Here is an 82,061-nt window from a genome sequence, read left to right on the forward strand (position 1 = left end):
CAGCGAACGCCTGCCAAGCCTGACGCGTCGGCATCACCTCGAGACGGTTGAAGTTGATGTGGGCCGGCAGCGTCGCGATGTAGAACATCTGCTCGGCGATATCCTCGGCAGTGAGTGCCTCGGTACCGCGATAGAGCTTGTCGGACGCTGCCTGGTCGCCGCCGGTGCGCACCAGCGTGAACTCGGTCTCGGCGATGCCGGGCGCGAGATCGGTGACACGAACGCCGGTGCCGAGCAGGTCACAGCGCAGGTTGTAGCTGAACTGCTTGACGAAAGATTTGGACGCGCCATAGACGTGGCTGCCCGGGTACGGCCATTGACCGGCAATCGAACCCACGTTGATGATCGTCGCGCCGCGGCCAACGTCGATCAGCGTCGGCAGAAGCGCGTGAGTCACGTTGACAAGCCCCGTGACGTTGGTGTCGATCATGGTGTGCCAGTCCTTGATCTCGACCTTCTGCGCCGGCTTGGCCGCCAGCGCCAGTCCCGCATTGTTGACCAGCGTGCGCACGCGCTTGAACGCCTCCGGCAGTTCATCGACCGCTTTCTGCACGGCCTCGTCATCGCGCACATCGAGCACGACGACGTGCACGTCGACCTTGTCGGAGAGTTCCGCCTTCAGCGCGTCGAGGCGATCGCCACGACGCCCGGAGAGCACCAGCGACCAGCCAGCCTCGGCAAAACGATGGGCGGCAGCGCGGCCGAATCCGGAAGTCGCACCGGTGATAAAAGCAACGTCGTTCACAACACTCTCCTCGTTGGTTTTCGTCTCGATTGACGTCGATGCATCGGACGTCGATGACGCCCGAGGATACCCGATATTCCTCTGTCACTGGCTCCCGGTCCGCTCGCCAGCGCCAGGCGTCAACCGTAAAACGCCTCGCGAGCCAGCACCCAGAGCGACAGTGCGACCAGCAGCGGCGCCACGGTCCACTTCATCGAGCGCGGCGGCGAACGCTCGAACGCCCACTGCCCCAGGGCGTTGCCGATCAATGCCGGTACCAGCAGCCAGGCACCGCGTGACAGCGTCTGCGCATGCAGCGCGCCGGCGAACGCGAGACCGATCAACGCTGCGCTGCTGCTGACCGCAAAGAACAGTATTGCCGTGGCGCGTAGCGTGTTCGGCGGCAATCGCTGCTGCAGCAGATAGAGCATCAGCGGCGGCCCGCCGGAAGAGGCCAGCGTCTGACAAAGCCCCGACGCCGCGCCGGCAAACAGCGTGACCGGCGCCCGCACACCACGCGCCTCGCTCACTGTCGACTCACGACGCAGCAGCAGCGACAGCGCCCCGGCCAGCGCCAGCAGCGCGATGGCGATACGCATTGGCGCAGGCGGAACGCTGGCGATCAACCAGACCCCGATCAGCGTCGCCCCGACCATACCTGCCAGCAAGAGACGCAGGCGAGTCCAGTCCGCCAGCCGGCACGCGCGCCGCCACAGGGCAACACTCGCTACCAGATCCAGCAGCAGCGCCAGCGGTACCGCCTCGAGCGGCGGCAAGAAGAGCATCAACCCCAGCGCCAGCAGCATCGCGAAACCGAAGCCGCAGTAGCCGCGAACCGCCCCGGCGAAACACGCCAGCGCCATGGCCGGGCCCAGCACCGGGATCGGTAGCGGCACGGACACCATCACGTCGCGTTCGTCTCGCTCATGAGATGCCATCCGGCAGTCGCGATCTCTTCATGTCATGTTGCCCCGGTAACTGGCTTGTCGAGCCAGCACTTTAACCAGCGTCTCGGCGTGCCTGTAGAGCCAGTTACCGTCATCGCTCGGGACATCCCCAGCCAGGCAGCGCGCCGGTCTCGACCGCTCGGCATGGCTGTCACGAGTGTCGAATCATTCTGGCTCTACGCGAAACGGTTGCGGCCCCCTAATCTGGTAGCGTCAAGTCAGAGAACGACATCGGCCTCTCTGCCCTCGCTTTCAGCCTCAGCCACAACAATCAGCCACGACAATACGCCCCGGTTCCCCGGGAAACACAGGATGCCAGCCATGAACGACAGCATGACCCCGGACGCCGTGTCCAACGAGTATGTCTACCAGCTCGACCGCCAGAACGTGTTTCACTCCTGGTCGTCGCAGGGCAACTTGAGCCCGCTGGTGATCGCCGGGGGACGCGGCTGCAAGATGTGGGACTACTCGGGCAAGGAGTACCTGGACTTCAGCAGCCAGCTGGTCAACACCAACATCGGCCATCAGCATCCGAAAGTGATCGCCGCCATCCAGGCGCAGGCCGGAGAGCTCGCCACCGTGGCACCGGCGCATGCCAATCTCGCTCGCGGTGAAGCCGCCAAGCGTATCCTCGCGCATGCACCGCAAGGATTCGAGAAGGTGTTTTTCACCAACGCGGGCGCCGACGCCAACGAAAACGCCATCCGCATGGCGCGCGCCTACACCGGACGCGACAAGATCCTCTCCGCCTACCGCTCGTATCACGGCAACACCGGAGCGGCCATCGTGGCCACCGGTGACCCGCGCCGCGTTCCCAACGAGTTCGCACGCGGTCACGCCCACTTCTTCAATCCCTATCTCTATCGCAGCGATTTCTGGGCCAGTAACGAAGAGGAGGAGTGCGAGCGTGCGCTCATGCACCTGAAGCGGGTAATCGAGTGCGAGGGGCCGAAGTCGATCGCCGCCATTCTGCTGGAGTCGATTCCCGGTACCGCCGGCATGCTGATTCCGCCGAAGGGCTACCTCGAGGGCGTGCGCAGACTGGCCGACCAGCACGGCATCCTGTTGATTCTCGACGAGGTCATGGCGGGCTTCGGTCGCACCGGGCGCTGGTTCGCCTTCGAGCACTTCAACGTCAAGCCGGACCTGATCGTGTTCGCCAAGGGGGTCAATTCCGGCTACGTGCCGGCCGGTGGCGTCGTCGTCTCCGAGCCGATCTGCCGCCATTTCGACGATCACATGTTCTTCGGCGGCCTGACCTATTCCGGCCACCCGCTCGCCATGGCGGCCATCGTCGCGACACTCGACACGATGGAAGCCGAAGGCATCGTGGATAACGCGGATCGCGTCGGCAACGGCGTGCTCGCCGATGGCCTCAAGCAGATTGCCGAAAAGCATGCGATCGTCGGCGAGACCCGCGGCGTCGGCGTATTCCATGCCCTGGAACTCGTCAGCGATCGTGACAGCCGTGCACCGTTACCCGCCCCGGCGATGGCCAAGATCAAGGGCGCGCTGATCGAGAAAGGCTTATTGCCCTTCGTGGTCGAAAACCGCATCCATGTGGTGCCACCCTGCATCGTCAGCGAGGCCGAGGTCGAGCAAGGCCTTTCGATTCTCGACGACGTGCTGAGCACTGCCGGCTGACACCCGCCCGAGCTGTGCCCCGTCATGCAACCGCCGGCTTCGAAGCCGGCGATTGCGTTGGTAGTGAACGTTCGGCGGGGCGTACCAGCCGATTAGCCAAAGGCTCGCGATAGCCGCTCGATACCCGGGTCGATGCGCTCGGCATCAATGGCACCGAAGCCCAGGCGCATGAAATTTCGCGGCGGCACCTGATCGAAGAAGTGCTGAAAGCCCGGCTCGATCAGCACACCATGCTGCGCTGCCTGCCAAGCCAGGCGCTGAGTATCGGTCGCCTCAGGTGCCTTGAGCCAGAACACGCTGGCATGATCGTCACCCACTCGACGACACATCGGCAGATGGCGTTGGATGCTTTCGTCCATGGCTTCCCAGCGTCGGTGCATTTCATCGGCGAACAGACGCAGGTAGCGATCGTAGTGCCCCTGCGACAGGAACTGCGCCAGCTGCTGCTGGAGGCTGGACGGCGGATGCCGATACATCAGGCGGCGCAGCGCGCGAAGCTCGTCGATCAGCTCGGCGTCCGCTACCAGATATCCCAGTCGCAGCCCCGGCGATAAAGGCTTGGAGAGACTGCTCATGTAGATCACCCGTGAGCCCGCGCGACTCGCCTTCAGCGCCGGCAGCGCGTGGCGGTCGAAATTGACCTCCGCATCGTAGTCGTCCTCCAGCACGACCTGATCGCGACGCAGAATCTGCTCGATCAGTGCCTCACGCCGCGCCCGGCTCATGGTCACACCGGTCGGGCCCTGATGACTGGGCGTCACGTAGAGGTAATCGCAGCTCGCCGCCGCCGCGTCTAAACGCATGCCCTCACTGTCGATCGGCTGGTAGCTGAGATGCGCTCCCTGCCGCAGAAAGACGTTGGCCGCCTCGCGATAGCCAGGATTCTCCACTGCAACACGGGTACGGTTGTCGAACAGGAGCTGCGCGATCAGAAACAGCGCGTTCTGCGATCCCAGCGTAATGAGGATCTCGTCGCTGCGGGCATGGATACCGCGCTTGGGCAACACCCGAGTGCGAAGCTGCTCAATCAGCATCGGGTCGTCCTGATCGTAGCGATCACTCAGCCAGTGGCGCTCGCGCTGCCCACCCAGCAACCGCCGCGAGGCCTCGCGCCACTGTTCCAGCGGAAACAGTCGAGTATCGAGTTGGCCGTAAACGAAAGGAAATTCGTAGTGCATCCAGTTGCTCGGCCGCAGGACGCCCTGCAGATGGCTCGGACGATGGGTGAAACGACTGCTCCATGATGGTGCATTCAACGTTTCTCCGACCGACTCGACGGGCGATTGAAGTGCATCGGTGTCACGATAGGTGTCATGCAGGTAGTAACCGCTACGCGGCCGGCAGACCAGATAGCCGTCCTCGACCAGCCCCTCGTAGACGAGTGCCACGGTATTGCGCGAGATGCCCAGTTGTATCGAAAGCTTGCGACAGGAAGGCAGCGCCTCTTCGGCTGGAATGGTGCCGGTATGGATGGCATCCAGCAACGCCTCCCGCAGCTGCTCCTGCAGACCGCGCTGAGCATCGAAGTCGAGATGGAAGTAGTGGTCAAGCATGTATCACCTCACTGACGAGCTGAAACCTGAGCTGCCGAGTCGGCCGCAGAACTGACTCGCTGCAAGAATCACGCCACGAGCGCTGGAATCTTGCCCGTCTCATGCCGTCAGCTCGCAGAGCGCTCGGACTGTCTCGACCGCTGCTGTCTCGACCACCGGGTGCAACTGTCCTGTGGCACGATCGGCGCCGACTTTAGTATGAATCGACCTGCCGTCTCGCCAGGCGGCTGAACGCCAACCTCACCGGCAACGATAATCAAGAGGATCGCAACATGGGCAGCACCTTTCATGGCGTCATCGCGTTTGCGCTGATGGCGGGCCTGCTGGCAGTCGGCAGTCTGCTTCGCAGCCGTCTCGGCTTCCTGCGAGCCAGTCTGGTTCCCGGCAGCATCGTCGCTGGCGTCATCGGCTTCATCCTGCTCTCGTCGGACCTGATTCCCGGCTACGGACCGTCGGACTTCACCGCGCTCGCCTTCCACTTCTTCACGCTCAGTTTCATGTCACTGTGTCTCACGGGAGGCGCCAAGCCCGCCAATGGTGAAGCGAAGCAGGGCATCGTCGGCGGTGGCCTGTGGCTGACACTGATATGGACCGCCAGCCTCGGCGCCCAGGCAGTCATCGGGTTCGCCTTGATGGCGGGCTACGATCTGCTCAGCGGCAGCGATTTGAGCCCGCTGCTCGGCGCCATCGTTACCCATGGTTTCACCCAGGGCCCGGGGCAGGCGCTCACCTACGGCACCATCTGGGAGAACGATTACGGCATCGCCAATGCCGCGCAGGTCGGAGTCATCTTCGCGTCATTGGGCTTTGTTGCGGCGTTTGTCGTCGGCGTACCGGCAGCGCGCTACTTCCTGAAGCGCGGCCTGAACAGCAACCGGGAATCGACGCTAGATGCCGACTTCATCAGCGGCTTTCATGCACCGACGCAGCAGCCCATCGCCGGCAAGCAGGTCTCGCACTCCGGCACCGTTGACTCGCTGGCCTGGCATATTGGACTGCTCGGTATCGCCTACGTCATCACCTACGTCTGGCTGACGGCGATGCAGCCGCTCGTCGCCGGCAGTCAGGTGCTGTCGGTCTTCTTCAGCTACAACCTGTTCTTCATCCATGGGCTGACCGTCTGCGTACTGATGCGCCTGGCGATCGACCGCTTCGGCTGGTCGAGCAAGGTCGACGATGACACGCTCAAACGGATCACCAGCGGTTCGGTCGATTTCATGGTCGTCGCGACGATCATGAGCATCCAGATCGCCGTACTGTCCGCCCTGCTGGTTCCCATCATCCTGGTGGCGGTGGTCGTCACGCTGGTCACCTTTCTCGGTGCCATGGCGATCGGCAAGCTCAGTGGCCGGCTCGGCCCTGAACGCGCGGTCACTGCATTCGGCTGCTGCTGCGGCTCTACGGGTACCGGCCTCTTACTGCTGCGCATGCTGGATGCCGACTTCAGCACGGCGGTCCCCAAGGAGCTCGCGTTCTTCAACATCGCGATCATCGTCGCTAACATCCCGACGCTTTTCTTCTTCTCCCCCATTGCACCGATGCTCGGCACCTGGAAATACCTGGCGATCTTCGGCGGTTACGCTGTTGTAGCGCTGGCCTGCATTCCGCTGCTGCTCAAGTGGCAGCGTCGCCGCGCGAACCACCCGCCATCGACCGAGGAGCCGAATCCGACATGAGCCTGCGGATCTACAGCGCCCAACGCATTCTGACCATGAATCCGACGTTACCGGAAGCGACACATATCGCCGTTCGCGATGGCCGCGTGCTCGGCGTGGGCCCCCTGGACGAACTCCAGGACCTGGGCGAATACACGCTCGACGAACGCTTCGCCGGCAAGGTGATCCTTCCCGGCTTCGTCGAGGGTCACAGCCATGCACTCGAGGGCGTGCTGTGGGAGTACGCTTACGCCGGTTACTTTCCGCGTCAGGACCCGGCCGGACACACCTGGCCTGGGTTGACCGATATCGCCTCGCTCCAGAACCATCTACGTCGGCAGATCGCCGAGCTTCCGGCAGCAGCCCCGCTGATCGCCTGGGGCTTCGATCCGATCTACTTCCCGGACCGTCGCCTGGACCGCAACGACCTCGACGCGATCGATGCCGAGCGGCCGATCGTGGTAATCCACGCCAACCTGCACATGATGACGGTCAACGGTGCCATGCTGCGGCAGTCGGGGCTCGAGGCGCGGGCCGAAATCGAGGGCGTGATGACGTTCGGAGATGGAGAGCCCAACGGTGAGTTGCGCGAGATGGCGGCCATGTTCGCCATCTTCGACACGCTGGGAATCGACCTCTTCGATCGCGGCAGCGAGCCGGAAACTCTGGTTCGCTACGCGAAAATCGCGCAGCGCCACGGCGTCACCACGCTGACCGACCTCTACAATCCGCTCAGCGAAACCGGGGTGGAGAGCATGCTAGCCACCTGCGCGCGCGCCGACGTGCCCATGCGCCTGGCGCCCGCGATGAGCGCGCTGACCTACACCGCGGAGGTCGGTATCGAGCGAGTGGTCGACTGCCGCGAGTCGAGCACGGACAAGCTTCATTTCGGCCTGGTCAAGCTGATGACCGACGGTTCCATCCAAGGCTATACGGCGCGACTCAACTGGCCGGGCTATCACGACGGTAAGCCCAACGGCATGTGGAACGCAGAGCCGGAGCGTCTCACCGACATCGTCCAGCGCTATCACCAGGCCGGGCTGCAGCTACACATCCATACCAACGGTGACGAGGCCGTCGATCTGATGCTGGACGCGATCGAGTCCGCTCAGGAGCTATGGCCGCGCCCCGACCATCGCCACACGCTGCAGCACTGCCAGATCATCAATCAGGCGCAGATGAAGCGCGCCGCGCGCCTCGGCGTGTGCCTCAACATGTTCGCCAATCACCTCTACTACTGGGGCGACATCCATCGCGAACGCACGCTCGGCTTCGAACGCAGTCAACGTCTGGAACCGCTGGCTTCGGCAGACCGTCTCGGTATTCCCATCGCAGCGCACTGCGACGCCCCGGTCACCCCGCTGTCGCCGCTTTTCACCGCCTGGTGCACCGTGGCGCGGCAGACCGCCAGCGGCAAGACACTCGGCGCCCATGAAGCGCTGGATGTAGCGCGCGCGCTCAAGTTGATCACGTTGGATGCCGCCTACACGCTGAAACTCGATGATCGTATCGGCAGTCTCGAGGTGGGCAAATTCGCCGATATGGCCATCCTCGACGAGGACCCGCGCGATGTGCCGCTCGAACAACTCCCGCATCTGCACGTGGCCGCCACGATGGTCGGCGGCATCGTGTTCGACAACGACTGAGCGCCACCATGAGCGGCGTCAGACGCGATACCCGCAGCACCGAGGAGCCGACGACCATCGCGGTGACGCTGGTCGCCGGCTATCTTGGTGCTGGCAAGACCACCTGGCTGAATGACCGACTGCGCGAGGGCGTCGCCGAGGATACGCTGGTACTGGTCAACGATTTCGGCACCATCAACGTCGATGCCGAGCTGATCGAATACCAGGGCGAGCGACTGCTGCAGCTCTCCAGCGGCTGCCTGTGCTGCTCGCTTAGCGACGAGCTAGGCACTCAGCTCTCGCGGATCTCGCGCTGGCCGCACCCGCCTACGGCGCTGATCATCGAGACCAGCGGCGTCGCCCGCCCCGAGCGCATCGCCGACATGATCCGCGTCGCACGACGCTATCGTCTCGAGCGCATCGTCACACTGGTCGATCTCTCCACGCTGACGCGGCGCCTTGACGATCAGCGTGTCGGCGACCTCGTGGCCAGCCAGATCGTCCACGCCAACGAGCTGTCGATCAATCGGGAAGCACTGCTGACATCGGACGCGCAGGCCTGCGCCTTTCGACGTCTTGCCGAGCTGGCGCCCACTCAGGCCACCGTAATCTCGTTATCGACCTCGACCCTCCCCGCGAAACGCGCTAGATCGCGCCCGCAGGCCCAGGCAACGTTCATCCCCGCGGCCCCGACGCCGGAACCCGACTGGCAGCGTTTCAGCGTTCGGTTATCGGCTTCGATATCGCGCAAGGCGCTCGAGTCTCTGCTCGCAGCGCATCAAGACGCCATTGCCCGTGCCAAGGGCTTCATCGACTGCGACGGCCGCCGCTATGTCTTTCAATGGAGCGGCGGGCGCCCCTCGTGGACACCCACCACACCGGGCCGCGGCGGACCGAGCCAACTGACCGGCATTGGCTTTCGCAGCGAGAGGCTGACGCGACTGATCTGCGCGCTTGAGAAGCTGGCTTGAAACTGTTTCTGGCATGAAAATTGCTCATGTATTTTGCACCCTTGATGCCTGCCGGCGAAACCACTGTACCCGGCGCACAAGCGAGCTCATCGCGGACCGCGTTATCTGGCCAGCCGAACTCGGGTAACTGGCTCTATAACGAGACGCGAAGAATTCTTTAGGGTGGATCTACCGGAACGCAGGGCGGGCCAATCGACAAGGCGAACCCATCCGGCCACCAACAAAACCAACAAAGACGACGTCGATCGACAACAACAGTCAACAACCAGAGGGTTCTTCATGATGCGCTTCCCGATTCGCCAAGCGACACAGCCGTCGCGCCGTCTCTCCAAGCTCTTCGCGACTGCGATCACCGGCACCCTGGTGGCCCTCTCGCTGACGAGCTCGGCGTTCGCCGCCGATCTGCCCGAGATCGAGAGCCGCGGCAGCCTGAGCGTCGCCACCGAAGACAACTACGCCCCCTTCAACTACATCGAGGATGGCAACGCCGTTGGCTTCAACGCGGACATGCTCGTGGAATTGCGCCAGTACGCCGATTTCGACGTCAAGCAGGACATCCTGCCATGGACCGGCCTGCTGGCCGCCGTCTCCACCGGCCAGTACGACATGGCCCTGACCGGCGCATCGGTCTCCGACGAGCGTCTGCGTGTGTTCAACTACACCGCGCCCTACGCTTCCGCGCAGCATTTCGCGATCAAGCGCGCCGATGACGACAGCATTCAGAGCGTCGAGGACCTGGGCGGCAAGACGCTGGGTGTGCAGGCGGGCAGCGTGCTGCTTTCCCGGCTGCCGGAGCTCGAGAAGATGCTCAAGGAAAAAGGCGAGGAGATGGGGGAAGTCGTCCAGTACGAATCCTATCCAGAGGCCTTCGCCGATCTGGCCAACGGTCGTCTCGACTTCGTCATCGACTCCGCAGTGCCGGTCAACACCCTGGTCGCCTCCAAGCCGGACGTCTTCGCCAAGGGACCGGCGGTCTCCGGTCCAGGCTACGTCTCCTGGCCGATTCCCAAGTCGAGCCCGAAACTGCTGGCGTACATGAACGGCTTCCTCGACCACATGCGTGAAACCGGCCGTCTGGCCGAGCTGCAGGAGAAATGGTTCGGCGAAAGCTTCCCGGATCTGCCCACCAAACCGCTGACCAGCGTCGATCAGTTCCATGAGCTGCAGTTCAGCAACATGAAGTAACGCCTCCGCGCCCCACCGACGCAAGACGCGCCGCGGCCTGTCCGCGGCGCCATTCGCTTGAATGCTTCATGGAGAGATCATCATGAACGCCAGTGCCTGGCATATGCTGCTGGAAGGCGCCTGGACGACGCTCTGGATCTCCGGTGTCTCCATCGCCATGGGGGTCACCGCCGGCCTCGTACTCGCGCTGATTCGCATCGCCAAGATTCCCGTCGTCGACCAGGTTCTGGTGCTTTATATCAGCCTGGCCCGCGCGACGCCGCTGGTCACGCTGGCGCTGTTCATCTTTCTCAGCGCGCCGACCTTCGGCATACAACTGGACCGCAGCGTGGCAGGGATTCTCGCGCTCACGCTCAACACCACCGCCTTCAACGCCGAGATCTGGCGCAGCGCCTTCCGCAATTTCTCGCGCGAACAGCGCGAAGCGGCCATGGCGACGGGCATGACGCCATGGATCACCTTCCGTCGCATCATGCTGCCGCAGATGCTCATTACCAGCCTGCCCGGTCTGATCAACGAAATGTCGTTTTTGATCAAGGGCAGCCCGGCCATCGCGGTCATCGGCATCGTCGACCTGACTCGCGTCACCAATCGCATCTCCGCAGTGACCTACGAACCGCTCCCGCCGATCCTCGTCGCCTGCGTGCTCTACATGGCGATCATCGGCTGTCTGGTCTGGGCGCAGCGCGTGGCGGAAAGACGCGCCAATCGCCTGGCCGTGTAAGCCGAGGATGCCAAGGAGAACACCATGAACAACTGGCAAATTCTGTGGCAGGCGCGAGACCAGTTCTGGTCGGGCTTTCTCAGCACCATGACGATCTTCGGCCTCTCGATCAGCGCGGCTTTTCTGATCGGCTGCGTCATGCTCTATCTGCTCGAGGGGAGCCGGCCGCGCCTGGCCATGCCGCTTCGCGTCTTCATCGACGGCATGCGCATGCTGCCGTTTCTGATTCTGGCCTATCTGCTCTACTACGGCCTGCCCGGCCTGGGTATCCGACTCGATGCCTGGTGGTCCGGCATCGGCGCGCTCGCGGTCTATCACGGCTGCTACTTTGCCGAGATCTTCCGCGGCGCTCGGTTGACGTTTCCGCCGGGGCAGGTCGAAGCCGCCAAGGCGCATGGATTCACCAAAGGCAAGATGTTCCTGCGTCTGATCCTGCCGCAGATCATCATGCAGACCCGGCCGCTGCTCGGGAACCAGCTGATTTACGCGCTCAAGGACACGGCATTTCTGGTCATTATCACGGTGCAGGAGCTGACCGCCGCCGCGAACAGCCTCTCCGGCACCTATTTCATACCCACCGAGGCGTTCATCGTGGTCATCGGCTTCTACTGGGCGGTGAGTATCGTGATGGAAGTCATCATCAAACAGTGCGGGCGCTTCAGCGCCAGACGGGGGTTCGACAATGTCTGAAGCTGGTATTGAATCCAGGAAAGCACCAACCGATGCCGCGGTCGCGATCCGTAATCTGTCGAAGAGCTTCGACAATGTCGAGGTACTGCGCGACGTCAATCTCGAGGTCAAGAAAGGCGACGTCGTGACCATTCTGGGCTCGTCGGGCTCCGGTAAATCGACGCTGTTGCGCTGTATCAACTGGCTGGAACAGCCGGAGCGCGGCAGCATTCATATCGCCGGCGAGCGCATCGGCACGACCGACGATGGCCGCGCGATGTCGGTCAAGGCGCTGGCCCGTGTGCGCGCGAAGACTGGCATGGTGTTCCAGGGCTTCAATCTCTGGCCGCACCTCAACGTGCTGCACAACGTCACCGAAGCACCGATCCACGTGCTCGGCAAGTCGCGGCACGAGGCCGAGGCTCACGCCCGCGAACTGCTCGAGAAAGTCGGCATGTCGCACAAGATGGATGCCTACCCCAATACCCTCTCCGGCGGGCAGAAACAGCGCGTCGCGATCGCCCGCGCCCTGGCCATGCAGCCGGAGGTCATGCTCTTCGACGAGCCGACCTCCGCACTCGACCCGGAGCTGGTGGGCGAAGTCCTCGGCGTGATCAAAGATCTGTCCGCCGAGGGCTACACGATGGTCATCGTGACCCACGAGATGGCGTTCTCACGCGCCGTTTCCGACCAGGTCGTGTTTCTGGAGAAAGGATTGATCATCGAGCAGGCCGATCCGGAAACCTTCTTCACCAACCCCGCCACCGAGCGCGTGCAGAAATTTCTCGAGCGCCACGACTAGCCTCGCGAAACCGATAGCCTCGCGAAACCGATAGCCTCGCGAAATCGATAGTCCTGCGGGACCCGTCGCCCCCGCGACCACCGCTCGCGCTCGACAGCGCCTCCCGAACGTGCCAAAACTGAAATCCACGCGATCATCCGGGAGGCACTGCCATGGCGACGACGGTCACGGTACTGGACGACTACCAAGGGTGCTGCGCCTTTCTCGACGCCGCCCACGAACTCGACGACAGCGACCTCCGGCTCGATGTCGAACATCGCCACCTTGCGGCCTCGGCGCTGCCGGCGCGCCTGGCCGACAGCGATGCCGTGATCCTGATTCGCGAACGCACCACGCTGACACGCGAACTATTGGCGCAACTACCCAACCTCAAGCTGGTCGTGCAGACCGGGCGACTCTCCTCGGCCATCGACCTCGAAGCGTGCGACGATCTGGGTATCGCCGTGCGCGACGGTACCGGCTCGCCCACCGCCCCGGCCGAACTGACGTGGCTACTGATCATGGCCGGCTGCCGCCGCCTCGGCGGCTATCTCGATCGCCAGGCCCGCGGCGAGTGGCAACGCAGTAGCGATCGCCTGGAGACCGAATCGCTCGGCCACGCCGTCAGCGGGCGCACGCTCGGCATCTGGGGGCTCGGCAAGATCGGCAGTCTCGTCGTCGGCTACGCCGAGGCCTTTGGCATGCAGGTCATCGCCCACGGGCGCGAGTCGAGCGCCGGGCGTGCCTTCCAGCTTGGCGTCGAATTCGAGCCCGACCGTCGCGCGTTTCTCGCTCGCTGCGACGTCGTCACGCTGCATCTCAAACTGAACGACGAGACACGCGGCATGATCAGCGCCGCCGATCTTGCCGCCATGCGCGCCGAGGCGCTGCTGGTCAACACCAGTCGCGCCGAGCTGATCCGCCCGGGCGCCCTGCTCGATGCCCTCGATGCCGGCCGCCCCGGTAGCGCCGCGCTGGATGTCTACGAGAACGAACCCGACGGCGCCCGTCCCTACCAGCATCACTCACGCGTGCTGGCGACCCCGCACCTCGGGTTCGTCGAGCGAGACACCTTCGAGCGCTACTTCTCGACCGCGTTTCGTCAGGTCAGGGAGTTTTTCGCGGCCAAGAACTGACGCACTGGATTATTGATGGACCCGGCGCCGGGTTCGTCAGTCATCACCGCCAGGTCCAGCGTTGCTTTCACCGCTCGAACAGGTGCTTTCGCGCCTCGTCGGTCATCTCCACCCCGTTTCTGGGATCGATCAGGTCGGGATTGATCTCTTCGGCCTTGGCGTAGGCACGCTTGACCGCGGCGCGTTCGCCGACCTGCTCGAACCAGCGCTGCAGGCTGGGGAAGTCTTCGAGATCCTGCCCCTGCTTCTCGTGGGAGCGAATCCACGGCCAGATGGCGATGTCGGCAATGGAGTAGTCGTCGTCGGCGACATGGTCATTGTCGTCGAGCTGGCGGTCGAGCACGCCGTAGAGCCGCGCGGTCTCTTTCACGTAGCGCTCGATCGCGTAGTCGATCTTCTTCGGCGCGTAGTGTCGAAAGTGATGATTCTGGCCTGCCATGGGGCCGAGGCCGCCCATCTGCCAGTGCAGCCACTGCAAGACGCGGTAGCGCTGGCGACCGATCTCGGGCAGGAATTTACCGCTCTTGTCGGCGAGATACTCGAGAATCGCGCCGGACTCGAACAGTGCCAGCGGCTGACCGCGGTCACTCGGAGCGCGGTCGACAATCGCCGGTATCCGATTGTTGGGCGAGATCTCGAGAAACGCCGGCGCGAACTGTTCGCCCTTGCCGATGTTGATCGGGTGAATCCGATAGTCGAACCCGGCCTCTTCGAGAAACAGCGTGATCTTGTGCCCGTTGGGCGTCGTCCAGTAGTAGAGATCGATCATCGCTCGCCTCCTCAGCCCAGGTTGTCGTAACCACCTTCGATGTCGACGATGCGCGTCGCGCTGCGCCCGAGGCCGCCATGCAGATCGAGCATGCGCTGGAACCAGGCGTAGACCGGGTCGGCATTGGAGATGAGATCCGCCGCCGAGCAGACCCGTGCCCACATGAACACGCCGACTACCAGATAATCGGCGGCGCCGGCCACGTCACCATCCAGAAATGGCGACTCTTCCAGACGTCCGCGCATCGGTTCCAGCGCGCGGTCCAGCATCGATAGCCCCTGACTCGGCGAGTGCATCTCCTCGAGCGTGCGCCCGAACGCCTTCTCGCGAGAGGTGCGGAAGTATTCCCGGTCATCCGGATGCACGGCGTTGTAGACGTCCATCAGAATCGTCTTCAGCACGCCCGGCCCCAGCGAGCGCTCGGCGTAGAACTTGAAGAACCGCGCCCGCGCCTCGGCGGTGTCGTCTCCGAGCAGCGGCTTCTCCGGATAGACGCGGTCGAGATAACGGAAGATCTCGTAGCTATCGACCACGGTTTCGTCGCCATCGACGAAGACCGGCACCTTCGGCTGATCGGAGAAGGCAATCGCTTCCTTGTCGGTGAATTTCCAGGGAACGAAGTCGCACTCGAGTCCCTTGTGGGCCAGCGCGTACTTCACCCGCCAGCAATAAGGAGAGAATCGCAGCCGCTCATCGCGGCCGCACAGATCGAACATCTTGCGGCTCATCTCGTGCTCCTGGTGACAGTCCGACATCGTTTGCGTCGATGCAGCATGTCCAAGGGCCGATCCGGCGTCAAACCGTTTCCCACTCGACGACCTCTCTGCGTGAACGCGAGATCGTTGCCATACTGCAGTCGAACACTCACGAAATCATGACCGCAGGGAGGCAAGATCATGGCGCGTCAGCTCAAGGATGAGGAAGTGCACGGCCGACAGGCGAAACACGATGCGCCGGGGGGCGGCTGGCAGTCCGTGCAGGCGACGGAAACACACTTCTTGCGCGAGCGAGTGCCGTTCAAAGGCAACGCGCTGATGCTCAAGATCAACACGCCCGACGGCGGGTTCGAATGTCCGAGCTGTGCCTGGCCCAACCCGGAAAAGCCGGGACCGGCGGAGTTCTGCGAGAACGGGGCCAAGGCGGTGGCGTGGGAGGCCACGGCGGCACGTACTACGCCGGAGTTCTTCGCGCGGCATACAGTGACCGAACTGCTTGCCTGGTCGGATCACGAGCTGGAAAAGCAGGGCCGGTTGACGCATCCCATGCGCTACAACGCGACGACCGACAAGTACGATCCGATCGATTGGTCGACCGCCTTCCGCGAGATAGGCACGCAGGTCGCCGGATTCGACCCGAAACGCGTCGAGCTCTACACCTCCGGGCGCACCTCCAACGAGGCGGCGTTCCTGTGGCAGCTCTACGGTCGGATGCTCGGCACGCAAAACTTTCCCGACTGCTCCAACATGTGTCACGAGACCACCACCGTGGCGCTGCCGCAAAGCATCGGCGTGGGCAAGGCGACGACCACGCTCGATGACTTCGAACATACCGACTGCGTGTTTCTGTTCGGCCAGAACGCCGGTACCAACAGCCCACGCATGATGGGACTTCTGCACGAGGCACGCCTGCGCGGCGCCGAAGTCATCACGTTTAACCCGCTGCGCGAGCGCGCACTGGTCAAATTCGCCAATCCGCAGACACCGAAGGACATGGCGACCAACCACGGCGTACCGATCAGTACGCAATACCACCAGGTCCGGATCGGCGGCGATATCGCCGCGATTCAGGGCATGTGCAAGCACATTCTCGAGGTCGACGACGCGGCGCGTGCCAATGACGGAAAGCGCGTGATCGACCATGACTTCATCAGTATGCATACGGATGGCTTCGAAGCGTTTGCCGACCACTGCCGTTCGCTTGCCTGGTCGCAAATCGAACGCCAAAGCGGGCTCGCGCGCGATGCCATCGTTGACGCGGCAGACGCCTGGATTCGGGCCGAGCGTGTCATCTGCTGCTGGGGAATGGGCATTACCCAGCACATCCGCGGCGGTGACAACATCCATCAGATTCTCAACCTGCTGCTGATGGGTGGTCATATCGGCCGGCGTGGCGCCGGCGCCTGCCCGGTGCGCGGCCATTCCAACGTACAGGGCGACCGCACCGTGGGTATCTTCCACAAGTCCGGCGAGGCGTTCCTGTCGAAGATGGACGAGGTGTTCGGCATCGAGTGCGAGCGTGAGCATGGTCACGATGTGGCGCTCTGCTGCGAGGCGATCCTCAGAGACGAAGTCGACGCCTTTCTCGGCATGGGCGGCAACTTCTTCCGCGCGATCGCCGATCAGGCTCGCGTCGCACCGCACGTGGAGAACATCGCGCTCACGGTGCAGATCGCCACCAAGCTCAATCGCAGCCACCTGATTCACGGCAAGTCGGCTTATCTGCTGCCGACGCTCGCACGCACCGAAAAGGACGTACAGGCCGGCGTCGAACAGACGATCACCATCGAAGACGGGATGTGCAACGTACAGGGATCGAAGGGGCAGATCGAACCGGCGTCACCGCATCTGCTCTCCGAGATCGCCATCGTCGCCGGGTTAGGCAAGGCCACACTCGCGCCCAATCCCAAGGTCGACTGGGAGTGGCTCACCGAGGACTACGCGCGCATCCGCGACAAGATCGAGGCAACGCAGCCCGGCACGTTTTACGACTTCAACCGGCGTCTGACGGAGAGGGGTGTCTTCCATCTCGATATCGCCGCCCGCGATCGAGTCTGGAACACCGACTCCGGCAAGGCGCATTTTCTCTATCCCGACAAGCGTCTGACCGAAGACGATACGGCACCCACCGACACCCACTTCCAGCTGCTTTCGATCCGTGGACACGATCAGTTCAACACCACCGTCTACTCCTATGACGATCGCTATCGAGATATCTACGGTACGCGTATGGTGCTGATGATGAACCCGCGCGATATCGAGAGGCACGGCTTCGAAGCCGGCAATCGCGTCACGCTACATGCAGTGAGCGATGATGGCATTGCGCGCAGCGTCTCGGGCTTCAAGATCATCGCCTACGATCTGCCGGAGAACTGTCTTGGCGCCTACTATCCGGAGGTCAACGATCTGATCCCCGTCGCCAACCGCGATTTCCAGAGCAACACCATCGCCGGCAAATCGATCCCGGTGACACTTGAGCTCATGTCGACCGAGGCCATAGAAGCCGAAACCGGCATGCTTGCAACCGGCTGACACCGCCCTCCCTCTGACACCCTTCCCCAGCCGACGCCCGATGCTGTCCCGCCAGCCTCGGGCGTCGGTCCATTGGTCGCAGCCACGCACGCCGAAACGCTCGCAGGCATCTCTTCCCGCTCCCACAAAGCGTAGTTTTTTCAAAGACTTCACCGCACCTTGTCGGACAACTCATCCGTTGGTGTGAGTTCGCCAGTCGCGTTGGCGGGCCTGTCGCGGCTGGTTATCTTCCGAGCAGAGAACCCTCGCTCGAGCCGCCTACGGCGGCAAGACACGAGGCGAGCCGACACAAAAAACGACACCAAACCATGTCCTGCAACAGGGACTCGGGAGCGCGACATGAACCAGACGGTGCTGTCTCTTCTGGCCTTTCTGCCCTTGATACTGGCGGGGGTACTGCTGATCGGATTTCGCATGGCGGCGCGAGTCGCCATGCCGATCGTCTTCATCGTCGCGGTGTTGATCGCGCTGCTAGCGTGGGACATGACCGCCAACCGGGTGCTCGCCTCGACGTTTCAGGGGCTGATCATGACCGTCGCCCTGCTCTGGATCATCTTCGGCGCGATACTGCTGCTCAATACCTTGAAGCACTCCGGCGGCATCATGGCGATCCGCAACGGCTTCTCCGGCATCAGCCCGGACCGGCGCGTGCAGGCGCTGATCGTCGCCTGGCTGTTCGGCTGTTTCATCGAGGGCGCTTCGGGCTTCGGCACGCCGGCCGCAGTGGCAGCACCGCTGATGGTCGCTCTCGGCTTTCCCGCGCTGGCCGCGGTGGTCGTCGGCATGATGCTGCAATCGACGCCGGTCTCCTTCGGCGCGGTGGGCACGCCGATCGTGGTTGGGGTCACCGGCGGGGTCAATCAGTCGTCGATCGCCGAGCAGCTCGCCGCAGACGGCTCGAGCTGGGAGACCTACTTTCGCCTGATCACCTCCGAGGTGGTCGTGACTCACGGCATCATCGGCGTGCTCATGCCGCTGATTCTGGTGACCGTCATGGTGCGCTTCTTCGGTGCCAACCGCTCCTGGACCGAAGGCCTGTCAATCACGCCTTTCGCACTCTTCGTCGGGCTCGCCTTCGTGATTCCCTCGATGCTGGTCGGCGTGCTGCTCGGCCCCGAGTTCCCTTCGCTGCTGGGCGGATTGATCGGCCTGGCGATCGTCGTGCCCGCCGCGCGCAAGGGCTTTCTGCTGCCGAAGGACACTTGGGACTTTCCCGAGCGCTCGCAGTGGCCGGCGGAGTGGATCGGCAAGATCGAAATCAAGGTCGATGACGTCGCCGGGCGCGCGCCGATGTCGACCCTTATGGGCTGGATGCCCTATGTCATCGTCGCCGTGCTGCTGGTCATCTCACGCACCGTGCCGTCGGTCAAGGCAGGGCTCTCCTCGCTCAGCACTGGCTGGAGCGACATCCTCGGCGAGGCCGGTATCTCGGGCAGCGTCGAGTGGCTCTATCTGCCCGGCGGCATCATCCTGATCGCCGTGATCTGCACGATCTTTCTGCACCGCATGCGCGCCGCCCAGGTCAAGGCGGCCTTTGCGGAATCCTCGAAGACCATCTTCGGTGCCGGCTTCGTGCTGCTGTTCACCATCCCCATGGTGCGCATCCTGATCAACTCCGGCGTCAATGAGTCCGACCTGGTCTCGATGCCGGTTGCCATGGCACAGCTGGTCGCCGACGGCGTCGGTCAGATCTATCCGCTGTTCGCCCCCGCCGTCGGCGCGCTGGGCGCTTTCATCGCAGGTTCCAATACCGTCTCCAACCTGATGCTCGCGGCCTTCCAGTTCAACGTGGCCGAGGTACTCGGGGTCTCCACCGCAATGATGGTTGCCCTGCAGGCGGTCGGTGCCGCCGCCGGCAACATGATCGCGATCCACAACGTGGTCGCGGCCTCGGCGACGGTCGGACTGCTCGGTCGCGAAGGGACAACCCTGCGCAAGACGATTCTGCCCACGATCTACTACTGCCTGTTCGCCGGCCTCATCGGTCTGGCAGCGTTCTACCTGCTCGACTTCAGCGACCCGCTGATGACCGGTTGATCTCGCGCCAGCTCACTGCCTCGCCCGGCGATCGCCGGGCGTTTCTTTTTTCGACACTCGCTTTCGCCCACGCAGCGTTCGCCCATTGGCGGCGCGGCACTTGCCCTCGGGCCTTGCGGCTTTTGGCTAATGGTCGTGACGGGGTCACATCCACGACCATGGCTTCATCGAGTGTGAAAACGCATTCCATAAATTGCCACCGATGCGGTATGGACGACTCCCGGGGCAAGGAGATGTCGATGACACGGTTTTACGACGAACGCCTCGACGGCGAGATCGCGACGGTCGACCGCACGGCCCTGAAGGCCGCGATCGTCGCCGTTGCTCCCGATCTCACGCTGCTCGACCGCGAAGAGGACCTGCGCCCGTTCGAGTGCGATGGCCTCTCTGCCTACCGCGTGCTGCCGATGCTCGTCGCCATGCCGTCCACCCTGCGCGAGATCGAGTCGCTCATGCGCGTCTGCTTCGAGCATGACGTGCCAGTGGTGACGCGCGGCGCCGGAACCGGACTCTCCGGTGGCGCTCTGCCGTTGGAAAAGGGTGTGCTGCTGGTCATGTCACGCTTCAATCGCATTCTCGAGCTCGACGCCGACGCGCGCATCGCGCGTGTGGAACCGGGTGTGCGTAACCTGGCGATCTCCGAAGCCGCCGCGCCTTACGGGCTCTACTACGCCCCCGATCCGTCATCGCAGATCGCCTGCTCCATCGGCGGCAACGTTGCCGAGAACGCCGGCGGCGTCCACTGCCTCAAGTATGGTCTGACGGTGCATAACGTGCTGGCTGTGGATATCGTCACCATCGAAGGTGAGCGCCTCCACCTTGGCAGTGAAGCCCTGGATTCGCCGGGGTTTGACCTGCTGGCGCTGTTCATGGGCTCGGAAGGCATGCTTGGCGTGATCACGGAAGTGACCGTCAGGCTGCTGCCCAAGCCGGAAGTTGCCAAGGTGGTCATGGCGTCGTTCGATGATGTCGAGCGCGCGGGAAAGGCGGTGGGAGACATCATCGCCGCCGGCTGCATTCCCGGGGGCCTCGAGATGATGGATAACCTCGCCATTCGCGCAGCGGAAGATTTCGTCCACGCTGGCTACCCCGTCGACGCGGCGGCGATTCTTCTGTGCGAGCTCGACGGCATCGAGGCAGACGTTCACGCCGACTGCGAACGGGTGCGCGGCCTGCTCGAGGCCGCTGGCGCGACCGACATCCGGCTGGCGCAAGACGACGCCGAACGCCAGCGTTTCTGGGCCGGGCGCAAGGCAGCCTTCCCCGCTGTCGGTCGCGTGTCGCCGGACTATTACTGCATGGACGGCACGATTCCACGGCGCGAGTTGCCCGGTGTCCTCAAGGGCATCGAGACGCTCTCCGCGGAGTACGGTCTACGCGTCGCCAACGTCTTTCACGCCGGTGACGGCAACCTGCACCCGCTGATCCTGTTCGATGCCAACGCGCCGGGCGAGCTCGAGCGAACCGAAGCGATGGGCGGGCGCATTCTCGAACTCTGCGTCGAGGTCGGCGGCAGTATCACTGGCGAACACGGCGTCGGGCGAGAGAAGCTCAATCAGATGTGCAGCCAGTTCAACGCAGACGAGATCACGCTCTTTCACGCCGTGAAATCGGCCTTCGACGAGCGCCGCCTGCTCAATCCCGGCAAGAACATCCCGACACTCGCGCGCTGTGCCGAATTCGGCGCCATGCACGTTCACCACGGCGAGCTACCCCACCCCGAACTGCCGCGTTTCTAGCCGTCCGTTTCCCGTTCTGTCTTTCAGCCAAGGAGCCGCGCCATGCCACATCTGCAGGATCGACGGCCGGAGTTCGCACGGCCGAACGAGCCAGGCCCGACGCCGAACGCCATCGAGCAGGACGCCGATGACAGCGAGGCTCTGTGCGAGCAGGTGCGCCGGGCTCGCGTCGAGCAGACGTCGCTACGCATCGCCGGCGGTAACACCAAGGCGTTTTACGGCAGAAGCATCTGCGCCGGTGCCGAGCTCTCGACGCGCCGTCACCGCGGCGTTGTCCACTACGACCCCGTCGAGCTGGTAGCCACCGCGCGTGCGGGTACGGCGCTTGGCGATCTCGAGCGTCTGCTCGCCGACAACGGCCAGCGTCTGGCATTCGAACCGCCCCACTTCGGCGAGTCCGCCACCGTCGGCGGCATGGTCGCCACCGGACTCTCCGGCCCGCGCCGCCCTTGGGTCGGAGCCGTGCGCGATTTCGTGCTCGGCGTTCGACTCATCACCCAGGAGGGGAAGCATCTGCGCTTCGGTGGCGAGGTCATGAAGAACGTCGCCGGCTACGATCTCTCGCGACTCATGGTCGGTGCCCAGGGAACGCTCGGCGTGCTGACCGAAATCTCGTTCAAGGTGCTGCCGAAGCCGGCCGCCTCGGCCTGTCTGCGGCTCGAACTCTTCGCCGAGGTGGCGCGCCAGCGTTTGTGCGAATGGGGCCGCCTGCCGCTGCCGATCACCGGCGCCGCTTTCGAGCCAGCGTCGCATGGGAATCGAGGCATCCTGCACCTGCGACTGGAGGGCGGCGAAGGCTCCGTCAATGCGACACGCCAGCGAATCGGCGGCGAGGAGGAGAGCCATCGCTATTGGGAGGATCTGCGCGAGCATCGCCTGCCGCTCTTCCTCGAGCCGGACCCGCGCCCGTTGTGGCGGCTGTCACTGCCGTCCCGCGCCAGCCGCCCCGCAATCGAAGGCGACTGGCTGATCGACTGGGGCGGTACTCAGGTGTGGTTGCGCAGCGGCGAACGTGATATCGCCATCTTCGAAGCCGCCCAGGCAGCTGGCGGCCACGCCACCCGGTTCACGCCCTGCGGCAGCGAGAGTTCGCCCTTCACGCCCCTGCCGCCGGTGATGTCACGCTACCACCGCCAGCTCAAGTCACGCCTCGACCCCGAGGGCCTCTTCAATCCCGGCCGGCTCTACGCCGACTGGTAGGCAACGACACCGGCAGGAGACCATCATGCAGACTCACTTCTCCGAGCAAGCCCGCACCCAGCCGCAGATTGGCGAGGCGGACCGTATTCTGCGCAGCTGCGTCCACTGTGGCTTCTGCAACGCGACCTGCCCGACCTACCAGCTGCTCGGCGACGAACGCGACGGCCCGCGCGGACGTATCTATCTCATCAAGGAACTGCTGGAGAGCGACGAGCAGGATGATCACGTCACCCGCGAGACCCAGCTCCATCTCGACCGCTGTCTGAGCTGCCGCAACTGCGAGACCACCTGTCCGTCCGGGGTCGAATATCACAAACTGCTGGATATCGGTCGCGCCGAGATCGACCGTCGCGTCGGGCGTCGGCCGAGCGAGCGCGCCCTGCGCCTCGGCTTACGCGCAACGATGGTCGAGCCCAAGCGATTCCAGGCCCTACTAGCTTTGGGCCAGACGTTTCGCCCGCTCGCGCCATTCGAACTACGCGACAAGATCCCCGCACGGCAAACACCCAAGGCAGCCCACCGCCGGCTCGCCGGACGACGCCCCGATCCCGATCGGCACTCGCGCCAGATGCTGATCCTGGAAGGCTGCGTGCAGCCGGGACTCGCCCCCAATACCAACGACGCCACCGCCCGCGTGCTCGACCGGCTCGGCATCGGCGTTCGCCCGGCGATGGAGGCCGGCTGCTGTGGCGCGATCGACTTTCACCTCAACGCCCAGGCCACCGGTCGCGAACGCATGCGCGCCAATATCGACGCATGGTGGCCGATGATCGAAAAAGAGGGCAAAGCGGGGATTGAAGCCATCGTCCAGACCGCCAGCGGCTGCGGCGCCTTCATCAAGGAGTATGGCGAGATGCTCGCCGACGACCCCGCCTACGCGGTCAAGGCGAAGCGCATCAGCGAACTGGCGAAAGACCTGGTGGAGATAGTGCGCGAGGAGAATATCGAGGCGCTCGGCGTTCAACAGCGCGATCCGCGACGGCTGGCGTTCCACTGCCCCTGCACCCTGCAGCACGCGCAGAAGCTCGGCGGCGCGGTGGAGGCGGTGCTCGCCCGCCTGGGTTTCGATCTCGCCCCGGTCCGCGACGGCCACCTGTGCTGCGGCTCCGCCGGCACCTACTCGATCACTCAGCCAACGCTCGCCCGGCAGCTTCGCGACAACCGGCTCGATGCGCTGGAAGCCGGCGATCCGCAAACCATCGTGACGGCCAATATCGGCTGTCAGAGCCACCTCGCCAGCGCCGGACGCACCCCGGTGCGCCACTGGATCGAGATCGTCGATGACGCACTCATGGCATAGAGACCGCGTTCTCGACACAAGACCGCTGGATTCAGCTTTTGCTCGTAACTCGTAACTCGCAGCTAACGCTTCTCCACTCATTTCACAGGAGCCGAACGATGTTGACCAAGGCCGTACTGGAACTCGAAGACGTCAATGCCATTCTCGATGCCGCACAGCACGAGGCCGAGACGCAGGGTTGGGCAGTTACCATTGTCGTCGCCGACGACGGCGGTTATCCGCTGGCACTGCGACGCCTGGACGGCGCCTCACCCAACAGCGCCACCATCGCGACAGAGAAAGCTCGCAACGCCGCCATCGGCCGGCGCGAGACACAGCAGTTCGAGGAGATGATCAACAACGGTCGCACGGCATTCGTCACCGCCCCGATGACAGCCCTGCTCGCCGGCGGCGTCCCCGTCCTTCACGATGGCAAGATCATCGGCAGCGTCGGCGTCTCCGGCGTCAAGCCGGATCAGGACGTGCAGGTGGCGAAGGCGGGAGCTGGCGCGATTCGCTGATTGTCGGGCGACTCGCCGCGACGATACATCATCGCGGTCAGCCGTTGTGCGGACGGAGGCGGGAGAGCCGCAAACGAGGCGACAGGCGGGATGTGACGGGCAAGAGGTAGCGGGCGAGACAAGAGGCAAGCGCCGAGGGAATCCGTTCGCCTCAACGCTTCTTGCGCGAACCCGGCGACGAGCGCCCTCGCGTGGCGCCGGCCGGCTTGCTCGTCTTCGATGGCTTGCCCTTGGCGGCCGGCTTGCCCTTTCCCGCAGGCTGATTCCTGTTCGTGGTCTTGCCCGGGTTCGACGCCTTGCCTTGGTTCGACGACCTACGCTTGCCGGGCGGTCCGCCGGATGATGCCTTTCCCTTGGCTGGCGGTTTACCCGTCCCCGTTGCGCCGGTTTTCGCTGTCTTACGTCCAGTAGTCGGGCCACTTTTTCGCCCGCCGCCGCCTGCCGATTTAGGCTTCACGCCGCCGGGCTTGCCGCCAGCCGTGGACTTGCCTTCTCCGCGGTTGGCGGTTCTCGCACCGGCTTTCGGCGACACCTTGCCGCGTGATGCCGGCCGCTTGCCGGCTGCCTTCTCGGACTGCTGCGTGAGCGCGAGAATCCCGTCGATCTCCTTGGGCGTGAGATCGCGCCAATCTCCCCGCGCCAGCCCCTTGAGCGAGACGTTCATGATCCGGGTACGAACGAGCTGGGTGACCTCGAAGCCGAAGTACTCGCACATGCGACGGATCTGGCGATTGAGTCCTTGCACCAGCGTGATGGTGAAGACGAAGGTCGAAACCTTCTCGACCTGGCAGCGCTTGGTGACCTGGCCAAGGATCGGCACGCCGCCCTGCATGCCGGTGATAAAGGCTTCGGTGATCGGTTTGTTCACCGTCACCCGATACTCTTTCTCGTGGTGGTTGTCCGCCCGCAGGATCTTGTTGACGAGATCGCCGTTGCTGGTGAGGAAAATCAGCCCCTCGGAATCCTTGTCCAGCCGGCCGATGGGGAAGATGCGCACCCCATGGCCGACGAAGTCGACGATGTTGGCCTTCTCGCTCGACTCGGTGGTGCTGACGATACCCACCGGCTTGTGGAGCGCGATGAGCACGAAACCGTCCTCCGCCACCGGTTCGATCTCCTGCCCGTTGACCTTGACCCGATCCCCCGGCACGACCTGATCGCCGGTCGTCGCCCGCCGCCCGTTGATCCAGACGTTGCCCTGCGCGACGAAGCGATCCGCTTCACGCCGAGAGCACATGCCGCTTTCGCTGATGTACTTATTGATGCGAATGGATTGTCGAAAGGACATAGCGTCAAACATCCTGGAAAAAAATTACTGAAAGCCTGCCTTCGACGCCGCACGCCAGCGACAGATCAACTCTCGGGACAGACGCCAGGCGCGCGGGTAGCGTTGAACAGCTCGCTATCCGGCGTTCCCAGCGCACTCGCCCTCTTGGGCCAGCTGGCGACCAGCGCCGCGAGCCGGGCACGCAATGCCGCAGTCAGTTCGCCATCGGGCTCGTCGACGAAACGCGGCGTCGCCCCGGAAAGGGCGAGCGCCCCCATCACGCGTCCTTCAGGTCCGTGGACAGCAACGGCCAGCACACAGAGACCGGCGCAAGCGACATCCCATTCGATGAAGACCTCGCCGGGCGCCCCCTCATCGCAAAGCGCGCGACTGACGACGTCCCGCTCCAGTGCTGACACGGCCCCCTCCTCGAGGTGATGACGCACCTCGCGCTGGCCGATCTCCACGAGGGCGCAACGGCGCTGCTTGCCGTCGCGGATATAGAAAGCGGCCGTCTCTCCGGTGGCGTCACGAAGGGTGGTCAGCGTCGGGCGTATCAAGCGTTCCAGGCTGTCGCTCTCGACAGCCAGCGGTGCCAGCCGCGCGATGGCCGGGCCGACATGATAGACACCGCGATCGTCACGCACGGCGTAACCGTAGTGCTCGAGCGATGCCATCAGCCGCAGGATCGTGCTCTTGTAGAATCCGGTCGCTTGCGAAAGCTCGGTCAACGTCATTGCCGAGCGTTGAGGCGAAAACGCCTCGAGCAGGGTGAGCGCCCGCTCGACTGCCTCCACGCGCCGTTGCGCCATCTTCTCCTCCTTCGCACTTCCCGCTATCCGATCCGATTTCGCTGGCGACGTTCGGCCCTCGACCCGCCGCCATTCGAGCGGCGCCTCTCCCGCCCGGTGCTTCTTTCGACCCGTGCGCTGACATCGGGTTTCCGACGTCAGGGCGAGTTTTACACAGAAAAACCCCAGTTCACTAGAGGGAACCATGGGGTCGCCGCTTCTAGGGCGCTCGCAGCTTCTCGGGAACTCTCAAGGTTCAGGCGTCGTGAAACTCGCGACCGGCCCTTGTCTCCTGGATCACACCGGTGCGAATGACGAAATCGCCGAAGGGTTCATCGGTTTCCCGCTCTTGGGCGTAGCGCTGGATCAATGGTTCAAGCACGTCGAGGATCGTCGCCTCGTCGATGTTTTCGCGGTAGAGCTTGTTCAACCGCTCGCCGCTGAAGCCGCCGCCAAGGTAGAGGTTATAGCGACCCGGTGCTTTGCCGACGAAACCGATTTCGGCCAGATAGGGCCGCGCGCAGCCGTTGGGGCATCCAGTCATGCGCACGATGATGGCATCGTCGGCGAGCCCCGCCTCATTCATCACCGCATCGAGCTTGTCGATCAGTGACGGCAGATAGCGCTCGCTCTCGGCCATTGCCAGACCGCAGGTCGGAAACGCCACGCAGGCCATGGCGTTGCGCCGCAGTCGTGAATGATCGGCGACGAGCCGATGGCGATCGAGAATCGCCTCGATATCGCCCCGCTTTTCCGACGATACCTGAGTGACGATCAGGTTCTGGTTGGTGGTGAGCACGATGTCGCCATCGTGAGTTTCGGCGATCTCGCGCAGGCCGCTGCGCAGTTGAGGCCCTTCGTCGAAGTCGGCAATCCGGCCGTTCTGCACGAACAGCCCGTAATGCCAGAGGCTGTCGTCGCCCTCGACCCAGCCGAGACGGTCACCGTTGTCGCTGAAGTGGTACTCCCGCGCCGGCGCCAGCGGCTCACCGAGATGGCCTTCCACCTCTGCCTTGAAGGCGTCGAGCCCCATGGACTCGACGGTGTACTTGAGCCGCGCCTGCTTGCGGTCGCGGCGATTGCCGTTATCGCGCTGGGTCAACATGATCGCCTCGGCAACCGCGGGTACGGCCTCCGGCGAACAGAATCCGATCGGATCGGAAAGGCGCGGAAAGGTCGATGGCTCGCCGTGAGTCATGCCCATGCCGCCGCCGACGCAGACGGTGAAACCCTCGAGCTCTCCCCTCTCGACGTGCGCGATGAAGCCGACGTCGTGAGCGAATAGATCGACATCGTTCTCCGGCGGGATCGCCAGTGCGACCTTGAACTTGCGCGGCAGATAGTGGCGCGTGTAGAGGGGCTCGTTGGGATCGGGGACCGATTCGCCGCCCGCTGCCGCGTTAAGCGATTTTTCTCGCTCTTCGGCCCCCCCGGCCACGCGCTCTTCGCCGAGAAATATCTCATGGTAGGCGCGGGTGCTGGGCAACAGCCGCTCACTGATCGAGCGGCTGAGGTCGTACACCTGACGGTGAATCTTGGAACGATGCGGATTGGCGCTGCAGATGACGTTGCGATTGACGTCACCGCAGGCGGCGATGCAATCGATCATCGCGCTGTCGATCGTCTGCAGATGCGCGCGAAGGTTTTCCTTGAGTACGCCGTGATACTGAAACGTCTGCCGCGTGGTGATTCGCAGCGTGCCGTTGGCATATTGCGAGGAGACATCGTCGAGCGTCTGCCACTGCGCCGGCGAGATCACGCCGCCGGGCAGACGCAGGCGCACCATGAAGCTGTAGAGCGGCTCGAGTTTCTGGTGCCGGCGTTCGTCGCGCAGGTCACGGTCATCCTGCATATAGAAACCGTGGAACTTGGTAAGCTGGGTGTCGTCCTCGGCCACCGCGCCGGTCGCCTCGTCAGCCAGTCCGGCCTCGAGCGAACCGCGTAGATAATCGCTCTCGACCTTGAGCCGTTCATTAGGATGCAGCTCGTCGAACGGCACGTCGCGCAATTTGGCGATGATATCCATGATGTTCTCCTTGCCGGTGAGACCGACCTCCTAGTAGACGTCGCGCAGGTAGCGCTTCTCCTGCTGAAGACGGCGCAGGTAATCGTCCGCCCCCTCGGCATCGCAGCCGCTCTGCTCGCGGATCACGTCCTTCAGCGCCTGATGCACGTCCGGCGCCATGAATTCGGCATCGCCGCACACATAAAGGTAGGCGCCGGCTTCGAGCCAGGTGAATAGCGCTTCGGCACGTTCACGCAGACGATCCTGAACGTAGACTTTCTCGGCCTGATCGCGAGAGAACGCGACGTCCAGCCGGGTAAGCAGCCCCTGCTGGCGCCACTTGAGCCACTCGGTCTGATAGAGAAAGTCGTTTCGCTTGCGCCGGTCGCCGAAGAAAAGCCAGTTGTCTCCGCTCGCCTCACGCTCCTCACGCTCCTGCAGGAAGGCACGAAACGGCGCAACGCCGGTACCGGGGCCGATCATGATCAAGGGGGCGTCGTCATCATCAGGCAACTTGAACTGCTTGTTGTGATCGATATAGATCGGTACCCGATCACCTGGCTCGATACGATCGGCCAGATAGGTCGTCGTCACGCCATTGCGCGCCCGGCCGTGCGTCTCGTAGCGCACCACCGCCACGGTGAGATGCACTTCGTCCGCCACCGCAGCCCGACTGGAGGCGATAGAGTAGAGCCGCGGGGGGAGCTTGCGTAGCGCCGCCGTGAACTGCGCAGCATCGATACCCTCGACCGGGAACTGCTCGATCAGATCGATAATCTGGCGCCCCTGAAGCCACTCACGCAGCTCGTCGCGCGCCTCCTCACCCAGCAGACGCTGAAGCTCAGGCGCCCGTGACCATTCGGCCCACTGCTTCAGGAATGGTCGCGTCAGCGTCGTCACTTCGAGATCGGCCAGGAGCGCCTCGCGCAGCACTCTCCCCTCGTCGAGCGGTGACTCGGCGTCGAGCTTGAGCGTCTCGATCAATTCGTCGACATGTGCCGGGTCGTTCTGCGGCACGACGCCAACGGCGTCGCCAGGCAGATAGTCGAGCCCGGCATCTTCGAGCGAGAGTTCCAGGTGCAGCGTCTGCTTGTCCGATCCGCGACCGTTGAGCGGCTGAGCGGTCAATACCTCCGCCATGTACGGATGCTTCCGGGAGTACGACGGCGCCTTGACCGTCTGTGTCTGCGCCGTTTCGGGTGCGGGCGCGCCATCGGTGGACGAGCTGTCGAGGTCGCCGGAAAGCGTCTCGAGCACGCGGTCGATCCACGCTTCGGCAGCCTCTTCGTAGTCCACGTCGCAATCGCCACGATCCACCAGCCGCTCGCCACCGAGTTCGGCCAAGCGCGCATCGAACTCCTTGCCGGTCTGACAGAAATGCTCGTAGCTGGCATCCCCCAGCCCTAACACCGCAAAGCGAACGCCTTCGAGCTTCGGCGCCTTGCGTCCCATCATCAGCTCGTAACATTCGAGCGCCGGGTCCGGCGGATCGCCATCGCCCTGGGTGCTGACCACGACGAGCACGCGCTCGAGCGACTTGAGCTGCTTCTTGCCGCAGTCGGCCATGCTCAACAGTTCTGACCGGAATCCTCTGCCCGTTGCACGCTCGGCGGCCAGCTCGGCAACGCCTTCGGCATTACCGGTCTGGCTGCCGTAGAGCACGGTGAGTGCTGGCGCGGCCGCCTGAGTCGTTCCTGCGGCCGGCTGCGACTGTCCCGTCGCGCCCGACGACTGCGCCGCCATTCCGGCCAGATAGCCACTCAGCCATTGGCGCTGGGCATCGTCAAGATCCGCCAGCGCCTGCTGCACACGCTGCGCCTGATCGGCACTTAGCGGGCTGTTGATATCGCTCAGCGGAGTCGCTGCCATGTCTGCCTCGTTGCGCTTCTCGAAAATAGTCTGATCGTCATGCTCGCGTTCCAGTGACCTGCTGGGGTTAGCCAAAAGTGTTGGGGCGAATGACGGAAATCGAAAAGTCCAAACCGCACTGTCGTTATTCGATTCATGCATGACAGCGCGCCGTATCTCGTTGGTGCCGGCCAGCATGGAGGGCATACTCGGGGTTGTCCCGCCTCATTTCCCTCTACGACGCAGCCGAAGGAATCGCCATGACCTACCGACTCTTCATCGCCAACAAGAACTACTCCTCCTGGTCGATGCGCCCCTGGGTGCTGCTGCGCGCGCTCGACATTCCCTTCGAGGAGGTGATGACACCGTTCGAGGGCGCCGGCAGACAGGCAGCCTTCGAAGCGTTCTCGCCCACCGCCAAGGTGCCGTGCCTGCACGACGATGGGCGAGTGATCTGGGAGTCGTTGGCGATTCTCGAAACCATCGCCGAGGCACACCCGGCGGCCTGGCCGGCAGACCGCGACGCTCGCGCCTGGGCCCGCAGCGCGGCCGCCGAGATGCACGCGGGATTCCCCGCGCTGCGTGACGAGTGCTCGATGAACTGCTCGCTCACCATCGAACTCGGCACGCCGAGCGCGGCGCTGGCAAAGGATATTGCCCGGCTCGATGCGCTCTGGTCCGACGGACTCGAACGTTTCGGCGGCCCCTACCTGGCAGGCGAGACCTTCACCGTCGTCGATGCGATGTTCGCCCCCGTTGCCGTGCGCGGCCGCGGCTACGGGCTCGAGCTGAGCGAAGCGTCTGCGGCTTACGCCCGCCGGCTGCTCGATCACCCCGCCGTCGCCGCCTGGATCGACGAAGGTGTCGCCGAACCCTGGATCGATGAACCCCACGAGGCCGACTGCATCCGTGGCCGACGGGTGATCGAGGATCGTCGTCGCTGATACGACCCGATCGCCGTCACTCTCCGCCGATCAGCGCCTGCAGCGAGTCGATCGGCGAGGTGACCAGGTTTTCCAATGATTCGGTCAGCGCTTGCCAGATCACCACACTCATATCGACCTGCGTGCTGCCGTCCACCGTGGTCTTTATCGGAATGTCGAGATCGATCACGCCCGACTCCGCCTGCAGCAGACCGATCAAGTTCTTGAGCGGCAGCGAGGTTTCGTCGGGATCGACCTCCTTGCCCAGATTCAGTTGCTTGAGAATGATGTGGTTACGCGCCGTGAGCGTGCCGTCACGCAGACGATAGTCGAGATCGAGATCGGCGCTGCCGTTATCGATGCGGTACCCGGCAAAGCGGCGGATATAAGGCGCGAATTCGGCCAGCGCCAGCCGTTCGGTCGTCAGATGGAGATGCCCGGCCGCCGGCTGGCTAAAGCTGACGTCGCCCTCGATCATGACCGGCGTGCCATCGCTCACCTTGCCGTTCAGGTGATAGTCGACCGGGGCGTCGCTGCGTGTATCCAGTCCGCTCATTTGTCCCTGCAATTCGCTGACATCGAGTGACACCGTCGGCGAGATACGCCGGTCCTCGAAGTCGAAGCGGCCTTTCTCGACGTCGAGCCGCTTGATCGCGACCGCGATGCCGGCGTCACTGCCTTTACCCGCACTGCCCTTATCACTCCCCGATGCGTCGCTGGACGAGGATCCGCTCATCGCAGCGGCCAGATTGAAGCGACCGTCGTCTTCGATTCGCGCCGTCACATCGGGGGCGGAAAGCGTGGCGCGCTGGATCGTCAGATGATCGCCGACACTGTAATCGATATCCGCGAAAGCCCCATGAGCGAGGGAGATCAGCGGCGCGTCCCGGGTATCGACGGTGGCAACGTCGTCGAGCGAGAGCTGGCCCTGGTAGCGCAGCAGATCCGAAGCCGCCTGGCCGAAGCGCAGCCGGCCGTCGAGACCGAGACGACCGCTGGCTACCCGTGCGGCTACCGTCTGAGTCAGCCACGGATCGACGATCTTCGCGCCAATATGACGGGCGGACACATGGAGATCACCGGTAAAGGGGGCCAGGCCAAAGGTGCCGTCGAGCTCGATCCGGCCATCGCCGAACGTGCCAGATGCCTGCCCTTGCATGGGCGAATCGCTCCCGCCGCGGTAATCGTTCAGCGTTAGATCAACATCGGTCGCGTGTATCGAGGCGCCCTGCGGTACACGACGGTCCTCCCACGAGATCTCGCCGCCGCTGGCCTCGATCCGGTCGATGCTCAGCGACGAGCCACCGCTCCCGGAAGTCGTCTGTTGACTCGTCTGATCGTCGGAGGACGTGCTGCCGAGCGTCGTCACGTTGAGCGGGCCATCGGGCGGCGACACCAGATGCAGGCGCGGTGAATCGAGGCGGGCCTCGGCGATGTGAATCCCCGACTGCCACAGGGTCGACCACTGGAAAGCGACGTCACCACGCGGGACCACGATCATCGGCTCGTCACCCTCGCCGACGCGCAGCGCGGAAAATCCCGCTGTTGCCGTGAACGGATTGAAGGTGACGCGCTCGAGCTGGACCGGCTCGCCAAGCGAGCGGGAAAAGCGCCCCTCCAGCCAGGTGGTCAGCGCCCAGGGGCCAACGACGATCAACAGGAAAAGCAGTAGCAGAAGACCGACGAACCAGCCGGCGCCGCGATGTCGAGCGGCATGAGACATGGACACACTCCCTGTGTCGATGAGATGGCGTTGGCTACAGCCTAGTCGGCCGACGCCTGACGTGCGCGGAAACGCGATAGCCGCCACAGGGTGAAGAGGTTGGTGCCGAGCGCGAGCGCCTCCGCGATGGCGCCGCCAATCGAGCCAATGATCAAGGCATTGATCAACCAGCTGAACGCTACGCCGGCAAGCAGTATGCGCATGGCGATGCCGCGAAAGAGAAACATCGCCAGCGTGCCCAGCAGCGCGGCGAGTAACGGAAAGAGATCGAACCAGTGACGCCACGTCGCCAATGCCACGGCGAGGCTCACCGCCAGCATCAAGCCCATGACCCGAAGATTCCTCGGAAAGCGGCGTGCCAGCATGATCCGCACCACGATCAGTACCGACATGCCGACGGCGACCCACTGACCGAACAGGCCGAACTGCACGCCGAACGCCACATTGGCAAAGATCAGATAGACCAGCAGGCGGTCGTCCTGCCGGCTGGAGAAGGCCGCGATGATGAACCCCAGGGCGATGAGGCCGGCGAACTGCGCGGCCCACCCGTCGATGTCGATGCCGTTCATGCGTTGTCCGGAAGCGAAGCGTGACAAGACCCTAGCAGCCCCTCCTGCGGTTGCAACTGGCTCGCGCGAGCGTCAAGGCGCAGGTTTTCTCTGCGCTGCTAGACTGCGGGAGGCGTTCTCGTTACCTCGAACGGCATCGCTATCTCGCGTGCCGACCGGGGCATTCATCGCTCACCGCGCATCACGCGCCATTTAACGGGAGTCACCATGTCCAGTACCGACGCGCAAACTCGAATCAAGACCGAATGGGTCGAGATCACCGCCGAGGACGGCAAGACGTTCAAGGCCTATCAGGCCCTGCCCCAAAAGGGCAAAGGACCGGGCATCGTGCTGATCCAGGAGATCTTCGGCGTCAACGGTCATATCCGCGGCGTGGCCGAACAGTATGCGCTGGATGGCTACGCCGTCATTGCACCGGACATGTTCTGGCGCGAGGCACCGGGCGTCGAGCTCGACTACGACGGTGAAGACTGGAAGGCCGCCAAGGCGCACAAGGACGCGCTCGACTTTCCCACGGCGATCAGCGACCTGCGCGCGGCGGTCAAATACCTGCGGGCAAGTCCGGTCTGCGACGGGCCGGTCGCCTCGGTCGGCTACTGCATGGGCGGCGTGCTCTCGTACCTGAGCGGCGTGGATGCCGGCGTCGATGCGGCGATCTGCTACTACGCCGGCGGCGTGACCCAGTTTCTCGACCGCGCCGGCGAACTCGCGGTGCCGACACAGTTCCACTTCGGCGCCGAGGACGATCACATCCCGCTCGAGCACGTCGAGCTGACACGCAAGGCTTTCATCGGCAATCCGGAAGTTGAAGTCCACCTCTACGAAGGTGCCGAACATGGCTTCAACTGCTGGGCGCGCTCGAGCTATCACCAGCAGGCTTCGGCGCTGGCCCACGGTCGTACGCTGACGTTTCTGGCGAGCCGCGCCGGCTGATTGCAGCGGCTGCTAGCAACCGGAGCATCCAGCTTGCCGCCACTGCAGGAGAGAGCTAGTTTTCAAGCGGCGACCAGGAACCGGTCGCCTGCACGCGAAACGACACGACATGACAAGGAGGGTTCACCATGGGCGTCATCGCATGGATCATCTTCGGTTTGATCGCCGGAGCCATCGCCAAACTCATCATGCCGGGCAAGGATCCGGGCGGCTTTATCGTCACCATCATCCTCGGTATTCTCGGCGCCGTCGTCGGCGGCTGGATCGGCACTGCACTGGGCTTCGGCTCCGTGTCGGGCTTCAATTTCGGCAGCTTCGTCATCGCCGTCATCGGTGCCATCGTGCTGCTGGCGATCTACCGCGCCGTGCGCAAATAGACGGCCAACGCTGCACCTTCATCGCCCGGTTCCGAGTCCCGCTCGGACCGGGCGTTTTCACTCCTGACGCAGAGGTCTCTCATGCCCCGAGATACTCACTTCTATCAGCCCGCCCTGGGACACGGTCTACCCCATGATCCGTTCAACGCCATTGTCGGCCCGCGTCCGATCGGCTGGATCTCCTCGCAGGATGCCGACGGCGATCTGAACCTCGCGCCCTACAGCTTCTTCAACGGCTTCAACTACACTCCGCCGATCGTCGGCTTCGCCAGCGTCGGCTACAAGGACAGCGTGCGCAATATCGAGGCGACCGGCGAATTCTGCTGGCAGCTCGCCACGCGTGAATTGGCCGAGCCGATGAACGAGAGCTGCGCCGCCGTAGATTCGAGCGTCAATGAATTCGACCTGGCGGGACTGACGCCCGAACCTTCTCGCGTCGTCGGCGTGCCACACGTGAAAGAGGCCAAGGTCGTGTTCGAGTGCCGCAAGACACAGACGCTGCGACTCCAATCCGCCGATGGCGAAGCGCTCGATACCTGGATGGTGTTCGGTGAGGTGGTCGGCGTCCACATCGACGCCTCGCTGCTGTCCGACGGGGTCTATCAGACAGCGAAGGCACGGCCGATTCTGCGTGGCGGCGGCCCGGCGGACTACTTCGAGATCAGCGACGAACTCGGTTTCAAGATGCACCGGCCGGGCTGACACCCGGCCGAAAGTTCAGGAAGGATCGGCGACACGCCCGCTCTCATGAAAGCGCCAGGTGCTGCGACCGGCCCGCTTGGCGGCGTACATCGCCATATCGGCATACTGCAGCGCCTGCTGCGGGTCGTCGGTATCCAGCCCCAGCATCGCGATGCCGACACTGGCACCGACCGTCACCTCCTCGCCGTCGCGCATGCGCACCGGTGTCTGCAGCTGCTCCATGAACCGCATCAACAGCCGTTCCACATCATCGCGGTCAGCGCACCCCTCGAGCAGCACCACGAACTCGTCACCGCCGAGCCGGGCCACGTAATCGCGCTGCCGGATCAGGTTGGCGAGTATGCCGCCGACGCGCCGTAGAACCCGGTCCCCGGCGTGATGCCCGTAGGTGTCATTGATCTGCTTGAAGTGGTCGAAGTCGAGCATCAACAGCGCATGCCGGCGTTCGGGATAGAGCCGATGGTGACGCGACATCACGGCCAGGCGGCGCTCGAAACCGCGCCGATTGCCGAGCCCGGTCAAGGGATCGGTCACGGCCATGCGCTCGGCGGCGTCCGAGGCCTCCTTGCGCGCGGTGATGTCCTGCGCAACCCCTTGTAGCCGCCCGACGCCAAGCGGGCTCAGCGAAAGGTTTACCCAGCGTCTCAGGGCCTCGTCGCCGATCCCGACTTCCCACTGCCGCTCGTCGCGACCGCCGGCCTTCGCCTCGAACAGCTCGCTCGGTTCCGGCGCCCCCTCCGAGATACAGGATGCGAGCAGAAGCGGCTCACGAGTCAGATCGTGCGATAGCGGGATGTCGAACAGTCGGCGGAAGGCAGGGTTGGCGACTCGAATACGTCCGCCGTCGTCGAGCTCGAAGAGGCCAGCATCGACCGTGTCGAAAATGGCACGATAGCGACGTTCCTCGATCTCTCGCTCGAGTCGCAGTCGACGCTCCTCGCCGAGACTCTGTACCAGGTTGTCGATCATCGCGTTGACGCTAACGACGAGCTGACCGATCTCGTCGCCGCGATTGCCGCGCGGCGCCTTGAGCTTCTGCCCGGTTTCCGCTTCCAGCTCGCTCAAGCGATGCGAAATACTGGTAATCGGCCGCGTCACGAAGCGCACCACGACCAGCACGACGCAGATCCCGATTCCGGTCAGCTGCAGCGCAAGTGCCAGCGCGATGAACAGCGACGCCTTGTTGACCAGCGCATCGATCTGCTGCTGGTCCGGCAGCAGCTTGATATTGCACACTGCATCCTCGGCATCGAACGGTGAGTAGATGACCCGGGAGATCGCTGTACTGGCCGGGCCGCCGCTTCCCGAGCTTCCCGAGGCCAACACGGCACCGCTGCCGACGCGGACCGTCACCGAACTGACGATGTCGTTGCTCAGGAGCCCATCGACCACTTCCTGGGTCAGCTTGGCGTCCCCGAGAAAGCAGCCCACCTGAGCGGTACGTTCAACGGTCGTCAACAGTTCCTGAATGCGGTCGCTCTGCTCTCGTTCCACGCTCAGCGTACGCAGGTATATGCCCAGCGCGAGGAAGATCACGCCAAGTATGACGACGATCAACAGAATCGCCGCCGTCGCGCGCAGTGCAAGGCGGGTCCGAAACAGGTTCAGGAGCCGGCACATTGGATCACTCACCCAGGATCAGCACGACATGAACGTCGCTGGTCACGTGAGCGCTATCCATGTAGCCAAGCGTGTTGGCGTTATTGGAGATGAGCTCCAGCACCTCGGCCTCGTTCTTGAGCTGCTGGGGCGGCGAAGCCTCGCCGCTGAAGACGAGACGTGCCCAGTAGGAGTTGACCGTCGCCAGATCCTTGTTGACCAGCGCGCGATAGAAACGCGCCTTGAGCGGAGTCAGATCGATCGGTAGCGCCAGATGGCCATTGGGTAACTTGCGATAGCGTCCCATGAAGATGTTGATCGCATCGCTACGCGAAACATGGCTGATGCCGCTGTCCTTGTTGACCACCACAGCGATATCCGCCGAGGCAGGAAGCGCAGTAGCCAGCAGCAGAACGAACAGAGAGGCTCGAACTCGGTTCATGGACGTTCTCCTAGAAGACGAAGTCCAGACCGAGGCTGAACATGGTCGCCCATGAATCTCCCCAATCCTGGTCTTGGTTGCGCCAGAGGAATCCTGGCTGGTCGACATGAATGCGGTCCACCTGCGCTTTTAGCGCGATACCGGGCGTGACGTCGTAGCGAGCACCAAGTGAATAGGTCCGCTGCCCGAACGCATTCTGATCTTCTCCGCCGGGCGTCGAGGTATCCACGATCGAGAACATCGCGAACGGTAGCCACTGACCGACGCGGTAGCCGAACGAGACAAAGCCCGAGTCGACGTCACTGTCACCCACCGTGTGACTCCGGTTGACCATCGCCTGCCACTGATAAGGCCCGGAATCGTAGGTAAGCCCGAGCGAGTAGAGCTTGAGATTGTCGATGCCCAGCATGTCATTGAAGAACGGGTCCGGATCGATACGCAGATACTGGCGAATCAGGTCAGCCGGTGCGCCCGCGTAATGGATGTCGGCGTCCACCTCGGTATAGCCGAGCCGGAAACGCCACGGCCCCGTCTCGTAATCGAGATGACCGCCATAGACCTTGTCGACATCGAAATCCGCCTCCAGATCATCTGTCAGAAAAATCGTGCTATCCGAGCGACCGGCATAAAGCTTGAGTCGAATCATGTCGCTGCCGATCGGATGCTTGAACGTGACATCCGCGCCATCGATATGGCTCAGTTGCAGCGAGCCGAACTGATCCACCGGTGGACGCACCCAAGGGTAGGCATAGCCGACGTAGCGCGAATCCGAGAGCTGATAGACATCCCAGCCCAGGCGGCCGGCACGAAGCACGACAGCGGGACTCGGCGTGTAGCGCAGAAAGGCCCAGCTCAATTCGGGCCGGAAATTGCCGGTATCGTGATAGCGACTGATGCCCTGCACGACCACGTCCAGCTCGTCGTTCAACCTGGCACCCATCTGCAGCCCCAGCAGCGAATCGGTCCGCGCGCTCCAGCCCTCATCGGCCCCTTTCGGCTGACCGATATCGCGGATGAACTCCGCCTCGTCGGTACTGTTGTGCAAAAGCCCGAGCGTACCGAAGCCACTCAGAGTCACGCTGCCGTCCTCGGTCAGCGCGCGCGCCATCGCCGGGCCGCAAAGCGGCCACAGCATCAGGCTGATCAGAAGAATGCGCAGTACGCTCATCGCTCGCCTCGGGCCGCTGAACGGCCACAAAGGAAAATTAGAATCCAGGGAGCATTGTCGGCAGGTGTGTGCACTTCTAAAGGCTGGAATAGCGCTATTTTTATCGGTCACCCTTTGAACCTTGGCGCCGCCTACCGGGCCAAAATCGCAACGCGTGTTAGACTTTCTCCCTATTCGGCGCGCGCCTCGACGACGACTCTCGATGATGACGACTCGTGGTTCGCGCGCCGCCCTGACTCTCTCGATGGAGGCCCAAGGCGCTCAATGTCTCTGGAAGAACTGCACCTCAATCTGCGCAACCTCGCGACCGAAGATTATCCGCAGCTCAAGCGGCTGATGGATGCCGTCTACGACGACATCGGCGGTGCCTGGTCGAAGCTCACCATCGACAAGCTGATCGGCGAATTTCCTGACGGTCAGATCGTGATCGAGGACGACGGCCGGATCGTCGGCGTCGCGCTGACGGTCCAGGTCGACTACGACCACTTCTCCAACCCGCACAAGTACGACGAGCTGATCGGCCATCGCGAGATCATCCTCAACGACGATGACGGCGATGCGCTTTACGGGCTAGACGTGCTGATCGACCCGGCCTACCGCGGCTATCGTCTGGGCCGGCGCCTCTATGAAGCGCGCAAGGATCTCTGCCGCTCGATGAACCTGCGGGCGATCCTCGCCGGCGGTCGTATTCCCAACTATCACCAGCACGCCGACGAGATGTCGCCGACCGAGTACATCGATCGGGTCGCGCGCAAGGAGTTCTACGACCCGATCCTGTCGTTCCAGCTCGCCAACGACTTCCTGGTCAAGCGGCTTCTGAAGAAGTATCTGCCCGAAGACGAAAAATCGATGGGCTACGCGACGCTGCTCGAGTGGAACAACATCCTCTACGAGCCGGCCAGCCGCGTAATCGAGACGCGCCGGACCCAGGTGCGCGTCGGCGCGGTGCAGTGGCAGATGCGCGAATTCGATTCGGTCGAGGCGGTGCTGCAGCAGGTCGAGTTCTACGTCGATGCCATTTCCGACTACCAGAGCGACTTCGCCGTCTTCCCGGAGCTGTTCAACACGCCGCTGATGGCGCTGACCGACCAGACCGATCAGGTCGAGGCGATCCAGTTCCTCGCCGGCTTCACCGAACGCTTCAAGACCGAAATCTCGCGCATGGCGGTCTCCTACAACATCAACATCGTCGCCGGCTCCATGGTCGAAAAAGGCGAGGACGGCAAGCTCTACAACGTTGCTTACCTCTGCCATCGCGACGGCGAGATCGATCGTCAGGCTAAGCTGCACATCACGCCGCAGGAGCGCCGCGACTGGATCGTCGAAGGCGGTGACGAGCTGCGCGTGTTCGAAACCGATGCCGGCCGTGTCGGCATCCTTATCTGCTACGACGTGGAGTTCCCGGAGTTACCGCGTCTGCTCGCCGAACAGGACATGGATGTGCTGATGGTGCCGTTCTGGACCGACACCAAGAACAGCTACCTGCGCGTGCGCCACTGCGCCCAGGCTCGCGCCATCGAGAACGAGTGCTACGTCGTCGCCTGTGGCAGCGTCGGCAACGTACCATCGATCGAGAATCTCGACATCCAGTACGCCCAATCCTCAGTGTTCTCGCCGTCGGACTTTGCCTTCCCGCATGATGCGGTGATGTCGGAGACCACGCCCAACACCGAGATGGTCATGTTCTCGGATCTCGACCTCACCAAATTGAAACTCGTCCGCTCCGAGGGCGCGGTGACCAACCTGAAGGACCGCCGTCTCGACCTCTACGATCTGCGCCTGCGTGACTGGTCGTGGAAATCGGGGGGGCGTCAGGAAGAGAGCTAAGGCATGAGCTGGCTGCGGCGAAGACGTGACTCGCGGGCCCGCAAGCTGCGCCCGTTCGACCCGGCGATCTGGCAGCCGATCCGCACCGGCCTGCCGCTGATCGCCGCGCTCGACGACGCCGATGCCGAGCGGCTGGGGCAGCGCGCCTGGCAGCTCGTGCACGCCAAACGCTGGACCGCGGGCGAAGGCGCCGAGTTCGACCTCGGTGCCCAGCTCGCCATTGCCGCCCAGGCCTGCTTGCTCACGCTCGGCTGGAACAATGACGACGCCCAGGCAGCGTTTGCCAACGTCAACGATATCGTGTTGCTAGCCGACGCCTTTCACCGCCGCGTCGAGGAGATGGACGACGCCGGCGTGATGCACGAATACGACGACGAACGCGCCGGGGAAACCTCCTGGCGCGGCCCCGTCGTCCTCGCCATTCCCGAAGTCGCCGAGAGCGGCGACTTCACCGGCTACAACGTCGTGATCCACGAATTCGCCCACAAGCTCGATCTGGGCAACTCCCAAGACGTCGACGGCTTCCCCCCGCTGGCCAGCGCGAGCGACGTCACCGCCCAGGAGTGGCATCGCGTCTTCACCGCCGTCTGGGACGACCTCCAAACGCATCTCGAACGTGGCGAAGAAACGCCAATCGACGACTACGCCGCCACCCACCCCGGCGAATGCTTCGCGGTCTGCTGCGAACTGTTCTTCACCGCGCCGGATCAGCTGATCGGGGTTTACCCCGAGCTTTATGATCTGTTGAGAAGGTATTTTGGGCAGGATGTGTTGGGGCGTTTGGAGCGCTGTCATCCGGCAAAGATTGATCATCGGTAGGGCTGAACCCCAGCCGACAAATCGGATGTCGACTTTTACACATCAGACATCGACTTCTAGTAGTGATAGCGAAGCTGGGCAATGATTAAAGCCTCGTCCGTCATTTTGTAGACGATACGATGCTCTTCGTTGATTCTCCGAGACCAGTAACCGGCAAGGCCATGCTTGAGGGGCTCCGGCTTACCGATCCCGTCGAATGGCTCTCGTGCGATCTCTTTGATCAGCTTATTGATTCGGCCAAGAATTCTTTTGTCCGTCTTTTGCCAGTAAAGATAATCTTCCCAGGCATTTTCCGAAAAAATGAGCTTCATTCCAGAAGCTCTCTCTCCTGACCACCACCTTGCTCGAGCTCAGCAACGGATTCCAGCAGTCGACGGGCGTTCTTCGGTGCGCGCAGAAGGTACGCCGTCTCCTGAAGCGCTTCGTAATCCTCGAGCGATATCATGACCACGGACTGCGCCTTGCTCCGAGTGATGATGACGGGAGAGTGGTCCTCACAGACCTGCTCCATGGTTTTTGCCAAATTGGTTCTAGCAGCCGTGTAGCTAACCGCATCCATGGGATATTCCTGTACAATATATTGGACATGTACATAATATAGAAACCAGAGCGGATCGACAACCGATCGCGTCAGTAGCAACCTCTCGCCGTAGGCCCACTCGAGAGCCGAGCGCCTGCTCTCAGCAAAACCTCGGCAATCAGCAGACGACGGCGCCACCCTGCCTTTAGACAATAGCGGCGTTCACGCCGAGAGGTGGCCTTACGTCACCCCCCGTGTGAAATGACCTACAGGCACACCTCGAACGTCATTTCCAATCGTCGACTAAGCCGCCGCCCATCCTGGCGAGTACTTCGCCGTCTGCCGCTAACTCTTCTTCACCGCCCCGGATCAGATGGTCGAGGTCTATCCCGAGCTTTATGATTTGTTGAGAAGGTATTTTGGGCAGGATGTGTTAATTCGGTTGGAGCATTACTAACCGTTGTTTCTATAAACCGAAGAATCAAACCCGGCTTCCTTGACTTGAGAACAATATTGGAGTCAACCATAGCCATCAAATAGACAAGGAAAATATGAAAGGCGTAGAGCACACTCGCATCGAGATTATAGACAACACGGATCAAGGAATATTGGAAAATATTTTCCAATTTTATTTATACGACATGTCTGAATTCACATCTTCTCCGACGAATTTGTCAGGAAAGTTTTCATTCGATATTCGAGCGCTGGATGATTACTGGAAGGATACGAATCGCACCCCCTATTGAATCAAGCATAAGGAGAAAATCGCCGGATTCATTTTTTTGAGGCCGTACCCTTTCGACCAATCTGTATATGACATTGAACAATTTTTTGTCATGAGAAGCCACCGCAGATCAGGTATTGGAAGGCTTGCTTTCCAAAAATGCCTTGTCCTTCATCCTGGCAAATGGCAAATCAGAGCGCTGCTTGACAACAAGCCAGCCTATAAATTTTGGGAACGCACCATCTCCGAAACAACTGGTCAAAATTTTACGTCAACAGATGAAATGGATCGAGACCTTCTCATGCATTTCTTTCGATTCGAATATCCCGAAACCTGATCATTATTTTCAATTCATCACCCAGCATTTGGAGCGTTCGCATTTCCTGACCCCGTCTTGCCCGCATCTTGCTCCTGAATTCTTCGCGACTACGCATTGTACCCCTGCCACTTTTGGCCTTGGATGCACGGCGAACGATTTCATCACTCCAGGCCTGCTCGACGTCGTCGTCGCGCGGACCGTCCAGGCTCATGACGAGTTCTCGAGCCAGCGTCGCGCGCTCTGACCCGGAGAGAGTCGATATCTAGAAGCGTAAGTGATCCAACATTTCGGTCGTCATGGCGCCTACGCGAGCAGCGAGAGAACGCTAACCCGATTGCGAAACTCCAACAAGGCTAGCATCGGGAAGCCGTCGCGCGGCGGGGCTCGAGCCGTTGGCGAACGCGCGGATGTAGAGATGCGTCGTTGATCATAAGGACCCGTCGTCGGGGTCGAAGCGCTTCTCTTCTCGTACACCGGCCTGATCGGTACTCGGCCAATCACGCATAGCCCGTCCGCTTGCCCTGGAGCCCTCGCCGCACACCAAGGTCGAGCCGTGGCACCGGGCATGCATCCATGCCAGAATCGAACGGCGCCAAAGTAAAAGGTTTCTGCCATGAATCTCCAGAAAATCGAAGACGAAGCGCTCCATCTATCCAGAGAGGAGCGGACCCGACTGGTCCAGCGACTGGTGTTGAGCCTGGAGGCTCCGTCGGAGGAAGAGCTCAGGTCCGATTGGTTGGTCGAGGCTCGCCGCAGGGCCGAAGAGCTTGATAGTGGCGCTGTTCAGGCTGTGCCCGGTGAAGAGGTCATGAAAAAAGCCCGAGCGCTGATCAAGTGAATTACGCGTTTCACCCGGCAGCGGAAGCCGAGTTCCTGGAGTCCGTGGGTTATTACGAATCAAAGGTTCCTGGACTGGGTGGCGCTTTTCTTGAAGAATTCGAGACGTTGATAACAGTCATTGCCGAGTCGCCGAAGGCCTGGCAAGTGGAATTAGCTCCAGATATTCGTCGAGCCCCTCTTCACCGATTTCCGCTCTCCATCGTTTATCGAGAAAAGCCAGATGGCTTTCAAATCCTGGCCGTTGCCCATACCCGACGACGTCCGCAGTACTGGCTTGGCAGGCTTTGACGGAGACCGCTAATTTTTCCTGTTGGCAATCGAACGGGAGATGCGCCACCAGCGATGAAGGTCTGCAATCCGGACGCCGGCTTCGACTGGAAACCTGCCGCGTACGCCTAATCCTTGGTCACTACCGCTCGGTCGAACGCCTCCCGCCACGTCTCTTCCCAACGCGCCGGCTCGGCGGGAAATCGCCCCAACTCCACCGCGAGATCGAAGAAGCCTTGCGCCGGCAGCCCTTCGCCGCGGCGGCTGACGACGAGCGCGGCGACAAAGGGGCGGCCCTGTTCGGCGTCCTCGCGCATCAGGGTTTCCAGCGCCTGAGCCACGCGCTGGATGGTGCGCGGCGGCTGCAGGCCAAGCGCTTCGGCGACCTGCTGATAGGTCATCGGCAGGCTGTCGCGCGGCGCGATTTGGAGCAGTTGGCGGAGGCGAGCCGGCATGGGTAGGTCGTCGGTCATTACGCTCAGACGTTGATCAGAATTCAGTCCAAGAGTATCGAGCGATTCGTCTTCGAGGCCAGTCATGTCGGTTTCGATCTGGAACCACCTCTACCTGCTCGTCGCGCTCGCGTATGCTGATCGGGTGACGATCTGCGCTGGGCAGATCATTGGATATCTCTCTGCCTTTCCTCTCTCGAGGCCCCATGCGAAAGATTCTGCTCGTCGACAATGGCTCCCTTCGCCCCGCCGCCACACTCAATCTGCGCCGACTCGCTCGCGCCTTGAGCGAAGCAAGTGGCGAGACGGTCGAGGCCGCGTCACTGCTGCATTCGTTCAAGATTCCGCCGGAACAGCTGGACGGAGAAAAGGCGGTAACGGTGGGGCCGCTGGCCGAACGCCACGCGCTAGAGGGCGGCACGGAACTGGTCATCGTGCCGTTTTTCTTCGGCCCCAGCAAAGCGCTGACCGGCTATCTGCCGGAGCGGCTCGCCGAGGTGCAGGCCAACTACCCGTCGCTTTCGGTAAGGATCGCCCCACCGCTGGTCGACACGCGGCTGGCGCCGGACCTACGCCTCGCCCGACTGCTGGCGGAGAACGTGCGCGAACGCATGACGGGTCAGTCGCGGCCCAAGGTCGTGCTGGTCGATCACGGCAGCCCCATCCCCGAGGTGACGGCAGTGCGCAACTATTTGGCCGGGCAGCTCAGCGCGCTGCTGGCCGATGAGGTCGACTGCGTGACGTTCGCTTCGATGGAACGTCGCGAGGGTGATGCCTATCGCTTCAACGAGCCGCTGCTCGAAAACCTGCTGGCTTCCCCCGCGCTGGCCGAGAGCCACGTGATTCTCTCGATGCTGTTTCTCTCCCCGGGCCGACATGCAGGCGTTGGCGGCGATATCGCCGAGATCTGCAGCCAGGCGATGGCGCACTCGCCCGGGCTCAACGTCGACACGACGCGTCTGGTGGGCGAAAACGACGCCATCGTCGAGATTCTGCTCACGCGTCTGCAGCAGGCGCTCGCCGGCGGACCGCTGTTGATGGAACGCCGCGCCGACGCCTCCCCGCGTGAGTGATCGGCGGTTCACGCACTGAGCGACGCTATTGAGGCCGAAAAGCGCTTCGCCAGTAGGGGCGAAACGCTCGTTGACGCGTCGACGACGCGTTTTATCGGACTACAGCCGGGTTAGGCGCTCTTTGCCAACCGTTACGCGGCCCCTTCGAGCAGCACGAAGGTGCCAGTCGCGGCCTCGGCGCGCAGGGCTTTCGCCGCCTGATACTCGGGGCTTTCATAGAATCGCTTGGCGTCGTCGAACGAGGCGAACTCGAAGATCACGTGTCGTTCGTGGGCCTCGCCTTCGAGATTGTCGTAGCGCCCCGAAGCGGCAATCATCGTCGAGTCAAACTTGGCCATCGCCGCACCGGCGGCTTCTGCATAGACGGCATACGCCTCTGCATCGGTGATGGTGACGTGGCCGATCAGATAACCTTTTGGCATGTCGTTTTCTCTCGTGAGTTGTCGGGGTAAATGTCGAGTGGGCACAGCCCGCCTCGAAGCGTTCACGCGGTGTGCGTTACGGCAGTGCCTCGGGCGTCGCCGGCGAAGGGCATCGACTGGCATCCTGCTGCGCGACCATCCAGCCGGGATACTCGGGGGCCAGTGCGCTCACGGCCTCGAGACGCGAAAGCTCATCCTCGGTGAGCTGGATATCGACCGCGCCCATATTGTCGTCGAGCTGATCGAGCCGTTTAGCGCCGATGACGACGCTCGTCACGTGCGGCTTGGCGAGTAACCAAGCCAGCGCGATGCGTGCGACCGAAATACCACGCGCTTCGGCCATGGCCCGCATCTCGGCGACGCACGCCCATGCCCGCTCGTGATCGACAGGGGGAAAGTCGAAGTGTTGACGTCGGGAGCTGGCGTCGCTCGGCGCGCCGGGGCCGAATTTGCCGGAGAGCAAACCGCCCGCCAGAGGCGACCAAACCAGCAGCCCCATCTGCTCCTCCTCGACGAGGGCACCAGTTCCCGTTCGGCATCACGCCCGGCAATCGAGTAGTAAGCCTGCAGCGTCTCGAAGCGTGGGGTGTTCTGGGCCGCGCTCAGTCCGAGCGCTTTGCCGATCTTGCCCGCACGCCAGTTGGAGACGCCGACATACCGCACCAACCCTTGGCGGGTAAGGTCGTCGAGCGCGCGCAGCGTCTCGTCGATGGGCGTGATCGGATCGCTGGCGTGGATCTGATAGAGATCGATATGGTCGACCTGAAGTCGTTCCAGGCTTTGCTGGACAGAATCCATGATGTGCCCGCGCGACGCCCCCTGATCGTTGGGTGTCGGGCCCATCACGCCGCCGGTCTTCGTTGCCAGCACTATTTCATTGCGGGGTGCGCCAAGGTCCTTCAGCGCCTGCCCGATGATCCGCTCGGATTCGCCGAAGGCGTAGATATCGGCGGTATCGATGAAGTTGATTCCCGCCGCTAGCGCACGCTCGATCAGTCGATTCGCCTCGCCCTGGCCCACCGCCCCCATCGCTTTCCACATACCCGCATCGGCGTTGTCGCCCAGGGTCATCGTGCCGAGGCAAAGCTCGGAGACATAGAGGCCGGTGCGGCCCAGTCTTTTGTATTTCATGATCTTTTCCTGGCGAGAAAGCTAAAAAGACGCCCATGGACCCATTGAAGAGCAGCCCACGCACAGGGACTTCAATCGTTTGCGGGTCTACCCGCCAGGAACTGGCTCGCAAGCATCGCCACGCGTTCGCCATAGAGGCGTGCCGTCTCGAGATCGCCTGTCGACATCTCTTCGGGTGAGGCGTCGGCGGGCGTCTGCGCCATTGGCCCGATGTAGGAGCCCATCCGATTCAGGTCATCTCGCTTCGACGCTTTCACGTTGGCCGGTTTGATATCCATGTTGATCCAAATACCGCCGTGCTGGCCGGCCAGCAGAAAGAAGTATTTCAGCGTATTCAGCTTGTCGCCGTTGACACTTGCACTGTTGGTGAAGCCGCCGAAGATCTTGTTCTGCCACTGCCTCTTGAACCAGGGCTGGGACGAGGCATCGGCGAACTTTTTGAACTGCCAGCTGGGACCACCCATGTAGGTGGGAGAACCGAATACGATGGCATCCGCGCCAGAGAGCGTTTCCCAGTCTTTCTCGGTGATATTGCCGTCAGAATCGATACCGATCCGCGCAGCGCCGGCTCCTTCGGCGATAGCGTCGGCCATGCGCTCGGTGTGTCCATAGCCAGAGTGGTATATGACGACGGTGGTGGCCGGTGAGTTGCGTTGGGTCATCGTGGCTATCTTCATTCCATTCTTCTCCGGGGAAACAGTAAAAGCGATGGTAATGAGTCGCCATTGGGTAATAAATCACGTTAAATAGAACGCACTGTTTCCTTGGCAATGAACAATGAAGAACCTCGACGCGCTTGTGATCTTTTCGCGTGTGGCCGAAATGACGAGTTTCACGCGTGCCGCCGAGAACTTGGGCATCCAGAAAGGGCGCGTTTCCACCGTGATCCGCGAACTTGAGCGGGAAGTCGGTGTGACGCTTTTGAATCGCACCACTCGGCGCGTTCAGCTCACCGACGAGGGCGCCGATTTTTATACCCGTGCACGCGACCTCCTCGCCGATATGCAGGAACTGGAGTCGATGTTCGCCGACCGGGCGGGCCGGCTGAGCGGGCGGTTGCGGGTCGACATGCCGACCGAGCTTGCGAAGAACGTGGTGATCCCCGCCCTGCCGGCGCTCATGGCAGCGCATCCCGAGTTTTCACTGGAACTCTCGAGCACCGACCGGCGTGTCGATCTCGTCGAGGAGGGCCTTGACTGCGTAATTCGCTTAGGGCCGATCGTCAACGAGACACTAGTCGCGCGACCGCTCGGTAAGCTTCGTATGATCAACGCCGCAAGCCCTGGCTATCTTGCACGCCACGGCGTGCCGGTGACGCTTGCGGACCTACATGCGCAAGACCATCGCATGATTCATTACACCCAGCGACTCGGTGCCCGACCTAACGGTTGGGAGTACCCGCGCGGCGAGGGCTACGCGACGCTCGCGCTGCCGAGCGCAATACAGGTCAACAGCGTTCAGACCTATCATGCGGCCGGTCTGGCCGGGATAGGGTTGATCCAGGCGGGCTATTCGTCGCTCGCCCACCACATCGACACCGGTGCGTTGGTTGAGATTCTGCCCGATCTTCGCCCCGAGCCACTCGCGGCATCGCTCGTCGTGGCGCATCGGCGTAACCTGTCGCAGCGCGTCAGAGCCTTCATCGACTGGCTCGAGACCGTGCTGGCACCCTACTTCGATTGAGCGTCGAGCCAAGCGGCGCGACGCCAACGAATCACAAGAGCGCCAACCCGCCACGAGCCGCCAGGGCCACGGCGTTTTGCCCGCACTCTACCCACGCCGCCCCCATTCCAAAAAGGCTTCAGTCATGATCGATCTTCGCAGCGATACCGTCACCCGCCCCAGCGCCGAGATGCGCCGAGTCATGTTCGAAGCGCCGGTCGGCGACGATGTCTGGGGCGATGACCCCAGCGTGACGCATCTCGAGCACTATCTCGCCGAGCGCACCGGCAAGGCGGCGGCGCTGTTCCTCCCCTCCGGTACACAGAGCAATCTGGTGGCGCTGCTTTCCCACTGCCAGCGCGGCGACGAGTATCTCGTCGATCAGCAGGCGCATACGTACCGACTGGAAGGCGGTGGCGCGGCGGTACTGGGCGGTATTCAACCGCAGCCGCTGGATGGCCTGAACACGGGTGAACTGCCGCTCGCCAAACTGAAGGCGGCGATCAAGCCAGTCGACCCGCATTTCGCGCGCACGCGCCTGTTGACGTTGGAGAACACCTTCCACGGCCAGGTACTCGACGCGGATCACGTGGCGCAGACGACGGCGCTGGCGCGAGAGCAGGGCCTGGCGACGCATCTGGACGGCGCGCGAATCGGTAACGCCGCCGCGGCGAGCGGATCGAGCCTGGAAGCGCTATGTGCGCCTTTCGACACGGTCTCGATCTGTTGCTCGAAGGGACTCGGGGCGCCGATGGGCTCGGTGCTGGTGGGGCCGGAGGCATTCATCGCCACCGCGACCCGCTGGCGCAAGGTGGTCGGCGGCGGTCTGCGTCAGGTCGGCTCGATGGCAGCCGCCTGCGAATATGCGCTCGACCATCACTTGCCCCAGCTGATACAGGACCACGAAAAAGCCGAGCGACTGGCGGCAGGGCTCGCAGCCATCGACGGCATCACGGTCACCGCGCAGGCGACCAACATGGTGTTCGTGGCTTTTGAGGACTCGGCGTTCGCCCCGGAGCCCCTGCACGCCTGGCTAGCCGAGCAGGGGATTCTGGTCGGCGCACTCTATGCTCCGCGTTTCGTGACCCATCGCGATGTCTCGATGGCCGATATCGACCAGGTTGTGGCCGCCTTCCGCGACTACTTTCAGCGCCTGACGCGCTAATTCCGGATTCTTCCCGTCGCCATCAGCGCGTCGAAGCGGCGCTACCGGCGTGCGTGTCGCGGCCGCCATCCCCGGCCGGTGCCTTGGGATCGCAGCTGCGGCTGGCGGTGGAGATTGTCGTGCCGCCATCGCTGCCGTGGCAGATCGAGCCGCCGCCGCTGGATCGCGCCCGGCTCTCCTCGCGCGGCTGGGCGATTCCGGGAACGATATGGACATCGAAGCGCTGCGGCACATAGTCCGGCCGGCCATCGCGGTGGTTATCCGGCAGACTGGTCCGATGCCCGGTGTGCGGATCGACGGCTGTCACACTGCCGGCCTGGGCCGACAACGACACCATCGCCAATATCATCGCCAACCCCAGCGCAATGGAGATCCCCGCGCTGAACGTCAGCGTCCCCTGTGCGTCCCTCGCCTTGCCACAAGCGCAGGCAATGCCGCGCCTGCCTGTTTTCGTGACTGACATCTTCATGTCCACCTCCGCTCCGGCTCCGGCTCTGGTTCGAGTTGATCCACCGCATTCCATATAGCGTAGCGCACTCGCCTTGCCGACCAACGGCCCCGTTTGCCGGCCGGCTTCTCTCACTGATTCGACTGGCTCAACCACGCCCAAAGCTCGAGCGCGGCCGGCCGAAGCTGACGGCTCGCGGGCCGGACCAGCCAGAAAGCCTCGTCGGTTGCCATATCGAGTTCGAAAGGCGCGACCAGATCCCGACTCGCCTCGAGCAGACGACGATGCGAGAGCGCTACACCGCCGCCGTAGGAGGCGAGCGCCAGCGTCGTCACGTGCGTATCGCAGATCATCGCCTGGCAACGACTCTCCAGCCCGGGTACGCCGGCTTGCGCCAGCCAACGCGGCCACCCAGCGGCAAAACCGGCCGCGTGCAGCAGCGTCTTGCCGGCGAGATCGTCCGGTGAGTGAAGCTCCGCGGCCAACGCCGAGGAGCAGACCGGCAACAGCCGCTCTTGCCCCAGGCACTCCGCCACTACATCGTTCCAGTCGCCGTGCCCGTAGCGGATCTCGAGGTCAGCCCCTTCCGCGCCGAAGTCATCCGCCCATATGGCGCTGACGAGCCGCAGCGTGACCTCGGGATGCATCTGCTGAAAACGCATCAGCCTTGGGGCCAGCCACGTCTGCTGCATCGCTGGCGTCGCGCGCAGCGTCACCGGCGCGCCGGGGCTGGGGCCGAAGACTTCGGAGGTACCCTCGGCAAGACGCGTGAAAGCCCCTTGAACGCTGGGCAGCCAGGCACGCCCGGCCGGCGTCAGCGCAAGACTGCGCGGGTAACGGACGAACAGCGGCTGCCCTACCTTGTCCTCGAGCAGCCGAATGCGCTGACTGATCGCCGACTGCGTGACACCAAGCTCGCGCCCCGCTTCGGTAAAGCTGAGCGTTCGCGCGGCGGCTTCGAAGGCTTGAAGCCAGAGAACGGGGGGCAGATCGGACATGGGCGACTCGCTGAGCGGTGGCGTCGACAGGACGCGAGAGCAAGGCACTTGGCGAGACCAAGGTCGAAGAGACATAGCTTGGCATTAGCTGAGCTTAGCCATTGCGGTCAGATTAATCGTTTGTCACCCCGGTGCGCAATCCGCATCCTAGTGTCACGCATCGATACCTAAGGAAACGCTGCATAAATGTCTGCACGAGCGAATGACGACGTTGCGCGGTACTCGAAGACTCGCCTAACCCCATGTTATGTCTCGCCTTCTACGTTCCGTGCGCCTAGTCCTTCATCTCGCTCGCCGATTTATTCAGCGCTTCCCTGAGTTAACGCCAACACGATTCAACGCCGATGGCCTCGATTCGCCATCGCTGGGAGGTTCCTTTTGTCATCCGGTAACGCTTTTCACGACGGTCTCGCCGAACGCGATGCCGAGCAGTCCACCGTCGATATGGCCGAGCTGCGCCGCTATCGCCAGGGTGACGGCGCACCGGACACGCCGCTTATAGGTGCGCTGCTCGAAGGCCAACGGCTTGTGCTGCGATGGTCCGACGAGGCGGTTGGCGAATTCCCGCTGATGTGGCTACGCGACCACTGCGCCTGCAGCGAGTGTCGCCACCCGATGACGCGCGAGCGACTCTACAAACTGCTGGAAGACCCCCTTTGGGAGCGCTTCGCGAGCGACGACGCGCTCGATGGCTTCGACTTCGACGACCACTCGCTGAGCCTGACATGGGCCGATGGACACCGCTCCCGCTTTGACGCCGGTTGGCTCTACCAGCGGCGCCCCGGGCAGGCGCTGCCGAGCCTGCTGCCGACGCCAACGCCTTGGCGTCAGGGCTTCTTCCCCGAGCGTGTGGCGCACGCCGATTTCGTCGGCGAGGGTGACGGCCGCAGCCGCTGGGTCAATGCCCTGCTGCGCGACGGTCTGGCGCTGCTCGATAACGGCCCATGCGAGCTGGAGGAAGTCTCCCGAGTCGCCGAGAGCATCGGGCCGATGCGCTCGACCAATTTCGGCGGACGCTTCGACGTGCGCTCGATTCCGAATCCGAACAACGCCGCCTACACCGCTATCGGGCTCGAGCTGCATACCGACCTGCCCAACTGGCGTCAGCCACCGGACATCCAGCTGCTCTACTGCCTGGAGAACGACGCCGAGGGCGGCGAGTCGAGCTTCACCGACGGTTTCGCCGCGGCCGAGGTACTGCGTGAAGAAAATCCGGCCGCGTTCCGGGTGCTTGCCGAGACGCCGATCGACTTCCGCTTCCAGGACGATGGCCACGATATCGGCGTGCGCGAGCCGATCATCGACCTGGATGACGAAGGCCGCCCGCGCGAGATCCGCTTCAACAACTGGATTCGCGATACGCTGAGCCTGCCGGCGGATCGTATCGAGGCGTGGTACGACGCCTACCGGGCATTCTGGCAGGTGCTGCGGCGTCCGGATCGCCGTGTCGAGCTCACGCTGGCGCCGGGCCAGATGGTCGCCTTCGACAATCGCCGCGTGCTGCACGGCCGCAATGCCTTCGACCCGAATACCGGCAAGCGTCATCTCCAGGGCACCTATCTCGACCTGGACATGCTGCAGTCACATCTGCGGGCCCTGTTGCGGTGAGTGATTCCGCCAAGGCCCGTTGATTCGAGCCGCTCGAGCGATCGAGCGGCTTTTCTGCGTGTATCCCCTGACGGATGCACCCATCGAACCAGGTCGAGGTTGCCCGAGAAGCGATTTTCAGGCCCCCGATCTGGCACAGGGAACGACAGGAGACAATAAATGAGAAACGCAATCACGCTTTCCACCCTACCCGCACTCGCTCTGAGTGCCGGCCTCGCGATGGGCGGTCTCGGCACGGCGCAAGCCGACGACGAGACGGTCGTCTACGGCGTGCCCGCCTGGCCTGGCATCACGGTCAAGACCGAAATCGCGCGTGAGCTTCTGGCGCCGCTCGGCTATCAAGGCAAGGCGCAGGAGATCGGCCTGCAGGTGATCTATCAAGGGCTCGACACCGGCGACGTCGACGTCTTCCTTGGCGCCTGGCTACCGGCCCAGAATCCGATGCTCGAACCGCTGGAGAGCGATGGCAGCATCACGCGTCTCGCCACTAACGTGACCGGCGCGCAGATGACACTGGCGGTACCGGACTACGTCTACGACGAGGGCATCACGTCTTTCGCCGATCTCGATGCGCATCGCGATGAGTTCAACGGTGAAATCTACGGTTTCGGCGCAGGCTCCGCTGCGAGCGAAATTCTCAACAAGGCGATCGCCGATGACGCCTGGGGTCTCGGCGACTGGACCCTGGTGGATACCAGCACCGTCGGCATGCTGAGCGCGGCCAAGAGCCATATCGCCAATCACGAGCCCATCGCCTGGGTTGGCTGGAAACCGCACTGGATGAACCTCGCACTGCCGATGCGCTATCTGAGCGATTCCAAGAATCTGTTCGGTGAAGGCAACGGTGCCAGCGACGTGCGTACGCTGATGGCGAGCGACTACGCCGACGCTCACCCCAACCTGGTGACGTTCTTCAACCAGTTTTCGTTCACCTCCGAGGAGCAGAGCTGGATGATCCAGCAGTACGGTCAGGAGGAGAAGCCGGTCGAGGAAGTCGCCAAGGCGTGGATCGCCCAGCATCCGGATCGGGTCGAGAAGATGCTCGATGGCGTGACCACGGCCGACGGCCAGCCCGCCTGGGAGACGGTGAAGTCGGCTCTGTCGCTCTGACGCGATATTTTGCCTGACGAGATAATCCGAAGGGAGTTCGCCGTGAGCGTCTCGGCGCCGCATGCCGGGTCGCTCGCGGGTAGCAAAGATTCGTTACATTTTTGTGCCGAATTTCTTGCTCTTTCCGGGAACTCGTGGCGTCGGCCGCACTCTGAGTCAGTGTTCCCTTGAATGATCCCTTACTTGCCCACCATCCCCTGGTGGGCATTTTTTTGCCTGCCATTCCTGTTACTGCAACTCCTGTTGCCCGATGTTCCCGTTGGCCGCCTTTCGTGCCGACGGCGGCGCCCAGCCCCGTTGCTGCACCATCAGAAACCCGACATCAGAAAGCATTTTTTTGACGCCCCCGGGAACTTGTTCGGACTCGCGCACTCAGAGTTAGTGTTCCCTTGAATGATCCCTTACCTGCCCACCATCCCCTGGTGGGCGTTTTTTTGGGGCCTGCCATCCCTGGCGACCATCCCGCGGGCCGCCTTCGGCGTCAAAAACCGCTCCCGGCGGTTTTGATCTGGGTCTTCGTCCGTAAATAGCGGCGTGACACGCCGTGCTCAAGGCAGTGGCGGCACCCGCCCCGCCATCTCCGTTGTCATGAATGTCACGAAGCGATTCACTCGCAGGCTGTCACGCGCGCGTTCATGGTAAAGCAGATGAAAGTCCGCCCGGATGCCGCGCCACCGGGGCAACAGCTCGACCAGTTCGCCATTCGCCAGAGACTCATGCACATCCCACCAAGAGCGCAGCAGAACGCCGTGCCCCTCGAGCGCCATTCGGGTCATCGCCTCGGCATCGTTGCTGGCCAGGCGCCCCTGCACACGGACCGATCGACGTTGACGCGAGTCGTCGGCGGCCTCGAAACGCCACAGTGAATAGTCGGTATCGTTCTCGCGCACGATCAGGCAATCGTGTCGAGCGAGGTCCTCAGGCGTCTCCAGTGCCGGCGCGGTCTCGAGATAATCAGACGAAGCGCAGAGTACGCGACGATTGGCGAGTAGATGCCTTGCGACCCAGCGCGCGGGCGGCGGCTCGCCGACACGCACCTGAACGTCGTATCGGCGATCGTCCAGCGCGGCGGGAAAGCCGCTGAGATCGAGCAGGATCTCCAACTGCGGGTGCCGAGCGGCGAATCGAGAGATCAGCGGCGCGACGTGGCGTCGTCCGAACCCGAAGGTCGCGTTGATACGCAGTCTGCCGGTCAGTGAGTCACCGCTGGCACGCAGCGAACTCTCCAGCTCGCCGAGATCGTCGAGCAGCCGGGTGCCCTGCGAAAGGTAACGTTCACCTTCGGCTGTCAGCGTGAACCGCCGCGTCGTCCGCGTCGCCAAAGAAACGCCGAGACGAGCCTCCAACTGCTGCAGACGTTTACTGACGGCCGAGAGCGATAACCCGAGTTCGCGCGCTGCGCCCGTCAGGCTACCGCCCCTGGCGATGTGCTGAAAAAAGGCCAAGTCATCGAGTGGCGTCACGAGATTATCCACTTCTCTTCAATAATCGATTGAATGCTAGCGTGATTATCTCTCGACAAACAGGGACTAGACTCTAACTTCCGTCTTCGAAAATCGGTCTTTGCAGTCTAATATTCGAAGTTCGGCGCCCGAAATTCGCCTACCGAGTTCGATCGCCAGGCTTCGGTACTCGATAGTTCATTCCGAGAAACGAGCTGAAAAACGCCTCCATGTTCGAAACCTTCCAATCCTTCGATATCGATGCGGGCGACAATGTCTCGATCCATGGCGTCGTCGGTGGCAACGGGCCGCCACTGCTGCTGTTGCATGGCCACCCGCAAACCCACGTCATCTGGCATCGGCTAGCACCGCGGCTGGCAGAGCGATTCACCGTCATCGCGACGGACCTGCGAGGCTACGGCGACTCGGCCAAGCCCGCCGGGGACGCCGAGCACCTCGCCTACAGCAAACGCACGATGGCACGGGATCAGGTCCGCGTCATGCAGGCGCTCGGTTTCGCGTCCTTCTTTCTTTGCGGCCATGACCGCGGCGGCCGGGTCTCGCATCGCCTTGCACTCGACCACCCGGATTGCGTGAAGAAGCTGATGACGCTGGACATCGCCCCGACACTCGCCATGTACGAGGGCACTGATCTTGCTTTTGCGACCGCCTATTGGCACTGGTTCTTTCTGATTCAACCGACACCGTTGCCGGAATCCTGGATAGAAGCGGCGCCTGGCGACTATGTCACTCGAATCATGGGCGGACGCCACGCCGGGCTTGCCCCTTTCGATCCGGCGGCCATCGCCGAGTATCAGCGCTGCTTGGCGCTTCCCGGGGCTGCTCGCGGGCTTTGCGAGGATTACCGCGCGTCGCGCACCATCGATCTCGAACACGATCGTGCCGATCGCGATGCCGGCCGTCACCTGCGCGTGCCTCTCGCAGCACTATGGGGCGAATTTGGCACCATCGAGCGCAGCTTCGATACGCTGGCCGAGTGGCGCGCGGTCTCGAACGCCAGCGTGGAAGGCTCCGCCATCCCATGTGGCCATTATCTCCCCGAGGAAGCGCCCGACGCGGTCTTCCAGCATCTGATCGACTTCATGAGGTAAGCGCACCATGACACAGCAGAAGACACACAGAATCGCGGTCATCGCCGGTGACGGTATCGGTACCGAAGTCGTTCCCGAGGGGCTTCGCGTGCTGAAGGCCGCCGCCGAGCGCTTCGAACTTTCGCTCAAGTTCGAATCGTTCGAATTCGGCAGTTGCGACTACTATCTCGAGCACGGCAAAATGTTGCCGGATAACTGGTTTGAGACCCTCTCGAGCTTCGACGCGCTCTTCTATGGTGCGGTCGGCTGGCCGGAAAAGGTGCCCGACCACGTTTCCCTGTGGGGATCGCTCTTGCAGTTCCGACGCCACTTCGATCAGTACGTGAACCTGCGCCCGTGCCGACTAATGCCGGGAATCCAGAGCCCGCTGGCGAATCGCAAGCCGGGGGAGATCGACTTCTACGTCGTTCGCGAAAACACCGAGGGCGAATACTCGAGCATCGGGGGCAAGATCTTCGAAGGCACCGAGCGCGAAACGGTCATGCAGGAGACGGTCATGACGCGAACCGGCGTCGATCGGGTGCTGAAATACGCCTTCGACCTGGCGCAGACACGCCCGCGGCGGAAGCTGACCTCGGCAACCAAGTCCAACGGTATCTCGATCACGATGCCCTACTGGGACGAACGCGTGAAGGCGATGGCCAGCCGTTACCCGGACGTTGCCGTGGACCAATTCCATATCGATATCCTCACGGCCAATTTCGTGCTGCATCCGGACTGGTTCGACGTCGTCGTCGCCAGCAACCTGTTCGGCGACATCCTCTCCGACCTCGGCCCTGCCTGCACCGGCACGATCGGCATTGCGCCCTCGGCCAACATCAACCCCGAAGGCAAGTTCCCGAGTCTGTTCGAACCCGTGCACGGCAGCGCCCCGGACATCGCCGGCAAAGGCATCGCCAACCCCATCGGTCAGATCTGGTGCGGCGCCATGATGCTGGAACACCTTGGCCACCCCGACGCTGGCGCGGCAATCGTCAGCGCGATCGAAAGCGTGCTGGGCAGCGATGACAGATCGGCTCTGACACCGGATCTCAAAGGAGATGGAACGACCGAGAGCCTCGGCAAGGCGATAGCCGAGGCGTTGGGTTGAGTTTGGGGTGGGTTAGATCAGCCTCATCAGGCACGCTGCGGCAACCGTCATGACAGCGAACATTAATGATGCTCGCTATCATTTCAAGATACGAGGAGATTGGTGCGGTCTCTGGTATCCCCTGTACGACTCAAACCACTCTCGAATTGGCGGTGCAGGGATTGTCGAATGATCGTGTAAAAGCGCCTCAGCTCCGGCCTGAGCTTCTCAACCGCCTGGAGCTGATCGATGTAGTAGGCAGCGCGAATCCCATTGAACTGCTGATTATTACCCACCTTTTTAAACGACAACCCAAACCGGCCCAGCAGTCTCGCCAGTCGTGGCTCCATCAATGCAAACGCGTGCTGCCGTTGGATAAGCCCGATCATGGCGGTTGACGAGAGATAGACGGCGACTCCCAAGAGAGAAGCGACTTCATAATCGCGGGAAGTCGAAGGGAAATCATGACTCGAAGCTGACTCAGTAACGTCACGACGCCGGTATCGCCCTAAGATAGCGGCCCGAGAGACTTCGCAGATTGAATTCCGAGAAAATTGCGCAGGATTGGGTTCTCTGTCCAAAAATTGACCGCGGGCATTAGCCTCTATTGGCAAGAAAGATGGCATATCCGGGGTGACACCTGTTGGATAAATCACGCGGATACAAGCAACAGGCTCTCGTGTAAGACGGTGACGAACGAGACAGTGGAGGGACATATTATCGAACTCGTCGTATTCCAGCCCCGCGTCTGGATTGCCAGGCATCGCGTGCCCAAATTCTCGCGTATAGACTTCGTATCGTAAGCCATAAACGCTGTGCTTATCGGCCGGGTCGGTAGCGAGTACGAATTCAAAAATCTCGTGAAACTGCTCGTACAAAGTCATTTCTACGCCTTATTGCCCTGTAGTTGTTAGGTTTTCAACTTCATCCACCGATATCAAAGGAAGTGGGTCTACCTAACCAGTACCCCTGCATGTAGTCGACACCTGATTCTCGCAACATGTCCACGATTTCTGGGCGATCGACAAATTCAGCGACCGTCTTTTTGCCAAACCCTCTAGCGATCTCGACCACCGCTTTGACAATCACCTGGCTGCGTCGACTATCTGGAAGATCCTGGACGAAAGAACCATCGATTTTGATATAATCTGCCGGAAGTTGATCCAGATAGTAAAAACTACTGAAGCCAACACCAAAATCATCGAGTGCAACCGAACATCCCATATCCCGCACTTCCTGAAGAATACACCGTGCAGTTGAAAAATCCGTGACAGCTGCAGTCTCTGTCACCTCTACAATGAGCTGAGAGGGAGAAACCCGGTGCTCAATTAGCCCATCCTTCAAGAAGCGCGTCAGCGTCTCATCGCGTAGCGACTGCGCCGATAGATTGACCGCCAACTTGAGAGAGGGATCACGGAGCCTGTTGATGAGCTTCAGAGAGTGGGTTAGCACCCATCGATCGACATCGACAATCAGGCCACTTTTTTCTGCAATTGGAATGAACGCGCCTGGAGAGATGATGGAAGACTGCCCCTCGTCATCATCAATCCGCATGCGTAGCAGTATTTCGTAGTGACTGACAGCCGAATCTGTGACCTTTGCGATAGGCTGATGCCATAACTCGAAGCCTTCATATTTCAACGCATGGCGCAACTTCTCTTCCCAGTAGAGCCTTTCTTGTAGTACATCGCGATCCCTGCTCGATGCCAGTAAATGCCAACGAGAGGAAACATGTTCCTTCGCTTTGTACATCGCAAAGTCTGCACTGGCCATTAGCTCCTTGGGAGTCGGCCCGTGATCAGGATAGAGAGCGATACCTATACTGGCCGCCGTGCGATGTCGCTGTCCATCAACATCTAGACTGATATTTTCCAGCTTCTCCGACATGAGCTTAGCTAACCCAACTGCGGCTTCGGCATTGGATCGTTCGAGCAGTACGGCAAACTCATCTCCGCCCAGGCGCGCGAATACGCCTTGGCTACCGAACTCTCGGCGAAGTGTTTCCGACACCAATTTGAGGAGTTGATCACCTGCCTGATGCCCTCCTAGCTCGTTGACCTCTTTGAAGCGATCCAAATCCATATAGAGCATCGCGCCTCTGGCACCAGGCAAGACGGCCTGCTGAAGCGCTTTTTCGAAATATCGACGGTTGTAGAGCTCCGTCAATGGATCACGATTGGCAAGCCAAGAGAGTCGCATTTCTGCAATTTTTCGATCTGTAATATCAAGCCCTACAGATATCGTAGACTGTCTTTCCCCCGCCCACTCAGTAAGAGCAGTGTGATGCCACACAATGGTTTTCAATTGCCCATCCTGGGACATCAACTCACTTTCCCTTTGCCCGAAGGATGCCGTAAGCGAATCGGTGCTATTGCCAAGCTTATAGAAAACTTCGCGAAAAGCTGCCCCTTCGAGCGTATGTTCGTCTTGTCCAACCATCTTACCGGCGTATCGATTCGCCAACTGCACCGTTCCCGTGTCATCGTGAATAACGACCAGTACCTGCGCAGCGTTCATCAAATTACCGATCAAGTCTCTCTCTTTTCTAAGCTCTAGAACTTGAGACTCCAGCTTCTCCCCTCTTTGATGGACTTCTTCTTCCAGGCTTTCGAGCTGCGTCGCAAGGCTGAGCGCCGAATCGACCAACACATCGATCTCATCACGCGGTTCTTCTCCTCGCCGTCCGCTTAGCGCGGATCTCATGCGGGTATAATCCCCAGTAGCCAATCCCGGCAACGCCTCCGTCAAAGCACGAATTCTCTGGACTGGCTTCCACAGTACGAATAACAGGAGTACTTCCGAGAAGCCCCAACCGGCCAAGGCCACCACAAAAACGGTTCTGGTCGTTGTCTGAATAGAAGAGAGCTGTTTAGACACATTCTCGACCGAGGCAAAATACCCTGCCTCTAAGTTTGGCACACTTTTTCCGATAGGAATTAGACTGACTTCAAAGTTTTCTCCATCACGAAAGATACTGACCGGTTTAACCATGATACTTTCGAGCGAAGCGGCTTTAGCAGCCGACTTAATGATAGGCAGTGTCTTCTCTTTATGAGTGACCGCCAAGGAGTAGGCACCCCAATCAGGAATCCATCGTTCCTCCTCATCACCAAACGACTTCTTTCTATTATTTAAAATAAGCGCAATATCGTTACCTGAGCTACCCATAAAATAGCTCATCACTTCGATAAGGGAGCGCGACACCATCACGATACCTGCGTTACTCCCATTCGACAAAATAGGCACGGCGGCGTATTGGCGGCAGACCTGTTGGCAACGCAGAAAATCTCCGGGTTGTTCATTGGCAATCACATGTGCTAACCAATGAGTATCGGGCGTTGCAGAACTACCCTCCGTCTTATCACCATAGGAGGCTACCGGTCTGCCGTTGAGACCGATGATTTTCAGGTCATCGACGCCTGCTTCCAGCTGTATAGTCGGCCACTGATATTTCAGTGACTGGGCCACACCCTCTCGATCTTTCTCTTCCAAGGCCTTGCTCAGCGATTCAGAGGAGGCAACGATCGATGCCAACTGTTTCAGATCACCTGCAGAACTTCGTAGAGCACTCTCGATCTGGAGACGTTGACTTTGCTGATTGGCGGCCTGATGTGAGCTAAACTGCCCCATCAAACTCTCATAACTAATCCATGTGATCGACAGCGCCAACCCCAACAAGATGATGCTGGTAGCAAAAAATGCCTGCCACTTCAAGCTGAGGCGATATTTCTATTTTTTCTACTCATAGTCAGAAGCTGAACGACGTTTGAATCATCAGCATATTCCAATACTGCTCAGTTTCATCTTCTTTGTTATCTTGCCTAGGTAGCCAACCCGTCCCATTGACGTGATGTAATTCTGCTTGAGCACGCCATGCTGGAGTAATGGACCACTGGATCCCCGTCGTTACATCCTTGGCGAATCGTGAGTAATCATAGCCAGCGCCGCTTTTCGCGTAATGACTTCCGTCACGATCGTTCCTGTCACTGACTGTATAATCGTAACGCACCAGCCATTGCCATTGTTTCGAGAATCTGTACTGGTACTGCAAATACCAACTTTCACCATCTGCAGTGCTGTTGTAGCCTGCGCGGTGAAAGTCTTTCAACCGCTTTCTCTGAAACTCGTACTCAGCCGTCAAACTCCATTTTTCCGCATTATATTGAAGAGACAGGATGGTTGGCTGAAAAATAAATGTTCCATCGACATTCGTTTCTTGACGAGATTGGTAGTCCGCCCTCACCTCCGCCACGCTAACCCCAAGATTTAGTTTTCCTCCTGCATGGGAATACATGACCTGACCAATCGTCGACAACCTCCCCTCGAGGTTAGGATTACTGGAAGAGAGCGAAATTTCGGCATCACTATTAACTTGGGGTAAACCGATACCTCCTTGGAGATACAGGGTACCGTTTGAAAATCGCTCTTCGTCGTAAACGGTCACGCCATCTGACGCCAATCCCAAAGAACGACTTCGATCAAAATAGATTGACTGAGGGAGCAAAATTCCCGGACGGGTCGAGGGAGCATCCCTAGTTTGGTTATAGAAGCCAAAAGGATTTTTAAAGCGCCCAACCTGGATGCCTAGCGCCCGGCTCTCATCCGCGACGAACTGATAATCGACAATGCCGTAATCGAGCTTTGGTTGCCATCCGTCACCGTAGTTACCGGCCTTTCGACTCAAAACCTGGCCGGCAACCAAGACGTCTCGCATCGGCCGAACCGAAGCGTTTAGGCCCAACTCTGTATATTCCCAACTTCCACCGCTATCGCTGCTGGGACCAAAGAAATCATTATGGTCGGTCAGAATCAACGCTTGGCTCATGAAGCCATGAACCTGAAAGGTATCGCCCACGCCTTGCGCTTGCACTGAGCCGGCAGAGATAAGGGCCGTCAGGGTCATAAGCGCTCTCATGCGCTTGATTTTCTTAGTTGACATCGATCACCCGGACCTGGCTATTCAGGTCTGATTGCTGGATATAACCGATACTGCCTGGCGTCGATGAGATCGCCTGTAACATGGCAGTTTCATCCGGCACTTCATTAGGTGCCTGGCCGGTACCCGAGAATACGGCTCGATCCCATGCCAACCGAAGCTGGTGTGGATAAACGCCGAGAACCTTTTTCGAGAAACGCTCATGAAGCGGGTTATCGTCCGGTAGCACGAAGACGTGAACCGCCTGCCCGTCAGGGAGCGTGCGCTGACGCATGGCGAAGATAGCTCTCACGGTCTCCAGCGGCAGGGCCTTCTGCTGCACGGAAACATTGCCGACGACGACGATAGCGTCGTCATCGGCCTGGCCAGGCTCGCCAAGCATCGGTAGCAATGCCGCTACCAGGCAGACAGTCAGGAATCGTCGCATGCCACGCGACTCCCGTTTCCGGCCAACCTCGTCATGCTGCCCTGTTCCCCGTAGTGAAAACGCTTGCGCCCGTTCGATGACGCCACCGGGTCTCATTGATCATTGTTTATCTGCCGAGCGTGACAGAAGAGGCCGTCTCGGTAGACGTAGAATAGCGCTCCCAATGCCTGCCTACTCGCGATGCAACCAAAACGTGAGCACTCACTCGGGCGCCATCCTGCAGCGCTTTGGCGCTCGATCACACCGCATCGCTTTCACCAGCGACGCTACCGGTAGAGCGATGTCGGCATCAGAATCAATAGCATACGCAGGTTACTAAATTCAGCACAGATAACATTAGCAATCATCGAAAGTTGCCGGGCCTCGACGGAGGTGCCGGCCTTCTCCGGCATTCTTTCGCGCCTCCGGAGGCGCGCGCTTTTCAGCCTCTCCCGCTTAGCGCGACCTGGCGTTGTCTCCTAACCTTCAGGCTGAGGGAGCCAACCGGCTGACAGGATTGGTCGAACGACGATCAGGGAGGAGCATGACCATGACGATTTTCGAAGCGTTACGCGAGAGCCACGACAAGCAGCGCCGTTTGATGGATCTGCTGGTCAAGACGCATGGCGATAGTGAGGGACGCGACGAGCTGTTCAAGCGCTTGAAAGCCGAGCTCGAGAACCACGCCGCCGCCGAAGAACGCGCGCTTTACATGCCGATGATGGAACACGACATGTCGCAGGAAAAAGCCCGTCACAGCATTGCGGAGCACCACGACATCGACGAAATGCTCGAAACGCTCGGAGCCATGCCGTACGACTCTCCCGCCTGGCTGACCAACGCCAAAAAGCTTCAGCATCTCGTGACGCATCATCTCGATGAGGAGGAACACGAGATCTTTCAGGTGGCCGGTAGGGCCTTGGACGACAGCACCAAGCAGTCGCTGGCCAAGACGTACGAGGAGGAGATGGCCGCCCGGCAGGCAAGCTGAGCCGACCTCGAAACAGGATCTACCAAAAGGAGCCGAACATGCCTGAGCGTCGGGTACTGCTGATCACCGACGCCTCTAGCGGGATTGGCGAAGGAGGCTTTGTCGCTCCCGCTGGTGACGAGTTTGACGATAACATCAGACGTCTGGAGCTAGGACTTCAAGTCTGCTTTAGATAAGTTTCATCTAGCGCAGCTAACTCCCTGCATCCTAATAGCGACATATTGCGCTTGATCTCCTCCTGCATCAGCCGTATCGCGTGGCTGACCCCAGCCTCTCCGGCGTGAGCGGCAGCGTAATTGAATGGCCGCCCAAAGAAGACGAAATCAGCCCCGAGCGCCAACGCCTTAAGCACATCGCTGCCGCGGCGAAAGCCGCTGTCGATCATCACCGGTAGTTCCCCCACTGCCTCGCGTACCGCAGGCAGCACGCGCAAAGGCGCAATGGTGCCATCTAACTGGCGGCCGCCGTGATTGGAGACAATCACTCCATCGGCGCCGACATCGCGTGCCCCCCTCGCATCGTCGGGATGCAGGATGCCTTTGATGATCAGGTTGCCTGGCCAAGCATCGCGCACCAACGCGAGATACGCCCAGTCGAGATGCGTGCGCCCGGAAAAATCGCGATTGACGTGTTTGGAGATCACCGGAATACCGCGTGTGGCGTAGCTATTCTCGAAGTGCGGGATACCATGGTGACGCAGCGTTTTGTAGAAGGTGCCGTAGAGCCATCGCGGTCGCAGCAGGCCATCTAGCGCAAGGCGCAGACTGGGCCGAATGGGCGAGGAAAAGCCGCTGCGCCGGTTGTTGTCCGGGTTGGGCGGCACGGCGTAGTCGACCGTGATGACCAGATTTCGGAAGCCCGCGCCTCGGATACGCTCGATCAGCGCCTCGATGGCCGGCCAGTCACCGGGCAGATAGGCCTGAAACCAATCGTTACCCTCGATAGCCGCTATCTCCTCCATCGGAATCAGCGACGAGCCGCTCATAATCATCGGGAGATTGGCCGCTGCCGCGGCACGCGCCAGCACCAGATCGCCGCGATAGGCGGACAGCGCCGAGATTCCCATAGGCGCGATACCGAAGGGAACCGCGTAGCGCCGCCCGAACAGCTCGGTCTCCTGCGAGATCTCCGACACATCCACCAGCACTCGTGGCACGAAACTGTAGTCGTCGAAGGCGGCGCGGTTGGCGGCCAGGCTCTTGCCATCCTCGGCGGCATTGGCGATATAGCCGTGGATCGGCCGCGGCAGATGGCGCTTGCCGGCGCGCTCCAGGTCGTGAAAATTGCGAATATGGGCAAGTCGGCGGATCTGATGAGTCACGAAAATCCCTCGAGTGGCCTGGCCAACGAAGCCCGAACGGTGACGAGCCCGATCGCCGCGATCAAGTCGACAAACCGGGCATATCGAATCCCGCGGCCGAGAGCGACGACAGCAGGTGCTCGCGCTGCGTGTCATCGAGCTCCACCAACGGCGGGCGCAGCCGGTTCCAGATGGCATCGCCCGAATAATGTGCCGTGGCCGCCTTCAACGCGGGGATCATCGGCACGCTTTCGAAAATATCGCGAATCCGGTTCAGCGCCTGTTGCTGATCATTGGTGTCGGCCTGCTGCCAGGTCTCGCCCAGCGCGGCAATCGCCCGAGCATTGACGTTCGCCGTCGCACTGATGCAGCCGGCGCCCCCGGCACGCAGCGTGGGAAGCAGAAAGCGTTCGCTGCCGGCGTAGACCCGGAAACCAGCCGGCGTGAAGGCATCGATCATCGCCTGGGTGTAGTGCCAGTCACCGCCGCTGTCCTTGACCCCGGCAATCACCTCCGGATATTGCGCCATCAGCCGTTCGATCAGCGCCAGCGTGATCGGCACCTGTGCTACCGGCGGGATGTGATAGAGATAGAGCCGCAAGCGGTTGTCGCCGACCCGCTCGATGACCTCGGCGTAGAACCGATAGAGCCCCTCTTCCGAGACGCCCTTATAGTAGAACGGCGGCAGCATCAGTACGCCGCCGACGCCCTGCTCCACTGCATGTCGAGTCAATACCACGCTGTCGGCAATCGCACAGCAACCGGTGCCCGGCATCAGCCTGCTGGTATCGATGTCAGCCTCGACCAGACGCTCGAGCAGGGACTGACGCTCGGCGACCGAGAGCGAATTCGCCTCGGAATTGGTGCCGAAGATGGCCAGCCCGACTCCATTGGACATCAACCACCGGCAGTGGCGAACGAAATGCTCGGCATCGGGCGCCAAGTCGGCACCAAAGGGCGTGATGACCGGTGACAACACCGTGCCGGGATGGCTCTGGGACGAGGAATTCCGGGACATGCGAACACTCTCCGATTGATAGCCTGGATCAGGACCACGCATCGATGGCATACCGTTCCAGAACCGCCTCGTCGAAACCGAACCCGAGACCGGGTGCTGTCGGCAACATCAGGCGACCGTCGGCAAAGGTCAATTGAGTATCGATCAATTTGCGGAAGTTGAGCACCTGATCGTCGGCAAAGAATTCCACGTAGGGCGCATTGGGGGTCGAACCCACCAGATGCACGTGCAGGTCGTGGAACCAGTGCGGACAGATTTCGACGCCGAAACTTGCTGCCGTTGCTGCGATCCGTCGGAACTCGGTGATCCCGCCGCAGACCGCGGCATCGGTTTGCAGAACCATGGCCGCTTCCTTCTCCAACAGCTCCTTGAAGCGCCAGCGCCCGGCCTCGATCTCCCCGGTCGCCACCGGCACCGGCGTGCGTTCGGCAAGCCGACGATGATTGTCGATATCATCAGGACTGAACGGCTCCTCGATCCAGTAGGGTGCGTAGGGCTCGGCCATGCGCATGAAGGCCAGCGCCGAGGGCAGATCCCGCCAGGCGTTGTTGGCGTCCATCATCAGCAGGACGTCGTCGCCGATAGCCTCGCGCACCGCGGCCAACCGCGCCTCTTCAGCGGCCAGATCCTCGCGCCCCACCTTCATCTTCACTGCACGGAATCCCTGGTCGACGTAGCCGATCATCTCTTCGGCCAGTTTCGCCGGCGTCTTGCCCTCCAGGTAATAACCCCCGCTGGCATAGGCCGCCACGCTCTCGTCGTCGCTGGCCCCCAGGAAACGGTGCAGCGGCAGGTTGGCGGCGCGCGCGTTGCGGTCCCACAGTGCCACATCGAGAATACTGATGGCGCGCATCACCGAGCCGGTGCGACCGTGCAGCAGCCCCTCCTGATACATCTCCTGCCATAAACCCTCGATACGGTGCGTGTCCTCGCCCACCAACACAGGCTTCATCAGATCGCGCACCGCTGCGGTCACCAGCGCGCCCGCGTTGTTGCCGCCGTAGCAGAAACCGATGCCGCTGATTCCATCGTCGCCAGTGACGCGCACCACGGCGTAGTCACGCTTGAGCACTCGGCGGTTGGAGAAACTGGTGGGATTATCGAGCGGCACACTGATCGTACGGGCCTGAACGTCGGTAATACGTGTCATCGTGAGATCTCCGGGGTAGAGAACAGAATCGGTCGCCAGCTCACGCGCTCAGCCGCGTTGCAGCCGACGTTTGAGCGGACGGCGCACCCAGCGGAACGCCGGTGTGGCCTGCAGGATCGACAGCAGCGCCAGAATCAGCAGCACGGTGGCGATGGGGCTGTCGAGAAACACGCCGAAGCTGTCGTTGCCGATCAGCATCGACTGCTGGAAGCTGACTTCCATGACCGGACCAAGAATCAAGCCGATCACCATTGGCGCCGGGGAAACGCCGGCCTTGGCGAGCCAGTAGCCGAACAGTCCGAAGCCGAGCATCAGGCCGACATCGAACAGACTGTTGTTGATCGCAAAGGCACCGATGATGCAGAGCGTGAGAATGGCGCAGGCCACGAAGCCATCAGGAACGCGCGTCACCGAAACACTCATCTTAGTGAACGCGAGCCCCACCACCAGCAGTCCCACATTGGCCAGAATGACGGCCCAGATCAGCGTGTAGGTGACATCGCCGTAATCGGTCAGCAGGTTGGGGCCGGGCAGAATGCCCTGCACCATCAGCGCCCCAAGTAGAATGGCGGTGGAAGAACTACCGGGAATCCCCAGCGCGATGGTGGGAATCAGCGCCCCGCCGACCACGGCGTTGTTGGCCGCTTCCGGCGCGGCGACACCGGCGATCTCTCCCTTGCCGAAGTGACTCTTGTCTTTCGCGAAGCGCTTGGCCTCGTTGTAAGCGAACCAACTGGCGGTATCGCCACCGGTCCCGGGAATCAGTCCCACGATCACGCCGATGCCGCTGGAGCGTAGAATGTTCGGCATCAGTTTTTTGATCGTCTGCAGCCGGGGGATCAGGCGATCGGTGATCCGGCTGGCGACCTTCTCGCCCTGGTTAGAGTTCTCGATCAGCGTCAGCGCCTGGGGGACCGAGAACAAGCCGATCAACGCCACGGTGAAATCAATTCCGGAAAACAGATTGATCTGATCGAAGGTCATGCGCGGCGTGCCGGTGGTCAGATCCATCCCCACCGTGCTGACCAGAAGCCCGAGCCCGCCCGAAAACAGACCGCTGATCACCGAGCCCTGGGCCAGCGACCCGATGATGGTGATCCCCAGTACGGCAATGGCGAACAGCTCCACCGGCCCGAACTCCAGCACCAGCGTGCCCAAAAGCGGAGCCGCGGTCAGCAGCGCAATGCCGCTCATCAGCCCGCCGAAAAACGACGCGAAGAGAGAGATGCCCAACGCCTGCCCGGCCTTGCCCTGCTGCGAGAGCGGAAAGCCGTCCAGCACGGTCGCCGCGGCAGAGGGCGTGCCCGGCGTGCGCAGCAAGATGGCAGCGATCGACCCGCCGTAGGACGCCCCTACGTACAGCGCGGCCAGCATGCTCAAGCCGGTGGCCGGGTCGAAGCTGAACGTCAGCGGTAGCAGCAACGCCAGCGCCATGGTCGCGGAGAGCCCCGGCATGGCACCGACGAACAGCCCCAGTACGGTGCCACCCAGGATGCAGGCGATGTTGGTCAGGCTGAGCACATTGGTCAGCCCCGTCATCACCAGTGAGGAATCCATAGCAACATCTCCTGTTCCGAAAGCGACACCCGGCCAGTCTGCGCGGCCGGGCGGGGACGTCAGGTCAGGGTGGGCAACAGCGGAATGGGCAGGCCGAGGAACAGAACGAAGACCAGGCAGACGATGCCGATCAGCACCGCACTGCCGACCAGCGCGAACACCGGGCGAACCGTACGCAGTACCAGCAACGCGAGCGCCAGAAATAGTCCCGTCGCGACGATGTATCCGAGTGTCGTGAGCATTGCGACATAGCCAACGGCCAGGGCGAAGATCACCACCACGGCCAGCCAGCGCTTCGGCGCAGCAGGCACCTGCACTTCGCCCGCCTCTGTCGGTGTCGTGCCCGGCGCTACCGAGCGGCGGCGCTTGATCGCGACTTCGTCGACGAGCATGCCCAGCGACAGCAACCCGACCGCAACCGAGTAGATCATCGGCATCTGCGCTGCCGCCCGCGGGTAGCCGCTCGCGGCGGAGAAGAACGCCCCTGCCACCGCGAGGCCGAAGAGTCCCAGTAAAAGGCGACTGACATTCATGGCGTCTTCTCCTTATCGCGAACCGATCTACCCGATGACGCCCCGATTACTGGGCGACGTCATCCTTGACCTCGTCCCAGACGCCGCGGAAACGCTCTTCCATCTGGTCGATCATGGCGCGGTAGTCATCGCCGGTGACAACATCCAGATTCATGGCGCGCTGCTCGGCCTGGGCCTGGAAGTCGGGATCCTTGGCCAGGGTTTGGAAGGCCTCGATCAGCTGCTGACGCGCTTCGACCGGGATACCTGCCGGCGCACTGTAGCCACGCGAGGAACCGGCGACGATATCGAAGCCCTTCTCCTTCATCGTCGGCACGTCGGGGAGTGTATCCAGACGCTCTTCGGCGAAGACGGCGAGCGCGCGCAGGTTGCCCGACTCGATCTGGCTATAGACGTTGCCGAGATTGTTGAAGCTGGCATCGATCTTCCCGCCCATCGCCGCTGTCGCGGACGGCCCATCGCCCTGGAACGGCACACGCTTGAACGAAAGCCCCGAGGCCTGTTCCAGCAGGATGGTGGTGAAGAAATCATCACCACCTACCCCGGAGTTGCCGATGGTGACGGTGCCGGGATTCTGCTTGGCGGCATCGAGCAGATTCTCGATGGTCTGATACTCGCTGTCGGCGTTGACCACGACGATGCCCGGATCGGTCACTACATTGGCAATCGGCGTCATCTCGTCGGTGTCGTAGCTGATGGCGTCGTTCATGATGTAGTTGGTCATCAGCATCGGCGTGTTGGTGATACTGATCACGCTGCCATCGTTGGGCGACTGTTTCGCCAAACGGGTCCAGGCGACGGCACCGGTGGCGCCGGGCATGTATTCGTTGACGAAGTTGATGCCCAGGATTTCACTCAGCCGCGGTTGAACCAGCTGCGCCAGCGCATCGCTGCCGCCCCCCGGTTTGAATCCTTGGAGGACGGTGATTTCATCACCGCCTGCGTATTCGGCTGCCTGCGTCACGGGCGCAATGGCAACGGCGAGAACGGCCGGCGCGAGCCACTGCATGATTGTTCTGGCTGGCATGTCGAGCACCTCTCTAACGGAGTCTTGGAGTCCTTGGGTGATGCAGTAGCAACGTAGAAATTTATCGATTAAATTGTCAATAATATTGACGCCAATCTAGACCAAAGCACTACCGGTGGAGGCTGAGCGGCTGCCATCGATTGCGGAACCCGCGCATCATCGGATTGCGACGTTGCTCTAGGCTCGCTTCACTGACGACAATGAAGGGCTCATCGAAATCGGTATCAGGAACAGGGAGAGAGGCCATGTCATCGACACGAGCCATCGCGGATGGCGCTGTCGCCAAGCCGGGGAACGCGGCCTCGAGCCGGACAAACGGGGAAATGCCGATCGTTGACCGGATCGTGCTGGCCATCGAGGAAGACGTGGTGCTGAACCGCCTCCATCCACGCGAGCGGCTAGTGGAGGAGGATCTGATGCAACGCTTCGACAGCAAACGTCATATCGTCAGACAGGCGCTGTTCCAGTTGGAGAACGCGGGCCTAGTAGAGCGGATCAAGAATCGGGGTGCCTTCGTTCGCTCCTACACGCCCGAGGAGGTGGAATCGATCTATGCCATGCGCGAGCTGCTGGAGAGCGAGGCGGCCCGCCAAATCCCGCTGCCGGCCCCGGAATCGCTACTGGAATCGCTACGCTCGATTCAGCAGCACCACGGCCGGGCGATTGTGGAAGGCGACTGGCGATCCGTGTTTCGCCACAACATCACCTTCCATCGCACCCTGTTTGCCGCCTGCGGCAACGCCTATCTCTCCGACACCATCAATGACTTCGCGCAGAAGGCGCACGCCATCCGCTTCATCGGCACCACCGACCGCGACAGCATCATGCTGGCGCGGGACGAACACTTGGCAATGATCGATGCCCTCGAGCGGCAGGACCGCGAGACGTTGCTGGCGCTGTGTTACCAGCACCTGCAACCCTCCAAGGAACGCTATCTCCGGCTTTATCAGATGCGCGGGACTCTATAGCGCGCCCTACTCCTCCTGGCGGTGGGGAATGCGCCGATCCCGCATCGGCGGTCGCAGAAAGGCAAAGTCACAACCCTGATCCGCCTGGGTGATCTGCTCCAGAAACAGCTTGCGGTATCCCCGCTCGGCGATGATGACCGGGGCCTGCCACTGCTGGCGCCGATGCTCGAGTTCCGCTTCGTCGACCAGCAAATCGAGACTTCTGGCGTTGACGCTCAGGCGGATCCTGTCACCGCTTCGCACCAGCGCCAGCGGACCGCCCAGGGCGGATTCCGGAGTCACGTGCAGTACGATAGTGCCCGCCGCGGTGCCGCTCATGCGGCCATCCGAGATACGCACCATGTCTCGGATTCCTTGGCGCGCCAGCTTGCGCGGGATCGGCAGGTAGCCCGCTTCCGGCATGCCGGGCGCGCCGACGGGCCCGATGCTTTTCAGCACCAGTATGTCGTCGGCTTCCACATCAAGCTCGGGGTCGTCGATTCGCGCCGCCATGTCCGCGGCATCCTCGAAGACCACGGCGCGCCCCTCGTGCTCCATCAATTCCGGGTCGGCCGCGGACTGCTTGATGATGGCACCGCCCGGCGCCAGATTGCCGCGCAGAAACGCGATGCCGCCTGACGGATACAGCGGCTGATCGAAACGATATACGACCTGCTGCTCGAAAGTCGCCACGGCGTCGATCTCCTCGCCCAGGGTACGCCCGCTCACCGTTAGCGCATCGAGATGGAGCAAGGGTTTCAGCTCGCGCAGCACGGTCGGCAGCCCCCCTGCCCTGTGCAGATCCTCCATGTAGTGCTGGCCAGAGGGCTTGAGATCGACCAGCACCGGCGTATCGCGCCCCATACGATCGAACATCTCCAGGTCGATCTCGTAGCCCATGCGCCCGGCGATCGCCGTGAGATGAATGATGCCGTTGGTCGAACCGCCGATCGCGAGCAGCACCCGCAGGGCGTTCTCGAATGCCTTCTCGGTCAGAATCCGGTCCGGGGTGACGCCCGCGCGGGCATTGATCACCGCCTGGCGGCCGCTATTTTCCGCCACGCGCATCCGATCGGCGGTCACCGCCGGCGGCGAGGCGGAGCCCGGTAGCGCGATACCCATCGCCTCGCTGAGACACGCCATGGTACTCGCCGTCCCCATGACCGAGCAGGTGCCCACGCTACCGACCAGCTTGCCATTGACCTCGTCGATCTCCTGGTCGTCGATCTCCTGGCCACGATACATGCCCCAGTAGCGGCGGCAATCGGTGCAGGCGCCCACGCGCACGCCACGATGGCCGCTGGTCAGCATGGCCCCCGTCACCAGTTGGATCAGCGGCAGATTGGCCGAGACCGCGCCCATCAGCTGGGCCGGCACCGTCTTGTCGCAGCCGCCGATCAGTACCACGCTGTCCATGGGCTGGGCGCGAATCATCTCTTCGGTATCTATCGCCATGAGGTTGCGCAGATACATGCTAGTCGGATTGGAAAAACTCTCGGCAATCGACACGGTGGGAAAGACGATGGGCAGCCCGCCTTCCAACATGACGCCGCGCTTGACCGCCTCGATCAACTGCGGTGCGTTGCCATGACAGGGGTTGTAGTCGCTGCCAGTGTTGACGATCCCGACGATGGTGCGATTCAACGCATCGTCGCTATAGCCGGCGCCCTTGATGAACGCCTTGCGTAGAAACAGGGAGAAACCCTCGTCACCGTAGTTGACCAGTCCCTGCTTCAAGCCGGTTTTCGAATTTTCATCACGTGTCATTGCGACCTCATCATCAATATTATTGATAATATTATCGATATAAAGACTAGATCATAGTTTGTCGTTGTTAGACACCCCTACAAAAGACGTAAAACGCTGATGGCTGCCATTCCCTTTTGCAGGCACTCAAGCAATCAACCAGACTCGACTTCAGTGAAAGTCCACGATCATGAATTGGCGAAGCGTGGTGAACCGGGCGACATCTCAGACTCGCCTGCAAAGCAGCTCGTGGTATCGAGGTCGCGCACTGCCAAGCCTTTTGCCGATATTCCCACTCAATCTCAAATCCATGTAAAGGAGCCAAACATGCCTGAACGCAAGGTACTGCTGATCACCGGCGCCTCGAGCGGGATCGGCGCTGCGACGGCACATCGCGCGGTCGAGGAGGGTTACGATGTCGCGCTGGCAGCTCGCTCCAAGGAGAAACTGTCGAATCTGGTCGACGCTCTCGGGAAAACGCATGCGCTGGCCATTACCTGCGATGTGACCGACCAGCAGGACCAGCGGCGAATGGTTGCCGAGACGCTCGAACGCTTCGGGCGAATCGATGCGCTGTTCGCCAACGCCGGGATGGGCGGAACCTCTGGCGGGTTCAGCGGCGCGAACCCCGATGTGTGGCAATCGATGATCCTGACCAACGTCTACGGCGTCGCGCTATCGATCCAGGCGGCGCTGCCGGCGCTTCGCGAGCAGCGCGGCCATGTCCTGCTGACCGGCTCGGCCGCAGGGCGCACGACGATTCCGGGCTCGATGTACAGCGCCACGAAGTGGGCGGTCGGCGGGATCGGCTACAACCTGCGCGAAGAGCTTCGCGGCTCCGGCATGCGGGTCACGCTGATCGAACCCGGCCGAGTCGATACGCCGTTCTTCGACGAGCCGCCGAAAGACGCGATGAAGGATATCGATATCGCCAATGCCGTCATCTATGCGCTGCAGCAACCGGCACATGTCGATGTGAACGAGATGTTGATTCGCCCCACGCCGCCCATCGAGTGAGGCGGACGAGCGCCATCGATAACCGCAGCGGAAACCATCGCATCATCGATCGCGTTGCAACTTTTTCTCATCGGCAAACTCCTAGAGGGCAGCTAGACAAGGAAGGACTCCCATGCTGCTGCCCTCTTGCCTCCCCCGATATTCTCGCCTGACCTGGCTGGCTCCGGTGACACTGCTCGCCGGGTGCACCGGTCTCCCCGAAGGCACTCGCCCCGTCGCCAATTTCCAGCTCGATCAGTACCTCGGCCAGTGGTACGAGATTGCTCGCCTCGATCACGGTTTCGAATCCGGGCTCTCCTGTGTGACAGCGGAGTATCAGCGCAGAGACGACGGAGGCATCCGAGTCGTCAATCGCGGATACGACCCGCAGGCGGACCGCTGGGAAAGCGCGGAGGGGCGTGCCCATTTCATCGACGAGAATGACGTGGGCCGGCTGGCCGTGAGTTTTTTCGGCCCGTTCTACGCCGGCTACAACGTCCTGGAACTCGACGAGCACTACCGTCATGCGATGGTTGCGGGCCCCGATCGAGACTATTTATGGATACTCTCCCGAGAACCGACGATGGACTCGGCGACCTATGAGGCGATGGTCTCGAGAGCCCGCGAGCTAGACTTTCCTGTCAATGAGCTGATTCGCGTCGAGCAGGCGCCGTCGGACTGTCCGACCGCCCCGGACGTGGATTAGCCCGGCAATCACTGTCTATTCCCATACCCGGCAGTTTCACGATCGGGTCCTGTTTTTTCAGCAGGCGCACGCCTCGCCTTGTCGCCAGTCGGGAACGGAGTAATCTGATCCCAACCGTTTCTCGGCTGGATATTCACGCGTGTCAGATATCTGTTGTCTCCAGACCCATGACGTTGCTTTCCTCTGCCTGAGCCGACTCGGCCGCGTGCCGCGAGGAAGCCGACAATGCTGAGTGAATGGCTCGATCTCACCCTGGCGTCGGATCGCTCGGCATCTCTGTCCGCAGGCACGCTGCGCGGCGCTCGATACCGCTTTCTTGGCTGCGGCATCCTCGAGCTGACGCCGGAGCACAGGCGCAGCGCAGCCAGAAGCGCCGTGATCTCGGCCGGCATCCACGGCAACGAGACGGCCCCGATCGAGCTGATCGGCGAGCTGCTGGCATCGCTGGAGGCGGGGCGGCTGACGCTGGGTGCGCCGCTGCTGATCATCCTCGGCAACATTCCGGCCATTCGGGCCCAGAGCCGATTCATCAAGACCAACCTCAACCGGCTCTTTCAGCGAGACATGGAACTCGCGGGCGAGGAACCCGAACGCGCCCGCGAGCTGATGCAGGCGGTTGACACTTTCTTTTCGCGTCACGAAGGCGCCCGCCTGCATCTCGATCTGCACACGGCCATTCGCGACAGCCGCTATCCGCGGTTTGCCGTGGTGCCCTTTACCGAATCTCAGCCGGTCTCGCGCTGGGGGGAACTTGCCGGTGCGGGCATGCAGGCCGTGCTGCTGCAGCATCGCCATAGCTGGACCTTCTCCCACTACTCGCGCCATTACCATGACGCGGAGGCCTACACGCTGGAGCTCGGCAAAGTGAACCCGTTCGGCGAGAACGACCTGGAGGCGCTCGCGGACATGCGCACCTGGCTCGCGGCGCTGGCCGAAGGGCAGGCGCCCAAGACGAGAGATCCGGCGTCGGTTGCCTATTTTCAGGTAGCGCATGAGCTGATGCGAAAAAGCGCCGATTTCAAGCTCAACTTCGCCGATGACGTCGCCAATTTCACCGTATTTCCGACAGGCACGAGGCTGGCCGAGGATGCCGAAGCGGGACCTTGCATCGTCGAGGAGGCGCCGCTGGCGGTGGTCTTTCCCAACGCCAATGTCGAGCTGGGCGCACGAGCCGCCCTGCTCGTCCGCGAAATAGCGCCCCGGCTAATCACGATCTCGACAGCCGACCGGCCCGTTGCCGACCCCATTGCAGCGGCTAACTCGAGCCGCTAACCGTTTATCATCGATGACCTTCCAACAACGACGACCTTCCAACAATGACAACTGATCAGGAGCTTCTCATGACCCTGTCCGACACCAGCGAGTACATGGCTGCCCGCACCAAGAACTTTTCCTCTCTCGACAACGGCTTACTCCCGACGCGCCATCGCGCCGCGGGCTCGTCCCCCGCCGCAGACGGCGGGCTGTCTGGCACCGCGCCGCGAAACTGCTAGAATCGCCGCATTTTTCGCCGGGAAGTCGGCGCGCCGAGGCCATCGCGACACACTCTTCAGGCCGACCCGTCGCTGCGCCGCCCTCCCTGACAGCCAACCCATTCGGTGGACATCACATGGCCGCGACCCCCATTCCGCTCGAGGCGCAGGGAATCAAGAAGCGCTTCGGCAATCACGAGGTTCTCAAGGGACTGTCCCTCCAGGCGCAGAAGGGAGACGTCATCACGCTGATCGGTGCATCGGGCTCCGGCAAGAGCACCTTCCTGCGCTGCATGAACCTGCTCGAGCAGCCCGATGAAGGCGAGCTGATCGTTCATAACGAGGCGATCAACTTTCGCACCACCAAGCATGGCCGCGAGCCAGCGGACTGGAAGCAGGTCGAGCGTATCCGCGCCAAGCTCTCGATGGTGTTTCAGAACTTCAACCTCTGGTCGCACATGACGCTGCTCGACAACGTCATCGAAGCGCCGGTCCATGTGCTCGGCAAACCGAAGAAGCAGGCGATCGACGAGGCGCGTTCGCTGCTTGATCGCGTCGGCCTGCTGGATCGCGCCGACTACTATCCGACGCAGATGTCCGGCGGGCAGCAGCAGCGCGGCGCCATTGCGCGGGCGCTGGCCATGGACCCGGAGGTGATGCTGTTCGACGAACCGACCTCGGCACTCGACCCCGAGCTGGTCGGCGACGTGCTCAAGGTCATGCGTGGCCTGGCGGACGAGGGCCGCACCATGATCCTCGTGACCCACGAGATCGCCTTCGCGCGTGACGTCTCTAGCCAGGTGATCTATCTGCATCAGGGCGTGATCGAGGAGTCCGGTGCACCGGCCGAGATTCTCGACAATCCGCGCTCCGAGCGCCTGCGCCAGTTCCTGGCGCCCAAGCACTGAGGCGGACTTCACCATGATCGACCTGCAAGGCTACGGCCCGCGGCTGCTCGAGGGGGCGCTCGTCACCCTCGAGCTCGCCGTGCTCTCGCTGATTCTCGCCGTAATCCTGGGACTCTTGACCGCGAGCGCCAAACTCTCGCGCAATCGGCTGATCCACGGCGTCGGCACGCTCTACACCACGCTGATTCGTGGCGTTCCCGATCTCGTGCTGATGATGCTGCTGTTCTACGGCGGGCAGATCGGCATCAACATGCTCACCGATCAGCTCTACTACGCGTTCGATATCGACATCTTCATCAACGTCGATGCGTTCGTGGCGGGCGTGATCACGATCGGGCTGATCTTCGGCGCCTACATGGGCGAAACCTTTCGCGGCGCCTTCCAGTCGGTCGAAGAGGGTCAGATGGAAGCGGCCCGCGCTTACGGCATGAGCCCGCTGCTCGCCTTTCGCCGCGTGCGCTTTCCGCTGATGATGCGCCACGCCCTGCCGGGTATCGGCAACAACTGGATGGTCCTTCTGAAGACTACGGCCCTAGTCTCGATCATCGGCCTGACCGACATGGTGCGGGTCGCGGCGGAAGCGACCAAGGCAACCCATGAGCCCTTTCTGTTCATGATTCCCGTCGCGGTGATCTATCTGTTGATCGCTACCGTCTCGGAGTGGGGCTTCGCCAAGCTCAGCAAGCGCTATAACACCGGTTTCGGGGAGGCCAGCGAATGGAACAATTGAACGGCTGGTTCACCGAGCTGCTCTCGGGCAACGCCATCTTCACGGCCAACACGCTGAACTTCTACTGGAACGGTCTGGTCACCACGGTGCAGCTCGTCTTTCTGTGTCTGCTGATCGGCATCTTTCTCGCCGTGCCGTTGGCGATCGGTCGTGGCTCCAAGCGACCATGGATCAAGTGGCCGATCTATGCCTACACCTACGTGTTTCGCGGCACGCCGCTGCTGATCCAGCTCTATCTGGTCTACTACGGCGTGGTGTTCTTCGACGGCATTCAGGACACCATCTTCTGGGTCGTGTTCAAGCAGGCGTTCTACCCTGCGCTGATCGCCTTCACGCTCAACACCGCCGCCTACACCACCGAGATTTTCCACGGTGCGATCAAGAACACCGCGAAGGGCGAAATCGAGGCCGCACGCGCCTACGGCATGTCCAAGCCGCTGATGATGCGCCGGATCATTCTGCCGAGCGCGTTTCGTCGCGCCCTGCCGGCCTACGGCAACGAAGTGATCTTCATGCTGCACGCCAGCGCCGTGGCAAGCGTGGTGACGATCATGGATCTGACGGGTGCGGCCTACTACGTCTACGCCCGTTTCTACGCCCCTTTCCAGGCATTCATCTTCGTGGCGCTGATCTATCTCTGCCTGACGTTCAGCATCATGTTCGTCTTCCGCAAGCTGGAGAAGCGTCTGCTGGCGCACCTGCGCCCGCGGGGCGTGTAACGCGGGCCAGCACCCGGCTATCCGGGAGCCGCCCGCCGAGCCATAACCAAGAACTCATCACAGAGAGTCAATGACATGAACAAATGGATCTCCAACGCCCTGCTCGCCGGCACGCTGGCCGCCACGGCGCTCGCCGCCGCACTGCCGGGGCAGGCCATGGCCCAGGACGACGCCAAGCAGCAGGTTAAGCTTGGCATCGATGTCCCGTACGAGCCATTCGTCGTGCGCAACGCCGACGGCGATCTCGAAGGGTTCGAGATCGATCTCGGCAACGAGCTCTGCGCCCGCGCCAACCTCGACTGCAGCTGGGTCGAACAGAGCTGGGACGGCATCATTCCGGGGCTGTTGGCGCGCAAGTACGACGCCATCCTGTCGTCGATGGCGATCACTCCGGAGCGTGAGCGCCAGGTGATGTTCTCGCTGCCCTACTACAACACCCCGAGCGTGTGGATCGCCGCCCGCGATCGCGAGATCGACATCAGCGACAAGGCGTCGCTCAAGGGGCTCTCGGTCGGCGTGCAGCGCGGTACCATCCGCGATGTCTACGTGACGCAGCAGTATGGCGATGTGCTCGATATTCACCGCTACGGCTCCTCGCAGGATGTCGTCAACGACCTGAAATCCGGCCGACTCGATCTCACCTTCGAAGACTTCCCCATTGCGGTCGAGGCGATCGACTTCCGCAACGACGACAGCCCTTACAAGCAGCTCGGCGACAGCATCAAGACCCCGACGTCGATCTTCGGCGAGGGTGCGGCCGTGGCGTTCCGCCAGCGGGACAAGGATCTGGCCGCCAAGTTCGATGCGGCGATCTGTTCGGTCTACGCCGACGGCACCTTCGACAAGCTGATGAAGCAGTACTTCGACTACGACCTGTCGACGCCGCCGAGCAACGAAGACTGCGCGCCCTACCAGCAGTGAACCGCTGCCACCCACTGACATCGCCGTCATCGACGGCGGTGTCGTGCCGTTCGAGGACCTGACGTGGAACACCAGAAACATGCGTTGATCAGCCCGGTTCCCGGGACCGAGCGCCACATCGATAGCTTTCATTTCGGCCCCGCCGATGCCGAACGCCACGTCTACGTGCAGGGGTCGCTGCACGCTGACGAACTGCCCGGCATGCTGGTCGCCTGGACCTTGAAACAGCGCCTGATAGCGCTGGAACGTGAAGGCAAGCTCGCCTGTCGCGTCACCATCGTGCCGGTCGCCAACCCCGTCGGGCTCGACCAGCAACTGATGGATACCCCGCTTGGGCGTTACGACTTCGAGACGCTGAAGAACTTCAACCGCCACTATGTGGGCGTCGCCGATACGGTCGCCGATGGTCTGGAAACCGAGCTCACCGAAGACATCGGTCAAAATCGGGATCGGATCCGCCAGCGGTTCGCCGCGGCACTCGACGCGCTGACGCCGACCACGACGCTGGAGTCTCTGCGGCTCACCTTGCAACGCCTCGCCTGCGGCGCGGATTTCGTGCTCGATCTCCACTGTGATTTCGATGCCGTCGAGCATCTCTACACCACGCCGGCCGCCTGGCCGGTGTTCGAGCCGCTGGCGTGCTATTTCGGCGCGAAGGCGAGCATGCTGGCGACCGACTCCGGCGGACAGTCGTTCGACGAGTGCTTCACGCTGGTGTGGGAATCGCTGCGCGAGCGCTTCGGAGCGCGCTTCCCGATCGACTACGGCACGCAGTCGATCACGCTCGAGCTGCGCGGCCAGCAGGATGTGGACAACGATATTGCCGATCATGACGCTGGCGCCATTCTCGACTGGATGCGGCACCTCGGTCTGCTGGCTGGCGAGGCGCCGCCGCTGCCGGCACTGCCCTATCCGGCGACCGAGCTGGCCGCGATGGACTTCCTGCGCGCGCCCATCGGCGGCCTGCTGGTGTTCCATCTCGAGCCCGGCGTGACAGTCGAGGCCGGCCAGCTGATTGCCGAGATCATCGACCCGATCAGCGATCGTGTGGAGCCGATCCGCGCACCGCAGCCCGGCATGTTCTACGCTCGCAGTCAGCGACGCATGGCCACGGCGGGCATGATCGTGGCCGACATCGCCGGTCATCAGAGTCATCGCAGCGGTTATCTGCTGGCACCATGAGTCTCGTCACGTCATGTCGGCCAGGGAAACGGTGGCGTTGAAAGCGGGTGATATCCAATCGTGTAAGCATTCGTTATGCTGCGATGGTCGCCCGTCGAGAGCCCTTGGAGGTTCGCCGCTCGACGGCACGGTAATCTTCCAGGGTTGATTAGCTTCAGGACCAAGTCGCAACACACAAGAACACACGCATCACGAGAGAGACGCGATCCATGAAAAAACTGCTCACTTCCAGCCTGCTCGGCGCCGCGCTGATCGCCGGTGTCGCTCAAGCCCAGGATACCGAACACCTCCGCTTCGGCGTCGACGTGCCCTACGAACCGATGGAGTACCGCACGCCGGACGGCGATCTGACCGGCTTCGACATCGATCTCGGCAACGCCCTGTGCGATCAGATCAACGCCGAGTGCGAATGGGTCGTGCAGGCGTGGGACGGCATCATCCCCGGCCTGCTGGCGCGCAAGTACGACGCCATCATGTCGTCGATGACGATCAACGACGAGCGCCGCCAGACCGTGCTCTTCTCCGATCCGTACATCAAGCCGCCCTCCGCGTTCTTCATTCCGGCGGACAGCAGCATCGATACGGTCTATCCCGAATCGCTCAGGGGCAAGACCATCGGCGTCCAGCGCGGCACGCTGCAGGACAACTACGTCACCGACATGTACGGCGACGACGCCAAGATCAGCCGCTACACCACCGCCGATGATCTGGTGCTGGACATGGACGCCGGTCGCGTCGATATCGCCTTCCTCGACTTCCCGGTCGGCAAGTCGACGCTGCTCGACAGCAAGGACGGTAGCTACAAGACCGTCGGTGGCATGATCAGCGAGCCGGAAAAATACTTCGGCGAAGGTTTCGGTATCGCCTTCCGTCCGCGTGACAAGGACCTTGCCGAGCGCTTCGACAAGGCGCTGGCGACGCTGAAAGAGAACGGGACTTACGACGAGATCTACGACAAGTACTTCAAGACTCAGCAGTAAGACTCATCAGTAAAATCGTGATCGTGCGGTCATCGCGCTGGCGACCGCACATCAAGAACGCAAAAGCCCCGATC

Annotated in this window: 76 protein-coding genes and 1 pseudogene; 42 read left to right on the plus strand and 35 right to left on the minus strand. The window is 62.0% G+C overall.

All coding sequences use genetic code 11. The features are described from left to right. On the minus strand, positions 1-745 hold a 745-nt coding region (locus IE125_RS07630), incomplete at its 3' end, for an SDR family NAD(P)-dependent oxidoreductase (protein WP_189444053.1). A 119-nt stretch (positions 746-864) separates the two neighbouring features. Next, positions 865-1,662 (minus strand): sulfite exporter TauE/SafE family protein, encoded by a 798-nt coding sequence (locus tag IE125_RS07635; protein WP_229808982.1) that lies wholly within the window; start codon positions 1,660-1,662, stop codon positions 865-867. A 330-nt stretch (positions 1,663-1,992) separates the two neighbouring features. Here IE125_RS07635 and IE125_RS07640 point away from each other — a divergent pair, with 330 nt between their 5' ends. Further along, positions 1,993-3,315 carry an aspartate aminotransferase family protein gene (locus IE125_RS07640; protein WP_189444054.1) on the plus strand — a complete coding sequence of 441 codons (1,323 nt, stop codon included), beginning with the start codon at positions 1,993-1,995 and terminating at the stop codon, positions 3,313-3,315. Between the two features lie 92 nt (positions 3,316-3,407). Here IE125_RS07640 and pdxR read toward each other — a convergent pair whose 3' ends face one another. Then, positions 3,408-4,868: a MocR-like pyridoxine biosynthesis transcription factor PdxR gene (gene pdxR, locus IE125_RS07645; protein WP_189444055.1), complete on the minus strand. Its 1,461-nt coding sequence runs from the start codon at positions 4,866-4,868 to the stop codon at positions 3,408-3,410. A 272-nt stretch (positions 4,869-5,140) separates the two neighbouring features. Between pdxR and IE125_RS07650 the strand changes: the two genes are divergently transcribed. The 8 genes from IE125_RS07650 to IE125_RS07685 all read left to right on the plus strand — a co-directional run bounded on the left by IE125_RS07650 (position 5,141) and on the right by IE125_RS07685 (position 13,614). After that, the gene (locus IE125_RS07650) at positions 5,141-6,544 is read left to right on the plus strand and encodes a sodium/glutamate symporter (RefSeq protein ID WP_189444056.1); all 1,404 of its coding nucleotides are present in this window, start codon (positions 5,141-5,143) and stop codon (positions 6,542-6,544) included. Next, positions 6,541-8,169, plus strand: coding sequence for an amidohydrolase (locus tag IE125_RS07655; RefSeq protein WP_189444057.1), 1,629 nt, complete (start codon positions 6,541-6,543; stop codon positions 8,167-8,169). The genes IE125_RS07650 and IE125_RS07655 overlap by 4 nt, the downstream gene beginning before the upstream one ends. A gap of 8 nt (positions 8,170-8,177) precedes the next feature. Then, entirely contained in the window at positions 8,178-9,119 is a 942-nt protein-coding gene (locus IE125_RS07660) for a CobW family GTP-binding protein (protein WP_189444058.1), read from the plus strand. A 279-nt stretch (positions 9,120-9,398) separates the two neighbouring features. Next, the gene (locus tag IE125_RS07665; protein ID WP_229808983.1) at positions 9,399-10,304 is read left to right on the plus strand and encodes a transporter substrate-binding domain-containing protein; all 906 of its coding nucleotides are present in this window, start codon (positions 9,399-9,401) and stop codon (positions 10,302-10,304) included. 82 nt (positions 10,305-10,386) lie between these two features. After that, a complete protein-coding gene (locus tag IE125_RS07670; protein ID WP_189444059.1) occupies positions 10,387-11,028 on the plus strand; it encodes an amino acid ABC transporter permease in 642 nt (213 codons plus the stop codon). A 24-nt stretch (positions 11,029-11,052) separates the two neighbouring features. Further along, a complete protein-coding gene (locus tag IE125_RS07675; RefSeq protein ID WP_189444060.1) occupies positions 11,053-11,718 on the plus strand; it encodes an amino acid ABC transporter permease in 666 nt (221 codons plus the stop codon). Then, complete coding sequence (locus tag IE125_RS07680) at positions 11,711-12,499, plus strand: amino acid ABC transporter ATP-binding protein (protein ID WP_189444061.1); 789 nt, start codon at positions 11,711-11,713, stop codon at positions 12,497-12,499. Before IE125_RS07675 ends, IE125_RS07680 begins: the two co-directional genes overlap by 8 nt. Before the next feature lie 152 nt (positions 12,500-12,651). Continuing rightward, a complete protein-coding gene (locus IE125_RS07685; protein ID WP_189444062.1) occupies positions 12,652-13,614 on the plus strand; it encodes a D-2-hydroxyacid dehydrogenase family protein in 963 nt (320 codons plus the stop codon). Positions 13,615-13,681: 67 nt separating this feature from the next. Here IE125_RS07685 and IE125_RS07690 read toward each other — a convergent pair whose 3' ends face one another. Then, on the minus strand, positions 13,682-14,383 hold the full coding sequence (locus IE125_RS07690; RefSeq protein ID WP_189444063.1) for a glutathione binding-like protein: 702 nt from the start codon (positions 14,381-14,383) through the stop codon (positions 13,682-13,684). Between the two features lie 11 nt (positions 14,384-14,394). Continuing rightward, positions 14,395-15,111 carry a glutathione S-transferase N-terminal domain-containing protein gene (locus tag IE125_RS07695; protein ID WP_189444064.1) on the minus strand — a complete coding sequence of 239 codons (717 nt, stop codon included), beginning with the start codon at positions 15,109-15,111 and terminating at the stop codon, positions 14,395-14,397. 168 nt (positions 15,112-15,279) lie between these two features. On the opposite strand from IE125_RS07695, the gene IE125_RS07700 reads away from it, so the two are divergent. From IE125_RS07700 to IE125_RS07725, 6 genes are all read left to right on the plus strand, one after another. Beyond that, entirely contained in the window at positions 15,280-17,631 is a 2,352-nt protein-coding gene (locus IE125_RS07700; RefSeq protein ID WP_189444065.1) for an FdhF/YdeP family oxidoreductase, read from the plus strand. Positions 17,632-17,970: 339 nt separating this feature from the next. After that, entirely contained in the window at positions 17,971-19,668 is a 1,698-nt protein-coding gene (locus IE125_RS07705; protein ID WP_189444066.1) for an L-lactate permease, read from the plus strand. A gap of 239 nt (positions 19,669-19,907) precedes the next feature. Continuing rightward, on the plus strand, positions 19,908-21,407 hold the full coding sequence (gene glcD, locus IE125_RS07710) for a glycolate oxidase subunit GlcD (RefSeq protein WP_189444067.1): 1,500 nt from the start codon (positions 19,908-19,910) through the stop codon (positions 21,405-21,407). A gap of 42 nt (positions 21,408-21,449) precedes the next feature. After that, a complete protein-coding gene (gene glcE, locus IE125_RS07715; RefSeq protein ID WP_189444068.1) occupies positions 21,450-22,607 on the plus strand; it encodes a glycolate oxidase subunit GlcE in 1,158 nt (385 codons plus the stop codon). 25 nt (positions 22,608-22,632) lie between these two features. Next, positions 22,633-23,907 (plus strand): glycolate oxidase subunit GlcF, encoded by a 1,275-nt coding sequence (glcF, locus tag IE125_RS07720; RefSeq protein ID WP_189444069.1) that lies wholly within the window; start codon positions 22,633-22,635, stop codon positions 23,905-23,907. A 98-nt stretch (positions 23,908-24,005) separates the two neighbouring features. Next, positions 24,006-24,407, plus strand: a complete 402-nt coding sequence (locus IE125_RS07725; protein WP_189444070.1) for a GlcG/HbpS family heme-binding protein — start codon at positions 24,006-24,008, stop codon at positions 24,405-24,407. A 151-nt stretch (positions 24,408-24,558) separates the two neighbouring features. Here the strand turns inward: IE125_RS07725 and rluF are convergent, their stop codons facing one another. The 4 genes from rluF to IE125_RS07745 form a co-directional block, all read right to left on the minus strand. After that, positions 24,559-25,695 carry a 23S rRNA pseudouridine(2604) synthase RluF gene (rluF, locus tag IE125_RS07730; protein ID WP_189444071.1) on the minus strand — a complete coding sequence of 379 codons (1,137 nt, stop codon included), beginning with the start codon at positions 25,693-25,695 and terminating at the stop codon, positions 24,559-24,561. A 65-nt stretch (positions 25,696-25,760) separates the two neighbouring features. Next, positions 25,761-26,486, minus strand: coding sequence for an IclR family transcriptional regulator (locus IE125_RS07735; RefSeq protein ID WP_189444072.1), 726 nt, complete (start codon positions 26,484-26,486; stop codon positions 25,761-25,763). Between the two features lie 235 nt (positions 26,487-26,721). Beyond that, on the minus strand, positions 26,722-28,491 hold the full coding sequence (locus tag IE125_RS07740) for an NADPH-dependent assimilatory sulfite reductase hemoprotein subunit (protein ID WP_189444073.1): 1,770 nt from the start codon (positions 28,489-28,491) through the stop codon (positions 26,722-26,724). A gap of 30 nt (positions 28,492-28,521) precedes the next feature. After that, positions 28,522-30,339 carry an assimilatory sulfite reductase (NADPH) flavoprotein subunit gene (locus IE125_RS07745; protein WP_189444074.1) on the minus strand — a complete coding sequence of 606 codons (1,818 nt, stop codon included), beginning with the start codon at positions 30,337-30,339 and terminating at the stop codon, positions 28,522-28,524. A gap of 239 nt (positions 30,340-30,578) precedes the next feature. On the opposite strand from IE125_RS07745, the gene IE125_RS07750 reads away from it, so the two are divergent. Further along, on the plus strand, positions 30,579-31,262 hold the full coding sequence (locus IE125_RS07750; protein WP_189444075.1) for a glutathione S-transferase family protein: 684 nt from the start codon (positions 30,579-30,581) through the stop codon (positions 31,260-31,262). A gap of 16 nt (positions 31,263-31,278) precedes the next feature. Here IE125_RS07750 and IE125_RS07755 read toward each other — a convergent pair whose 3' ends face one another. Further along, a complete protein-coding gene (locus tag IE125_RS07755) occupies positions 31,279-32,964 on the minus strand; it encodes a DUF748 domain-containing protein (protein WP_189444076.1) in 1,686 nt (561 codons plus the stop codon). Between the two features lie 41 nt (positions 32,965-33,005). After that, the gene (locus tag IE125_RS07760) at positions 33,006-33,560 is read right to left on the minus strand and encodes a YgjV family protein (RefSeq protein WP_229808984.1); all 555 of its coding nucleotides are present in this window, start codon (positions 33,558-33,560) and stop codon (positions 33,006-33,008) included. 180 nt (positions 33,561-33,740) lie between these two features. On the opposite strand from IE125_RS07760, the gene IE125_RS07765 reads away from it, so the two are divergent. The 3 genes from IE125_RS07765 (at position 33,741) to IE125_RS07775 (ending at position 35,545) form a co-directional block, all read left to right on the plus strand. Next, a complete protein-coding gene (locus IE125_RS07765) occupies positions 33,741-34,466 on the plus strand; it encodes a dienelactone hydrolase family protein (protein WP_189444077.1) in 726 nt (241 codons plus the stop codon). Positions 34,467-34,594: 128 nt separating this feature from the next. Continuing rightward, positions 34,595-34,843, plus strand: a complete 249-nt coding sequence (locus tag IE125_RS07770; protein WP_189444078.1) for a GlsB/YeaQ/YmgE family stress response membrane protein — start codon at positions 34,595-34,597, stop codon at positions 34,841-34,843. Positions 34,844-34,924: 81 nt separating this feature from the next. Next, positions 34,925-35,545: a flavin reductase family protein gene (locus IE125_RS07775; RefSeq protein ID WP_189444079.1), complete on the plus strand. Its 621-nt coding sequence runs from the start codon at positions 34,925-34,927 to the stop codon at positions 35,543-35,545. 15 nt (positions 35,546-35,560) lie between these two features. Here the strand turns inward: IE125_RS07775 and IE125_RS07780 are convergent, their stop codons facing one another. From IE125_RS07780 to IE125_RS07790, 3 genes are read right to left on the minus strand one after another with little or no spacing between them, the layout of a single operon-like run. After that, a complete protein-coding gene (locus IE125_RS07780; protein WP_189444080.1) occupies positions 35,561-37,165 on the minus strand; it encodes a sensor domain-containing diguanylate cyclase in 1,605 nt (534 codons plus the stop codon). A gap of 4 nt (positions 37,166-37,169) precedes the next feature. After that, a complete protein-coding gene (locus IE125_RS07785) occupies positions 37,170-37,586 on the minus strand; it encodes a type 2 periplasmic-binding domain-containing protein (RefSeq protein WP_189444081.1) in 417 nt (138 codons plus the stop codon). Positions 37,587-37,596: 10 nt separating this feature from the next. Next, complete coding sequence (locus tag IE125_RS07790; RefSeq protein ID WP_189444082.1) at positions 37,597-38,754, minus strand: porin; 1,158 nt, start codon at positions 38,752-38,754, stop codon at positions 37,597-37,599. 264 nt (positions 38,755-39,018) lie between these two features. On the opposite strand from IE125_RS07790, the gene IE125_RS07795 reads away from it, so the two are divergent. Both IE125_RS07795 and IE125_RS07800 read left to right on the plus strand, forming a co-directional pair. Continuing rightward, positions 39,019-40,581, plus strand: a complete 1,563-nt coding sequence (locus IE125_RS07795; protein WP_189444083.1) for a bifunctional GNAT family N-acetyltransferase/carbon-nitrogen hydrolase family protein — start codon at positions 39,019-39,021, stop codon at positions 40,579-40,581. Positions 40,582-40,584: 3 nt separating this feature from the next. Next, complete coding sequence (locus tag IE125_RS07800; RefSeq protein ID WP_189444084.1) at positions 40,585-41,400, plus strand: M90 family metallopeptidase; 816 nt, start codon at positions 40,585-40,587, stop codon at positions 41,398-41,400. A gap of 56 nt (positions 41,401-41,456) precedes the next feature. On the opposite strand, the gene IE125_RS07805 is transcribed toward IE125_RS07800, so the two are convergent. Together IE125_RS07805 and IE125_RS07810 are read right to left on the minus strand one after the other, a co-directional pair. Then, on the minus strand, positions 41,457-41,711 hold the full coding sequence (locus IE125_RS07805; protein WP_189444085.1) for a Txe/YoeB family addiction module toxin: 255 nt from the start codon (positions 41,709-41,711) through the stop codon (positions 41,457-41,459). Then, positions 41,708-41,959: a type II toxin-antitoxin system Phd/YefM family antitoxin gene (locus tag IE125_RS07810; RefSeq protein ID WP_189444086.1), complete on the minus strand. Its 252-nt coding sequence runs from the start codon at positions 41,957-41,959 to the stop codon at positions 41,708-41,710. The genes IE125_RS07805 and IE125_RS07810 overlap by 4 nt, the downstream gene beginning before the upstream one ends. A gap of 743 nt (positions 41,960-42,702) precedes the next feature. Here IE125_RS07810 and IE125_RS19415 point away from each other — a divergent pair. Beyond that, on the plus strand, positions 42,703-42,981 hold the full coding sequence (locus tag IE125_RS19415) for a GNAT family N-acetyltransferase (protein WP_189444087.1): 279 nt from the start codon (positions 42,703-42,705) through the stop codon (positions 42,979-42,981). Here the strand turns inward: IE125_RS19415 and IE125_RS07820 are convergent. Next, positions 42,944-43,174 (minus strand): hypothetical protein, encoded by a 231-nt coding sequence (locus IE125_RS07820; protein WP_229808985.1) that lies wholly within the window; start codon positions 43,172-43,174, stop codon positions 42,944-42,946. The genes IE125_RS19415 and IE125_RS07820 overlap by 38 nt on opposite strands. A 402-nt stretch (positions 43,175-43,576) precedes the next feature. Between IE125_RS07820 and IE125_RS07825 the strand changes: the two genes are divergently transcribed. Both IE125_RS07825 and IE125_RS07830 read left to right on the plus strand, forming a co-directional pair. Further along, on the plus strand, positions 43,577-43,801 hold the full coding sequence (locus IE125_RS07825) for an addiction module protein (protein ID WP_189444088.1): 225 nt from the start codon (positions 43,577-43,579) through the stop codon (positions 43,799-43,801). Then, the gene (locus tag IE125_RS07830) at positions 43,798-44,091 is read left to right on the plus strand and encodes a type II toxin-antitoxin system RelE/ParE family toxin (protein ID WP_189444089.1); all 294 of its coding nucleotides are present in this window, start codon (positions 43,798-43,800) and stop codon (positions 44,089-44,091) included. Before IE125_RS07825 ends, IE125_RS07830 begins: the two co-directional genes overlap by 4 nt. A 107-nt stretch (positions 44,092-44,198) precedes the next feature. Here IE125_RS07830 and IE125_RS07835 read toward each other — a convergent pair whose 3' ends face one another. Then, positions 44,199-44,525 (minus strand): hypothetical protein, encoded by a 327-nt coding sequence (locus IE125_RS07835; RefSeq protein WP_229808986.1) that lies wholly within the window; start codon positions 44,523-44,525, stop codon positions 44,199-44,201. Between the two features lie 203 nt (positions 44,526-44,728). Between IE125_RS07835 and IE125_RS07840 the strand changes: the two genes are divergently transcribed. Continuing rightward, positions 44,729-45,595 carry a sirohydrochlorin chelatase gene (locus tag IE125_RS07840; protein ID WP_189444091.1) on the plus strand — a complete coding sequence of 289 codons (867 nt, stop codon included), beginning with the start codon at positions 44,729-44,731 and terminating at the stop codon, positions 45,593-45,595. Between the two features lie 131 nt (positions 45,596-45,726). Here IE125_RS07840 and IE125_RS07845 read toward each other — a convergent pair whose 3' ends face one another. The 3 genes and pseudogenes from IE125_RS07845 to IE125_RS07855 form a co-directional block, all read right to left on the minus strand. After that, on the minus strand, positions 45,727-46,017 hold the full coding sequence (locus tag IE125_RS07845; RefSeq protein ID WP_189444092.1) for a DUF1330 domain-containing protein: 291 nt from the start codon (positions 46,015-46,017) through the stop codon (positions 45,727-45,729). A 76-nt stretch (positions 46,018-46,093) separates the two neighbouring features. Beyond that, positions 46,094-47,148 (minus strand): annotated as a pseudogene (locus IE125_RS07850) (aldo/keto reductase). A 71-nt stretch (positions 47,149-47,219) separates the two neighbouring features. After that, positions 47,220-47,810 carry a flavodoxin family protein gene (locus IE125_RS07855; protein ID WP_189444093.1) on the minus strand — a complete coding sequence of 197 codons (591 nt, stop codon included), beginning with the start codon at positions 47,808-47,810 and terminating at the stop codon, positions 47,220-47,222. 115 nt (positions 47,811-47,925) lie between these two features. On the opposite strand from IE125_RS07855, the gene IE125_RS07860 reads away from it, so the two are divergent. After that, positions 47,926-48,831, plus strand: a complete 906-nt coding sequence (locus tag IE125_RS07860) for a LysR family transcriptional regulator (RefSeq protein WP_189444094.1) — start codon at positions 47,926-47,928, stop codon at positions 48,829-48,831. Positions 48,832-48,955: 124 nt separating this feature from the next. After that, complete coding sequence (gene ltaE, locus IE125_RS07865; RefSeq protein WP_189444095.1) at positions 48,956-49,975, plus strand: low-specificity L-threonine aldolase; 1,020 nt, start codon at positions 48,956-48,958, stop codon at positions 49,973-49,975. Positions 49,976-49,997: 22 nt separating this feature from the next. Here the strand turns inward: ltaE and IE125_RS07870 are convergent, their stop codons facing one another. Next, positions 49,998-50,438: a hypothetical protein gene (locus IE125_RS07870; RefSeq protein WP_189444096.1), complete on the minus strand. Its 441-nt coding sequence runs from the start codon at positions 50,436-50,438 to the stop codon at positions 49,998-50,000. Positions 50,439-50,554: 116 nt separating this feature from the next. Further along, positions 50,555-51,421: a LysR substrate-binding domain-containing protein gene (locus IE125_RS07875; RefSeq protein WP_189444097.1), complete on the minus strand. Its 867-nt coding sequence runs from the start codon at positions 51,419-51,421 to the stop codon at positions 50,555-50,557. 378 nt (positions 51,422-51,799) lie between these two features. On the opposite strand from IE125_RS07875, the gene IE125_RS07880 reads away from it, so the two are divergent. Further along, the gene (locus IE125_RS07880) at positions 51,800-53,029 is read left to right on the plus strand and encodes a TauD/TfdA family dioxygenase (protein ID WP_229808988.1); all 1,230 of its coding nucleotides are present in this window, start codon (positions 51,800-51,802) and stop codon (positions 53,027-53,029) included. A gap of 159 nt (positions 53,030-53,188) precedes the next feature. Beyond that, the gene (locus IE125_RS07885) at positions 53,189-54,139 is read left to right on the plus strand and encodes an ABC transporter substrate-binding protein (RefSeq protein WP_189444098.1); all 951 of its coding nucleotides are present in this window, start codon (positions 53,189-53,191) and stop codon (positions 54,137-54,139) included. A gap of 548 nt (positions 54,140-54,687) precedes the next feature. Here the strand turns inward: IE125_RS07885 and IE125_RS07890 are convergent. Next, positions 54,688-55,602 (minus strand): LysR family transcriptional regulator, encoded by a 915-nt coding sequence (locus tag IE125_RS07890; RefSeq protein WP_189444099.1) that lies wholly within the window; start codon positions 55,600-55,602, stop codon positions 54,688-54,690. A 209-nt stretch (positions 55,603-55,811) separates the two neighbouring features. Between IE125_RS07890 and IE125_RS07895 the strand changes: the two genes are divergently transcribed. Then, a complete protein-coding gene (locus IE125_RS07895; protein ID WP_189444100.1) occupies positions 55,812-56,693 on the plus strand; it encodes an alpha/beta fold hydrolase in 882 nt (293 codons plus the stop codon). Positions 56,694-56,700: 7 nt separating this feature from the next. Then, complete coding sequence (locus tag IE125_RS07900) at positions 56,701-57,783, plus strand: tartrate dehydrogenase (RefSeq protein ID WP_189444101.1); 1,083 nt, start codon at positions 56,701-56,703, stop codon at positions 57,781-57,783. A gap of 83 nt (positions 57,784-57,866) precedes the next feature. Here IE125_RS07900 and IE125_RS07905 read toward each other — a convergent pair whose 3' ends face one another. Genes IE125_RS07905 through IE125_RS07920 form a run of 4 tightly spaced genes read right to left on the minus strand, consistent with a single transcriptional unit; the run spans position 57,867 to position 63,125 of the window. Then, positions 57,867-58,646 (minus strand): PEP-CTERM/exosortase system-associated acyltransferase, encoded by a 780-nt coding sequence (locus tag IE125_RS07905; protein ID WP_189444102.1) that lies wholly within the window; start codon positions 58,644-58,646, stop codon positions 57,867-57,869. A gap of 40 nt (positions 58,647-58,686) precedes the next feature. Beyond that, positions 58,687-61,476 (minus strand): bifunctional diguanylate cyclase/phosphodiesterase, encoded by a 2,790-nt coding sequence (locus IE125_RS07910; protein WP_189444103.1) that lies wholly within the window; start codon positions 61,474-61,476, stop codon positions 58,687-58,689. A gap of 34 nt (positions 61,477-61,510) precedes the next feature. After that, a complete protein-coding gene (locus IE125_RS07915; RefSeq protein WP_229808989.1) occupies positions 61,511-62,701 on the minus strand; it encodes a putative porin in 1,191 nt (396 codons plus the stop codon). Beyond that, complete coding sequence (locus IE125_RS07920; RefSeq protein ID WP_229808990.1) at positions 62,691-63,125, minus strand: type 2 periplasmic-binding domain-containing protein; 435 nt, start codon at positions 63,123-63,125, stop codon at positions 62,691-62,693. Before IE125_RS07920 ends, IE125_RS07915 begins: the two co-directional genes overlap by 11 nt. Before the next feature lie 529 nt (positions 63,126-63,654). On the opposite strand from IE125_RS07920, the gene IE125_RS07925 reads away from it, so the two are divergent. Continuing rightward, a complete protein-coding gene (locus IE125_RS07925; RefSeq protein ID WP_189444105.1) occupies positions 63,655-64,095 on the plus strand; it encodes a hemerythrin domain-containing protein in 441 nt (146 codons plus the stop codon). Between the two features lie 157 nt (positions 64,096-64,252). Here the strand turns inward: IE125_RS07925 and IE125_RS07930 are convergent, their stop codons facing one another. From IE125_RS07930 to IE125_RS07955, 6 genes are all read right to left on the minus strand, one after another. Next, on the minus strand, positions 64,253-65,416 hold the full coding sequence (locus tag IE125_RS07930; protein WP_229808991.1) for an alpha-hydroxy acid oxidase: 1,164 nt from the start codon (positions 65,414-65,416) through the stop codon (positions 64,253-64,255). 61 nt (positions 65,417-65,477) lie between these two features. Continuing rightward, positions 65,478-66,413 (minus strand): dihydrodipicolinate synthase family protein, encoded by a 936-nt coding sequence (locus IE125_RS07935; RefSeq protein WP_189444107.1) that lies wholly within the window; start codon positions 66,411-66,413, stop codon positions 65,478-65,480. 28 nt (positions 66,414-66,441) lie between these two features. Further along, on the minus strand, positions 66,442-67,563 hold the full coding sequence (locus IE125_RS07940; RefSeq protein ID WP_189444108.1) for a mandelate racemase/muconate lactonizing enzyme family protein: 1,122 nt from the start codon (positions 67,561-67,563) through the stop codon (positions 66,442-66,444). Between the two features lie 48 nt (positions 67,564-67,611). Beyond that, positions 67,612-69,120, minus strand: coding sequence for a tripartite tricarboxylate transporter permease (locus IE125_RS07945; RefSeq protein WP_189444109.1), 1,509 nt, complete (start codon positions 69,118-69,120; stop codon positions 67,612-67,614). A gap of 59 nt (positions 69,121-69,179) precedes the next feature. Next, positions 69,180-69,653 carry a tripartite tricarboxylate transporter TctB family protein gene (locus IE125_RS07950; RefSeq protein WP_189444110.1) on the minus strand — a complete coding sequence of 158 codons (474 nt, stop codon included), beginning with the start codon at positions 69,651-69,653 and terminating at the stop codon, positions 69,180-69,182. 46 nt (positions 69,654-69,699) lie between these two features. Continuing rightward, the gene (locus IE125_RS07955; RefSeq protein WP_229808992.1) at positions 69,700-70,680 is read right to left on the minus strand and encodes a tripartite tricarboxylate transporter substrate binding protein; all 981 of its coding nucleotides are present in this window, start codon (positions 70,678-70,680) and stop codon (positions 69,700-69,702) included. A 245-nt stretch (positions 70,681-70,925) separates the two neighbouring features. On the opposite strand from IE125_RS07955, the gene IE125_RS07960 reads away from it, so the two are divergent. Beyond that, a complete protein-coding gene (locus tag IE125_RS07960; RefSeq protein WP_189444111.1) occupies positions 70,926-71,648 on the plus strand; it encodes a GntR family transcriptional regulator in 723 nt (240 codons plus the stop codon). A gap of 6 nt (positions 71,649-71,654) precedes the next feature. Here IE125_RS07960 and IE125_RS07965 read toward each other — a convergent pair whose 3' ends face one another. Beyond that, positions 71,655-73,394 carry an IlvD/Edd family dehydratase gene (locus tag IE125_RS07965; RefSeq protein WP_189444112.1) on the minus strand — a complete coding sequence of 580 codons (1,740 nt, stop codon included), beginning with the start codon at positions 73,392-73,394 and terminating at the stop codon, positions 71,655-71,657. A 306-nt stretch (positions 73,395-73,700) separates the two neighbouring features. Between IE125_RS07965 and IE125_RS07970 the strand changes: the two genes are divergently transcribed. From IE125_RS07970 to IE125_RS08010, 9 genes are all read left to right on the plus strand, one after another. Then, positions 73,701-74,390, plus strand: a complete 690-nt coding sequence (locus IE125_RS07970) for an SDR family oxidoreductase (RefSeq protein WP_189444113.1) — start codon at positions 73,701-73,703, stop codon at positions 74,388-74,390. 112 nt (positions 74,391-74,502) lie between these two features. After that, on the plus strand, positions 74,503-75,075 hold the full coding sequence (locus IE125_RS07975) for a lipocalin family protein (RefSeq protein WP_189444114.1): 573 nt from the start codon (positions 74,503-74,505) through the stop codon (positions 75,073-75,075). Between the two features lie 225 nt (positions 75,076-75,300). Beyond that, a complete protein-coding gene (locus tag IE125_RS07980) occupies positions 75,301-76,347 on the plus strand; it encodes a succinylglutamate desuccinylase (RefSeq protein ID WP_189444115.1) in 1,047 nt (348 codons plus the stop codon). A 337-nt stretch (positions 76,348-76,684) separates the two neighbouring features. Further along, complete coding sequence (locus tag IE125_RS07985; RefSeq protein WP_189444116.1) at positions 76,685-77,455, plus strand: ABC transporter ATP-binding protein; 771 nt, start codon at positions 76,685-76,687, stop codon at positions 77,453-77,455. A 13-nt stretch (positions 77,456-77,468) separates the two neighbouring features. Further along, positions 77,469-78,185 carry an ABC transporter permease gene (locus tag IE125_RS07990; protein WP_189444117.1) on the plus strand — a complete coding sequence of 239 codons (717 nt, stop codon included), beginning with the start codon at positions 77,469-77,471 and terminating at the stop codon, positions 78,183-78,185. After that, positions 78,173-78,904 carry an ABC transporter permease gene (locus tag IE125_RS07995; RefSeq protein WP_189444118.1) on the plus strand — a complete coding sequence of 244 codons (732 nt, stop codon included), beginning with the start codon at positions 78,173-78,175 and terminating at the stop codon, positions 78,902-78,904. Before IE125_RS07990 ends, IE125_RS07995 begins: the two co-directional genes overlap by 13 nt. Positions 78,905-78,979: 75 nt before the next feature. Then, positions 78,980-79,825, plus strand: coding sequence for a transporter substrate-binding domain-containing protein (locus IE125_RS08000; protein ID WP_189444119.1), 846 nt, complete (start codon positions 78,980-78,982; stop codon positions 79,823-79,825). Between the two features lie 63 nt (positions 79,826-79,888). Next, positions 79,889-81,007, plus strand: a complete 1,119-nt coding sequence (locus IE125_RS08005; protein WP_189444120.1) for a succinylglutamate desuccinylase/aspartoacylase family protein — start codon at positions 79,889-79,891, stop codon at positions 81,005-81,007. Positions 81,008-81,216: 209 nt separating this feature from the next. After that, entirely contained in the window at positions 81,217-81,987 is a 771-nt protein-coding gene (locus tag IE125_RS08010) for a transporter substrate-binding domain-containing protein (RefSeq protein ID WP_189444121.1), read from the plus strand. The last annotated feature ends 74 nt before the right edge of the window (positions 81,988-82,061 follow it).

It is taken from the genome of Salinicola rhizosphaerae (genome assembly GCF_014652715.1).
In the GTDB taxonomy this organism is placed as follows: domain Bacteria; phylum Pseudomonadota; class Gammaproteobacteria; order Pseudomonadales; family Halomonadaceae; genus Salinicola; species Salinicola rhizosphaerae.

Bases quoted from the DNA above. Each gene is read 5' to 3' on its own strand.
- IE125_RS07635 (WP_229808982.1), bottom strand. From the start codon at position 1,662: ATGGCATCTCATGAGCGAGACGAACGCGACGTGATGGTGTCCGTGCCG.
- IE125_RS07640 (WP_189444054.1), top strand. From the start codon at position 1,993: ATGAACGACAGCATGACCCCGGACGCCGTGTCCAACGAGTATGTCTAC.
- pdxR (WP_189444055.1), bottom strand. From the start codon at position 4,868: ATGCTTGACCACTACTTCCATCTCGACTTCGATGCTCAGCGCGGTCTG.
- IE125_RS07650 (WP_189444056.1), top strand. From the start codon at position 5,141: ATGGGCAGCACCTTTCATGGCGTCATCGCGTTTGCGCTGATGGCGGGC.
- IE125_RS07655 (WP_189444057.1), top strand. From the start codon at position 6,541: ATGAGCCTGCGGATCTACAGCGCCCAACGCATTCTGACCATGAATCCG.
- IE125_RS07660 (WP_189444058.1), top strand. From the start codon at position 8,178: ATGAGCGGCGTCAGACGCGATACCCGCAGCACCGAGGAGCCGACGACC.
- IE125_RS07665 (WP_229808983.1), top strand. From the start codon at position 9,399: ATGATGCGCTTCCCGATTCGCCAAGCGACACAGCCGTCGCGCCGTCTC.
- IE125_RS07670 (WP_189444059.1), top strand. From the start codon at position 10,387: ATGAACGCCAGTGCCTGGCATATGCTGCTGGAAGGCGCCTGGACGACG.
- IE125_RS07675 (WP_189444060.1), top strand. From the start codon at position 11,053: ATGAACAACTGGCAAATTCTGTGGCAGGCGCGAGACCAGTTCTGGTCG.
- IE125_RS07680 (WP_189444061.1), top strand. From the start codon at position 11,711: ATGTCTGAAGCTGGTATTGAATCCAGGAAAGCACCAACCGATGCCGCG.
- IE125_RS07685 (WP_189444062.1), top strand. From the start codon at position 12,652: ATGGCGACGACGGTCACGGTACTGGACGACTACCAAGGGTGCTGCGCC.
- IE125_RS07690 (WP_189444063.1), bottom strand. From the start codon at position 14,383: ATGATCGATCTCTACTACTGGACGACGCCCAACGGGCACAAGATCACG.
- IE125_RS07695 (WP_189444064.1), bottom strand. From the start codon at position 15,111: ATGAGCCGCAAGATGTTCGATCTGTGCGGCCGCGATGAGCGGCTGCGA.
- IE125_RS07700 (WP_189444065.1), top strand. From the start codon at position 15,280: ATGGCGCGTCAGCTCAAGGATGAGGAAGTGCACGGCCGACAGGCGAAA.
- IE125_RS07705 (WP_189444066.1), top strand. From the start codon at position 17,971: ATGAACCAGACGGTGCTGTCTCTTCTGGCCTTTCTGCCCTTGATACTG.
- glcD (WP_189444067.1), top strand. From the start codon at position 19,908: ATGACACGGTTTTACGACGAACGCCTCGACGGCGAGATCGCGACGGTC.
- glcE (WP_189444068.1), top strand. From the start codon at position 21,450: ATGCCACATCTGCAGGATCGACGGCCGGAGTTCGCACGGCCGAACGAG.
- glcF (WP_189444069.1), top strand. From the start codon at position 22,633: ATGCAGACTCACTTCTCCGAGCAAGCCCGCACCCAGCCGCAGATTGGC.
- IE125_RS07725 (WP_189444070.1), top strand. From the start codon at position 24,006: ATGTTGACCAAGGCCGTACTGGAACTCGAAGACGTCAATGCCATTCTC.
- rluF (WP_189444071.1), bottom strand. From the start codon at position 25,695: ATGTCCTTTCGACAATCCATTCGCATCAATAAGTACATCAGCGAAAGC.
- IE125_RS07735 (WP_189444072.1), bottom strand. From the start codon at position 26,486: ATGGCGCAACGGCGCGTGGAGGCAGTCGAGCGGGCGCTCACCCTGCTC.
- IE125_RS07740 (WP_189444073.1), bottom strand. From the start codon at position 28,491: ATGGATATCATCGCCAAATTGCGCGACGTGCCGTTCGACGAGCTGCAT.
- IE125_RS07745 (WP_189444074.1), bottom strand. From the start codon at position 30,339: ATGGCAGCGACTCCGCTGAGCGATATCAACAGCCCGCTAAGTGCCGAT.
- IE125_RS07750 (WP_189444075.1), top strand. From the start codon at position 30,579: ATGACCTACCGACTCTTCATCGCCAACAAGAACTACTCCTCCTGGTCG.
- IE125_RS07755 (WP_189444076.1), bottom strand. From the start codon at position 32,964: ATGTCTCATGCCGCTCGACATCGCGGCGCCGGCTGGTTCGTCGGTCTT.
- IE125_RS07765 (WP_189444077.1), top strand. From the start codon at position 33,741: ATGTCCAGTACCGACGCGCAAACTCGAATCAAGACCGAATGGGTCGAG.
- IE125_RS07770 (WP_189444078.1), top strand. From the start codon at position 34,595: ATGGGCGTCATCGCATGGATCATCTTCGGTTTGATCGCCGGAGCCATC.
- IE125_RS07775 (WP_189444079.1), top strand. From the start codon at position 34,925: ATGCCCCGAGATACTCACTTCTATCAGCCCGCCCTGGGACACGGTCTA.
- IE125_RS07780 (WP_189444080.1), bottom strand. From the start codon at position 37,165: ATGTGCCGGCTCCTGAACCTGTTTCGGACCCGCCTTGCACTGCGCGCG.
- IE125_RS07785 (WP_189444081.1), bottom strand. From the start codon at position 37,586: ATGAACCGAGTTCGAGCCTCTCTGTTCGTTCTGCTGCTGGCTACTGCG.
- IE125_RS07790 (WP_189444082.1), bottom strand. From the start codon at position 38,754: ATGAGCGTACTGCGCATTCTTCTGATCAGCCTGATGCTGTGGCCGCTT.
- IE125_RS07795 (WP_189444083.1), top strand. From the start codon at position 39,019: ATGTCTCTGGAAGAACTGCACCTCAATCTGCGCAACCTCGCGACCGAA.
- IE125_RS07800 (WP_189444084.1), top strand. From the start codon at position 40,585: ATGAGCTGGCTGCGGCGAAGACGTGACTCGCGGGCCCGCAAGCTGCGC.
- IE125_RS07805 (WP_189444085.1), bottom strand. From the start codon at position 41,711: ATGAAGCTCATTTTTTCGGAAAATGCCTGGGAAGATTATCTTTACTGG.
- IE125_RS07810 (WP_189444086.1), bottom strand. From the start codon at position 41,959: ATGGATGCGGTTAGCTACACGGCTGCTAGAACCAATTTGGCAAAAACC.
- IE125_RS07820 (WP_229808985.1), bottom strand. From the start codon at position 43,174: ATGAGCCTGGACGGTCCGCGCGACGACGACGTCGAGCAGGCCTGGAGT.
- IE125_RS07825 (WP_189444088.1), top strand. From the start codon at position 43,577: ATGAATCTCCAGAAAATCGAAGACGAAGCGCTCCATCTATCCAGAGAG.
- IE125_RS07835 (WP_229808986.1), bottom strand. From the start codon at position 44,525: ATGCCGGCTCGCCTCCGCCAACTGCTCCAAATCGCGCCGCGCGACAGC.
- IE125_RS07840 (WP_189444091.1), top strand. From the start codon at position 44,729: ATGCGAAAGATTCTGCTCGTCGACAATGGCTCCCTTCGCCCCGCCGCC.
- IE125_RS07845 (WP_189444092.1), bottom strand. From the start codon at position 46,017: ATGCCAAAAGGTTATCTGATCGGCCACGTCACCATCACCGATGCAGAG.
- IE125_RS07855 (WP_189444093.1), bottom strand. From the start codon at position 47,810: ATGACCCAACGCAACTCACCGGCCACCACCGTCGTCATATACCACTCT.
- IE125_RS07860 (WP_189444094.1), top strand. From the start codon at position 47,926: ATGAAGAACCTCGACGCGCTTGTGATCTTTTCGCGTGTGGCCGAAATG.
- ltaE (WP_189444095.1), top strand. From the start codon at position 48,956: ATGATCGATCTTCGCAGCGATACCGTCACCCGCCCCAGCGCCGAGATG.
- IE125_RS07870 (WP_189444096.1), bottom strand. From the start codon at position 50,438: ATGTCAGTCACGAAAACAGGCAGGCGCGGCATTGCCTGCGCTTGTGGC.
- IE125_RS07875 (WP_189444097.1), bottom strand. From the start codon at position 51,421: ATGTCCGATCTGCCCCCCGTTCTCTGGCTTCAAGCCTTCGAAGCCGCC.
- IE125_RS07885 (WP_189444098.1), top strand. From the start codon at position 53,189: ATGAGAAACGCAATCACGCTTTCCACCCTACCCGCACTCGCTCTGAGT.
- IE125_RS07895 (WP_189444100.1), top strand. From the start codon at position 55,812: ATGTTCGAAACCTTCCAATCCTTCGATATCGATGCGGGCGACAATGTC.
- IE125_RS07900 (WP_189444101.1), top strand. From the start codon at position 56,701: ATGACACAGCAGAAGACACACAGAATCGCGGTCATCGCCGGTGACGGT.
- IE125_RS07905 (WP_189444102.1), bottom strand. From the start codon at position 58,646: ATGACTTTGTACGAGCAGTTTCACGAGATTTTTGAATTCGTACTCGCT.
- IE125_RS07915 (WP_229808989.1), bottom strand. From the start codon at position 62,701: ATGTCAACTAAGAAAATCAAGCGCATGAGAGCGCTTATGACCCTGACG.
- IE125_RS07920 (WP_229808990.1), bottom strand. From the start codon at position 63,125: ATGCGACGATTCCTGACTGTCTGCCTGGTAGCGGCATTGCTACCGATG.
- IE125_RS07925 (WP_189444105.1), top strand. From the start codon at position 63,655: ATGACGATTTTCGAAGCGTTACGCGAGAGCCACGACAAGCAGCGCCGT.
- IE125_RS07935 (WP_189444107.1), bottom strand. From the start codon at position 66,413: ATGTCCCGGAATTCCTCGTCCCAGAGCCATCCCGGCACGGTGTTGTCA.
- IE125_RS07940 (WP_189444108.1), bottom strand. From the start codon at position 67,563: ATGACACGTATTACCGACGTTCAGGCCCGTACGATCAGTGTGCCGCTC.
- IE125_RS07945 (WP_189444109.1), bottom strand. From the start codon at position 69,120: ATGGATTCCTCACTGGTGATGACGGGGCTGACCAATGTGCTCAGCCTG.
- IE125_RS07950 (WP_189444110.1), bottom strand. From the start codon at position 69,653: ATGAATGTCAGTCGCCTTTTACTGGGACTCTTCGGCCTCGCGGTGGCA.
- IE125_RS07955 (WP_229808992.1), bottom strand. From the start codon at position 70,680: ATGCCAGCCAGAACAATCATGCAGTGGCTCGCGCCGGCCGTTCTCGCC.
- IE125_RS07960 (WP_189444111.1), top strand. From the start codon at position 70,926: ATGTCATCGACACGAGCCATCGCGGATGGCGCTGTCGCCAAGCCGGGG.
- IE125_RS07965 (WP_189444112.1), bottom strand. From the start codon at position 73,394: ATGACACGTGATGAAAATTCGAAAACCGGCTTGAAGCAGGGACTGGTC.
- IE125_RS07970 (WP_189444113.1), top strand. From the start codon at position 73,701: ATGCCTGAACGCAAGGTACTGCTGATCACCGGCGCCTCGAGCGGGATC.
- IE125_RS07975 (WP_189444114.1), top strand. From the start codon at position 74,503: ATGCTGCTGCCCTCTTGCCTCCCCCGATATTCTCGCCTGACCTGGCTG.
- IE125_RS07980 (WP_189444115.1), top strand. From the start codon at position 75,301: ATGCTGAGTGAATGGCTCGATCTCACCCTGGCGTCGGATCGCTCGGCA.
- IE125_RS07985 (WP_189444116.1), top strand. From the start codon at position 76,685: ATGGCCGCGACCCCCATTCCGCTCGAGGCGCAGGGAATCAAGAAGCGC.
- IE125_RS07990 (WP_189444117.1), top strand. From the start codon at position 77,469: ATGATCGACCTGCAAGGCTACGGCCCGCGGCTGCTCGAGGGGGCGCTC.
- IE125_RS07995 (WP_189444118.1), top strand. From the start codon at position 78,173: ATGGAACAATTGAACGGCTGGTTCACCGAGCTGCTCTCGGGCAACGCC.
- IE125_RS08000 (WP_189444119.1), top strand. From the start codon at position 78,980: ATGAACAAATGGATCTCCAACGCCCTGCTCGCCGGCACGCTGGCCGCC.
- IE125_RS08010 (WP_189444121.1), top strand. From the start codon at position 81,217: ATGAAAAAACTGCTCACTTCCAGCCTGCTCGGCGCCGCGCTGATCGCC.